Origin of the sequence: Jeotgalibacillus sp. S-D1 (assembly GCF_004358665.1) — a bacterium.
GTDB lineage: Bacteria > Bacillota > Bacilli > Bacillales > Jeotgalibacillaceae > Jeotgalibacillus.
Genome location: NZ_SMZR01000005.1, coordinates 115,343 through 230,685, shown reverse-complemented (window position 1 = coordinate 230,685; position 115,343 = coordinate 115,343). Strand labels below are relative to the sequence as shown.

Below are 115,343 nucleotides of genomic sequence, written 5' to 3'. Positions count from 1 at the left end.
TTAATTCTGGACGAACCTACTAGCGGTGTCGATATAGGTGCTAAAACAGATATAATCGAAATAATTCGAGAAATTGCTGATTTAGGTAAGGCGGTACTTGTTATTTCATCTGAAATGACAGAGCTGTTAGCAATGAGTGATCGAGTTCTCGTCATGAAGGATGGGGTCGTTACCAGTTCGTTAGAACGCAAACACATTGAAAGTGAGGAGGATGTTGAACGTGCCATCCAAATTGAATGATACACTTAAGAAGTTTGATTGGAGACAAAACATTGTCTATATAGCTTTTGTTTTAGTTCTGATATATTTTTCTATCACACTACAAGAACATGGTTTTTTGACCCAAGACAATCTGTTAAATATTGCACGTCAAACTGCAATGATTTCCATTATGGGAGTGGCGATGACATTTGTTATTGCATCTAAAGAGATTGATTTATCTGTAGGTTCCGTAGCTGCATTATCAGCTATAACGACTGCATTAACTATGCAGGCTGGCCTAGGTATGTTTGCTGCTATATTCGTTGGTTTACTAACGGGCATATTGATCGGTTTTATAAATGGTTATTTAGTGACCAAAATTGCCATTCCTAGTTTCCTAGTCACGTTAGCAATGATGATGGTTGTAAGAGGTTTAGCAATGTGGATGTCGGGTACATCACCAATACCAATCATCAACGAACATTACATTTTCTTCTTTGGATCAGGAAACGTGCTTGGTATACCAATTCTACTTTTCTGGACAATTATCATTGCCGTTATTGGTCATTTTCTACTAAGACATTCTATTTTTGGTAGGCAGACGTTAGCAACTGGCGGAAATGAGACAGCTGCAATATTTTCAGGAGTCAAAACTGCACGCATAAAAATGGCTGTTTTTATGGGTACTGGTGCGATGGCCGCTTTAGCAGGGATGTTATACGCAGGTAGACTTCAAGCTGGGCGCTTTACATTTGGTGACGGGGATGAGTTATCTGTCATAGCTGCTGTCATCTTAGGAGGCACAAGCCTATTTGGTGGTGTAGGTACCGTTGTTGGTACTGTAATCGGATCCATAATGATTGGTACAATAAACAATGCGCTTATTTTGCAAGGACTAGACGTCAGCCAGCAAATGATGGTTCAAGGAATTATAATCATTTTAGCTGTTGCGTTTGGTCGTAAGAAAAAGAAAGTCTAGCCTTCTAGGGGGAAATACTTGAAATAAGGATACAGTGTTAAGAACAATGTTATAGAGCTATCGCAATGTCCATCAGAGAATAAACTGGTGGGCTTGCCTCATTTATAAAGGAAATAAAAGGGTAATTGAAAGCACAAAGATAATGTGAATCCTGTATTTATAAGCGATTGTATCGTAAAATTAGAAACGGAGTCTTTTCTTAAAATAATGATGGATGAGGTCCATTATTTTAGGAAAAGACTTAAGAAGAATATACGTGAGTTTTGGAAATCGGAGGGAGGTCATAGGTATGGCTACCATTCAAGATATAGCAAAAATGGCTGGAGTATCAGTTGCAACGGTCTCACATGTAGTTAATCAAACAAGATACGTAAGCCCGGACACAGTAAAAAAAGTAGAGGATGTCATTAACTCAGTGGATGAACTGCCTAAATTTATCGTAAAAAAACAAAAGGTAGCTCGTTCAAATGGATCTAAAAACGTGTTTATATATGTCACAAATTCATCTAACTTGTTTCAGTCACAGCTTGTAAAAATAATATCTTCTGAAGTATCTAAAATAGAAGGTGCAAAGCTTGTTACAATTTATACCGATGATGTCCATGAAGCACTTAAAAGTAATCAAATAATAACGAACAATAACTGCATAGGTCAAATTCTTTTAGTTAATGACGAAATAAAGAAATCGCTTAAACCACACCCTTCAATGAACGGAATTCCTATTGTCTTGGTTAGTGAGAATTACTTAAATATAACAAGCGCTAACACAAATAGCATCAACCATATTGTGTCAGACACATTTAACGGCTGCTATCATGCGATAAACCATTTTGTGAATAATGGTCATGAGAAAATTGCCTTACTAAATAACGGGGATCAAACACTCGCGAAAAATAATTCAATCTTATGTGCCTACAAAGAGGCATTGGAGACAAAAGGTATTTCAATGAACGAGTCCTATATACCACATGATTTAATGGATGAGCACTCAATAAGAGAATACCTCCATTCGTTACTTTTTGGGTTTGATCCTCCATCTGCTATCTTTATTACGAGTGAAAGTGCATTGATCAGTACACTTAAATTCATGAGCAGCAATAACTTAAACTGTCCTGATGATCTTTCTATTATATGTCTCAACGAAGCTTGCTGGTTTGAATTATTTTCTCCACCAATAACCTCTGTGAAGCAAAACGTTGAAGTTATTGCGAAAAAAGTGCTAGAAGTGATCTGCATGGAAGAAAACGAAGGTTCTTCGCCTTCTTTTGAAGAGAATTTAATGGCATTGATTCCTACGAACCTGTCTATTCGCTCCTCTACTGCCGGAATTGCTAGAGGACCTTTTGGAGAAAAAGCATCGGGTGTAGATATATTGGAGCTATCTGTAAAAGAAAAAAATGAAATCAAAGAGCGTAATTTAACAGCTGTTATTTCCTTTCATTATATGGGTGCAGCTTGGATGGAACTACACGAACAAGGCATAAAGGATGTGTTTCTGGAACTTGGTATCTCGTTATTAGCCATCACCAATGCCCACTTTGATCCCGAAATGCAAAGTAAGCAGTTGTTGGGGTTACTAGCACTTGACCCGGATATTATCATTGCAATCCCAGTAGAAAATAAAAAGACGTCATCAGCCTTTAAGAAAATCGCTAAAAGCAATTCCAAACTTGTCTTAATTACAAATGTTCCTGATGGGCTCACTCCTAAGGATTATGTAAGCTGTGTCTCTGTAAATGAATGGTCCCATGGAAGAATCGCTGGAAGTGGCTTAGGCAATAATATGAGAAAATTTAATAAGAAAAATATTGGCATGCTTGTATTCGATGCAGATTTTTATGCAACGAACCAGCGGGATTCTGCTGTGAAACAAATTCTACTTGAAGAGTTTCCTGATTTAACAATTAAGGGTGAGATCGGTTTTAAGGATGAAAACGATGTCTATCAAAAAACAATTGAATTATTAGAAAAGCATACTGATATTGAAGGTCTTTATATCTCGTGGGACGGTCCGGCAATGAAGGCTACTGAGGCACTTTTGAGTATGGGAAGAAGCGACATTATTATCGGAACAGCAGATTTAGATTACCCTCTTGCTTTGAAAATGGCCAAGGGAGAATATATTAAATCAGTAAGCTCTCAGCGGCCATATGAACAGGGGCAAGCAATAGCTCTGGTTGCAGCAAATGCTCTTTTGAACAAAACAGTACCTAAATTCATTGGGGTTGAGCCATTAGCAGTATCGAATGGAAACCTCATTAAAAACTGGAAAACAATCTTTAAGGAAAATGCACCTGAAGAAATGGTCGCTTTGATTAAGAATAATCGGGACCTTTGAAAGTGTTTTTTGTAGGGAAGAATATAATGAATTAGAACCTAAGTCCATCAGAGAAAATTTGATGGGCTTAGATTTGGTATGTAATCATTTGATTTGACCAGGATGATTCGCGAATCATACAATGCCAATCAAGGACTTTTCTGAATATCAAATCCCTCCAATGGTTATAGTCGGGTAATTTTAATTGCAGCAGAGCTTGTCCTTAATATTCTCGTCTTAAATGATGAAAATTGAGATATTATGAGAAATATCTTAATGAACTTCCTTTTCATAATTAGGATTTGAATTTTGGACAGAAAAATGTGAGTTTTCATTAAATCTGGTTTGCGAATTCCAATTAAACCTTTTTGCTAATAATATTCTTCTATACGGACACGATAAGACAAACGAAACTTTATAGAATGGTGGCCGGGAGTATGAAGGTATTATCTATGATTCAGCCTTGGGCAAGTCTTTTTGTCCTTCGGGAGAATGAATTTGAAACAAGGTCATGGAAAACAAATTATCGCGGGCCGCTGGCCATTCATACAAGTAAAAAAATAGATAAGGCTGTCTGCAGGCATGTGGCTATCCGTTCGCTGCTCGGTAAGCATGGATATACAGAAGAAACCCTTCCAACCGGAATGATCATTGCTGTAGGCCGGCTTGAAAATTGTCTGAAGATAACTGAAAAAAATCAGACATCAGCAGTTCTGGAAAATGGACTAATTGTATCAGGAAATGATTATTTTTTAGGGGACTTTAATGTGGGAGGATATGCTTGGGAGGTTCAAGACATGAAGATCTTGAATGAACGTATTCCAGCAAAAGGCCATCTTGGGTTATGGGAAACTGATTTATTATGAAAGGCGATGGAGTTAAGCAGTATTTCACTTGTACATAGCAATAACGGTTTAATTTTTATACTGAGGTGACTTTAATCGAGAGGGAGATTTAGTGATCTTTGGATTTTCCAAAGGCTTTCCGCCGAGTGAAGCGAGAAAGTTCGTGGGAGGCATAAATTCAATAACTCAACTTTCGCACACTGAAATAGGCTGGTAGACTTTGTTTTAGTTAGGTAAGCCTGCAATCCAGTGTGGTAGTTGACTTTGAATTAACTTTTGGATCTTTTTGTTACTTTCTTTTAGGACATTTTGAAGAAGCTCGATTATAAAGACTTCGATGTCCCAGCGGATTCCGCAGATACAAATAATTTCTGGTTCGCTTAAGCAACAATATGTAACTTAAACCACCAACCATTCGCTCCTTAAATCCGATTAGGCACAAAGACAATTACTCCAATCATCTTTTCAAATGATTGGAGCTTTTTTATTGTAGTTTTGTGCTAGTTTTGTCCCAGAATTAAATTAATCGTGCACCACCATCAATATCAACAACAGATCCAGTTGTAAATCCATTTTTCGCTAAATAAACGTAAGATTGCGCGATGTCTTCAGGTTGTGCAATGCGTTTCACAGGAAGTTGTTCAGCAATTCCTGTGAACATGCCTTCACGTTGATCTTTTGGCATTCCTGCGTATATCGGTGTATTGACAATACCAGGTGATACAACATTTACGCGCATTGGTGATAGCTCAATCGCAAGTCCTCTTACTAAACCATCAACTGCAGAATTAATTGCTGCTAATGTAGATGCTCCTTGAGGTGGGCGTTGAGCATAAACACCTGATGTTAGCGTGATGGAACTCGCATCATTCAAGTAAGGGAGTGCGGCAAGAGCCGTAGCATATTGCCCCCAAAATTTACTGTCGAATGCTTCTTTCGCTCTTTCAACTGGTAACTCTTTAAATAGCCCCATAGTTCCTTCGCCTGCAGTTACTACCAAGTGATCAAAATTCCCTACATTCTTAAAGAAGTTAGCTACACTCTTATCGTTACGAAAATCTAGTTCATATCCTTCTACATCTTGGCCCAGCAAATTTTTTGCCTCATCGAACTTGGAAGAAGAACGGCTTGCAACTACTACTTGAGCAGATTCGTCTAAAAATGCTTTTGCAGCAGCCAATCCAATCCCTGAAGTACCACCGACAACAACAACACGTTTTCCTTGTAATGACATAAAATAGCCTCCTGTATATCAGTATTTTTAATTGGCAAAACAAAATGTTCATTTCCGAAAACGACCTAATTTATTCTTAAATTTTTATACTTTCAAAGCTTGTTGAACCAATTTTTTTAATGGTGTGGGTTGTCCGATAAGATTTGTTAAATCATTTGAAGTTTTACCCGTTTCCCCAGTTGCAACGGAATGGTAAATACCTGCAATTAGTTCAGCTACTGGAGCAGGTAATCCAACATTGCCAAGATAATCTTTCATTTCATTAAAAGATACCTTTTTGTGTGAAACTTGTTTACCTGAAACCTCTGAAACAACTCCAGCCAGCTCATCGAAAGTCCAAGGTGATGGGTTGACAAGGTTGTATGATTTATTTTCATGTCCTTCTCCCGTTAATACAGCGGCAGCAGCTAATGCAAGATCTTCACGGCTTACGGCATTTAGCTTGCCATCACCTGTGTTAGTTACTATTTCACCTGCTGCTACTGATCCAGCTAAGCTTTCATCAATGAATACATCTGAATAAAGTGAATTACGCAAGAATGTATAGGATACGCCAGTTGAACGAATTGCATACTCTGTTGCCATATGGACATGTGCAAGATCGATTTGGGATGTTTCACCAAATGCATAACCGGTGTAAATTATGTGTTTTACACCAGCATCTCGTGCAGCTTGGACGACATTTGCATGTTGGCGAATACGAAGAGTATTATCTGAATCCGGTCCTGAAACAAAAAGAACCTTTGAAGCACCTTCAAACGATGTTTTCATCGACTCATAGTCCATGTAATCGCCATGACGAACTTCTACACCCAGTTCGGCAAGCGCATTAGCTTTTTCTACATTGCGAACGCTAGCGATAATTTCACTTGCAGGAATAGTTTTTAATAGTTCTTGAATAACACGGTTTCCAAAATGACCTGTTGCACCAGTAATAACGATTGACATGTAAAATTCCTACCCTTCTATTTGCAGATTATTTCAAGAGGTCTTAGTGTAACCAATATCGTTACAACTAGTATGAAAAAAATAGCTCTAAATAGAGCCGGTTTTCTCTTTTAGTTCAGACACCAATTGTCTGAGTGTAACTTGAGCCAATTCGTGCTCCATGGCAGATTGTGCTTGCAACATCTTTGCCCGAAACACAGACTCAATATTTGCGCCTATTGGACACTTTGGGTTGGTTTCATCATGAAAATTAAAAATATCTCCATTATCTGCAACTTCAACTGCTCTATACACATCAAGTAAAGTAATCTCATCAAGTCCCTTTTGTAAATAGGTACCTCCTGCACCGGCACGTACATGGACTAACTCAGCTTTCTTCAACATGCCAATAATACGGCGAATAATGACAGGGTTTGTATTGACGCTTTCAGCAATGAAATCGGAAGTACATGAAGTTGGACTTAATGCAACTAGCGATAAAATATGGACAGCAATGGAATAACGGCTGCTAAATTTTTTCATACAAGTCACCCTCTCGATGTAATCATTATAGTTGCAACGATAATTGAAGTCAAAGAATTAGTTTGAAGAGAATGGATATTGTAAGCAGTTGAGCAATTACTTAAAGAAAATATTAAAAATTTAAGCTGTTGAGGAGGAAAGAGTATATTTTCTTAAGCATATTGATCTTATCAATGTTACATTAATAATTTTCATATTCACTACCATGATGGGGGCTTTTGAGAGAAGCCTTGTCCAGACTGACCTAGCCAAATGAAAAGTAATAAAACACCTTCTTAGTCTGCCATGTCACCAAACTCTACTGATGTGAGGTAGCCTGATTTGCTCTTAGTTAACCTCATGAATTGATCTACACGATCTTTTACTTCTTTTAAAGACAATAAATTGAATTTAACATATTGAAATTCTTCTAATTTAATGATGAGAAAGACCAATTGATTGCAAAAGCTTATGGAGTGTTTTTCGATAATTCTTAAAGCATCATATTCACGAACGAACAACAGAAACCTATGAAAAAATAGATCTCTGCAAGACTGACCAGGGTTAGCGTGCGGATACATCTGAGTGCTACCCAAGGATAAAGGTTAGGTAAAAAAAGAAAAAGTACGATAAACCGCCAAGGCTACTTGGCGGTTTTCGGTTCTTTACATTTTACTACAGTATAAACGATCTGAATCTGACCATAATAATAAAGGTGTATATACACTATCTTATTAGGAGATTGATGTTTATGTTTAGGAAGAGGAAGAGTACAGGGATAGGAAATCGAGTGGAAAGAAGCACAAGTCAGAAAAATATTCCTATTACACTAGAGGTTCTCCGTGAACGCATAGACAATATGGACGACGCTAAAATAATCGAACATCAAACTCAAAACAATAAGTTATTTGTATTAATATACGTAGGAACATTGATTGATGATGCAAGGGTAAATGAAGCTGTAATTGAACCTTTACAGGGCTGCGTTAATGAAAAGATTTCAGATTGTATTTCTGTCTCAGAAATTACAGATATTTCAACGTTGAAAGAGGCTGAAAAGAAATTGATGCTTGGATCAGTCCTTATTTTTGACACCATTGAAAATCAATTATTTGCTGTCAATCTTAAAAATACAACGGGACGTGGGATAGAAACCTCTGAAACAGAAACAATTCTTTATGGTGCCAAAGACAGCTTCACTGAAAACTTAGAACAGAATATTACATTGATTCGTAGAAGACTCCCATTGACATCCTTAAAATCAGAGAAATTTACGGTAGGATCACAAACTGAAACAAAGATTATTTTAATGTATATTGAGGGTTTAACAAATCCCGATTTTATTTCTATTGCCAGGGAAAAAATAGAGAGTATTGACTATGATCAGATTCTTGACTCCTCCCAATTAGCAGCGTTTATGGAAGATCATAACCACAGTATGTTTCCACAGTTTCAACAGACTGACCGTCCTGATGTATGTGCTTTCGCATTGGGCGCTGGAAAAGTTACCATTCTGGTGGATAATACACCTTTTGCCCTGAATGCCCCGATCAGCTTTTTCCATTTGTTTCAATCACCTGAGGATTATATTAATCGCTGGATCGTAGCAAGCTTCTTGAGGATCTTAAGGTATTTTAGTTTCGTGCTCTCCTTGCTGATGGTTCCAATATATGTTGCTTTAACGACACATCATTATCAGATGATTCCTTTACAAATTTTATTCGTCCTTGTGGATACGAGAAGTCGATTGCCACTGACTCCATTTTGGGAATCGCTTCTTATGTTGCTGACACTTGAAGTCATAAAAGAAGCAAGTCTAAGAATGCCTACCAAATCTGGTCAAATGTTAGGTGTCATCGGTGGTATCGTCGTTGGACAAGCTAGTGTAGAAGCAGGGTTCGCCAGTCAGGTTTTGATCGTTATTGTTGGTATTTCTGCTATCGCTTCATTTCTAGTGCCAAATTACTTGATTAACAAAGCGAACACATTGATTCAGTTTATAATATTGATCCTTGCTTCTTTTCTTGGAATAATGGGTATTTTCATGGGTATCATTTTACTTTTTGTCCATTTAAATGCACTGACTTCCTTAAGACAACCATACCTTGCACCAGTTGCTCCTTTTTATGGAAAAGATTGGCTTGATTTATTTATCCGTGGACCATTAGTTTGGATGAAAACAAGACCAGAGGCTCTCCATCCATTGCAGAAATGGCGTTATAGCCGAAGGAGATGATACCTTGAGTGGATTTTCATTGTTTGAGAAAACCTCTTCGTTTAACGGTGTTTATATCACCTTGATGGTGAACAGAATGCAAATGTTATATTTTGTGATCATCATGCCCGTATTTCTTATATATCCCTACATGATTTGGATTATTATCATCGTAGGATTATTATCACAAATCAATATTTTCATGTTATCGAAATGGTTCAATTCCAATTACGCATCTAGGGGGTACGAAGGATTTGCGGAACTTTTTGGTGAACGGTCAGTACGGTTACTATCGTTCATCGGATTGGGATTTATATTATTAAAACTAACAGTAATAACCCTCGGATATGTAGAAGTAACACAACATTTCATCTTTCCTTCCCTGAATACGAATTGGATGATTCTATTCATTTTGCTTATTTGCTGGTATGTTTGTTCACATGGAATGACCCCTACCATACGATTCGTCGTCATTGCTTTTTTAAGTACAGCGTGGATGTTTTTGTTATTATTCAACTTCCTCTTTCAACCTTTTAATTCTATACATGATCTATTTCCGTTATTACCATATGAATGGACAATGAAATCATGGAAAGCTGTTGTATTTATTTTTTCAGCTTTATCTGGGCCTGAATATTTGGTTTTACTTGCACCCTGGTTTAATACGAGAAAAAAAGTCCTTAAATACATGACAATTGGAAACGTATTCACCATTTTTGAATACGTGTTTCTGTTTATTGCATCTTTGTTCTTTTTCGGACCACATTATTTGGAAGAAAACAGATTTCCGATGATGGAAATGATGCGTTACCTGGAATCTCCAGTGTTTGAACGAATTGATATGATTTTAATCTCCGTTTATTTAGTGAACTTTGTATTCGCCATTTCTATCTTTATGTTACTTTTTTATGGTGCAACTCGCATCGCTCTGAAAAGAACAAAAGATCAGACAACTAAATCAGGGTTTGCCGTTTGCTGTAGTATTGTATCCATTTGTTTATTCATTAATAATGAGTTGTTGTGGAAAAAGGCAACGAATCAAAATATTTTGTTAGAGCTGGAAATTTGGGCAGGTGCACTCACTTACTTATTAATACCATTATTTCTGTTCATTTCTTTAAGGCGAAAGGGCCGTGTCTAGATATGAATCATAAACATGCCAAAATAATTTTCGTTATTTTTGTTAATATAATCGTTTTATTTGGTTGTTCGCCTATTGTAGAAAAAAATCTTGTTGAAGAAATTGCACCTGTAACTTTTTGGTCGATTCAGAAAGGGGAGGATGAGAACTTTAGAATGAGCACTTTGATACCTCCCCTTGTAAAAGAAAAGAAACGTCTTTTGTCTGTTCAAGTCGATTTGTTAAAAGAAGGTGTTAAGGGTTTCAATTTAAAGTATTATAGAGAATTAAAAGTAGGACAACTCCGAATGCTATTAATCAGTGATGAAATTGCAGCAGAGGGGATCAGTCCATTGATTGATACTATTTTGACAGATCCAGATATTTCTAAACGTATGTACCTGGTCATTGTAAAAGGGGATTTTGATGAGTACATCAACAGTCAACTGGGAGTACAGGAAGACCTGGATTATTTTCTCTATCGAATGCTCAAGCATTACGATAATCAAGGTAAGATGACTGTAGTAAATTTGCATGAATTTATGAAAGCTCTTCATTCACCAACCCATTCTCCCGTATTGCCTGTATTTGAAGCGGGTAATGAAAATTTCCAATATCAAGGTACTGGCATTTTTAAAAATGACAAATTGATTGAAACCACAAACAACCTGGAAGAGCAAATATTTCAGCTTCTCGACAATGATCATTTTTTAAAGTATTTAACGATCCGTGATCTATCTTTTGTTCTGGGCCATGTAAAAGCAGATGTCCAATTGAATATAGATAAGGCATATTCTGAGCTCAAGCTCAACGTCCAATTGAACGGAAGGCTTGACGAAGTGGGTCGGGAATATGATTTGCTCACCCGGGAGAAACTTTCAAGTTTTGAGTCGGAAATTGAATCGTATTTGGAAAAACAGACTACCGAGTTTTTAAAAAAGCTTCAAGAGAATAAAGTTGACCCTTTACAAGTTGGAAAGTATACCTTGGGACCTTTCTCAAAACCTCTTGATGAAAAAGAATGGTCAGACAAATGGGGGCGGATGGAGGTCAAAGTAGATTATGATCTTAAACTCCAACCACTGACAGATATCAAAAACGATTAATCCATCTCAGGTAAGCGAACGAAAACAAATGCGCTCCGCGACTAGAAATGGAAACCATCTAACCGATTAAGAGAGTGATTCAGCAAAAAAGGTTCCGGTCATCAAAATTCGATGATCGGAACCTTTTTTACTATTTTCGGCAAGTTATTTCCCAGTACCTTTTATTGCATAAAAATAAGAATACCGAGAAGTGTATGGTCAGCTTGCCAAATTTCATTGGGATAACCGGCTCTGCGATGGATTAAATCAAAATGGTTTTTAGTTGAATAAGAAGTTAACGATTAGCGATCACAATACATAACCTGATGAATACTTTAATAATTCCAGCATTTATTATGTTCAGGGGAATAGATTTAACCAAAGAAAAAGCAAGTCCTCCGTCAATGTTTTACCAAGCACAAGAAAAACAGCGGTTCATATATAGTTAATATTGATTCAAATCAGGTGAAGGGGGTTGGATTTGATGTTGCCTATGGAAAAATATTTCGGTAAGTTTGAACTTGTTCATTCATTTTATGGCGCTATGCCTACAGGGGTTACGGTGTCAGAAACCAGCCGTATTTTCGTCTGCTTTCCCAGATGGGGAGATGACGTGAAATTTACAGTGGCGGAGATTGCGGAGGGTCAATTACAGCCCTATCCAAATTTAGAAATTAATTTACCTAACCCGGCAAACGTTGCTATGTCCTTTATTAGTGTCCAAAGTGTAGTGGCTGATGGAAGAGGCACACTTTGGATACTGGATACAGCAGCACCCAATTTCTCTGAACCAATTATAGGGGGAGCAAAACTGGTCGCTGTTGATTTAAAAACAAATACAATCAGAAAGGTATATACTTTTACAGAAGAAGTAATCCTGCCAACCACCTATTTGAATGATGTTCGTTTTGATTTTCGGGTAGGAAAAGCAGGTTATGCCTATATCACAGATTCATCCTCCAATGGTCCAGGGGGGATCATTGTGGTGAATTTAGAAACTGGATACGCCTACAGACGGTTAAGTGGAACCCCACCTACATCACCCGATCCGTATATTTTGCCAAAAGTAGAAGGTAACATACTGATGAATCGAAATAAAGACGGCTCCAATTCTCCCTTCCGACTGGCCTCTGACGGTCTTGCAATATCTGTGGATGGTAAGACATTATTTTTTTGTCCATTAACTAGCCGACAATTGTTCTCTATTTCAACAGAATCCCTGAGAGACAGAACCATACCGGAGGAGGACTTACTTTCCCGGGTGGAGTATTGGGGAGAAAAAGGGGCATCTGACGGAATGATCACTGGAGCAAAAGGAAGCGTCTATGCAGGAGATTACGAAAACAACAGCATACGAAAGATCATGCCGAACGGAAACATGGAAACCATTGCACATGACCCGCGAATTTTATGGCCGGATACGCTATCGATTGGCCCGGATCAATACTTATATATCATTGTGAACCAATTACATCGGCAGGCCCGGTTTCATTATGGAAGGGACCTGCGGGAAAAGCCATATAGTTTACTTCGCATAAACATCGATGAATTACCTGCTCCTGCATTCTGGTAATAGATAAGGAACAGTTTAACTGGTAAACTGTTCCTTAAATGATCTATTGTGTTGGTAAATCCAAGGCGGTCTTCATGTTTGTCAGGTTCTGTTGGATTTGCTCCTTAGTATCCCAAGCGTGATACCATCCCTTTTCCACTGCATAACCCGAAACTTGTTCATGCATTTCTATGGCTTCGTCCAAATGCCGTGTTAACATTTCTTTGACTTCAGGTGTTCCTGCTTCTGTAACAGCCATGGCGTAATTTCTAACTCCACTTTTTGCAGCAATTAATAAATCCATCGCGATAATTTGGTCGGAAAGGGCATCCATTCCTGTTAAGTTTTCAATGATTGTATTCAATTTTACTCATCTCCTAACGATTGCTTTGCCTTAGATAAAACAGAAGTATATTCGTTTAATTGTTTAGTGGAACGATCAATGTCCTGCTGCATAATTTCTTTTAGCCTCGGATCACTAACCAGTGCTTTCATTGTTTTAGATTTTGTTAAACAATTTGTTTTAAAAGCAGCCATTTCTTGAACCTCAAGAATTTCATGTAGGGCATAATTCATGTTTTATCCTCCTTCCTCAAGGCTTTAAGATGACTTTTATACAATCATCCGTTTTGGTGTCAAAAATCTCATAGCCGCGCTTCGCTTCACTGAGTGGCAAGACATGGCTAATTACATCTCCAGGATCAATCTTTCCTTTAGAAACCAGTTCAAACATATAAGGCATATAGTGAATAACAGGTGCTTGCCCTGAACGGATGTTTACATTGCGGTTCATAATGTCTCCAAATGGGAAACCGTTATATTTCCCCGCATAAACACCCGTTACCTGGATAGTGCCACCTTTCCGGACGGCCTGGGTCGCCATGATAAATGCACCAAATGCACCACTCTGAAGTTTTAGTCCACTGGCAAGAAACTCCATATCGGTCATTTTTGCGTCCATACCAACAGCATCAATGACTACATCAGCACCTCCTTGGTAATCTCCTTCAAGTATTCTCCACAATTTTTATGATCCTCAAAGTTCACAATTTCAACTTTGTTTGTCCGTTTCGCATGCTGCAGGCGATAATTCACATAATCGACTGCAATCACCCGCTTTGCCCCTTTTAGCCAGCAAAACTTTTGTGCAAAAAGCCCCACAGGACCGCACCCCAAAACAATGACGGTATCCCCGCCTTTTACGCCAGCATTATCAACACTCCAAAAAGCAGTGGTCATTGCATCTGCAATAACCGTCAACTTTTCATCAGGCTCCTCGCAGGTCTCCGGGATTTTAAAATGAGTAAAGTTTGCATAAGGAACTCTTAAATATTCTGCTTGCCCGCCTGGGTAACCACCAGTTGTTCCGGAATATCCAAAATAGGCTCCCATATCTCCATTATCATTTGAATTGTCGCATTGACTTTCCAAATTGTCTTTACAGTAACGGCATTCACCGCAAGCAATGTTAAATGGGATGATTACACGGTCTCCCTTTTTTAGGTTAGTTACTTCAGGACCAACCTCTTCAACGATCCCCATCGGTTCATGTCCAATGACATAGTTCTCTTGCAGGTTAGGGATCATACCATGAATTAAATGCAAATCAGAACCACATATAGCAGTACTGGTTACTTTGATAATCATGTCATCCGGCTTTTGAATCTTTGGGTCTGGCACTTCTTTCACTACAACATTTTTGATCCCTTGATACGTTACCGCCTTCATATTATAAAACCTCCAGTATTAATTTTCATCAGGTGTCCGATCGAACATACCTTTTCGATTGGTCTCAATGGGAAACAGGTTCATTTTGCCAATCTTAATCGTATTGTTGGCCGAAAGCTGATCCAATTTAAACTGTTCAGTTAATTCATATGGATGGAACCATTTTTTCTTAATCATCAACTCAGTTATTTCCTGATGCATCGCTATGCCCTGTTTCAATTGTTTTTTAAATGCAGCACGAACATTAGGTGATGAAGATTCAGTTAAGGCTACAGATATGTTTCGAACACTTTCTTTGGCACGAATTAGAAAGTCCATAGCAAAAGTGGTGTCAGCTAGCTCAGGCATATGCAGCGAGTTTATTGGGTCCAAATAATCATTATTCAATGTCTGGTTCCCTCCTTTCCATCAATGATGGGGGTTGGTCGATTTTGAGGAACAGGAGCCTGAAAAGGTGCTCGTTCATAGAGGGACTGCAATTCAGTCAGATCTTGTATCGATTGTTCAACATCTTTTTTCATTAAATTTCTAAGATCATCATCGAAAACCAGTCCTTGCATTAATTTAGACTTAGCAATACAAAGCGTTTTAAAGTTAATAGCTTCATGTAAGTCTAAAGCTTCGTGGTCCGCTAATACTTTCTGTGGATCCATTTTTAATTCCACTCCTTTATATTGTAAATACAATAGTATTGTTCCAAAAATAGGATCAAGTATGCTTTTTAATATTTCCCAAAAAAGACCATATTTTTATATTATTTAGAGTCTGGGTATTAATTTGATTTCATCCGGGTATGGAAACTTTCTTCTGAAATATAATACGGGCCTATTTTAAGTTTTAAATATCATACTGCATCAATTAAAACAGGAAGACACATGGGAAAGAAAGCGCAAAAAATGGGGTCAAGTATGGGCGGCATGATGTAATCCTCCTCCTGAACGTATTGAAACAAGAGGGGGGTGAGGTTGCTAACTTTGCCTATATTACCTAAATGAATATCACTCGTTAGAAAAGCCCTTTTGTAAGTTCACTGAATTTACAAAAGGGCTTTTCTTCTATATTTGCTAATAATATTCTTCTTTACGGACACGATAAGACAAAGAGGTTGTCAGATGGATCCTTCCTATTTCTTCGTAAGGAGGAAGGAAAATAAAGTGCCGGCCTATTCCACGGAAAGCGAAGGAATGGGTCGGCACAGTTTTTAAATTTTCGTTATGTTTATGGATTTGTTGACCACATGCCAGCTGTTTTAATGAAAACACGCGGGTTTAATTTAAGCTGTGCGACCATCAGTTCAGCAAGATCTTCTGGCTGCATTACATTTTCAGGGTTGCCACTAATAAGATTTGTTTCGATTGCTAAATCAGTAGCAACTGTACTTGGCGTTAGTGCCGTAACGCGAATGTTATGCTTTCTTACTTCAAGCATAAGTGATTCCGTTAATCCAAGAACGGCAAATTTAGAAGCACTGTACGCGCTCGTTACTGGAGCTCCCTTTTGACCAGCAGATGAAGAAACGTTGATGATGTCTCCTGCTTTTCTTTCAATCATATCTGGAAGAACGGCTCTAGTAGTATTATAAACACCCATTAGGTTAACATTTATAATATTTTCCCATTCTCTTGCTGAAAGTTCGAGGAATCCTCCAAACTTAGCAATTCCAGCGTTGTTGATTAGAATGTCAATTTGGCCTAATTCAGATTTGATTTGATCTGCTGCTTGCTGAACAGCTTCAAGGTCAGTAACATCTGCAACAGCAACAGAAGCTTTAACACCCAGTTCTTTCACTTCTGCTGCTACTTTTTCAAGATTAGCGAGTGTTGTACCGACTAATCCAACATTGATTCCTTCTTTCGCAAAGGCAATGGCAGTTGCTCGGCCGATACCTCTTCCTGCTCCAGTAATCAACGCATTTTTTTCATTTAATGTAATCATCTTATTGCTCCTTATCCGACCAATTTTTAACCCATGCTATTATAGTCATTTTCAGCTAAAAAGCTGAATAGAAAGACCGAGAAGTTAATTAGAGAACTTTCGGTCTTTCTGTTCAGTATAAATATTATAATTACTCAAGGTTAGCATGCTTCCCGTACATGGTATTAGAATCAAGACCTTTTTTCTCCATGAAGCGTAAAATAACTGCATCAAAGAATAGTAAAAGGGTTTGTTCGAAAAGTGACCCCATTGGCTGTATGGTTTTATAATCATTCGTCGATTTATCCTTAGGAGAGCCAGGTAATTTAATGACTAGATCCGCTAATTCTCCAATTGTAGACTCAGGGAAGATGGTCACTGCAATAACTGTTCCACCTAAGCTTTTCGCTTTTTCAGCCATTGAGACTAAGCTTTTTGTTTCTCCTGAGCCGGATGCGATGATAAGAATATTATCTTTTTCCAGGTTAGCTGTAACCGTTTCACCGACAACATAAGCATCTAATCCCATATGCATCATGCGCATCACGAAGGATTTACCCATGAAACCAGATCTTCCTGCACCTGCTACAAAGATTTTCTTTGCTTCAAGAATTTGGTTGACAAGCTGTTCAGCTTGTTCATCAGATAGTAAGTCTGCTGCTCGACTTAACTCATCAAGGATTTCGTTAAAATATCGAGTTGTCTGCATAATGAATGATTAACCTTGTTTGATTAGTTCTTGCATTTTAGCAGCTGCAGCTTTTTTGTTTTCTTGTCCAGTAATACCGCCACCAACGATTACTAGGTCTGGTTGAGCTTTGATTACTTCTGGAAGAGTTTCAAGCTTGATTCCACCTGCAACAGCTGTCTTTGCGTTTTTAACAACGCTTTTAATTGTTGCAAGGTCTTCGAAAGAGTTTTGGCCTTGAGCTTGAAGATCGTAACCAGTGTGAACGCAGATGTAGTCTACGCCAAGCTCATCAAGTTCTTTAGCACGAGTTGCAATGTCTTTTACAGCGATCATGTCAACAAGGATTTGTTTGCCTTGTTTTTTCGCTTCTTCAACTGCACCTTTGATTGATGCATCTTCAGCCGCACCAAGAATTGTGATGATGTCAGCGCCTGCAGCTGATGCTTGGCTTACTTCGTATCCAGCAGCATCCATAATTTTAAGGTCAGCTAATACTGCTAGGTTAGGGAATGCAGCTTTCATTTCTTTTACTGCTTTAAGTCCTTCGTTTATAACAACCGGAGTACCAATTTCAACTACGTCTACATGCTCTTCTATTTCTTTCACCAATTCAATGGCTTGTGGAATATTTACAAGGTCTAATGCTAGTTGTAATTTCATCTGTTCAACACTCCTAAAAATTTTTTGTTGCAAGTAGTAATATACCCTGATGGCTGATATTACTTTCAAAATAGGAACGCCAATTTTTCCTATCTCTGCACAGTTATCATTATAAGTACTATAATATTAATTTGTAAGTACGCACTTTTATTTTACATAGTGATAAAAAGTATACCATAGGTTATAATAAGGGTGGAGGTGAAACGAATGTCTCGGATGGAAGGAAAAATGTTTAATTGTGAGAAAGAATTGACCCTTTCAGTTATTGGCGGTAAGTGGAAAATGCTGATTTTATGGCATCTCGGAAAAGAAGGAACGAAGCGTTTTGGTGAATTAAAGGCACTAATGCCTGGAATTACGCAGCGTATGCTCGTGAACCAGCTGCGAGAGCTGGAGGAAGACCTGATCGTTGATCGAAAAGTATATCCTGTTGTTCCTCCTAAGGTTGAGTATTCACTGACAGAACAAGGCCAGAGCTTGATGCCGATTTTGGATTCGATGTATAAATGGGGTAAAAATTATATGGATATCAACAGGGATAGCGAAGATCGAAGAGAACCCATCAAATAACATCAAATAAACATAAGCATATGAACCTAAGCATGTATATCATTAACCGAACTGTTTATTAAATACCGTATGTGGCTGCTTTTTTTTAAAAGGCTGCTGCATGCGTTTTTTTATAATCCTTGAAGCGATGGGGGAATTTTTTGATTACCGAATTGCAATTTCCCATAATGGCGAATTGGAATGCCGTTTTTTATTAGTTCCTCTTCAAATGTAAAGCTGCAGCCAATTAAAAAACTGAAGTTTTTTCCTCTCCAAGCTTTCCATTTCGATACATGATCTTCCCAACTCAAGGACAAATTATAAGCCGAGTTGTTTGACTAAAGTACTGTGTGGATTGTAATAATATTTAAGCACCTTAAAGCATTTCTTATTTAAGGTCTTAAAATCAGTATTCTGCAAGGGAAAGGAAGTTTTTATGCCTACATTATTAGATTCGTTTCAAATTAAAGGACTTCAATTGAAAAATCGCATTGTGATGCCTCCAATGTGCCAGTATTCCGTAACGGAAAAGGACGGTAAGCCGAATGATTGGCATTTTTCACATTATACAAGCCGTGCGATTGGCGGCGCGGGACTGATCATCATGGAAATGACGGATGTAGACCCTGATGGAAGAATTACTGATTATGATCTTGGTCTCTGGTCAGATGATCAAATTCCAGCGTTCAAAAAAATCATTGAAACAAGCCAGGTTTACGGCGCAAAAGTAGGAATTCAAATTGCGCACGCTGGTCGTAAAGCCGAAGATGCAGCAGTACCTGTATCCTCATCAGCGATTCAATTTTCAGGGCAGTACAAGGAACCGCGTGAACTGTCTACTGTAGAAGTGGAAGAAATGGTTGGAAAGTTTGAAGCAGCATTTAAACGTGCGTTAAATGCTGGCGTTGATACAATTGAAATTCATGGTGCCCATGGTTACCTAATCCATCAATTCCAATCACCGCTGACAAATAAACGTACAGATAAATATGGTGAAGACAAGAGTTTATTCGGCGTAGAAATCATTAAAGCTGCTCGTCGAGTGATGCCTGAAGACATGCCGCTTCTCTTTAGAATTTCTGCAGTTGAGTACGCAGAAGGCGGTTATGATATGGACTATGTGATTGAATTGGCAAAGCGTTATAAAGAAGCTGGTGTTGATGTATTCCACGTTTCTTCCGGCGGGGAAGGAGAAAGTGGCCCTGCATCAAGCGGACCTGGATATCAGGTTGATTTATCTGAAGGAATTAGAAAAGCACTGAATGTACCAACCATTGCAGTAGGCAGAATGGAAGATCCTAAGCTAAGCGATGAGGTCATCCGTGAAGGCAAAGCGGATCTTGTTGCGGTTGGAAGAGGTATGCTGAGAAATCCTTACTGGGCGAATGAAGCGTCTCTTCAATTAGGAGGAGATCCGCTTACACCGGTTCCTCTGGCAGCAGCGTACAGTATACGATAAGAAATAATATGAAATTGAAGCTCCCTCAAGATATTGGAGGGAGCTTTTATATGGAAATTATTTGTATAGGTTCTGTTAACTAAGCCAGTTGATTACCGGTTCAGGTATTTACTTTCTGCAAGCGATCCAAAGCTCCTCTCAATTTTTGCTTGTGGAGTCTCGCATTTCTAATTTACATAACTAGAACAAATCCTCTCTAAAAACCTCTTTGCGTACGTTTTATTACCTTATTGTTTATTCATCTCTTCACACAGTATATTTTTTCGCACTATGTTCTTTTTTTATAACTAAATGTATATAAAGTGCGTACTTACACAAATGAAATATACGTATTATACTTACTCTCACACAAGTAATTGTTGAATTTGGGAATGCTGATACCTATCTATGAAGAAAACGATGGGAAAAAGATTTTCAAAAGACGAAACTCTTTTAAATATTGTGCTGAAAAATATCAAGCGGGGGAATGCAAAGTGGAGTCAATGTCATTTATATTGTTTGGGGCTACTGGGGATCTAGCAAAAAGAAAAATATTCCCAGCTTTATATAATTTATTTCTTGATAAGAAAATGCCAGAGGCCTATTCCATTATTGGATTAGGAAGATCATCTTTATCTCATGATGAATTTCAAACCCATGTTGAAGAGTCGCTTAAGACATTTTCAAGACGAACTGTAAGGGGCAACGATAAATTTAATGCGTTTATAAAAGCATTCCGTTATCAACAGATGGATGTTACAAAGCCTGAAGCCTATAAAAATTTGCTTACTTTTATTAAGCAAAGAGAGGAAGAATTAAATCTTACTGAAAACCGGCTCTTTTATTTATCGGTTGCTCCTGAATTTTTTGATGATATTGCCTTAAATATTAAGGAAAGCGGCTTAGGAACAACGAAGGGCTGCAAACGTCTAATTATTGAAAAACCGTTCGGTCATAATTTGGAGTCTGCTCGCGATCTTAATACTAAATTAAGCAGAGCATTTAAAGAAGATGAAATTTACCGTATTGATCATTTTCTTGGAAAACCAATGGTTCAAAACCTTGAAACCCTGGAATTCGCAAACCCGGTACTTCAAGCGATTTGGAATAAAGAGTATATTGCCAGTGTGCAAATTACAGCAAGTGAAATCGTAGGTGTGGAAGATCGGGCAGGTTATTACGACCAGGCTGGTGCAATCCGTGATATGGTACAAAATCACATGCTTCAAATGCTTATGATGACAGCCATGCATTTGCCAGAGAAAATCAGTGCAGATGATATTCGCGAAGAGAAAAGAAAAGTGATGGAAGCCTTACGTTTATTATCGATAGAAGAGGTCGGAGCTAACATCATACGCGGTCAATATGATGCAGGAGAAATTAAAGGTGAGCCTGTTGTTAAATATTCAGAAGAGCCAGGAGTTGATGCTTCTTCTACAAATGATACATTTGTTGCGGCACGCTTATGGATAGACAATGATTTCTGGAAAGGTGTACCTTTCTACATCCGTACAGGAAAGAGAATGAAAGAAAAATCAACGCGTATCGTCATCGAATTTAAAAACACATTAAAGGATCTTTACCAAACAGAAGATCAAAAGACTGCACCGAATTTATTAGTCGTTCATATAAGTCCGAATGAAGGAGTTTCCTTCCAGTTAAACAGTAGAAACCCATTGAAAAATGGCATGATTGAACCTGTAACAGCTGATTTTTCACCGGTTACAAAAGAAGTGCCTGAAGCCTATGAAATATTACTGTTTGATGCCTTGCAAGGCGATTCCACATTTTTTGCGCATTGGAATGAGGTCGAGCTATCGTGGAAATGGGCACAGCCGGTATTGGAAGCATTCGAAGAAAATAGCATTCCGCTTTATTCATACAAGGCGGGATCAATGGGACCTGAAGCATCAGAAAAACTGCTTCAAGAAGAAGGCTTTCACTGGTGGTGAAAAATGTTTTTTTACCTTGTAAGATTAAGATATTTGAGAAAAACAAGTGAATATAAATAGGTTTATTTTAGGAGGCAGTCAAGATGAAAGTTGGATTAATTGGATTAGGAAAAATGGGATTAAATTTAGGTCAAAATTTAATAGATAATAAACATGAAGTAATTGCATTTGATGTGAATCCAAATGCAGTTTCAGAAATGGAAAACATTGGAGCAACTGGTACGTCAAGATTAAAGGAGCTTGTAGAATCACTTGAAACACCACGTGTTCTATGGATTATGGTTCCGCATGCTGTCGTTGATTCCGTACTTACTGAAGTAAAACCATTATTAAGTAAAGGCGACATTGTGATCGAAGCTGGTAATTCGCACTATAAAGAGTCGATTCGCAGATACAATGAGCTAAAGGAAATCGGCGTGAGCTTTATGGATGCAGGAACATCCGGCGGTATGGAAGGAGCGCGCAATGGTGCATGCTATATGATCGGCGGCGATCCGGAAGCTTGGAGTGTTGTGGAAACAATTTTTAAAGATACTGCGGTCGAAAAAGGATATTTATATGCTGGAAAAGCGGGAAGCGGACACTTCTTGAAAATGGTTCATAACGGAATCGAATATGGGATGATGGCAGCTATTGGAGAAGGGTTTGAAGTACTGGAAAAAAGTGAGTTTGATTTTGATTATGAAAAAGTCGCCAGCGTTTGGAACAACGGATCCGTTATCCGTTCATGGCTCATGGAACTGACTGAAAACGCGTTTTCTAAAGATGCCAAATTAGACGATATTAAAGGTGTCATGCATTCTTCCGGTGAAGGGAAATGGACTGTTGAAACTGCACTTGATCTGCAAGCAGCAACCCCTGTTATCGCGATGTCATTATTGATGCGTTATCGTTCATTGGACAATGACACCTTTACTGGAAAAGTAGTCGCTGCATTGCGCAACGAATTTGGCGGACATGCAGTAGAAAAAAGCGGGAAATAGCAGCAGCAAAAAATTCAGACATGAAACTTCAGTAATAACACTGGAGCTTCTAAATGAAAGGGGTATGGAAAATGTCTATTTCGTTTGATTATTCAAATGCATTGTCATTTATGAAAAAAAGTGAGGTAGAGAATCTAAGTGAGTTTGTAACAGTCGCTCACAATATGCTTCATGAAAAAAAGGGGCCGGGCTCTGATTTTCTTGGCTGGGTGGATCTTCCTTTTAACTACGATAAAGATGAATTTGCACGAATTAAACAAGCCGCTGACAGAATAAAAAGTAATTCTGATGCGCTTATTGTGATTGGGATTGGCGGTTCTTATTTAGGTGCAAGATCTGCCATTGAAGCGTTATCCCATACATTTCATAATCAAATGAGTGATAAAACGCAGGTTTATTTTGCCGGACAAAATATCAGCTCAACGTATATCTCTCATTTATTTGAGCTATTAGAAGGCAAGGATATCTCTGTTAATGTGATTTCTAAATCAGGAACAACGACTGAGCCGGCTCTTGCATTCCGTATTTTCCGCGAGTACATGGAGAAAAAATACGAAAAAGAAGAAGCAAAAAAACGTATTTTTGCAACAACTGACCGTGAAAAAGGAGCGCTAAAAAATCTTGCTGATAAAGAAGGGTACGAAACCTTTGTCATCCCCGATGATGTAGGCGGACGTTACTCAGTGCTAACACCAGTAGGACTTTTGCCTATAGCTGTAGCAGGTCTTAATATTGATCAAATGATAGCAGGGGCAGAAGCGGCTGCCCGCAAATACAACAACTCAGATCTATCAACAAATGAAAGCTATCAGTACGCTGCTGTTCGAAATGTTCTTCACAGAAAAGGAAAAGACATCGAGCTCCTTGTTAACTATGAGCCATCTCTACATTACATTTCAGAATGGTGGAAGCAGCTGTTTGGAGAAAGTGAAGGAAAAGATCAGAAAGGGCTATTCCCTGCTTCTGTTGATTTTTCAACTGATTTACATTCAATGGGTCAGTATGTACAAGAAGGCAAGCGCAACCTGATTGAAACCGTTCTGCAGGTGAAGAAGCCCCGTATTGAAGTTACGATACAGGAGGATCCCGAAAACATTGATGGATTAAACTTTTTAGCTGGTAAAACAATGAATGAAGTGAATAATAAAGCGTTTCAGGGAACGTTGCTTGCCCATATTGATGGAGAAGTGCCAAATCTCGTCATTGAATTTGATGAAATGAATGAATTCACGTACGGAGAAATGGTCTACTTTTTCGAAAAGGCTTGTGCCATAAGTGGGCACTTGCTCAGTGTAAATCCATTTGATCAGCCTGGAGTAGAGGCGTACAAGAAAAATATGTTTGCTTTGCTTGGAAAACCTGGATTTGAAGCTGAAAAAGCAGTATTAATGGATCGGCTGTCTAAATAAACGTGATAGAACCTTGTCATGATTATTAGTATACTTTATATACTTACTATAATTATATATAGTATAAGCAATAATATTGTGTATGTTATGATTTCGATGTTATAGTTGTACTTACATTATAAGAGTGCTGCAAATGTTATTGATGAGGATTAGTGCTCATTTTTTTGAAGAGGAGAATAAAACTTATGAATCGTTTTACAATACCTAGAGACGTATTTTATGGAGAAGGATCGATTGAAGCACTGAAAGATCTTGAAGGTCAAAAAGCTACGATCGTTATCGGTGGAGAATCGATTAAAAAATCAGGCTATCTTAATAAAATTGAATCGAATCTAAAAGAAGCTGGCTTTGAAATTCAGCTGATTGAAGGAGTAGAAACCGATCCTTCTGTTACTACCGTTGTAAACGGAGCGAAAAAAATGGAAGAATTTCAGCCAGACTGGATTGTCGGGGTAGGCGGAGGTTCTCCCATAGACGCAGCAAAAGCGATGTGGGTTCTGTATGAAAACCCAGAGCTGACATTTGAACAAATTAAAGCACCGAACCCCCTTCCTGTATTACGCAAGAAAGCACGCTTCGCCGCGCTTTCCACAACAAGCGGAACGGGTACGGATGTGTCGCCGTTCTCGGTTATCACAGATCGTGACAAAGACGTAAAATATCCAGTTTTCGGCTATGAAATCACACCGGACATCGCGATTGTCGATCCAGAGTTAACCTATTCAATGCCGCCAAACATTGTAGCATACACAGGAATGGATACAATCACGCATGGTATTGAAGCTTACGTATCCCTCGCGCATAACCCGTTTACCGATCCATTGGCTATGCAGTCTGTCAAAATGGTCGTGGACAACGTAGAAAAATCATACGCAGGCGATAAGGAAGCAAGAGGAGAAATGCATTATGCCCAAGCGATCGCTGGCATGGCCTTCTCAAACGGCTTTTTAGGAATTGTTCACAGTTTGGCGCATAAGAGCGGTGCGATCTTCGGTATTCCTCACGGTTTAGCGAATGCTCTTTACCTGCCATACGTGATTGACTTTAACAAAAAAGCAGACGACTCCCGTTTTGCAGAAATCGCAAGAATGCTTGGACTTAAAGGAAACACGGAGGGTGAATTGACAGATGCCCTAACCGAAGAAATTCGCCGCTTGAACCGTGCAATGGACATTCCATTAACGCTTGAAGAATTCGGGATTGATCAAAAAGAATTCGAAAATAATCTGGATAAAATGGCAGCAGGGGCAGTTGAAGACCCTTGTACACCAGCTAATCCACGTGAAGTAACAGCAGAAGATCTGAAAAAGATTTATATTGCTGCCTTTAACGGTGATAAAGTTGATTTCTAATCGAACATGAGTAGAACTGTCCCATACGTCGTGCATATTGGACTGGCGTACGGGGCAGTTTTTTGAATTTTAGGAACAAATTGGAAGAATTTTCCGATATTCTAAAAAGACAATCTTGTAAATTCACTAAAATCGATATTCAAAGCGGAAGCTCTTTTAAATGTGTAGAAGAATTAAAACAGCTGGTAGCCGATCTGAATATTCCGCAGCCCTTGAAGGGAGTTGATATTCCCGAGAGTGCTTAAGAGGCGTTTGCAGATGATGGTGTTAAGCAGGAGGAGATTTTGGCGCGATCGAAATGTTTTTATTGAATAAAGTCGGTAGGTTGAGATATTAGATTTCAAATTTAACAAAGGATTTCTCCTGAAAAGGTCTTTTAGAAGTTTTCAACTTATAAAAGACCTTTTTTCTGTGATTATGTATGGAATTTCTTCTAAGTAGTTGTGAGGAATGTGAAATGACTACTTAGATAGTGTTTAAGACATGAATTGTCAATCTCTATCAGTAACTTTAAAAGGAATTTGGTTGAAAAGATATTATCCAAAGCCAAAACGGTTTTTTACGATTACATAATAGGGTCAAGTGATAAAAGCACCGAATAGCTGGTTCGTATGGAAGTTTGTTTATTTGAATTTTGACTGTTAGTACTAATTCGGACTGTTAGCGCGAATTCTATTGAAATTTTGATAAAATCTATAATAAATTTAATATTATAGTTCGATTTCTATTTATCCAGACCTTATAACTACATAATATTTACATATTTTTAAACATCAATTACTAGGTAGTTAAATAGATTTTTTAAAAAGGGGATATAAAGTGGGTAAATACTCTAGAGAAATAAAACAAACTCTTTCAGATACAGGTATGGTTTACAAATTTACAATAAAAGATGACTGTTTTATCCACACATTCTGTGATGGAGAATTGTTATATAAACTAGGTTTCGAACCCAGAGATATAGTGGGTAAAACGTTGTTTGATTTTTATCCGGCAGACTATGCTGCTGAGAAATTGGAATATTATAAAATAGCATGGGGTGGGGAACCTTGTGTTTTTGAAAGTTACATAGCTGGTTTTAGTTATATTTGTACACTAAGGCCAGTTTTTCACAAAGGAAAAGTAATAGAGGTGATTGGTACCAGTATTAATATTTCAGATAGAAAAGTTCTCGAAGAAGAATCTCAACAAATAGAAAATTTATCTCGAACAGTACTTGAAACAATGTCAGAAGGTATATTTCTTGAAGAGAAAAATAGCCAAGATAATAATATTAAAGTAACTGCATTAAACAAAAATGTAGAATTACAATTCGGAATTAAATCTGGATATTATAATGAAGATACTTTACTAGACATGGGGATAGAATTTATTAATGAAGAAGGAATACCTTTATCTTACTGGGATTTGCCAGGAATTATTACGATGAAATTGGGGATTTCTTTCAACAACTTTATAATGGGGAAAATGAATAAAAATGAGGGGATGCGCTGGTACTCAGTAAATTCAAAACCATTTAACAATCCTCTGGAAAATAGAAAAGGAACCCTTGTATCTTTTAAAGATATTACAGATCAAAAGGAACAAGAGATTAAATTAATTGAAGCACATGAGTACAAAAAATCACTACTCAATACCTTAAATAGTGGAGTATTTGTTACTAATAGACGACGAGAAATAACTGCAATCAATAGCTCCATGCTTAGAATGTTATGTTTAGATGGAAATTCTAATCAATATATCGGAACATACGCCCCAAGTCTTTTTTTTATATTTAAAAGACCAGAAGTTTTTTTAAAATTTCTTAATTCTATTAGCGAAACCAAACAATCCACAGTAATTGAACTAGAAACTGAGAACAATAAGATTCTTGAATGTAAATATTTCCCTTTATTTATTCACGGTGATTTTATTGGGAACACCTTCGAATTAATTGACATTACTGAACACAAGAAGATGGAGATTGCTATCAATAAATCTAAAGAAGTGGCTGAAAAAGCAAATAAAGCTAAGTCTGACTTTTTATCGAAAATGAGTCATGAGTTAAGAACACCATTGAACGGAATACTGGGTTTTGCTCAACTTCTCGAATTGGAAAAAGGATTTGATGAAAACCACCAAGATTCCATTCAAGAAATATTAAAAGCCGGAAGACATTTATTAAAACTAATAAATGACATTTTGGATTTATCAAGAATTGAAAATGGAAATTTACAAGTTAATACAGAAGAAATATACTTCGATATCATTTTAGAAGATTGTATTAAATTACTCAGACCAATAGCGAATAAAAATAATGTTACTATTTTAAACCAAACCGATGCATATAAAAATATTTCAATTAAGGGAGATGCTATTCGTTTAAAACAAGTATTTTTGAATTTGCTAGATAACGCAATTAAATATAATAGACCTAATGGAAAGGTCTATATTACTTGTAATCTAGCAAAAAACTACGTTGTATTTCGAATAAAGGATACTGGACAAGGTATTCCATTAGAATTGCAAAAAAAAGTATTTGACCCGTTTATACGCCTAAGTACTGCTGAAGAAGGTACAGGTATAGGACTTTCTATTACAGAGCAGCTCATAAAGTCAATGGGTGGTAAAATAGGGGTGAGTAGTTCAGAGATAATAGGATGTGAATTTTGGTTTTGTCTGCCGATTTCTAATCAAACAAATAAACAACCACATGAACCTAAAGAAATAAATGATAAGGTTTTATATAATAAAATTCCTAATGCATTTCAAATTCTTTATATTGAGGACAATGAACCGAATCGTCGATTAATAGAAGTAAACCTATATGGAGAACCTTCACTATCATTATGATCTGCAGTTAATGGGATGGAAGGTCTCAGGTTAATTAACAAAAATGAACGTAAACCAGATATTATCTTACTGGATATTAATCTACCTGATATAGATGGTTATTAATTAATAAGGAGAATACGTCAAAATAATAATACACAGAATATTCCTGTGGTAGTTTTAGTGCAAATACCATGATGGATGAAAGGAAATATGCATTAGATAAAGGGGTCATAGAGTATTTGACAGTACCTATTGATGTTCAGGAGTTATTATTATCTATATTGTACAGTATCCTAAAACATTAGCTTAATGGGTCATTAAGGGGAGAAAATAAGTGAGATTGCTAATTGCGGAGGATGATTTAACTTCTAGGAAATTAATAAAAAATTTAATTGATAGGTTTACTGATTATAAAATTGTAGCCGAAGCAACTAATGGTGAAGAATTAATTAAAATGGTTATAAGAGAGAAACCAGATGTAACATTAGTTGATATAGGTTTGCCATTGTTAAATGGAATGGATGCTATTAAATCGTGTAAGGAAATAATCCCTGATTTACATGTGATTTTTATTACTGGTAATGATGAATACGCAATAGAAGCATTTAATATAAATGCAGCAGACTATATTATTAAACCAATACAGGTTCCTAGATTACTTAAATCACTCGAAAGAGTGAAAAATTCAAATTTATCAGATTGTAATAAAAAGAAAGACATAATGATTAAGCATAACAACAGTTATATCTTTATTCCAAAGGGAGAAATCATGTTTATAGTAAGAAAAGAGCGTAAGTCTGTCATACATTCCAAGAAGGGCCAATACGAAACTAACGAACCATTATCTAACCTTGAAAAAAAATTAGACCAACGGTTTCTGACATCACATCGCTCAAATATAATTAACATGGACTTGCTTGATAAAATAGAAGCAGTAGGACATATGTATATTGCTTGCTTCAAAAATTATAAAGAAAAAGCTAAAATAACAAAAAGCAAATTTCATTTTGTCCAATTATATAAAGCATCAAAATAAAACTCAGTAATTTTTACTGAGTTTTTATTTTGATGAATTTTTGATCGAGTAATTAAAAAGGGTGTATGAAATCACTATAAAGGTGTTGGAAAACGATTAAATTATGTCTGGACATGATTAGACAATATTTTATAGTCCAACTAATATTATCTTGTGCCTAATCCATTCGTTTTATCTTCGTTTTTCAAATGGTATAACAATTTTTAAAGGTGTACGATATTGCAAACTAATCATACTTAAGGACGCAAAGCTAACCTAATAAAGCATCTTTGCAACCGTTGTCAGTTTTCCGAATTAGTGATGAAAAGATGCTTCCCTTGTTATTTCGGTATTATTAACTTTTTTATCCTTAAACATATAATCTAAGGGGGATTTTATAATGTTAAATAATTTAATTCGAAATGAACTATTTTCCCACAGCTTCCAGCCCATAATCGATATCCAAAGATGGAGAAAAATAGGATTTGAGGGCCTTCTTAAAACTTCTCATTTCAATAATGTTGAAGATGTTTTCAAACTAGCCATACAAGAAAAACAGCTATACGAATTAGATTCAAAGTCTATCCATAAAGCTGCATTGACCTACCATTCTGCAGGATTTTCTAGAAAGGACTGTTATTTATTTTTAAATGTATTTCCATCCACGCTTATAAATGCAAACTTCCTACCTTTTGTAAGAAAAATTATTACTGAATATGCTTATTTTAATCACCAAATAATCTTTGAAATAAGTGAAACGGAGGTGATTAGAGATTTTTCAAGTTTTAAAAAACAAATTATTCAATTAAGATCTGAGGGATTTCTATTTGCAATCGATGATGTTGGTAAAGGGAACTCTAATTTTAAATACATTCTTGAGTTGGAACCGACTTTTATTAAATTGGATCAATATTTTTCTAATTCCTTGTATAAGAATTTAAAGAAACAAGATTTCATCAAAAGTATTATCAATTATACTGACAATCATGAAATTAAATTAATACTGAAAGGGATTGAAACCGAAATTGATTTAGCTATGGCAAAATGCATTGGCGTTAAGTATGGTCAGGGTAATATATTAGGAAGACCGGAAAGCCTAATAGTGGTTTAGAGTGATAAGTATTGAACTGTATATTTTTTCAAACTATGTGGTTCATAGAATCACTAAGTGTAGAGATCTTTTTATTTTCTATTCACGTTCTTTTTATTTTTCAAAAATAAATTAATGCTCATGTACAAAATATAAAGCGGAATGGCAAAAGCGAGCGATATTGCAAATCTGCCGTTATAAAATGCAACAGCGAGAAGTGATACCAGATATAGAGTTACGATGGTACCGTACTTTGGTATAGGCACGCTTTTTAAACTCGGAATTTTAACAGAACTAACCATCAGAACACATAAGAATGTATGTGCTACAGCAATGGCAACATCCGGAAGAAAGCTTTGGAGAATGGTCAATAAAGCGATAAGTCCTCCGGCAGCTGTGATAGGAACACCGGTAAAATACTTGTTGTCTGGCGTTTTATCAACGTTAAATCTTGCTAGGCGAATTGCACCAAAGACAGGGAATAGACCAGATATAACCATACCGAGAATACCAAGCTCACTAAAAGTGGTGCTAAAGATCAATACCGCAGGTGCCACTCCAAACGTGACGATATCAGCAAGGGAATCTAATTCTTTCCCGAACGTGCTTTCCACACCAAGTTTTCGTGCGAGTCTCCCATCTAAGCTATCTAACATCATCCCCGCAAGTATGAGAATAGCTGCATTCTGAAAATCCTGCTGTAATACAAGTCCTATTGACAGAAAGCCAAATAATAAATTGCTTAGTGTGAATAAATTAGGGATATTCCTTTTAATCATTCCAAAACCATCCTTGCATTTTCTCAACATTCTCCTTTTCCAAATGAGTTACTTTATTTTAACAAACGAAAGGTGAGAGGGGGAAATGCTAACTAAATCATATAGGTAGTATTTACAATATAACAGAAGTAGTGGCAAATGAGGTTTCTGAAACCTAACTGTCCCTCATCTCAAACAAAAAACGGGCAGCTCTTTCTTAAGAAAGAGCTGCCCGTTTTAAATCTAGTCTTCTGTCATTTCCGTTTTCAGCTTACCGAGAGGCTGCGGCGGGCAAGCCTTTTGTGTAAGACGGGAAACGATGATGATGGTGAGCAGTCCGCCTACCATCGCAAGTGTACGGAATGGGAAGAGGACGGCGCCGTCTTCGATCATCGGATATGGAAGAAATGCCGGTAATCCGAGAGCTGGCTCGCCTCCTCCGACACGAAGGAAGAAGGAAACGGCAAGTCCTGCAATCGCTCCGTAGGTGTTTGCTTTTTTATCAAACAAAGCTGTCGTCAGCTGAGGGAATAATATACAGTAGACGAGGTCGGCACATAGATACCAGAGCGTGTACACGCTGCTGATATTCAGTGCGACGATGGTTGATGTTAGTCCAATAATGATAATAGAAACACGAATGGCACGCTTAATGTCGTTGCCGTTCGATTTCGGTTTTACAAGCGGACGGTAAACATTCCATGCTGCCATAGAAGATGCAGAAAGGATGGAAGAGTCCATCGATGACATAACCGCTGCTGCTACGGCACCGAGCGCGATGATCGAAACGGCATAAGGTGACATATAGTTGATGACGTAAGCGAGAATCTCGGAAGCGGCACCAGGGCCTTCGATTCCGTAGCTCGCCCAGTCAGCAGAGAAACCAGCGACACCGATCATAACGGCTGGTACGGCAAGAATAATACATAGGAAACCGGCTGCAATCGAGAGCCACATCGCTGTATTTTCATTTTTCGAAGAAAGTACCCTCTGGAAATAAACCTGCCAGGGAATACCTCCGAAGATCAGCAGCAATGCAGAGTCCCACCAGTTCCAATAATAATTTCCCCAGTCCGGATGATTCCAGCCATCGAGTGGCGGGAAGAGATTCGTAAATCCGGCCATGCCTTCTTTATAAGTGCCCCATGCCTGACCGAGTCCGCCAACTTCAGAAAGTGCAAACGGAATGACGAGGAATAGACCGATGAACATCATGATGACTTGTGCTACGTCGGTGAGAGCAACTGACCACATACCACCGACAAAGGTGTAGGCGATGGCAATGATGGCGGAAATGATGATGGATGTGTTGAAGTCCAGTCCGAGAATCAGGCCGAACGTTGTTCCGAGCGCAACGAGAATCGCAGCACTCCAGAATAGCTCTCCTAATAGTGCAGGCAGGTAAAGAACCCCGGCAACTTTTTTCCCGAAACGTACTTCCAGTGGGTCGAGCATCGTCGTGAACTCGTACCTTCTCATTTTTCGGGCGTAGAAAATACCTCCTATAATAAGGCTGAGCCCGTATCCCCAAGGTGCCTGAGCCCAAACAATACCTAAAGAAAACGTAGTCTCGGCTGTCCCTGCAAGGTATCCGCCACCCACCCATGTCGCGGTCATTGTGAACATAGCGATCCATAGCGGCATGGATCGGCCGGCGACCATCATATCCTTGGCGCTGTCCGGCTTTTTCCCGGCGGTAATGGATCCGATGTAGAAGATGACAGCATAGGAGACGAACATAAACACCAATGCGCCCCAATTAACATCGTTGCCTGTAAATCCTACGTACAGTGCGACGATGGAAAGTAACCCTAAGAATCCTAAAAATGTTGCTTTTTGAATATTAGGACCCTTCTTTTTCTTGTTCTGCTTCTTATCTGGCTCTAATGATGGTTGCGGTTGCACGCAATCACTCCTTCTATTTATATGTTATTGATCTGTTTGAAAGGTAAACAGATCGATTTTATACATGTAAAGCTTGCAACAGAACCGGTTCTAGTTAATCGATTAAAAACGTTTAATAATTATTAAACAGTTAACGTCTATTAGATTAACGTAGATAAAACGTTTGTCAACTCACTATTTGCGGGGAATTGCGGCTAGGACTTATAGCTGCAAGGGATAGACAGATTTTAAAAAGTATAAGAAGGGGCAGGCGGGGAGTTGCGGTTTCGGCTTGATTATTGATTCCCCCCTTTATCTTAAATAAGGATGAGAAACAGGTGTTTACAACATAAAATTCGTGTGATATTATCAAAATCATTCAAAATCATTCAAAACGTTTAAAAAAAATTAAATAAAATAAATAAAATAAACAAAACCAACGAGGAGGTACAGTAATGAGACAAATGTACATTAACGGAGCTTGGGTAGACGCAAAATCCGGAAACACAAGAGACATCATCAACCCCTCCAACCAGGAAATCGTTGCAACAGTGGCTGAAGGGGATGCAGAAGATGCGAAGCTCGCAATCGCTGCAGCAAGAAAGGCTTTTGACAACGGCGAGTGGAAAGATACGCCGGGAGCAGAGCGCGGAAGGAAAGTTCTCCGTATAGCAGAACTAATCGAACGGGACAAAGAAGAACTTGCCGAACTTGAAACGCTCGATACCGGAAAGACAATGACTGAGAGCCGCGCGGACATGGAAGATATCGCAGGAGTGTTCCGTTACTTCGCAGGTCTTGCGGATAAAGATGGCGGCGAAGTAATCGAATCCCCGATTCCAAACAGTCAAAGTAAAGTCGTTCGCGAACCAGTTGGTGTGTGCGGTCAGATTACGCCCTGGAACTATCCGTTACTTCAGGCAGCATGGAAAATCGCGCCGGCATTGGCTGCAGGAAATACAATCGTGTTAAAGCCAAGTGAAATCACTCCGCTTACGACTGTGAAAGTTACAGAACTGATGGAAGAGATTGGGTTCCCTAAAGGAGTTGTTAATCTCGTACTCGGCGCTGGTTCAACGGTAGGCAACGAACTGGCAGAAAGTGAAGATGTCGATCTGATTTCTTTCACTGGAGGTATAGAAACAGGGAAGAAAATTATGCAGACAGCTAGTGGAAACGTGAAGAAAATTGCACTTGAGCTTGGCGGGAAGAACCCGAACATTGTATTCGCTGATGCTGATTTCGAAACAGCTGTGGATCAGGCGCTAAACGCAGTCTTTTTTCATGCCGGGCAGGTTTGTTCTGCAGGAGCGAGACTGATACTTGAAGATTCCATCCACGACCGTTTTGTGGAGGAGCTTAAAGAGCGCGCAAAACGAATTAAGCTGGGAGACGGCTTTAAAGAAGATACACAATCAGGACCGCTCATCACTGCTGAGCATCGTGAAAAAGTTGAAAGTTACGTAGAGATCGGGAAGCAGGAAGGTGCGAATCTGCTTGTCGGAGGAGCACGTCCGGAAGATCCGGAGCTTCAGGACGGCTTTTTCTACCTGCCGACGATTTTCACAGAGTGCACATCTGATATGAGAATTGTACAGGAAGAAGTGTTCGGTCCGGTTCTTACAGTCGAGCGTTTCCAGACAGAAGAAGAAGCAGTGAACCTGGCCAATGATTCGATATACGGACTTGCCGGTGCAGTGTTCACGGCAGACATCGATAAAGCAGAACGGGCAGCTGGTAAAATGCGCATGGGAACCGTTTGGATCAATGATTTCCATCCGTACTTTGCCCAGGCACCGTGGGGCGGATACAAACAGTCCGGAATCGGCCGTGAACTCGGCAAAATTGGTCTTGAAGAATATACAGAAACGAAACACATTTTCCGTAACGTGAAGCCGGAACCGATCCACTGGTTCAAGTAACGCTAACGATAAATTTTTCAAACTCTTAGGAGGTTCATAAAATGAAAGAATCATATGATATTGTTGTAATTGGTGCCGGAAGTGCGGGGTCGATTCTCAGCGACCGACTCAGTGAAGACGGAACGAAAAGTGTCCTTGTCCTTGAAGCGGGACGCAAGGACTATGCGTGGGATCTGCTGATTCAGATGCCGGCAGCGCTGCCGTTTCCAGCAGGTAAATCGCTATATGACTGGAAATATCAGTCTGATCCTGAGCCTTATATGAATGGCCGCCGCATCAAGCATGCTCGCGGAAAAATGCTTGGCGGTTCAAGTTCAATCAACGGCATGATCTATCAGCGCGGAAACCCGAAAGACTATGAGCGCTGGGGTGCAGACGAAGGAATGGATACCTGGGATTTCGCTCACTGCCTTCCATACTTCAAACGTCTTGAGAACGCGCTCGGCACGGATAAAGATGATCCATATCGCGGACATGATGGTCCAATTAAACTGGAAAAGGGTCCGGCGACGAACCCACTGTTCCAGGCATTTTTCAACGCCGCTGTCGAAGCCGGCCATTCCCGTACGCCTGACGTAAACGGATTTCGTCAGGAAGGTTTCGGTCCGTTCGATAAGCATGTATATAAAGGCCGCCGCATGTCTGCCTCACGTGCGTACCTGCACCCGGCGATGAAGCGCAAGAATCTGACAGTTTTAACACGTGCATTCGTACAGCACATTGATATCGATGGCGAGAAAGCCCGCGGTTTGACGTATAAACGAAACGGAAAAGAGTATTACGTAAAAGCAAAAGAAATTATCCTTTCAGGCGGTGCGATCAACACGCCGCAGCTGCTTCAGCTTTCCGGTGTCGGTGATCCGGAACACCTTCGTTCTGTAGGTGTTGAACCGAAAGTAAACCTTCCAGGTGTAGGTGAAAACCTTCAGGACCACCTTGAAGTATACATTCAGCACGCCTGCCCGCTGCCGGTATCTGAGCAGCCGAACCTGAACAAAGTGAAAATGCCCTGGATTGGATTGCAGTGGATATTTGGCCGCAAAGGTCCAGCGGCGACGAATCACTTTGAAGGAGGCGGTTTCGCCCGTTCGAACGAAGACGTCGCCTATCCGAACCTGATGTATCACTTCCTGCCGGTAGCGGTGCGGTATGACGGACAAAAAGCACCAGTCAAGCACGGATTCCAGGTTCATATCGGACCTATGTACTCAGACGCTCGCGGCTCGTTGAAAATTAAATCGAATGACCCGAAAGTATATCCAAGCATGGTGTACAACTACCTTTCCACAGAACAGGACAAACGTGAATGGATCGAAGCTGTACGTGTGACGCGTGAAATCATGTCTCAGCCTGCGATGAAACCTTATAATGGAGGAGAAATTTCTCCGGGACCATCCGTTCAGACAGAACAGGAGATCCACGACTGGGTAGCTGAAGATGCGGAAACAGCCCTTCACCCCAGCTGCACAGCAAAAATGGGACCGGCATCCGATCCGATGGCAGTCGTCGATCCGAATACGATGAAAGTTCATGGTCTTGATAATCTGCGTGTCGTTGATGCATCGGCTATGCCATATGTGACAAACGGAAACATCCACGCACCGGTACTGATGCTTGCAGAAAAAGCTGCGGACATCATTCGGGGTAAAAAACCGCTTGAACCAGAACACCTTGATTACTACCAGCACGGAGTTCATCCGCCTGATGCGGGTACTGTAAAAGGTTAATTTATAACAGAATAAGAAACAATACGAAATCAGGGGCTTTGTGCAGGCTCCTGATTTCTATTTATGTTATATTGAGATCGTAATGCGATTACATCATATTGAATAAAATAAACGTTTAAAACAAAAAATATATAAGGAGAGGAGGCGGTTCTTTGGAAAATAAGTCAGAAGAACTCATTGAAAAGGCGGAAGGAGCCGTCGTCAATTCTATTGCCGAAACGATGGATTTGTATGGGGTTTCTCCATCAACCGGACGATTATTTGCAAGGATGTACTTCAAGCATCAGCCGATGACACTAGATGACATGAAGGATGATCTCGGAATGAGCAAACCGAGCATGAGTATTGCGGTCCGAAACCTGCAGGAGATCAGCATTGTCCATAAAGTGTGGCAGAAGGGCTCACGCAAGGATACCTTCATGGCCGAGAAGAACTTTTTTAACTATTTCTCCCGCTTTTTCGGTAATAAATGGGAGCGTGAAGCCAAGCTGAACCTTTCTTCGATTGATTATGCAGAAGGGCTGCTTCAGCAGGTAATCGATGATGAGGAAGCAGACGAAGCGTCGATTGAAAGAGCAAAGAGCGATTATGAACAGCTTGAAGACTACCGCAAATATTGCAGGTGGCTCGAACGGCTGGCCGATGTCATCGAGTCCGGAAAGATTTTCGACTTTTTGCCTGTTGAAGAAGCGGATTCGGAGAAAAAGAAGTAGTGTTTGTGAGTGGGTCTTAGCGGTCATAGTAATAGAAACAGTCATCGTTATAATGGTGACTGTTTTTTGTGTTTTATTAATGGCTGTATCTAGAAGTTTTCTGGGGATTGAGGCTGTTTAACAGCCGAAGGGCTGACCGATATAAGTGGAAAGATGTGCGATAAGTAGTGGGAAGTGATCGATATAATCAAAAACATGTTAGATAAATGAGCTCAAAAACCATTCAAGTTAGATAAACTTGCAAACATGATCGATATCTTTATGATGATGAGCGATAAAAGAGGAGAGGTGATCGATAAACAGAAAAAGTTGATCGATAAAAATCCAGTTTCGCGCCTCCGCTCCCAGTACACCTACCACAAACCATAGAAAAACCCCGAAAAGGTCACTTTTTAAAGTGTCTGCTTTTCGGGGCTCAGTTCAAGCCGTCTTAATCATTTTGATTGGGCATTACCGGCTGTGAACCTCCAACACCATAATTTATACTTGTAGGCATTTGAACAGCCATACCGCTTTCACTAAGGTAAATACTGCTGACATTTCCATAATGCTCTGGATAGCCTCCAGTTGCTGTCCCTTCAATAGCTCCTATCTGTAATTCTCGAAAGGTTCCGGCAAAGAGGCTAGCGCTGGACATGGTTCGTTCGCTAATTAATAATGTGACGTCTCCATTAAATCTTTCTGATTTTGGATAAGGAGAAATCATATCGAAGTCAATCGTAAAGGTTGATCCCAGCTCTTGAGTGTATAACGGTCTTAGCATCGGAATTACATATTGAAGGTGCATCCATCGAATAAACGCAGGTATATAGTTCATAATCTCCTGTCTGCTTGTGTCAGATACCTTCATAACAGAACTTGTCATTTGGGAGAAATCTTTATCCGATATATATTTCAATAGTTGATCACCATATTTGCTGTTTCCGCCTAAATTGTTACGCATATCAATAATTAAATTTGCGGTACCCTGCTGCTTTATGTCTGAAAACAACTGATCAATCGTATCTTCCAGTTTATTTTCTGTATGAATGTCATCAAATTCATCAAATGTGAAAAATGCCGTTTTACCATCATCACTTATAGTATAAGCATTTATTAGAGCTTTCTCTTCAAGATAATCCTCATAATCCATACCTTCTACATCAATTGTTTTCGTTTCACCATTCGTTTTATACTGAATCTTATTACTTGATGAGGAACCATAGAGCATATAGGTGAGTTCAGAAAATGAATCTGACGAGTATGCTGCTATTTGTTTCTCGCTTCTTCCGCTTTTTAAATTCAATACTTTCTCTGCCAGCTTCTCTGACAATGTTCCATTTAAACTGATTAATTCACTGCTTTGAGGTATTTGATGTGTTAAGTCTGTTTGAATAAAGATACGGTTATTTATTATTTCCACCTTTAGTGGTAAAACCTTTGTATTTGCTTTTATCATTTTGGTTTTAAATTCTTCGGGGAAATCTACAGTAACATGCTCATCCATTAACGAATGACTTAATCTGGATAGAACTAGAAACAGCTCTTTGCGATCAATTTCATCTGTTAGCCTGGCAATTTCATTTTCCATAAGCTGATCAAACTCTTTTTCTGTAATTGTGTGATAAGGATTCGGGTGGACTGACTCCAGTTTTTCTTTGTATTCTCTTAGATCCGTTATTACCTCCTCTTTCGTAAAAACTTGTTGTTCCTGTTTAATAGAGGTCCTTTTTTGGGAATTTTCATTTTGATTTTCCCAATAAAAATAGCTCACAATGGAGACTGTGGACCAAAGTAAGCTTATTACTAGTAGTATTTTTAGTATTTTCTTTAAACGTTTCATGAATGCTGTATCTTCCTTTGTAGTTTAGTTAAGCTGCGTTTGTAAGAGTTTTAACAGCTTTATCTTATCATGTCTGTTGAAGTTGCAGAGAAGGTAAATAAATCAAGAACGTTCCCAGATTATAAATTAATTCTCATCCGTCGAGTTGCCATAGTAACAACACTAGAGTTTTTAAAGTTGCACAGAACAAGGACATATCCTAAAGATGTAAAAAAAGTGAATGCAGTCATCGATCGAAATCTATTAATCCAAGAATATAGGATAACGTTACCACTTTTATTTCCTCACTCAATTTCCTATGAAAAGACATAAGAGAGTTTGCTGTAACTTCTAAACAAATTGCAGGACCTGTTGATGTGGATATTGCGTCCGTTTTAAACAATCCTGCGTCCAATACAATTATCATTGTATACGTTGCTGGCTGCGTATTTCGATTCCTAAATAGTCGAATATCAAACCAAGGATCAAGCATTACATTATGTAAATATTCTTGATCTGAATTAATAAACTCGTTCGTTCTTTCTATAAATTGAAGAAAATCATCAGACTGAATAGTAAAGCTAGGGGTTTTATAACGATAAAGACTGTTCAATACAATCTCTGCTTCAAAAACTCCTGCTTCATTATTAATACAATTTATTATATTGATTTCAATTTCAGATTTAGTAGTATCATGATGATTATCATATAAAAAAGCCATGATAATCCCTCCTTAAATCACATAAGATTCTAACTATCTTAAGTTTTATTAATACGGGACAGGGTATGTGATAAATATGAAAAAAGCAGAAAGAGGTGGAAGGTATGCAGTTTGATTATACGAAAGAAACATCCAAAACGGTAGATGAGGTTATTTCTTCCCTGGAGGAAACGTTACAGGAAGAGAAGTTTGGTGTTCTTTGGGATTTTGATTTAACTGGTAAGTTACAAGAAAAAGGAATGAGCTTTAATACTCCTTATCGAGTATTAGAGGTTTGTAATCCAGTTGAAGCGGACCGAATCCTGCAGGAGAATAAAATGGTCGGATATTTTCTACCATGTAAAATCGTGGTATATGAAGAAGAAGGAAAAGTGAAGGTTGGCATGCCGAAGCCAACAACGCTGATCGCGCTGGCTGACGACGAAACATTAGCTGGAATTGCCGAAGATGTTGAACAACGATTGCAGGCATCCATTGAAAAAGCAATTTAATAGTATGAATGAGATGGCCGCCCAGTTAGTAGGGGTGGCTTTTTTTTGTCTGAAATAAAAGCCGAAAAATATAGTTATCACAATCTTAATACCGTATTCTCATGTATAGTTAAAGCATAATGCTGGAAGAGTGAACGCGAATCTAACGATAACCAAGGGGGAATTAGTATGCGCAGAATCATCTTATCGACCGAAAGCGGTGCGGACTTGACGGAAGATTTAGCTGTGAAATATGATATTCAGGTTGTTCCCATGCACATCATTATGGATGGAAAGGATTATTTAGATGGTTCATTGCCGGTCCAGGATATTTATGATTATTACGGACGTACGAAGAAAATACCTTCTACTACCGCAACCAATGCTCATGAGTATGAAGCGTTTTTTACAACGATCAGAGAGAATTTTCCGGATTGTTTCATTGTACATATTGGTTATACCTCAAAAGCGTCTTCATCTTTTCAAAATGCTGTGATTGCTGCGGAGGAATTTGAAGACATTTTTCTCATTGATGCACTGAACGTTACTGGGGGGTTAGCTGCGATCGTCCTGTATGCTGCTGATTTATTAGAAACAGAACCTGATATTGAACCGGAACATTTAGTAAAAAAAATAGAGGCAGTCGTTCCTAAATCAAGGCTGGCTTTTATCCCAGGCAGCCTGGAGTTTCTTAAAGCGGGAGGACGGGTAAGCAATATGGCTTCTTTGATCGGAGCACTGCTGAAAATAAAGCCATGCATCGAGTTGAAGGATGGAAAACTTGTGTCTACTAAGAAGTATCGCGGGAACATGAGTGGAGCGACTGAAAAGCTCTTGAATGATTACTTAAATGAATTCAACATTGATCGGGAGCAGCTTTATTTTATTTACTCACTCGGCCTTGATGAAAGGATCAAGCAACAGGCGGACGAAATAGCCAAAGAAAATGGGTTCCAGCACGTAAGGTGGATCCAGGCGGGCGGGATGATTTCGACTCATGCTGGAGCAGGGGGATTTGGGGTAGCAGGTTTAGAGCAATTGTAAGGCCGAGAGTAGTAGTGAGTCCAGAAATATTCGAAGCAGTATATCGTGATTTCATCTAAAATAGTTCAAAGACGAACAGCTCAACCACATAGGTAGCTGTTCGTCTTTTTCTTTGCTGTAATGTGATGTATTTCTACTATTATACAGCCCAAGGGCTGACCGATATAAGTGGAAGTATGTGCGATAAAAGGAGAACAGTGATCGATAAACAGCAAAAGTTGATCGATAAAAGCCGTTAAGGTGTGAACAGCCTCCAGTTCCCATCAGAAATAACCTCAACAGCCCCATCGATCACTTTAATGGCTGTCTCATCGTCAATCGCATATCCTGGCACTGACATATTGGCGGCCCACTTTTCTGCATGAGCCATGGTATTATAGGGTAACATCTCATGATCCAGGTGTGGAAATATTGCAAAATTCACGAGACCCAGCGTTTTATCGTCCCCTTTTGGTGATCGCCAGCCGACAAATTCTTTCCCGATATTTGGGGTCATCACCATGCTCCCGGCGCTCAATCCAACATAAACCTTCTCGCGTAATGACGGAAAGATCTCCAAAAGGCCAGACTCACACATCCAGTGGCACAGATAAAGTGGATCGCCGCCTCCTACAAGCAGAACATCCGTTTCCTGGACCATGGGTATCCAACGTTCTTCATCAATGCTTGGTAACGCTGTGAGCTCAAGAACGCCCATCGATTTCCAACCCAATTCGCACAAAGGGGTTTGGTATTCCTGTCCGCTGATAAACCGCCATGCCTGACCAGCACCTCCGGGGTTAGCGTACATCGCGGTCGGAATGCAAAGGGCGGTGGACTCAGCAATCGGTTTGCCAAGAAGATCAACCAGAGCGTTGTGGATCATCGAGTTTTTGATGCCTGCTGAAGTGAGCAAAAGTTTCATATCGACTTTTCCCTCCTTATAGACAATGATGTTGTAAATTTACTTTTTCATCACTTTTTCAAACTTAAAAAATTCAACTTCCTCTGATGGCAGCTGATTGTTTTGTTGCTCGTTTCTATGGAGCGGGCGTGGTTTAGGGTTGTGCTTATTATAAAGTTCAACAATATGGAATCCACATTTATTTACATAAAAATGAATGTTACGTTTCTCAAAGTAAGGTGTAACGAGCTCCCATACTTTTGTTTCAGGATATTGTGCCTCAATGGCCTGCCACGCCGCCAGGCCAATTCCTCGGCCATGCGATTTTGAAGAAATATAAAGTAAATCCACTGAATTGCGATGTGTTTTAGTATCAATATTTAACACAACGCCACCTATTTTTTTATCATTCAGTAAAAAGTGGTAAATGACGGCTCCGGAAGCATAAAAAAACTGCTGGATGTCTTCATCTGACGGAATAGGACCCGCTTCAGCATCACCAAAATTCTCAATTACTCCTTTAACAAATGCTTCCTTTAATTCATTTTGAAAAAGTGATAAATCCTCTTTCTTCGCAAGGGATAGTGTAATTTTGTTATCTAACGGTTTATTCATCTCTTTCGTCCTCTCTAGCAATCGTTGAGTTGTATTTCATTATAAAGTATGGAGTTAATCAATAGTCAAGGTAGAAAAATAAAGAAAATTAGTAAATACACTAAGGGGATTCATTCCTGTAGTGACGTTTAAAAGAATTCAAAGTAGAATGTTTAGCAAATCATGTAATCGACGCAGATGAAGAATCGAAACAGGAGGGTTAAAAAAATCGAACGACTTCATAAACGAAGTGCAAGCAACTAAGTTGACCTGAAAATGTGTATAGAGGAAAAAAAGAAACCAACTTTGAAATAAAAAGTGGTTTCCTTTTTTTTTGATGGAATGATTTTTGCTAATAGGAACTGTTCTCTTTCCTTTATGATTTACTTTTTTAAGCCTGCGGCAAAGAATGGACCATTAATTGTCATGGTTAGGATGATCCGGGCGATTTCCTGGGGAGATTCTTCCCCATCATGATTCAGCCATTCCTGAATAACCCCTATATGGGCTGATGCGATATAAGAAACTAAGTATTCCGGCGGCACAAGAAGATTTTCCTGCTTAATGATGGAACCAGGGGTGCTATTAATAAGAGCTTTCCGCATAAATGCTTTTAATTTTGTTTGGAAAGAAACATCTCCTTTTGGGCCCAGCAGAGCTTTCATTAATCCTCTATTTTTATTAATGAACTCAAAAAAAGGGACAAGAACGGCATAGGGAATGGCATTTGGGGCTTTGGTTTCCAGGTCAGCGATGACCTTTGGAATGTTTTTTAGAACCTTGCTCTCCATTTCTTTTATTAATTCTTCCTCGCATTTTGTCAGTAAATCATATTTATCCTGGTAATGAATATAAAAGGTTCCTCGATTAATTCTTGCCCTGGCAGTTAGATCTTTAACAGTAATTGCCTCAAATCCTTTTTCTTCAATTAACGCGATTAATGCATTTTTGATCGATTCTCTTGTACGAATGACACGTAAATCCAAATTCATATCTCCCACTTCGTCACCTCCGCTAATTTTATTCAACACTTTACTCAATGTTGTCGCTTAACCTACACATCCTTGATATTTGATTATTGTAGAGCTGATAACCTGAAAATATACTTTAACTAGATAATAAAACGACATGTTGTTTATTATCTTAACGGAAGCAGGAAGGAATTGAAATGAAAGATTAAATTCTCGAAGGAGGAGTTTGATGGATATTCGAGTTTTAAATGTCAGCAAAAGCTTTGATCAAAAGCAGGTAATAAGAGATATCACGTTCACGATTCCGAATGGAGAAATATGCTGTCTGCTTGGGCCTTCCGGTTCCGGGAAAACAACATTGATCCGTCTGATGATTGGTGCCATTGCTGCGGATCAGGGCACGGTTCATTTTGACGAGATCAAGATTCCAGATATAAGCATGTTAAAAAAGATAGGATTTATGCCTCAGAATGATGCATTATATGAGGATTTATCTGCGGAAGGTAATTTAAAATTCTTTGGAGGACTTTATCATATTAATAAACAAAAATTAGAAAAACGCATGGAAGAAGTGCTGGCGATCGTTGAGCTAACTGAACATCGTAAAAAATTAGTGAAGAATTTTTCCGGCGGTATGAAAAAGCGGCTTTCACTGGCTGCAGCGATCTTACATTCTCCTGAAATATTATTCTTAGATGAACCAACGGTTGGGATCGATCCATTGCTGCGCCGTAAGATTTGGGATCAATTTCACGAATTTAAACATTCCGGCACAACTATTATTGTTTCCACCCATGTAATGGATGAAGTGACAGAGTGTGATAAAGCGGCACTCATTTATAATGGTTCTTTGATTGAGTATGGTACTGTACCAAATTTACTGAACAAAACTCAAAACGGACGCGTCGAGGAACTATTTTTAAATGCTTCCCGTGAATCGAAAGGCGGTGCTGTCCAATGATCCATTTAGCCAAACGTGTCATCAGGCAAACGTTAAATGATAAAAGAAGTATCATGATGATTCTGGTCGCTCCGCTCCTCATTTTGACGTTGGTGTATTTCTTGCTGGGCGATTCTAATTATGTGCCGACAGTTGGAGTCAATAAGGACACTGTACCGGATTCTCTTGTAACGGCTTTGGAAGAACAGGATTTAACGATTAAAGACCTTACGGCGAAAGAAGTCCAGGATGCAAAAGGCTACTTGAACGACCATCAGGAGTTCGATGCAATACTGAACCTGTCGCAGGATTCGGGTACGACGATTATCTTGTATGAGCCCTCTACTAAAGGGACAAAGGCAGCGAATGAGATTCAAACAGCAATGGCTTCCTTGAATCCAGCTGCAAAAGTGAATATGAATTTTGTTCACGGTTCACAAGACCAGTCAACCTTTGATTCGCTTGGCTATGTGTTTCTTGCCTTATTTTCATTTTTCTTAGTGTTTATCATCTCGGGGATGGCGCTGGTAAGAGAGCGAAGCGGAGGGACGCTGGAAAGGCTGTTAATGACCCCGATCAAACGGGGAGAGGTCATTTTGGGTTATACGGCAGGGTACAGTGTGTTTGCGGTCGTTCAGGCAATTTTCATTGTTCTTTACTCCGTTTTTGTCCTGCAATTAAGTTCAGCTGGGAACATTGGGTGGGTGTTGCTGACGATGGTGTTATTAGCCGTTACAGCCGTTTCCTTTGGCGCTGCTATTTCAATTTTTGCCAGTTCAGAACTGCAAGTGGTGCAGATGATCCCATTCACTATTATTCCGCAGGTGTTCTTTTCAGGGCTGATTCCCCTGGACTTAATTCCTTACCACCTCGGAAATCTCTCTTATATCATGCCAATTTATTATGGAGCAGAAGCGATTAAAGGGATTATGGTCTATGGTGATGGTTTCTTTGACATCTGGGGATATCTCTTGGGATTAGCTGCCTATGCCTTTTTGTTGTATATGATAAATACGCAAGCTCTTAAAAAATTCAGGCAAATCTAGACTGGCTGGCTTATCTGTAGATGATGATCATTCATAAAAAAGATCACCTTCCATAAAAAACGCGTACACGACTAATTAATTATCGTGTACGCATTTTTACTGTATTCAATCAATCTAATAATCCTGCAACAGCTCAACCGCCTCAACAATCTCCTCAAAAGGAACATCTATCGACATCTCATACTGCTCTAAAATACGGTCACCCATCATTAGATAAAGGGAGGTGCTGTGTACAAACTGATCCGAGCCATCAAGCTTTGCCGCTGGAGCAAGAAACCCTCTATTAGCGAACAATTCGATTTCCTCCTGCTCGTATCCTGATACAAAGTTCCAGTTGGAAAAATCGGCCCCAAACTGCCCGCCGAATTCCCGTAAAACGTCTGGCGTATCATTTTCAGGATCGATTGTGAAAGAGACCAGCTGATAATCCAGGTTTTTCTCATCCAACTGCTCCTGCAGCTCGGTCATGTTAAACGTCATGGGCGAACAGACGGTATCACAATTCGTAAAGATAAAAGAGGCCAGCCATATTTTATCTTCCAACTCATCGGTGTGAAAGGATTCCCCGTTCTGATTCACTGCCTGCAATGGGCTTACTTCCCCGTTTAATGAGAAGTGTTCATCCAGGTTAATCCCGGATGAACATCCTTGCAGAAGCAGCACGATGAAGCATGCTGTAATCCACTTTTTCATTATTCCTGTGCACTGCCTAACAATTTATCTTGTGAAACAACTAAATCATCAAACTCAGGTTTTTCTTTTAAAAATTGCAGATCGTGAGAAGAGTCTGCAAACGCCTGGATAATCTCTGCATCTACTTCATTTGTAAACGTTACGCGTTCCCATGCACTTGCAATAATGGATTCATCCATTCGCTGACTTGTGATTTCTTCAATTGAATCAACTGCAATCGTTTGAGCTTCTTCTGGGTTTTCAGAGATGAATTCAATGCTCTTTTCATGAGCTGCCGTAATTTGTTTAATCATTTCGTTTTCTTCTTCAAGCAGCTTTCCGCTTGTGACTAAGACCGTATTAGGAAGGGTTGTTCCATAGGCAATCTCATCCGTATCTACGATGATTTTTGCTCCATTGGCAACCAGAGTAGAAGCCCATGGTTCAGGGACAGCAGCAAGATCGACTTTTCCTGATTCAAACATCGCTTGATATTGGGCCGGATTCCCGGTTACATGCTTTAATGTTCCGCCAATACGAGCCGATGTAATTCCCTGTTCTTTCAAGAATGTTTCCATTTGAACGTCATGCGTACAGCCAATTCCTGGTGTAATAAAGGTATGGTTACCAAGATCCTCTAACCCTTCAATGCCGCTTTGTTCACTTGCGACAACCACCGTACCGCCGGAGGATGCACCGGCAATAATTTTAACATCAGCACCATTGGCGTAATTGTTCATCACAGGTCCCGGTCCTACGAATCCTGCATCAATATCACCTGTTTTTAAGGCAGTCATAAATGCACCGCCATCAGGGAACGTTTTATACGTGACTTCCTTGTCGTCACCAAGTGTTTCTTCAAAGTATTGTTTTTCTTTTGCGATCATCGCAGGTACGTGGTCAATATTCGGGAAGTAGCCGATAACGACTTCATCTTTGCTGCCGCCTGATTTATCTGAGCCACACGCTGATAAGATAAGTACTGCTGCTAGAAAAAATAGTATACTAAGATTCTTTTTCATTAATATAACCCCCAAAAATTATTCTGTTGCCAGTCCCCATTTTTTAAGGACCTTCTTTTCAACGCGCTGGAAAAACAGCAGGTCGACAATAATACCGATCAGCATGATCATAAGCATAATCGCAATCACACGGCTCATATCTCCAAAATCGGATGCAAATCGCAATGAATACCCAAGGCCGGGGCCGGTGCTGAGCAGTTCGCCCGCCATCAGTGCCCGCCAGGCAAATGCCCACGCAAGGCGGATCCCAGTTACAGCATATGGAATGGAAGCGGGAATCGTCACTTTACGGAATAATCGAAATCCCCTGTAGTTCATTGTCTTGGCAGCTTTTATAAAAAGCGGGGGAACATTGATAATACCTGTACGAACATTTATCGTCATGACAATGGTTGCCCCTAGAACAACAATAAAGATGACAGCCATTTCATTCAGTCCAAACCACATAATGGCCAGTGGCAGCCAAACAATACTTGGAACGGACTGCAGGGCTAATATGAGAGAACCGAGTGTTTCATCAGCGGTTTTTGATTTAGCTAAAAGAACACCGAGTAAGAGTCCTAAAACTAGTGCGATGGCGAGTCCGGTAAACAATCGCTGAAAGCTTGCTAAAAGATCATAAAGCAAGGTTTTATTACTGAAACCTTCGTACAGTGACACAAAAACATCTGTCGGGGCTGGAAGAAGAGAGGGGGATACTTCAAACGCGTACACCGCTCCCTGCCAAACAGCGAAAAGCAATACATAAAAGATGATCCGTTTAACGGCTGGCTGCATGATTCTGCTCCTTTTCCGTTACTTTATCAATTTCAGATTTTAATAACGATTGTATTTTTTCTTCATAAACGATAAGGTCTTCTTTTGATTGAGAGCGGGGTCTCGGGAAGTCTAATTCGATGATGTCTAAAATCGTGCCGGGCTGAGTGCCCATTACAACGATCCGGTCTGAGAGCTTTAGGGCTTCTGCAATACTGTGGGTAACAAATAAAATTGTTTTCTTTGTTTCCAGGAAAATATCTTCTACAATTTCATGGAGACGGGAGCGTGTTTGTTCATCTAATGCCCCGAATGGTTCATCCATTAATAGAAGAGCGGGGTCCATTGCAAGTGCCCGTGCAATCGCTACACGCTGCTGCATGCCGCCTGAAATCTCATGAGGTGAATGCTTAGTGTAGGAGCTCAGCTGAACCTTTTGTAAATAATAAAGGGCTTTTTGCTGCGCTTCTTTTTTTGACATGTCGGGTAAAAGGGGGAACATAACATTCTCTTCTACTGTCAGCCAGGGAAATAAAGCCGCCTGCTGGAATACCATGCCGCGCTCTTTCCCGGGTCCTTTTATGGTTTTGCCTGAAAGTTCAATCGACCCTTCTGTAGCTGTTGCTAAACCAGCGACGATCGATAGCAGCGTAGATTTGCCGCATCCTGAAGGTCCTAAGATGGAAACGAACTCGCCTTCTTTCACATCAAGCTGAATATCTGAGAGAACAAGTTCCGTATTTCCTTTATTCGTAAATGATTTATTTACATTATTGATCGATAAAAACATCACTTCACCTGCTTATCTTGTTAATCCTATAAAATTAATCGGAATTGTATGTAAAATTATATCTGAAGGAGGGAGAAAGTCAATACTTTTACGTTTAATTCTTTACTGTGGTGACGGGGTAGAGAAAGGGGATTTGATTGAAAGAGATTAGTAGAAAAATGGAATTTGTGTTATGAGCAAAAACAGGAGGCTGGGGCCGTTTCCGCGGAAAGCGAAGAAGGTGGACGCAAGCGTTATTATCGTGTATATCTAACACCGAAAACCTGAACCAATGAAAATCACTAGTTCGGATTTTCTGGTGAATAACATTTTATTGTGGCAGGCTCATTTCACTTTCCTATTAAACCCAAAAAAAATAGAAGACTCATTCTCTATGGTCTTCCATTTTCTAAGCATTGATTAACAGCCGGTAAAACCGATGAATAATCCTCCCCGTACGGTAACAATCTGTCTTCCGCAAGCATCAGTAGTCACTTGTGGAGCAAACGCAAAGGCTCCTATGGTCCTAAAACATTTGTCCTGACAGATATCTCTTTGGCAAATCGTCCGGATGACCTGATTGACAGATACGGCTGTATCGCTGCTAAGCGTACATGGCAGATCTCCAAGTTGAAGCCCACCTTCAATAGGCGTCAAGTCCCCCACATTGATGTGGAACCTAGCCGTTCCAACCAGACGGACAGCATTTAGTGTAATAGGACATGTTAGTGTCCCGCCGCATGGATCTTCAACGGTCGCTTCCACTTCCTCATCTTCCAGCATACACACCAGTTGACTCAAATCAGAGCAAGCCGTAAAGTTATCGAATGAAGTAAAGCTAAACGTAAAACCATCCGGAACGATAGCGCTTGTACAATAAGAAATGGTCTCGAGGCACGCTTCTTGCTGCTGAATACCAAGATCCTCGACCCGTTTACCTTCTGAATTAAAATATATGACATTATTTAACATAGTAATCCCTCCCTTCTCTCTATCATATGTTTTTCTTGATTTTATGCTTGGGAGAGTTAACTATGTTTTAATAGATTTGAAAGAATGGTTCACTACAGGAATCTTCCGTTTCTCTCAACCATACCGCTCTCCAGCAATTAATTTTGATAAACTAGAAAAATCGGATGATTGAGTATGGATTTCTGGATATTGAGTATAAGCTGCCAATGATTATTTTTTCAAAACGGGACTTGTCCAATATGGGTCAAGAACCGCAAGCAAAATCCTGATATGAGCTATTTAAAAGACCGGAATAGACAAATGATTCTCTTACTTCTTAAGAAGATTAAAGAATTCGGAGATCAGTACTTTTAGTAATTCGTTTTTACTGCGGCAACGTATTGATGAAAGGTGACATACAAAAAACCGCTTATTCGTTCAATGAACGAGTAAGCGGTTTTTGTATCATTTCGTTAAATGGCTTCTTTAACTTGACTGGGTTCTTTATTTTCAGAAGCTTCCGCATCTGGCAGAGGTTTGGTGAAAAAACCAGTTAAATAGATTAGATAAATGGCCCCGGCAGCTACCCAGGCCAGGCCTCCGAGGATGGTTTGCAAATCCAGCAATGCTAAAAGCCATACAATGAAGCCTGCTCCTATTAAAGGGAAAATTAGGTTTGTCACGATTTCTGCAGCTGTCGAGTGTTTTTTGTTTTTGAAAAAAAGAGTAATCACACATATGTTTACGAAAAAGAAGGCGCTGAGGGCTCCGAAGTTCACGAATCGAATGGCATCATCAATACTGATGAAGATGGCCAGTAAAGAAATGATGGATGCGATGATAATGTTAATTACGGGCGTTTTAAATGCAGGATGGACGAATCCGAACCATTTCTTTGGAAGGATGGAATCCCGTCCCATCACGTACAGCAGCCTCGAAACACTTGTCACAGAAGCAAGTCCTTGTGAAAAAATGGCTGCGATTAAAACTGTTATAAAAACCGAACGCAGAAAGCTTCCTCCTACCACTCCGACCAATTCGAGTGCAGCAGAGTCCGGATCGGTAAAGCTTAAGTTTGGAAGAGCCGTCTGGATAAAGTAAGACGTACCGACATGAAGAAAAGCAACAATACCAATCATAATGAAAATGGCTTTTGGGATGGTTTTCTTAGGATCAATGGTTTCTTCTGAGAGAGTTGCCATGGTGTCAAAGCCCAGAAATGAAAATACAACGATCGATGCTCCTGCCAACACAACAGGCAGGGACATATCAATATTTATGAAAGGCTCTGCGGACAGTAAACTGGCAGCGCCACCAGAATGCAGCAATCCATAGGCTAAGTAGGAGCAAAAAACAACCATAAAGATGATTTGCAGTATCACAAAAAGGCGGCTGATGTTCGCAGAAGAACTCACTCCCCGAATCGCGATCACGGCAAGAAGGACGATTAATCCAATAATCCATACATAAGCAGGAACGGAAGGAACCTCTGCATGAAGGAAAATTCCAAATGTAATACAGGCTATGATCGGAGCAAATAAGTAATTAAGCAGCAGCACCCAGCCTACTAAAAATCCTGCATAAGGATGGATGGTTTCTTTGGCATAGGTGTAAGCTGATCCGGCAACAGGGATTTTCTTTGCCATAATGGCATAGCTTGCTCCTGTGAAAAGGACGGCGAGCACCGCCATCATATAGGCAGCTGTAAGGAACCCGTTTGATCCTTCATAGGCGACTCCAAAGACAGAGAAATAAATCATTGGGGTGTTCCAGGCAAGGCCTAAGAAAATGACCTGCCATAACGTCAGTGTCCTCTTTAATTCTGTTTGATTATCCATAATAACCCCTTTCATAAGGCCTGAATAGTTGCTGGCATTTTCAATCAATAAATTGTATAGGCTCTATTCTTTGGATGAAACGAGTATATTGCAACAAGTGTGTCAGATTTTCTGACATAGTTTATTAGGGGTGGTGGGAGGGGGAAGATTCCTTTAAAGGTGCTGTGTCACTGTTTTGCACAATAAAATAAAACTTAAGTAAAATTCTTTTAATTTTTGTTGGTGGTTTTTATAAAAAATAGTGCCTAAATTTCTTCTGAAAAAAGTATGTTAGAAAATCTAACATAGTAGTTGAAGGGGCTTTTGTAGTTGGCTATACTGCTCACAACATCAAAAATTCAATAAGGGTTCTCGGCAGTGAGAACAAAAAAGCTTTCTAGGGTTCCGCTGATCTTTGCAGGTCAGGGCTGGTCCGAGAGAGAGCGGTATAGGGGATCCTATATACACGGAGGGACAAAAGCCTGGGAGATGACAAATCTCTCAGGCTTTTTTTATTTTTAAGGAGGAGTAAAAATGGAAAAAATTTGGAGTTTAACGCTTGGTTCTGGTGCGAAATGGTCAGGTAAAGTCTCGAAAGGAAAGCTTCTTCGATTTACAGCGCTTGAGGATGGAGCCAATCTCTCAGGACTGCTGTTTAACGCGGATGATCTAACGGAAAGTTACAATATGCCGGATACGTTAAAAGCGCAGTACACTGCGCGTTTAACGAAAGGGAATGTGCTCATGAGTGATAATGGACGTGCTATGGCAAGTTTTGTAGAAGACGATTTACAATGGCATGATCCGATTGGGGGATATACAACCCGTCAGTTAACCGATAAGAAATATGGAACAACTGCATTCCAGGAAAATCAAAATGAATGGTACCGAAGCGGAGAAGAAAACCTGGCAATGGAATTAGTGAGAAATGGGTTGCAGCTTAGAGATATGGTACCCGTCTTTAATCTTTTTTCAAAAATACAAGCAGATGAACAAGGGGCGATGCATTTCGCAGAAGGTCACTGCAAAAAAGGAGATACTGTCACAATGCGTACGGAAATGGATGTCGTGCTGCTCCTGTCGAATACGCCTAGTCCCCTTGATCCCCGGACACATTATCCATCCGTGCCGGTAGAGATAGAAGTGCTCCATGCTGAACCAGTGAAAGAAGATGACTATTGTGTCAATCATCGTCACGAAAATAAAAGGGCTTTTGAAAATACCTGGGACTATTACAAGTTAGCCGCTCAATAACCATACTTACTTGAAGGAGGAACTATAAAATGACGATGTTAACGAAAGTGAAGAGTTTCCGTGAAGCAGCGGATGCCGTTTATGATTATGCACTTCCTGCCGGGGAGGGATGGATGTATGAACTGAAGCCAGGCCAGGTTCTGCGTCTTGTCGATAAAGAAGGAAATCAGGCTGCTGATACACTTTTTTATGACGCCGATCATCCGGAGGATCATTATAGTGCGATCCAGACAATTGCTAAACAAAAGAATGTGTATTTAACGACTGGATCAAAGCTGCTTTCTGAATCGGGTAAGGAACTGCTGGAAATTGTAGCAGACACAGTGGGGCGCCATGACACGCTTGGCGGGGCTTGCTCAGCGCAAAGCAACACGGTCCGGTATGCCCATGACAGGCTGCCAATGCATAATTGCCGAGATATATTTATGCTCGAGCTGGCAAAGCATGGAGAGACCTTTTCTAAAAGAGATATTGCACCGAACATTAACTTTTTCATGAATGTACCTGTAACGCCTGAGGGAGGTTTGTCGTTTGCAGATGGCATATCCGGTGCGGGTCATTATGTTGAAATGAAAGCCAAATGCCGTACGAAGGTTTTGATCAGTAACTGTCCGCAGCTTAATAATCCATGCAGCGGGTATAACCCAACCGCCATCCGCCTTCTTGTTTGGGACCAGTAGTTCGGGTTTAATTATCGGAATGTTCTTTTATTTAATTGGACACAGTTGATTGAAGCTGAGGATGTGAGACTCCGCGGAAAGCGAACGCCCTCAGTGCTACTCAACAGCTTCGTTTAACAAATCCATTTTTAAAATGAAAAGGGGTAATGATTATGTTTAGAAAAGTACTTATTGCGAATCGTGGTCCAATTGCTGTACGTATTGAGCGAACCTTGAAAAAGCTCGGAATTTCTTCCGTAGCAGTTTATACGAAGGCTGATCAGGACAGCCTTCACGTCGATCATGCAGATGAATCTGTCCAAATCGGAGAGGGGCCGGCAGGAGAAAGCTATTTAAATGCAGATCTGATCCTGCAAACAGCCATTGATACAGGAGCAGAGGCCATTCACCCAGGCTATGGCTTTCTAAGTGAAAATGCGAATTTTGCCCGTGCCTGTCAAGAGAAAGGGATTGTCTTTATCGGGCCAACAGCTGAACAAATGGAGATCTTTGGGCTGAAGCATTCGGCAAGAGAAATGGCGAAGAAGGCAGAGGTGCCATTACTTCCGGGAACTGATTTGATAGAAAATCTTGTAGAAGCTAAAGAGGCAGCAAAAGCCATTGGTTATCCGGTTATTCTCAAGAGTACAGCAGGAGGCGGAGGCATAGGGATGCGTGTCTGTAAGGATGAAGCAGCGCTAAGTTCCGCTTTTGAAGGTGTTCGTCACCTGGCTGAGACGAATTTCAAGGATGGCGGTCTTTTCCTGGAGAAGTTCATTGCAAAGGCCCGCCATGTGGAAGTGCAAATTTTCGGCCGTTCGAATGGAGAAGTCGTGACATTGGGAGAAAGAGATTGTTCCATTCAGCGAAGAAACCAGAAGGTGATTGAGGAAAGTCCTGCTCCTGGATTAACGGAAGAAACAAGGAAGGGAATGGCTGAAGCTGCTAAACGGTTAGCATTGGTTTCTGGATACAGAAACGCCGGCACAGTTGAATTTTTGTATGATCCTGATTCTTGTGATTACTATTTCTTAGAAGTAAACACAAGGCTTCAAGTCGAACATGGTGTGACAGAAGAAGTCCTTGGAGTTGATTTAGTCGAATGGATGGTGAAAGAAGCTTCTGGTGATTTAAGTGAAGACGAGACGAAAGGATTACAAGTGAAAGGGCACAGTATTCAAGCCCGGATATACGCTGAAGATTGTCACCACAATTTTCGCCCGAGTGCCGGATACTTAGATAAAGTTTCTTTTTCTAGTGAAGCAAGGAATGAAACATGGGTAACAGACGGGGTAACGGTTACGACACTGTACGATCCCATGCTTGCGAAAGTGATCGTACACGGCAAAGACCGGGAAGAAGCAATTCAGAAACTAAAGGCTGCTCTGTCACAAACCAAAATGTACGGTGTTACATCAAACATTCAGTATGTCCAATCCCTTTTAAGTGAATCACGATTTACATCAGGTGACGTTTTTACCCAGCAGTTAGCTGACTTTCATCCGGCAGAAAATGCCTTAGAGGTGATTGACGGCGGCGTTCAAACAACCGTTCAGGACTATCCCGGACGAATAGGTCTTTGGGATGTAGGGGTTCCCCCGTGTGGTCCGATGGATTCATATTCATTTCGAATTGGCAATCAGCTGCTGGAAAATCCTGAAGATGCTCCGGGGCTAGAGCTTACTCTTAGAGGAGGATCGTATCGCTTTCGAAGCGACATGTGGTTCTGTATAACAGGAGCGGATATGGCTCCTGAATTAGATGGAGAACCAGTGCCTCTATATAAACCGGTTCCGGCAGAAAAAGGTCAGACCCTATTGCTCCAAAAATCCAGCAAAGGCATGCGCACCTATCTGCTGGTTAAAGGCGGGTTTGATATGCCGAAGATTCTTGGCAGTTCATCTACATTTACACTAGGAGGATTTGGCGGTCACGGAGGCAGAGAACTTCGGTCAGGAGATGTGCTGGGTATTCACGGAGGAAATGAACCTGAAATTTTACAGGCCATTCCTTTAGAAAAGCAGCCGCAGTTAACGAATCACTGGACGATTGGCGTTATACCGGGCCCGCACTGTACAGAGGAATATTTACATGAGGATTATTTAACGCAATTAACCGAAACAGAGTGGGAAGTCCACTTTAACAGCTCCCGCACAGGGGTGCGTTTAAAAGGACCAGCTCCACATTGGACAAGAGAAGATGGCGGGGAGGCGGGACTTCATCCTTCCAATATTCATGATAATGCTTATGCAATTGGGACACTTGATTTAACGGGGGACATGCCGATCCTTCTCGGTCCTGATGGACCCAGCCTTGGCGGTTTTGTTTGCCCGGTTACCACCGCCTCATCAGAATTTTGGAAAATCGGTCAGCTATATTCGGGTGATACGATCCATTTTCAGCTTTTAAGTTTAGAAGATGCAAATGATCTTCGGCGAATTCAAGAAGAAAAACTTGGGGAAATTTGCAAGGGACATCGAAAGACCCTTTCAGTGGACGCTCTTCCTGTAAAGAACAGCAACCTGAACTCCAGCTATCCCATCCTTAATTATGAAGAAACGAATCGCAGATTTCCGATTACGATTCGCTGCAGTGGAGATGAATATCTGCTTGTTGAATACGGGGAAATGGAACTTGATTTAAAACTGCGCTTTCAGGTGCAAGTATTAATGGAAGAAATCGAATCCCAAGCAAGCCTTCCCGTTATTGAAATGACGCCTGGCGTTCGCTCGCTCCAAATTCACATCGATCCACTTAAGATGTCTGTAAAGGAAGCAAGCCAGAAGGTGCTTGAGATTGATGGACAATTGCCGCCGCTTGAATCGATTGAGGTACCATCAAGAATTGTAAAGCTTCCATTATCCTGGAATGATCCATCCACTCAGCTTGCGACCGAGCGCTATCAGCAGAATGTGCGTCCTGATGCACCATGGTGCCCCGATAACTTAGAGTTTATCAGACGAATTAATGGGCTTAGGCATGTAGAAGATGTGAAAAAAATTGTTTTTGATGCGAACTATCTTGTTCTGGGGCTTGGTGATGTGTACTTAGGAGCACCACTCGCCACTCCTACAGATCCAAGGCATCGACTTGTCACAACAAAATACAATCCAGCCAGAACCTGGACACCGGAGAACGCTGTTGGTATAGGAGGATCCTATATGTGTGTCTATGGGATGGAAGGGCCTGGAGGCTACCAGTTTGTCGGACGGACGATTCAAATGTGGAACCGACTGCGCTCTACAAAAAGCTTTGAACCGGGAAAGCCGTGGCTGCTGCGTTTCTTTGACCAAATTCAATACTATCCAGTAAATGCGGATGAATTAATGACACTGCGGGAAGACTTCCTGCGCGGACGTTTTGAAGCGGATATTACAGAAACCACCTTTAATCTTGGGGAGTACTTAGCGTTTCAGGAATCGATTAAGGAAAGTTCCAGGCAATTTAAAGACCAACAGCAAACTTCGTTTCAGGCGGAAAGAGAAAGGTGGAAGGAACTCGGCATTGCGGAGCATATGGAAGAAGAGGATAGCGGGGAATTAATCATAGAAGAAGAGATTCCGGAAGGCGAAACCGCAGCACGCTGCCAGATGCCCGGAAGCGTATGGAAAGTACTTGTTTCACCAGGTGAATACGTACACAAAGGCGATATCCTTATAATAGAAGAAAGTATGAAAATGGAGTTTCCTCAACAGTCCCCCTGCGACGGTTATATCACAGCTGTGAAAGTGAATCCGGGGGATCAAGTTCAAGCGGGACAACTAATCGCAAGTATTAAGGAAGAAAAGGAAAGTGTGGTGTCTGTACAATGAAAAAGATTCCCTGGAATTTAACCATTGATTGGCTGCAGGAAAATTATCAAAAACAAAATGTCACCCCTCGTGAGGTTTTAAATGAAATTATCGAACGTTCAAAGAGAGATGAAAGCATGAACATATGGATTACTGCGCCAAGCTGGGAGTGGATGGAATCTTATGTAGAACGTTTAGCATTCATTGATCCCTCTCATGCTCCGCTGTGGGGAGTTCCTTTTGCTATTAAAGATAATATTGATTTGAAAAACATACCTACCACAGCAGGCTGCATGGACTATGCGCATACGCCGGCTGAACATGCGACCATCGTAGACCGGTTGATTCAGGCAGGTGCCATTCCGGTTGGAAAAACCAATCTTGATCAATTTGCTACAGGTCTTGTAGGAACAAGAAGCCCCTATGGAGAAACGCATAACTCCATTCGCGAAGAAATGATCAGCGGCGGGTCAAGTTCCGGATCAGCTGTTGCAGTGGCCCGGGGGCAGGCGGCTTTTTCTTTAGGAACAGATACAGCCGGTTCAGGGCGCGTTCCCGCTGCTTTGAACAATCTTGTGGGGTATAAACCTAGTTTAGGAGCATGGTCAAAAAAAGGAGTAGTGCCTGCATGTGAGAGCATCGATAGCGTTTCCGTGTTTGCCCATACACTGAGCGACGCGCTGGCGGTGGATGAGCAAGCAAGAGCAAAAGACCTATCTGATCCATGGTCGAGAGAGTTTCCTTCATCAGATACGTCACATTTAAGAAAGTATTGCCTATCTAAAGAGCCTGTGGATTTTTATGGACGTTACGGACTGGATTATAAGAAAGCATGGGAAACGGCTGTGGAAAAATTAAAGAGCTTAAATGTCCCTGTTGAATATGTCGATACCAATCTGTTTGAACAAGCCGCAGAAGTTCTATATGGCGGTCCATGGATTTCAGAAAGGTGGTCGGCTTTAGGTAGTTTTGTAGATTCCAATCCAAATGCTGTTCATCCGGTCACTGAACAAGTATTGCGTTCAGGCGGCCCTGGCAAGTATGATGCGGCGGTATTGTTTGATGCGATTCATCAACTGCAATCATTAAAACGGGAAGCAGAAGAACTGCTTCGCGACTGTGTTCTGGTCATGCCGACTTGTGGTGGAACATGGTCAAGAGAAGAAGTCAGAAACGATCCTGTCGCAACAAACACTGATATGGGGCGGTATACGAATCATTGTAATTTACTAGATTTGGCTGCTGTCGCGACTCCAGCAGGGGAAGCGGCAGATGGAATACCGTTCGGCGTTTCGTTTTTCAGTTTATCAGATCAGGAAGAAATCCTGGTCCAGGCAGCGGATTTATTTTTGAACTCCTACTCTACTCATCCAATACCAGATACAGGTGAAGACAGTATCCCTTTCGCAGTTTGCGGTCTTCATATGAGAGGCTACCCTTTAGAGAAACAAATGATCGAATGCGGCGCAGAGTTTATAAAAGAAGAGAAAACGGCGCAAAGCTATCAGCTTATCAAATTGCCTGGTGATCCATCCAAACCGGGCCTGATCAAGCAGTCGCATGGCGGAACGAGTATTGTTGTAGAACTATGGAAAATGCCACTCAAATCATTGGGACAGTTTATTGCTGCGATCCCTGCTCCTTTAGGGGTTGGGAAGGTCGAGCTTCATGATGGAAGTGAGGTCACGGGATTTATCAGTGAAGGGTATGCAGAACAACAAGCTGAGGATATATCAACCTTAGGAGGGTGGAGGCAGCTTCAAGGAATAAAAGTCAAATAGAAAATTGGATGGGACAAAACCACAACAGAATGCTCTCACGATAAAAATTCGTGAGAGCATTCTTTCGTTCTTTTGATCTTCCAACCAATAAGGCAGGGAACCGGTCTCCTTTAGAGCTTTCGTTATGTCTTACTTTCTTTTTGAACACCTGACGCAATATATAGCGAATTAAGCGGAATTACTGAGTGGATAGAAAATGCGTGAGAAATGGGCGCCTATATGGTCCCTTTTCACACATACTATAACAGTGACTTACTAGAAAGCTGTTCCAAGATATCCTGGAACGGCTTTTTCTTTGTTATAGCAGGGGAGAAGAGGGGTAGCATCTAAATTTATCGTGATAATTTTTTAAAATTAGAAAATAATAACGGTTAGGAAAGGAGGGAGTATAATGTCTGTGAAACGGGTAATAGGCTTAGTCATTGTGTTTGCAATGGTGGTAGTTGTGACAACTCTGGGCACATCCGGCGTATTGGCGGAAGCCGGTGTTGTAACTCAGCCTGGGGAAGCGGTGAAATCGATTGAGGTCGAACTGAACGATGATTACTTTGAGCCAAAAGTCATCACAATTCCCAATGGAACAAACACAACGCTGATATTGAAAAATAAAGGGAAGATAGAGCACACCTTCACAGTGGAAAAGCTCGGAATTGACGTTGAGATCCAACCAGGACAAGAAAAAAACGTTAACGTGAAACCGACCCAGTCCGGTACATTTGAGCTGATATGCCGATACCATTTCCAGGAAGGAATGGTGGGAGAAGTAATCGTCAAATAAAAAGCAGGACGGCTTTTATTGGATAGACATCATCGTAACAACGAATTTTTCTATAGGGTAAGTCGATTAAGGCTAGAGGAAAATTTTTAATTGTTCCACCTCTACTAAATGGTAAATATAATATAAGGCAATGTCTAAACCATTTAGACTGAGGTGGAAAGATGTATTTTTTAAACCCTATTTCTGATGATGTTCGTTTACCTCAATTACTATTCAATAATCATAACCAAACAATGATGCTCATTTTAGGGGCTTTCTTAGCCTGTATTGCTGCTGTTTTACAGTCCGCTGGCGGGTTTTTACCAGGTGTAGGATATTTGTTAAGTGCGCTTGCTACTGCACCTATTCTGTTATGTTCCATGATTTCCATTCCATTTGGTGTCATGTCTTACCTGCTGACCATTATGTTGTTATTTATTCTGCAGCCGACTGAACTTATTATCTTTCCTTTTACAACAGGATTGTTGGGACTTGGCATAGGGGCATCCTTTAACTTTTTTAGAAAGAGATTAAGTATTATTGCTACTGGCACGGTTGTTTTAATGGTTGGAATGATAAGTCTGCTGTTTCTGTTTCACTTTCCAGTTTTAGGTCCAACCGTCTCTGTTTCCTTTTCATTTCTTGCAGCTGGCTGTATTTTTTTATTTGCATTCCTTTATAGTTGGTTATGGGTTGAAATAGCGGTAATCATTTTTAAAAGATTTAAAAAAATGATTACCATTTAGTGGTCATTTCTACTATTGTTTTACGTTGATTCAGGGGACGATTTCAAAAATAGTCCCCTGGTTAAAATCGGTCACCTTCCTAGAACCATAAACCCCTAAATATAAACTGCTTTGATTCAGATTGGTTCCCAAATTAACATAATAGGCTGATTGAGATCCAAAATCATAATCAGTTTGAATTACACTGAAATCATTTTGTTGCCCATTCAATCTTACGGTGGTATAAGCTAAAACCCCTCTAACCTGAGGTTGAGATTCTTTCCGGGCAAAATCGGTAAACACAACGCTTCCTGTTAAACCTGGGATTCTGTTCCCCATATAGGCTTGCACCCCTGTAATAGCAGTTCCTTCAAACTTATCGGGCCTGGCATCTTTATGAAAATAACTGGTTAAAGGTTGAAGACGACTCCCTGAAAGTGATACTGCTTCGTTGTAATAAGCAATAGTATTCTCATTCATCGTCGTATTATTACTACAGCTTCTTGTAATCAAAGCAGGAAAATCACCTTCCCAGGCCCGCCAGCCGAAGTTAATAAATCCCTCTTTGTCAGGTTCAGAATTCATGAAAGAGGCTTGAACAAGCTGAGGGACCGGTATCGGTTTATAATGAATAAATGAAAAAATTGATTCGACCATCCTTTGCCCAACGTTGCCCGCATATTTAATATACTGATTATAATACCGTTGAAAGGTAATGCCTGGTATATTACGAACCCCTTTGGCCATTACTGCGAGGGTTTCCTGAATAGCTGAAGGAAGTTCATTAAAACGTGTAACAATGGGCGGGGTATTGATGTTAGTAATCTTACCTACATCGATTTCAATTATTTTACCTGCGATTTCTAAATCGTCCTGACTTAAGTTAAACGGGTCATAGCCTGATCCTCCGTCTCCTGTGGTTAAAACAAGTTGTCCTGTTTCAGGTGAAAAGTTTAAACTATTGAACCCATTATGGTTTGAAAATGGTCTTCTTAAGTTGAGTAATGTCCGCCGTTTTTGGGGCTGGCCATTTGATTGCAGAATCCATTCCTCAACTGTATCAATATGATCGTATTGATTTTCTCTATTTATCCACTTTAGGTTCAAGGTTTCAGGGTCACACGGGTCAGGCTTAAAAGATTCAGAAAGAGCTCCTGGTCCTTGTGTGCCAGCTGCTGAATAGTGAAGATAAAACAAACCGTTAGAATAAAATTCAGGATGAAACGCAAGCCCCAGCAATCCCCGTTCATCATTTCCGCCGCCAGAAGCACCCAGTTTTAAAATTCTCGCGCGAATATCTAAAAAAGTCCTGACACTTGAGTCTCCTATGTAAAAAATCTCTCCTACCTGGGTGGCAATAAATAATCTTTCATGTGATTCGCCTGGAAGTATAGTTGTTTTCAAAACCGTAGGTAAATTAATCTTACTTACGATGGGCTGTAAACCAACCTTAACTTTGGTCACCTGGCTTTGCCCTCCCTCCTGATTTTCTTTAATAAGAATATGATTCAGCAGAGCTATTAGTACGAAATCAGCAGAGCATTTAGTGCAAAACAAACAGCCCTTATTGAATAATAAGGATAAGCACAAATAAAACATATGTATCAATGGGAAGAAAGTGTAAAATGGGGAGGTCATAATCGCGAATCCAATTATCATAAGATCCTTGGACGAAATTCAATTTTATTCAAGAATCATGAAGGAACATGCAATATTTTTACGCCTCACTCTTTTTGAGCGAATAGAAGAAAGCTGGCAAAGTACTGAAAACACGGATATACGCCAAATTTAAACTTTTAACACCGAGGTTTATCAGGCTGCAAGTGCCATTTTTCTTTTGATGAAATGGTTTATGCTTTTGTCGTTTAAAAAAAAAATGCTATTTACCCAGTATCAATCTACTCTAAACAGAATTTAAAAGTAAGAAAACTCTAAAAAAGAGTTTGACGAATATAAAAACGTAGGCTATACTAAATTTACGAAAGCGCTTTCGAATGGAGATATGATACTTATGCCAACGATCTATGACATTGCTAAGAAGACGGGATTTTCGATTACAACAGTATCAAAGGCATTAAATAACTATACTGATGTAAGTGAAAAAACGAAGAAGATCATTTTAGATGCAGTTGAAGAAATTGGATACTATCCAAATTCCATTGCACGCTCCTTAACAACAAAGAAGTCGTGGACCCTTGGAGTCATTTTTGTTGAAGATTTGGGAGTAGGAATAACACACCCGTTTTTTAGCGCAGTGATTGAAAGCTTCAAGAAACATGTCGAGGCGTTAGGCTACGATATTATTTTCTTAAGCCGTAAAATCGGCGGTGAACAAAAAACCTACCTTGACCATGCACTTCACCGGGGGGTAGACGGGGTTATTGTCGTATGTTCGAATTATCGGGATACTGAAACCAAAAGACTGATCGAATCACCGTTACCGAGTGTCGTTGTTGACTTGCATAGTGATAAATCAAGTGTCGTTTACAGCGATAATTACCAGGGAAGCATTCTTGCTGTAAAGCATCTTTATTCTCTAGGCCATAGAAAAATAGCCCATATTAAAGGGGCAGAACAAACATTTGCCGGCCTGGAGCGTCTGCGGGGATACCATGATGCGGTAACCGATTTGCAGCTTGACCTTCAGAAAGATTACGTCGCTGACGGTGGTTTCTTCTCTTACGAAGGGGGATACGCTGCCATGAAGGAGCTGATCAGCCTGGATGACCGGCCAACAGCAGTTTACATTGCAGGCGATAACATGACATTAGGTGCCATGAATGCCTGTAAAGAGATGAAGATATCCATTCCAGATGATATTTCCCTCATCGGATTCGATGATATAGAGGTTGCTAAACATGTAACACCTGCGTTAACAACCATTCGGCAGGATACGGATCTTATTGGAAAAAAAGCTTCAGAGCTATTAGTGAATCAAATTAATACAGGAACTAAAGGTGACTATGCCGTTAAGGTCCCGGTAGAACTGATTCAAAGAGCGTCTACTCAGGCAATAAAAGCCTGAATAGACGGCACTAAAATTTTTTGCTGTTTTACGAAAGCGCTTTATATTCAAGTTAATGTAATCTTACTCGTATTATTTAGCTAATTAAAAGGAATTGATTTCTTTTTTTTCTGAATTTACGAAAGCGCTTTAGTTTTTAATAAATAATATCTTATTTTCATTCTTAAGGAAGGTAATCAGGAGGAGCTGATATTTTTTTAATAATTTACGAAAGCGCTTTAGGTTGAAGGGGAACGGAGTTTATTTCGCGGTTTATTGTTATAGGGAAATTTTGAAAAACAGCTTTTACAAAAACTCAAAGGGTGGGGTTTAAACATGAAAAAGGTATTGTCATTATCATTAGTTTCATTACTAGGTTTTGGCGTCTTAGCGGGATGTAACGGTGAGGGGTCAGACGGAGGCGGTTCAGACAAGGACACATTAACAATTTGGTCCTTTACAGATGAACTGGAAGAACCGATCGAAGTGTTTAAGGAAAGACATGGTGTAGAAGTTGAATTGACGATCATTCCAATTGAAGATTACCCTACGCGTTTGCGTCCGGTACTACAAAGCGGGCAAGGTGCTCCTGATGTTTTCACTGGGGAATTGGCCTTTATCAAAGACTGGGTAGAGCAGGACTACTGGGAAGATTTAAGCCAGGAACCCTACAATGCTGATGAGCTCGAAGGTGATTATATTGACTACGTTTTTGACATGGGTAAGGATTCAGAAGGCAGTGTCAAGGCGTTATCGTGGCAAACGACTCCAGGCGGAATTTTTTACAGAAGAAGCATTGCTGAAAAAGTTCTTGGTACTGACGATCCAGAAGAAATCGGTGAACGTTTCTCTACAATGGATGGCTTGTTCGAAGTAGGAGAAGAGCTTAAAGATGCCGGTTATCGTTTATTCCCGGATGAAGGGGCGGTTCGCTGGTTTTCACAGGGACAAAACCCTCAGCCCTGGGTCAATGAAAATAATGAATTGGTTGTCACTGAAGAGCGCCTGAGTCACTTTGATTATGCAAAGGAACTTCGTGATAAAGACCTGACTGCTTTTGCACCGGAATGGTCCCCTGCCTGGTTTGCTTCAATGGATGGAAAAATCAACTATAATGCTGGCTGGGATGAGCTTGAAGAAGACGCAGAAGGTGAAAAAGAAGTAGAAGTATTCTCTTATGCTTTGCCTACATGGGGACTTCACAGCGTGTTGAAAACAAACGTAGAAGAAACAGCTGGTGACTGGGCGGTAACGAATGGACCGAATCCATACTTCTGGGGCGGCACATGGCTTGGGATTTACAGTGGATCAGACAAGAAAGAGCTGGCTTGGGATTTCGTGAAGATGATGACGCATGATGAAGAATTCCTGAAAGATTGGGCTCTTGAAACAGGAGATGTATTGTCTTATCTTCCAGTAACTGAACAAATCAAAGATGAGTTCCAGGACGAATTCCTTGGTGGGCAAAATAACTACAAATTCTTCCTTGAAGAAGCACAAAAAATTGATGCTAACACAGTTACCCGCTACGATCAGCAAATCGATACGCTATTTGGAAACAGTGTAGGAGAGTATGTTGAAGGGGTTAGAACAAAAGAAGAAGCGATTGAAGAGTTCTACAACCTGGTGCGTAATGCTTACCCGGATATTAAAGTACCAAAACAGTAAGGGTTAATAAAGCTAGCATCCTGCAGAGGGGAGGTGTTTTTGCCTCCCTTTTATTTAAGAGAGATGGAAGGTGTCTTAGATGAAAAAGCTTGATAATTATGGATACATGTTCATCATCCCATTTTTTATCGTATTCGTTACATTTACAATTTATCCAATTCTCCTAACCTTTTATTACAGCTTTACGAGTTATTCGGGGATGGGGGATCCCGAGTTTACCGGTCTTGCAAACTATACCCGTTTACTGACCGATTCCTACTTCTATAGTGCTTTGTACAATACATTGTACATTTGGGGAATTAACTTCTTCTTCCAGCTGGGCATCGCCTTGCTGCTTGCTATTTTGTTCTCCGATATTCGTTTGAAAATGAGAGGCCTCAATATTTTCCGTGCCCTGTTTTATCTTCCAAACTTGATCACGATTGCTTCTGTCGCCTTATTATTTAGTATTTTACTAGGCTGGCACCATGGAACAATCAATCACTTGCTATTGGATTTAGGAATTATTTCAAGTCCAATCGACTGGTTAAACGATCCGACAACAGCCCGGTGGTCAGTTGGACTGATCGGGGCGTGGATGTGGTTTGGCCATACGTTTATTATCCTGATGGCAGGAATTTCGGGTATTTCAAAAGACTATTTTGAAGCGGCCCTTATTGATGGAGCAAATCGTTGGCAGACCTTAGTGAAAGTGACACTGCCCTTATTAAAACCGATTATGCTTTATGTTCTGATTACCTCGTTAATCGGAGGCTTGCAAATCTTTGACTTGCCAATGTTAATTACAGATGGCACAGGAGCACCTCAAGGCTCACTGAATACAATTGTTCTTTATTTATACAATCAGGCATTTCGTTATGACAATTACGGATATGCAGCTGCAATAGCTTACGGTCTGTTTGTTATTACCGTTATTTTTTCCATCATCACATTTAAATCGATGTATAGAAACAATGTAAAAGAGGGGTGACCATCATGAATAAAAAAAACACCATCTTAAAAGGGATTATGTATGCTGTTTTAATTTTATTGGTCATCATAAGTTTCATCCCATTTTATATGATGATCGTGAATGCAACCCGTTCGAATTCTGATATCCTTCAACAGGGATTTACGTTGCTGCCAGGAACAGCATTAATTCAAAACTATGAAATTTTGATTCAGTATATGAATTTATGGCGCGGTTTTGCCAATAGTTTATTTGTCGCTGTTGCGGTGACCCTGTTGAGCTCATATTTTAGCGCATTGACAGCGTTCGGGTTCGCTGTTTACAAGTTTAAAGGAAAAAACTTTCTATTTATACTAATGTTAGTTCTCATGATGGTTCCGGGCCAGCTTGGGCTGATTGGTTTCTACGATCTTGTAAGACTAATGGGACTTCTTGATTCCTATATTCCTTTAATTATTCCGCCGATTGCTGCACCTTTTATTGTCTTTTTCCTTCGTCAGTACTTAATGACGGTGATGCATACATCGTTGTTAGAGGCGGCTCGAATTGATGGGGCTGGTGAGATTCGAATTTTTCATAGAATTGCTTTGCCGATTATGATGCCGGGGATTGCGACAATGGCAATCTTTACATTCATAGGCTCATGGAACAACTATATTTTGCCTTTAGTTATTTTATTCAGTCCGGAAAAATATACACTTCCTGTTATGATGGGAGCCTTGAGAGGATCACAAGTAGCTGAGAATTTAGGCTCGATGTATTTAGGCATTGCGATTTCGGTCGTACCGATTATGGTTGCTTTCTTGTTCCTCTCCAGATATATAATCAGCAGTATTTCAGCAGGAGCTGTAAAAGGATAAATCGTTAAAAGGGAGTGCTTATTTTGTCAAATTTTTCAAAGGAATTTATTTTCGGGACAGCAACATCTTCATATCAGATTGAGGGAGGCTTTGACCAGGGTGGAAGATCTTTATCCATCTGGGACACGTTCTCTGAAACACCAGGAAAAGTGGTAAATGGAGACAATGGCCGCATGGCGTGTGATCACTATAACCGCTATAAGGAAGATATTCAGCTTATAAAAGAGCTGGGAGTAGACTCCTATCGCTTTTCAATTGCATGGCCAAGAATTTTCCCTGAAGAAGGGGTGTATAACGAGGAAGGCATGGACTTCTACCGTTCATTACTGGATGAATTGCTTAAAGCAGGTATCAAGCCGGTCGTAACCCTTTATCACTGGGATCTGCCTATGTGGGCTTACAATAAAGGCGGGTGGATCAACCGGGATTCCGTGAATTGGTTCCTGGAGTTCGCAGAGGTTTGTTTCCGGGAGCTCGACCGCTATGTGGATTCATGGATTACCCATAATGAACCATGGTGTGCAAGTTTCTTAAGCTATCATTTGGGCCATCACGCTCCAGGACACCGAAACATTGAAGAAGGGGTAAAAGCTGCCCATCACATTTTGCTTTCTCACGGAAAAGCTGTTGAATTATTAAAGACGGATCTAAATTCCCAGACGCCGATTGGCATTACGTTGAACCTGACGCCTGTCTACGCTAAGACAACATCGGTGAACGACCAGCTTGCTGCTAATAATGCAGACGGGTATACAAATCGCTGGTTTTTAGATCCTATTTTCAAAGGGTCCTACCCTCACGATATGATGAATTTATTTTCATCATACGTACACGATTACAGCTTCATCCAAGAAGGCGATATGGCATCGATCGCTGTAGAATGTGACTTCTTTGGTATTAATTATTACAACCGTTCTCTCGTTGAGTACGCGAGCAATGAGAATTTTCTCTTTATTGGCAGTCATTCAGACTATGAAAAAACAGGCATGGGCTGGGATGTTTCCCCTAATGAGTTCAAGGAACTGATCTACCGTCTTCGTATGGATTATACAAATCTGCCAATCTTTATTACCGAGAATGGTTCTGCCTATGATGATGTGTTAGAAGAAGATGGCTCTGTTCATGATAAGGGACGTACAGATTATTTAGAGAAGCACATTCAAGCTGTCTCTGAGCTTCAGCAAGAGGGAATGAATATCGGCGGATACTTCCTATGGTCCTTGCTTGATAATTTTGAATGGGCGTTTGGATACGAGAAGCGCTTCGGTATTTTTTATGTGGACTTTACTACCCAGCAGCGCTATTGGAAAGATAGTGCAAAACGCTATAAAGAAATAGTAGCTAGCCGTTCGGTTCATAAAGAAGCGGTTCAGTAAACCTCTCTGTAAAAATAGAGAGGATGATAAGTAATGAGAACTAGGAAGGTGATTGGATGTCAGGGAATGTAGTCGTAGACAAAATGGTTCAATCGTTAGAGATCCTTGTGAAAATTGTGCTTCTCAATGGGATTTGGCTTTTGTTTACCGTACTTGGATTAGGCGTACTTGGTTTTTTTCCGGCAACAGCAGCGCTCCTTGCTGTGATAAGAAAGTGGTTAATGGTAGGAATGGAGACTTCCATCTTAAAAACATTCGCAGGAAGTTATAAAAAAGAGTTTATGAAAGCCAATCTTTACGGCTTTATGATCGTCTTTTATGCATGGGTTTTGTACGTGAATTATCAGTACATGCTCACCGCATCCGGATGGCTGCAGTTTTTACTGGTGGTTGGATTTATTGCGACAAGTACATTGTTTCTATTAACCGTCACATTCTTATTTCCGTCCCTGGTCCATTTTGAGTTGTCCTTCCTGGAGAATCTAAAGTTTTCATTCCTTCTTGGTGTTACTAAGTTTTATCTGGCTATTTCCGTTGGGATCGGACTCGCCATTATTTATCACAGTTTTTTATTCATACCGGGGATTATGGTCTGGTTTCTTCCGAGCGCCATTGGCTTTATCGTGATGGCGCTAACCTTTCAGGGGCTTAAAAGAGTTCCTTCCAGTGTGCATTCACCGATTTAATCAGGCTTCCTTTGGTGTGAAAAGATCTCTTGTAAGTTTTCGAACTTCTGAGAGGTCTTTTTTCTATGCTTTTGTTTTTTGATACCAAACGCAACAATTTTAAATTTTCATGAGCTCTTCGCTACTTATCCCAAACTTGTCAGCAAAACCATAATTCCATTCGTTAAACCATGAATGATAACGGGTACCCAGATTGAATTGGTTCGTTCATATGCAAAAGCAAAAATAATGCCGCTAAAGAAATTTACGGGCATTACATTATAAGTAGGGATATGAATAATGGTAAAGATTAATGAGCTGAGTAAAAGAGCGCCCATAAATCCTATACGTGTACGTAACCATCGATATAGAAAACCACGATAAAAAATTTCTTCATATATTGGTGAAATGACTGCCGCAGAAATAAAGGCAATAAAAACAGTAAAAAAAGTTACATTTTTTTGTATGGCCTCTGTTTTGCTGTTCTCCCACCCATTCCCGATAAAGCTAGTAAGCACAACAATTACCACCGCACCAGTCAATAAAATAATCGAAAGGAAAAGGATGATTTTCCAATCCCTCTTAGCGAATGGCTTTATCCCTACCTCGCTCCAGGATAGCTTTTGAGGACGCAGGGCAATCAAATAGATCCCTAATACTAACGTAATTGCTATTGTTAAACCCATTAATGTTCCGGCATATAAATCATTGTCCAGCCAGCGAGAATAAATAGGAGCTATGAGAAATTTAATACATCCGATTACAATGACAAACTCAAGTAACATCAGCAATATAAATTCTTTCATTCCCCAATCATCTTGTTCTTTCCAGCTTATCGAATCGGTCTTCATTGATTATTCCTCTCCCTATACGTGATATGATTTGACTATACTGGATGACCTTACGTCACCTTCAAGCTTTTTTAGGATGGATTAAAATGAAACGATGGACTGCTGGAATTATGATTATCGAAACACTTGAAGTTCTAAGGATCTGAAAGGAGTGAACAAGATGGGGGAAATTAGTCAATTACAAAGTGTGTACAATCGATCCACATACAAATTGACAAATCATGGAGTACGTAATGTCCAAGTTTTAAAAGAAGCTTTCCAACATATGAATGAAGATTTAGAAAGTGATATGTATGGAAAAGGACAAATTATTGAGGATTTTCAAGAGAAAATGGCTGCATTAACGGGAAAAGAGGACGCCGTTTTTTTCCCCAGTGGAACAATGGCTCAGCAAATTGCTTTACGAATATGGTGTGATGAAAAAGGGGTAAGAAAAGTAGCTTACCACCCGCTTAGCCACTTAGAGATCCATGAAGAAGATGGTTTAAAAGAGTTACATTGCATTGAATCTGTTTTTCTTACTGATCGTAATCGTGTAATTGATCTGAGTGATGTAATGAAGATGGAGGACGGGGTTGCGGCCGTGCTGTTAGAATTACCTCAACGTGAAATAGGGGGACAATTACCAAGCTTTAAAACGCTAAAAGAAATTTCGCAGTTCTGTCGTGATAAGCAAATCAGGCTCCATCTCGATGGGGCGCGCTTGCTTGAGGTTCTTCCTTATTACCAAAAATCTGCTGCTGAAGTTTGTGCTTTATTTGATAGTATTTATCTATCGTTATATAAAGGGATTGGGGGAATTGCAGGCGCTATTTTAGCTGGTGATCGAGATTTTGTCAAGCAATCAAAAGTTTGGAAAAGGCGATATGGCGGTGATCTCATTAGTTTGTATCCCTATATCATCCCAGCGGATTATTACTTTGACAGACGATCACAAAAAATGGAGCAGTATTTCAAAGAATCACAGGAAGCTGCTGAACGGTTTAATTCCTGTTATGGCATCTCCACACTCCCGGCAGTTCCTGTTTCTAATATGTTTCATGTCCACTTTCAACAGTCTAGAGCGCAAGTGGAACCCATTTTAGTAGAGGTAGAACAACGAACTGGAATTGGAATAACCAATCATTTAATTGAAACTCAGGATCAGTGCTGCTATTTTGAAGTGCATATTGGAGACCAGTATTCTGAGATACCGAAAGAACTTGTCACAAAGGCATTTGATCAGCTTCATCAAAGCATGGAGCAGCATCTTAAACATCCTTAATTTCGCATTCCCGGTGAGGAAAACACGAAAAATAAAAAAGCCTCCCATAAGCCGGCTGAACTTGTGGGAGGCTTTTTCATTAACAGCATAGTTCCTTAAACAACTTTTTCTATCACGACTTCACCATTTTCATCCAATAATGGTGTGAGGGAAGTACCTTGCTGAGCCCATGTATACAAATAGTGCACTCCGGTTGTACGGTCCATCAGCACCATGATCAATCCGTACTGAAAATGTTCAAGCGATTTTTCTTCAAATCGTTTTTCATTTTTTCCAAACATTTTTTTCACTCCCGGTATAGTAGTTTGAATGTTTTTTGCCATTTACTCTTGTTTTCTAGTCACTGTCCAACCCATTTTTCTTATAGATATAAATGAATAGTCCTAAGGTGGCGATAAACCAGGCAGCAAGAACGCTGACATCTGTTACATTCCACTGATACCCGCGATCGGCAGCCAGTGCATCTGACAGGTTTGCTATGACACCGCCATAGGTATAGTTTAAAATCTCGGCTAAATTTTCGTTGAAAATCTTAAGGACTGGAATGGATGTTAAGGTAATTAAAATTGGCGTACTTATTAGCGAAGCTTGCGCCTGGTTTTTTGCGTACGTTCCGATGATATAGCCAATTAAAATACTGATTAAGCTGGCCAATGTCGTAATAACAAGGTAAGCAGGGAGAGGGATATCATTAAAAGCCACTCCACTTGCTGGAATTAATAGAATATTGGTCGCAACTAAAATGACTAATAGCGGAATCATACTGCCTATAAAATATTCAACCCCTTTAACGGATGAGGTCATTAAAACGCGTAATGTATGTTTTTCTTTTTCTTCAGCGATAGGAGAACTGCTCATGGATATACCGCCGATCGCGATATTGAAGATCAATCCGAAACTTAATAAAAAACCACTTGTGGAAAACGGCGCTCCTGCCTCTCCTCCATCTAAATTCGGCAAAAGACTTCCCATAATGATGACAAATCCTATAGCGAAAATCGGGGTGAAAAGGAGACTTAAATTGCTTAGCATCAATTTTAGCCGTAACTGAAGGACTGCATTAATTTTATTTAATGATAGACTCAAACTAATTCCCTCCCGGTAACTTCCAAGAATACTTGTTCTAAATTCGGTTCACATGAATGAATGGTCAAAAGTTCATCATTAAGTAACCAATGATTGATCTGTTGGATTGACTCAGCACTATGAGCTACATTAACCTCTTTCTCATTCTTCAATAATACCTGGTAACGTTTATCCTGATTGTATTTAAGCGTTAACGCTTTGGGTGTATCATGTTCCACAATAAGCCCATCATTCAACAGTGCCACGCTATCGCATAGCTTTGTGGCTTCTTCCATGTTGTGAGTCGTCAGAAATATGGCGGTTCCGTTTTCTTTTAATTCCAAAAGCAGGGCGTGTATAGCTTCAGTCGTAACCGGGTCAAGACCACTGGTAGGTTCGTCTAAAAAAAGCACCTTCGGCTGATGCAGCATCGCTCTTGAAAGAATCAAACGCTGCTTCATTCCCTTGGACAGATTTTTGGCCATTTTATTTTTATGCTCAAACAGACCAACCCTTTTAAGGAGAAAATCAATTCTTTTTTTATCCACATTCAATAACTTAGCGAATGCCACTAAATTATTGTAGACCGTTAACCTGTCATACAATCCGCTATTATCAGTCACAATTCCGATTTGTTCATAAATACTTTCATCAATCTGTTCCACCGCATTATTCAAAACAAAAGCACGGCCTGAAGATTGGGCCAGCTGTCCGGTCAGGATTTTAATGGTGGTTGTTTTCCCTGATCCCGAGGGACCTAAGAATCCGAAGATTTCTCCTGCATGAACTGAAAAACTAATGTCTTTTAATGCAACTTGATCCTTGAATTTTTTTGACAAACGTTCAACTTGGATTAATTTTTTTCCCATTTGCTTCTCTCCTTCATTCATCATGTTGTGGATGAACGAATTCCCGAGGTCAGTCATCCATCTGATTAATACTTTATAGAAAACGAATGGAAATGTCGTAAATCTTCGTTGAATCGTAACAGTCAAAAGCTCAAATGATACAAAAAGAGGCTGAAATAATGCTATTTCAGCCTGAAATGTACTTTAAAATTCGATTAATGCTCTCATTGCCTCTAAGCGATTTCTTGAAATTGGTAAATTCACCTTACTACTTCCTTTAAGAATTAACGTGAAAGTATTCTTTGAGTAACTAACCAATTCGGACACTCGTTGTAAATTAACTAAATAAGATCTGTGGCATCGAAAGAAACCGAACTTGGTCAGCTTTTCTTCCAATTCATTCATTGTTAAAACAGTTGGGAAATATTCCTCACCAATTCGAATATTACTTACGCTGTTAATACTCTCGATAAAATCAATTTCATCTGGACTGAAGAAAATAGTTTTATCCGCCAGCTTACTGGAAACTTTATAAACGTTATTTGGCTTAATCACAGTTTCGGTTTCATCTGCTGGCATTAATTTGTTTTCATGAGCGAGATCTGTCTTTTCTAAACCGATATTATGATTGTATCGGTAAATGTCATTGCTCAATAACAGTAATTCCTCTAAGAAATGAGATGTGAATAAGATCGCAACATTATTTGATTGAAGGTGATCTAAGGCTTTTTTATATAATTCAATTCCTTCAGCCGTTGAGTTGCTTAAGGGGCTTTGAATTAACAATAATTCCGGGGAAAACAAGGACATTCGAAACAAACTGATCCTTTTCTTTTGGTCGAGAGATAATTTGCTGATTTTAGTATTCCACACATCTGATAAAGAAAAAATGCCGCTAAACTCCTTCAAAGGGTTTTTAAAGTCAGCAATTTTTTTAAAAGCAGCTAAATAGCTGGAGACAGTTAAATCTTCGTATAAACCATCCTCAGTAAATTCTGTCAAAATAGAGCTTGTTCCTATTTCAATCCGACCACTGGAGGGCGTCAGTTCACCAGCAATTAATTTAAACAAAACGAGACTTTCTTCGTTTGTCATCTTAATCCCAATTTGGGACTTTTCATTTATGATTAAATCAATGCCTTTTAGAACTGTACTATTGTCTTCTTGTTTCATGACATTTTCTAAAGTCATTAAGGCCAATTAGAACACTCGCTTTCATTTTATATATGTATGGTCATCACCCATCTTATGGTGATAGGTAACATCTTTGAGTACCAGGACTGATTATCAGCTCATAATTTATTTTCTTTATAACATCTTAAAGTAAAAAGTTGTTTTTTAATATAGAAAACACGTCCTTCTTATAAAAATTGGATCTCGGTTTTTATAAGTTTCCAATTAGTAAAAAATGGGTATTATTCTTGTGAACACAGTGAACACGCCGGATGATGACTTATATAAAGAGGAGGAGAAAATTCAAATTGAAAAAAAACTTAATTACCTCATTTACCGCAATTCTTTTTATAGCTGGCTGTTCTGAAAATGAACAGGACCCTTCAAATGGAATGGAAGATGCACAGGAAGAAGGGACAGTTCCTGTTCAGGATGTAGAAGTTGTCGCGGAAAACCTGGAGGTTCCCTGGTCATTTGAGAAACTGGAGGATACCATTTATTTAACTGAAAGAGCTGGAAGTATTGTGAAAATAGAAAACGGTCAAACAGAAAGACAAAGTGTAGAGCTGGAAGAAGAGTTATCAACAGCGTCTGAGGCAGGACTGCTCGGCTTTGTTCTTGCTCCTGACTTTCCTGAATCCAACCTTGCTTATGCCTACTATACGTATGAAAGTGGGGATGGACAATTTAATCGTATCGTATTTCTCCGGCTGAACGATAATGTTTGGGGGGAAGAGCGTGTGCTTCTTGACCAAATTCCCAGTGGTACTTACCATCATGGAGGAAGACTTAAAATCGGTGCAGATGAAAAACTATACGCTACAACAGGGGACGCTTCCACAAGTGAAATCGCACAAGATATTGACTCCTTAGGTGGTAAAATTTTAAGAATGAACCTCGACGGCTCCATCCCGAGCGATAATCCATATTCAAATTCATACGTCTTTAGTTATGGTCACCGAAATCCTCAAGGAATTACCTGGTCACCGGATGGAACAATGTATGCAAGTGAACATGGAAATAATGCAAATGATGAAATTAATAAAATAGAGTCAGGCCAAAATTATGGCTGGCCTATTATCGAAGGCGATGAAGAGCAAGATGGTCTCGTTTCCCCAATTTTCACTTCTGGAGATGAATCTACCTGGGCGCCTTCCGGAATGGGTTATTATAATGGAAAACTTTATGTGGCAGCCCTAAGAGGATCCGCTGTCCTGGAATTTGATCTTGAAACACAGGAACAACGGGAGTTCATCACTGGTTTGGGCAGAATTCGGGAACTTTTCATTGATGGAGATACCCTTTATTTCCTGAGCAATAATTCTGACGGCAGAGGAAATCCTCAAAATAATGATGATAAGTTATATAAAACTTCGCTTTCCATATCAAATTAATAGCTGCTTTTAAAAAACCTAATGCAAAGAACGCCCACGCGGCAATCTTTTAGTCCGTACCGAATTGATGAAAAATATTGATGATTAATGAAGAGTCGACACCACATCTAAGAAGAAAAGGAATTTACTGAACACTTTATCTGAATTTTTTGATATATTTAAATTGAAGTGATTTTGAGTGAAGTGTCTTCTTTTGTGAAATGTATTATTTGCTGTTTCCAGGCTGAGTACAGCCATGCTTGCTGCCATTCCTTATCTCTTGGACAAGCATGATGAAGACTCAGTACCATTGGCTTTTGAATACGGATGTCATCTTACATTCATTGGTGATTGGATTACAAAATGGGAGGCTGTAAAATGAAAACACTGACGGAGGGTAATAAGTTGATCACTGAACACACGTTTTCTGTTTCACAAGAGAGATTGTTTCAGGCCTATACAAATTCAGAAGAGCTGGAAGCATGGTGGGGACCTGAAGGCTGGCAAACTGAGAACAAACGATTTGAATTTAAGCCTGGTGGGTACTGGCACTACTGTATGAAATGCGAGGATAAAAGTCAGGGGGATTTTTACGGCATGGAATCCTGGGGACTTGGCAAGTTCAAAGAAATACACGCACCTGAAAAATTTCTTTACCTGGATACGTTTTCTGATCAGGAAGGAAACGTAAACCCTGAAATGCCAGAAATGGAAATTGAGGTTTCGTTCATACCAGCAGAAGGTGCTACAAATGTTGTTACCATTACCACATTTGATTCTGCTGAAACACTGGAAAAAATGAGCGAGATGGGCATGATTGAAGGCTATAATTCACAGATGAAGCGGTTGGAGACGTACTTAAACCAATAATGAACCAGACGAAAATCTGTAAAAGACCAACAAATTTGTTGGTCTTTTATGTTTATCCGTTATAAAAATCAGTCGGTTGCAGAGTGCATTCTAAAGTAAAGAATGTGCTCTTTGTTTTTCAAAAAAGCTTTTTTGACGGTCATTTTGATTATTGACAGAACCACTACTTCGTTATACTATATACTGGTAGTAAGTAATACTGAATACTGATAAATCTAAATACCATTGATACAGATTGCTATACAAGTAAAGTACAAATGGAGGATAAAATGGATAACTTTAGAGAAATGCTGAAAGGGGTGCTTGAGGGTTGCGTGCTGGAAATTATCAGCCGGGGTGAAACCTATGGCTATGAAATCACACAACAGCTGCGTGAACTTGGTTTCACCGATGTGGTTGAAGGCACCGTTTATACGATTACCATGCGGCTTGAGAAAAACAATCTGGTCGATACGGAGAAAAAGCCATCAACTATGGGACCGCCCAGGAAATTTTACACACTCAATACAGCAGGTCATGAGCATCTTAAAACGTTTTGGAGAAAATGGGATTTCGTTTCGGGCAAAATTGAAGAAATCAAAGCGAAAAAAACCAGAGAGGATGAGTAAAATGAATATGTTTGAAAAAGTTATCGGCAGTTTGAACGACAAGCGGGAATGGAGAGCGATGGAGGCTCGTGCGAAGGCACTTCCAAGTGAATACCAAAATGCTTACAAAGCGATGCAAAAATATATGTGGACCTCTGGAGGTCTAACCGACTGGAAAGATACTCATCGTATCTTTACCGGCATTCTTGACTTATTTGAGGAAGGGTCTGCAGAAGGGAAAAAAGTCATTGACCTGACGGGTGAGGACGCAGCCGCTTTTTGCGACGAATTAGTTAAAGATGCGAAAACCTGGCAGGACAAATATCGTGAAGATCTAAATAACAGCATCAAAAAGTGAATGTAAAATACTTTTAGTTCGGGGAATTTTAACAGAGACAAGATATGTATAATACTCCAAAGTCGAACAAAAGGGGGGAGAAGGCATGGTGGGAGTACTGGAACAGCTTGCGGAAATTAACATTTCCGGAGCACCATTTTTAGCAGCATACGGAGTTACTTGGATCGTTTGTGGAGTCATGTGGAAAACGACTAGTCCTATTACTGCTTCATTAGCCACGCTTTTCCAAGGGATGTTTGCATTGCCAATCGCTTTACTGATCCTGTATGGAATTGACGCTTTTGAGAATCGGCCGGATACTGGAGAACTTGATGAACTCATCATTATAATCGCGATGAGCCAGTTGTTGGTTTTGCCCCTTTTAATTGCCATGTTCAAAAAAAAGCATTACTGCTTGATTCCGTTTGTATTCAGTATCGCAGGAGCTGTACATTTCCTTATGTATACTTGGCTGTATCAGACATTTTCTTATCTCATTATGTCCCTTTTCATTGCATTTGGTTTGGCACTTATCTATTATCTGGATACTAAAGAAGATAAGGGTATGACATCATCTGGAGCATCACATGCTTGTTTATTTACAGGCGCTACATTACTCATACACGCAGGATATTTAACTGCTTTGCATTTTTTAAAATAGAAAGTTTTTGGAGCAAAACGCATTATATTAGCAAAGACCAGCAAACAGCCGATCATGACAGCCGTTTGCTGGCCTTTAAATCATTCAGCTTTGCTGTGTCTGGTAAATTTCTTCATATGGCTGCACCACAACAAACCCATTGCCGGAAAATTTCATTTGAATGGATTCTCCGCTGCCTCTTCCAAATAAGCTTTTCAGCTGTATGTCAGTAACAAATTCAGGCTCCAGGTTTCCAGACCAGGCGACGGTTGCGTTAGGATCTGTGAACACTGGTCTATCAGGTGTGACGAGAATGGTGAGGGGCTCATAATGGGAGGTAAAAGCGACAAGCCCGTGTCCTTCCAGTCGTACATTAAACAGTCCGCCGGCCATCATTCCGGCGACACGCCGCATGAGCTTGACATCCCATTCCAGGCCGTCCTGAAAAGCGAGAAGGTCATTTCCGTTAATAAAAACACTCTCACCTTCAAGATCGAGAACCGTGATTTTTTTGCCTTGATCTGCAACGTATAGCTTTCCCCGGCCGTTTGCTTTCATCAGCTGTGCGCCTTCACCACTGAGTGCTTTTTTTACAAATCGGCCAATTCCGTGCTCTAAAACCCCCTCACGTTCAAACTTGATGTTTCCCTCATAGGAGATCATAGACCCTGCTTTTGCCCACACCTGCCCGTTTAAATTCACTTCTAATATACGGTCCGTTTCCAGCTCAAAAAAGTCACGTGCACTTTCTTCCTGTTTTGTTTCCTGAACAAATTGTTTAATGGAGTACTTTGACATCAGTAATTCCTCCTTTGTGTGAATAATAGTTACTACGTTTATAAAATCAAAAAGTTCTGTTTTTAGCAGGATATAATTAATACATTGATACACCCGTTCACAGCAGGGGGGAGAGCAATTCTTCCCACCAACTTAAATCACCGGTCTCCAGGCAGGGGCATTAAAAGTCCTGCGAACTATGTTATGATAATAATTCACTTATTAAAACAGGAATCCTGTCGATTTATGAGACTTTGTAGATTGAGAGGGTAACAAAAAAAATGAAAGAGTTGATGCGCATTGAAAGGAAATAAGACTTTACTAATTTCTGTAGGAATCGCCATACTATTTGTTTTAATTGGTGTGTTAATCCCCGGAAGACTGGCCGATGCCATGAATGCATCCCAAGCATTCGTACTTGTAAACTTTGGCTGGTTCTATCAACTAATCGCTACATTTTTCCTCATTTTTGCCATTATTATGATTGTGGGACCTTTCGGTAAAATCAAACTTGGAAAACCAGATGATAAGCCTGAATACAACAGACTTACATGGATTGCCATGCTTTTTTCGGCGGGTATGGGTATTGGCCTGCTTTTTTATGGAGTATCAGAACCTGTTTCTCATTTCGCCACTCCTCCATATGGAGAAGGAGGTACGGAAGAGTCAGCTGTTTTAGGGTTGCGTTATACCATTTTACATTGGGGCCTTCATGCATGGGCTATCTATGCCATCGTTGCTTTAGCACTGGCTTATTTTAAATTTAATCGCGGTGCACCAGGATTAATGAGTGCAACCTTGACCCCTGTCATTGGTGAAAAGAGAGCAAAGGGGGGAATGGGCATTGCGGTCGATGTCATTGCTGTATTTGCTACACTATTTGGAGTCGCTGCTTCATTAGGACTTGGATCACAGCAAATTAATTCCGGCCTGCAATATTTGATCGGAATTCCGTATAACTTTGGCATTCAATTAACGATTATGGCCGTTGTCACCGTGCTCTTTATCGTTTCTGCTTCAACAGGAATTTCAAAAGGGATCAAATGGTTGAGTAATATTAATATGTCCCTGGCTGTCCTGTTACTTTTTGCGATGCTCGTTTTAGGACCAACCTTGTTTATATTAAATCTCTTTGTTAATACATTAGGCGAATATCTGCAAAATCTTCCCCGTATGGGCTTAAGACTTTCTCCCTTTAACAGTCAGGAAGCCGAGTGGACGCAAGCCTGGACCATATTCTACTGGGCATGGTGGATTTCGTGGACACCTTTTGTAGGGATGTTCATTGCCCGGGTTTCAAAAGGGAGAACTGTTCGTGAGTTTACGATTGCTGTCCTGTTAATTCCAGCTGCCTTATGTGCATTTTGGTTTACGGTATTTGGCGGCACAGGCATTCATTTAGAATTGACACAAGGAATTGATATCTCCGGCCAGTCGATTGAAACGGCCTTATTTATGGTGTATGATCAGCTTCCATTTGGAGCGATCTTATCTGCACTGTCAGTCCTGTTAATCACAACCTTTTTCATTACCTCTGCGGATTCCGCTACATTTGTATTAGGAATGCAGACAACAGGAGGGATGTTAAATCCTCCAAATCGAGTGAAAATCACTTGGGGACTTATTCTCTCAGCTTCTACACTGGTGCTGTTGGGTTCAGGAGGTCTTTCCGCTCTTCAAACGGCGATCATCGTAAGTGCTTTGCCGTTAACGTTTATCTTACTCGTTATGTCCTACTCTTTAGTAAAATCATTTAACCAGGACATCAAAGCCGGGCGAACAATCCCGCCGCGTCGGAAAGAAAAGCCTTTGCGCTAAAAATACCAAAAGCACCAATCGCAGCGATTGCGATTGGTGCTTTTACATTTTCAGCGTAAGGGGCTCCTTTTCAGTTCAACCCCCAAGCATATTTTTACTTGTTCTTTACATCCACCAACTCAAAACGTTCACATACTAACATCATATCCTCTGAATACGCAAGACCGACCTCATTTAACTCTTTAGTGAAGAATTTTTCGTGAACTTCCTTCCAATATTGGTAGGTTCTATCGCCTTCACCTTCTGCAATCGCAAATTCCTCCGGGACTTCATTCATGGGCATGATGTTAACATCTACTGTTTTAATGATCGCCAAAGGTTTATCATTGCTGCTTAAAACAACACTGTAGTCTTCAATGGCAGGCAGTGGTTCCTTTTCAATTTCATAAAAAATCAGTCCAGAGCAAGTCGCTGTTTTAACTTCGTCTATTACTAATTGAGCCAATTGATCCGGGCTGGCTCCGAATTGCCAGTCACTTACTTTTTTTGGTTTAGTTTGATCTCGATCATTCCAGTATTCGTCCCAGTATTTCTGTGATTCTTCATTCATATTTTTCTCTCCCTGATAAAATAATAGGTTGGCAAAAAAAATAAAACCCCTTAGGTATTTTTCCGAAATTCAACAGGTGTATAATTTGTTTCTTTCTTAAAAATCTTTGTAAAATAAGAATAATTTCCATATCCTACTTTATCAGAAATAATATGAATTGGTAATTCTGTGTGGGCGAGTAATTCCTTTGCGATTTCGACTCTTTTTTTTATAAAATTTACAAGGGAAATGCCCATTTCTTTTTTAAAAAAACGTGCAATGTAATCCGGGCTAAGGTAAACAATCTTAGCCAGACTATTTCGAGTGATATTTTCCTGATAATGCTGGTCAATATAATCACAAATAGTATTGATAATTGATTTTTGGGACTCAGTGAATGCCATATACTCCAAGGAAACATCCACTAAATGGGAAATATAAGTCATGATATCTTCAACCGATCTTGGTGACTGCTCCAGTAAGATATCATGTGTCTTTCCTTGAAACAGTTTATTTGCTAAAATCTCTTTTTTCTTTAGGTGCGTATAGATTAGCTGTGTGATATCCAGCCTAAAGCTGCACAGCACTTGATAATTCAGAGCCTCTTTGTTTACGAGGGTCGTCAGATACTGATAGCATTTGTTGACAAAGCTTAGCCTATTTTCCGTTTCAAGATAATGCTCTAAAAGCTGTAAATTTGGCTCAGCATATTTTGTGAACTCTTTATCCAGAGGATTGAAAATGAAGGTTTTGTTTCGAAAGTCGATAGTCTCTTTTTTAAATTCATGTAGTTCTTTAAATGTCTGTTTTATTAGCCTCAAAGAACTCACTGGCCCAATGCTGCACTGAACATCACTATTCAGTTGATCCTGAACCGTTACAATAAACTTGTTGCAGGAATTAACCCATTCTTCAAGCGGCACATCATTCCCTTCTTCCCTAATAAAAAGTGCTAAATATTCATCTGTATTTTGATTGAATTTAACAAAACTGTCTAAATGAATGTCCTGTGTACTAAAAGCTTCCATAATCAACTTTTTCAATTTGTATTGAAAATTACTTTCTTGATCCATGATTGAAATGATCTTCTTGTTTTGCTCTGCGAATGTATAGGGGAAACAATCGATCAACACTGGAACGAAACGATCTTCTAACGAATACTCCATATGTTTAAGTTTCAACTGTTTCTGAAGATCTTCTTCAGAAAACAGTTCGTCATCTTTTAAATGCATCTGCCAAAAATGCTTTTGCAGTTCTTCTTTATTCTTCTTCCAATAGTTACCTATTTCAATCGATTGCTCGTTTGTTTTGCTGACTTCTACTTTATTTATAGCCTTTTTTATAATTAATTCTAATTTGTCGAATTCAATAGGCTTTAAATAATAATCGAAACTTTGAAGTTCAATTGCTTTTTGCGCATAGTTAAAATCTGCAAAGTTGGTAAGGAAGATGGCCTGAGTTTCATATTTCTCCGATCTGATCCAGGATAACAGTTCCAGGCCGCTTCCCTGTGGCATTTCAATATCGGAAATCAAAATGTGAATCGTGTTTTCCTTAAATATATTTTGCGCCTGGCGAATATTAGAAGCGCTATAAACTTCTTTTATGAAGTCCAATCCATTTTTTGCTTTAAAGCGGCTATAACGAATCGGTCATCATCCACAATCAAGATATTCATCCTATTCACTCCTCATAAACCATATAGGGCAAAACGAGAACAATCGAAGCGCCACCTTCAGGGCCGTTAAAAAATTCGATTGAAAATTCCTCTCCATATAGAAGCTTCAGCCTTTGAAGCACATTGTTTATGCCAATATGATTGCCTTCCTTGTTTGATAATGGAACATTGTTTTGCAGCCTGCTTAAAACATCCGAGGAAAAGCCCGGACCGCTATCTGATATTTCTATTTTGATCCATTCATTCCTTTCATGTGAATATTCGATTCGTATTGAAATATCAATCTGTTCATCTAGAGAAACGGAATGCTTCACTGTGTTTTCAATAAAGGTTTGCAGGGCAAAAGGCGGAATTTTTGCTTTATCCGTTCCTGTTTCAATAAAGCTTTTAAAATGAAAAGCTTGTACATGAAGCAGTTTTTGGATGTCCAGGTAATCATTTATATGATCCAATTCCTTCTGAAGCATGACAAAATTTTGGTTTGTTTGAAACAAATACCTGAAGTATTTTGAGGTAGCCAACGTCATTTCTTTTATTTCTTTATACATTTCCATTTGAGCCATACTGTAAATGGTTGTTAGGCAATTTAAATAAAAGTGTGGTTTGATTTGCAATTTTAAAAAGTCCATTTGAATCTGCTTTTTTTCAAATTCCTTTTCATAAATATTTACTTTTAATTTTTTGATTTCATTAATTAATACCTTAAATTGAATACCAGCCTGCTCGAGTTCCTTAATACTGCTGCTTTCAAAATCAATGGTTTCGTTATTTTTGTTTATAGCTGATAAATTTTTAGAGAAGAGCTGGACAGGGGATATCACATTAGTTTTGATATATTTTAAAATGATAAATAGAATAACACTAATGAGAAGGGTGGCTAAAATAAGGGCCAATTGGGCAAAAACTACCTTTTTAAAGGCACTGAAATGATCTACAGATACATGCAGCGAAAAAGGAAGAGATGTTTCACTTTCTTCAAATAAGAGGTAGCTGCTAAAAAGCCGGTTCCATTTTTGTGTTTGAAGCATCTCTACGTTACCGGGGTCAGAGAGGTATCCGACTTCTTCGTTTTTCATTACAATCAGTCCATTATCTCCTAAATTGATCTTTCGTAATGGAAGCAGAATATCCTCTACGGCAACCAAGGAAATAAGGGTTCTGTTATTGTATTCTAGTGAATGAAACAAGTAGAATTCATCGTTTAGTTTAACAGATTGCCATGTATACAAGTTTTCATAAGTAGCAGAACGTTGTATTTCGGTTAAAAAAAACTGTTTTGCCTCAAGATATTCCGAATATCCCATTCGAAGAGGGGAAGTATTTAAAAAAAAGTTTTCTTCTTTTAAAGCTAAAAAGAATTGATATTCGCTGCCGGTAGAGTGTTGAAAATCAATCACTCTTGATCTAAAGTCACTAATGCTTTCCGGTAATTCTTCCATTCCCTGAGATTCTTCTATATTCTCAAGTAATGGATCATTCTTCACCGTCCAGATCATAAAATGATCGATGGCGTCCAATTTCTGCTGAGCTTCGTTCAGATACAAATGGACTGTATCCGTAACATAATTAATGCTTTGTTGCCTTGTAGTAGTGACGATTAAGAAACTAACTAACAGATTAATTAAAAAAATCGAAATTAAGATGATTAAAAGGCCTTTTAAGTAATAGTCAATCGAACGTGAAGATCGATCTCCAATAAAGAACTGCACTTTCTCCCCCCTAACACAACATACCTTCATTATAAAGAATCAGATTATACTTTCTAGCACAAAAACGTCAAGAAAGCGTTTGAATCAATAAATCATGACTGAATAGTGTTATTTTGTTGTATTTAAAGATTAATTTATCCGAATTGTACAAATATGGAGTCCGTTTACAGCTATTTTAAAATGTATGCGCTGTCATATAATCAGGAGTATCAGATAAAGGGAGGGCGAGAGCTGTATCAACAATTAATAGAAGGAGTGGCAGCTGTGTATAATAAAGCTTTAACTAAGGGTTTTACGCATAATCATGTCATCTTAAACGAAAGAAAAATGACAAAAATAATGAAACAAGTGAAGAAGAGCGGACCGCTATATCTATTGCTGATACCTTCTATTATTCTACTTATTTGTTTTAGTTATTTGCCAATGTATGGTTTAGTCATCGCTTTTAAAGATTATTCACCCTCATTGGGAATACTTGAAAGCCAGTGGGTAGGTTTCAAGCACTTTATTCAGTATTTTAATTCGTACCAATTTGATATCACGATTAAAAATACGCTGGCCATTAGCTTATATAGTATCTTAGTAGGCTTCCCGCTGCCAATTGCGCTGGCAATTTTATGTAATCAAATTCGTGTTGGCACCTTTAAAAAAGTATTTCAAGTCACAACCTACTTGCCGCATTTTATCTCGACAATGGTCATGTGCGGTATGATTTTACTCTTTTTATCACCAAGCACAGGACTGGTTGCCAATGTGCTGGGACTGATCGGTATTGATATGCCGAATTTGTTATCAAATGCCTCATTGTTCAGCAGTGTATATGTGTGGAGTGATGTGTGGCAGCATGTCGGCTGGGACAGCATTATTTACTTAGCGGCGCTCTCAGCCATTAACCCAACTTATTATGAAGCAGCAACGGTGGACGGTGCCAGCAAGCTGCAAAAAATCATTCATATTGATCTGCCATTGCTTTTACCTACTGCTATGATTTTATTGATTTTGAGAGCGGGCAGCCTTTTAAATGTAGGCTTTGAAAAAGTGCTATTATTGCAAAATCAATTGAACTTAACCGGCAGTGAAGTTATTTCTACTTACGTATATAAGATCGGTCTTCAAAACTTTCAATATAGTTTATCAACCGCTATTGGCCTATTCAACACAGTTGTTAATATCATCATTCTGTTGCTGGTGAATTGGATGTCTAAAAAATTAACGAATACGAGTTTAATATAGAGGGGAGGATAAAAGATTGGAAGCATTAATGAAAAATAAGTTAACAAAAAAAACAAGAACCCATAAGAACCTGCAGGATCGCCTGTTTGATCTTTCAGTATATGGGATAGCGATCGTAATGATTGTGATGATTGTTTATCCTCTCTGGTTCATTATCATTGCTTCCTTCAGTGACCCTGCGGACGTGGCAAACGGAAACGTATGGTTTTGGCCAAAAGAGTGGAATTTAGCTGGCTATATCGAATTGCTCAAACAAGAAATGATTTGGAGAAGTTACTTAAATACCATTATTTATACTCTGGTTGGAACGCTCATTGCGCTGGCGGTTAATATTCCGGCAGGCTATGCCTTATCAAGGAAGGATCTATTTGGCCGAAAGTGGATTTCTATTTTCTACATTGTCCCGATGTTTGTCGGCGGGGGATTAGTGCCCACCTATCTGGTGATTAAAAACTTTGGGCTGTTGGATACGTTTTGGGTAATGGTGCTGCCATTTGCTGTATCATGTTTTAACATTATTATTGCCAGAACATTCTTTAAAACAAGTCTTCCAGAAACCCTATGGGAAGCAGCACAGATTGATGGGTGCGGTACAATCCGCTTTTTCTTCACCATGGTATTGCCGCTGTCAAAAGCTGTTCTTGCTGTTATTGGTCTTTGGACGGCAGTGGACATTTGGAATTCCTGGTTCAATGCAATGATTTATCTTACAAACGAAAATTTACAGCCGCTCCAATTAGTGCTGCGCAGAATATTGATCGCAAATGAATCCCTTCTTGGCTTTTCCTCGGGTTCTCTGGCATCGGAACTAAGAAGCTTATCGGAAATGATGAAGTATGCAGCAATCGTCGTTTCTACGCTTCCAATCATGTGCTTATACCCATTTTTGCAAAAATATTTTAACCAAGGAATTATGATAGGGTCCATTAAAGAATAACAGGGGGAATTAAACATGAAGAAAAAAATGAACGCAGCATTATCTTTTGCATTAGCAGCGAGCTTAATGGCTGCCTGCAGTAATGATTCATCAGGTTCAAATTCTGAAGATGACGGCTCGTATAAAATTGCAACGGTTCGATGGGCCGATTGGGGCGATGATTTCTTAAAAGGGTTTGTAGAAGAAACAGAAAAAGAAGCTGGAATTGATATTAAATGGGATGTTTATCAAAACAGTGAGTGGGGAGATAAAAAAGCACTGTTAATGGCTGGCGGAGATTTGCCGGATGCATTTCTAGGCTCAATTGCATTGAGTGATTCAGATATGGCGCAAAACGCCAGTATGTTTATTCCGCTCGAAGATTTAATTGACGAAAACATGCCGAATTTAAAAGCCGCTTTTGAAGAAGACCCAACATTGCGCGCAAACGCCACTTCTCCTGATGGACATATTTACAGCCTGCCGAAAAAGCTTCCAATGAGGCCGGTTGCGGGCAACACATTTTTTATTAATCAAAAGTGGCTGGATAATTTGGGGTTGGAAATGCCTGATACTTATGAAGAATTTTATAACGTTTTAAAAGCTTTTAAGGAGCAGGATGCTAATGGAAATGGAGATTTGAATGATGAAATCCCTTACGGTGGGGGTGCTTTTGAATACTTGCTTCCATTTGGTCTGCCTAAAGGAAGCAGTCCTCAAGTTTATATGACAATGAAAGAAGGCAAGCCCGTTTACATGCCAACTACAGAAGAATATAAAGAAGGCATTGAATGGATGCATAAAAGCTATCAAGAAGGCTTAATTGATGAGGAAATGTTTACGCAGGATGAGTCAATGGCAGAAGCAAAAAGGAAGGATGAAAATGGCTCCCGGGTCGGCGTGGGGACAGGCTGGACGGCAGATGCAATATTTGGCCCAAATGCCGGAGAATACGTTCAGCTGCCGGCACTTAAAGGACCTGACGGAGAACGGTACGTAATGACTGATGCTCCTACTTATTCCCGTAATGAGTTTATGATTACTACACAGGCGGAAGATCCGGCAAAGCTGCTCCAATGGGCAGACAAATTTTACACGGAGGATGCCAGTATTCAAACGTTTTATGGATCTTTCGGTGTCGGGACTGAAAAGCTGGAAGATGGCACATATAAAGTTCTGGATGCTCCCGAAGGGGAATCGGCAGATATATTTGCATGGACACACTCATTACGAGACTTTGGTCCGAAGTATGTAGGGGAAGGGTTTAATGAAAAAGTTACACTCCCAACTACTGGCGGTGATGGGCTTAAACTTGAATTGGACAAAGAAATTAACCAGCATGCAAAAGAAGAATTTCCAAATGTTTTTTATACACAAGAGGAGATGCAGCGATTAAATACATTGAATGTTGACCTTTCTGCTTTTGTGAGTTCTATGCAGTCGAAGTGGGTTGTTGAAGGCGGAGTGACCAAAGAGTGGGATGATTATATTGATCAACTTAAACAAATGGGCTATGACGAGTATATAGATATCCAAAATGCGGCATTTAAAAGATACCAGGAAAACCTTGAAGCCGCTCAATAGGCTCTTCGGGTAGTTAGCTGGAAATCTACAAAATTGAAATGGCAGCCGGTCCAATTGGCAATAATAGGACCGGTTTATCCATTCCAGTTTAAAAAGAGGTGAGAAACAAACATGAGCCAGGTGTTTCAACTGGATGGAACATTATTCAGGTTTTTATCAAGAATTGTTGATTTGGCTATATTAAATGCACTGTTTTTGTTGTTTTCACTTCCTATCGTTACAATCGGCGCGTCAACAACCGCCTTGTATTCCGTTTTATTGAAAATAATTAAAAATGAAGATGAAACGATCGTTAAGAGTTTCTACTTCTCTTACCGGAGAAGTTTTAAACAAAGTACAATTGTGTGGTTTATAATGGCTGCTGCAGGACTGTTATTTGGAGTCAATTACAGTCTTTTAGGGAATGCGGGCGGGCTTCCTTTAATTCTTTGGACAAGTGTACTTATCGTTTTTGGATTTGTTTATCTATGTATTTTTCTTTTTGTTTTTGCTTATATCTCCAGATACGAAGATACCATTAAAAAGATCCTTTTAAATTCACTGCTAATGGGAATTTCTCATTTTCACTATCTTATTCTATTAATTCTTTTAAACGTATTTCCCTTAATAATCGTTTTTTCATCGTCTGTCGGATTGTTGTCAGGGCTGTACTTTGGTACATTTGGAGGATTTGCTCTTATTGCGTTGATTAATTCCATCATATTTCGGAAGATTTTTTCTAAATATGAGTCCTGATTGATGATGTGCTACGGAAGAGGAGATTCAAAATTTTTTGATGGAAATAAGGATCGTCGTGTAAGAAACAGTCTAGAAGCGTTTCTTACAGGGGGATTTTTTAAAAACAGGCTATTAATAGTGTGAATGGAAGTGCTTGCACCTAACCTGCAGATTCGAACTTATAAAATCATAAAAAGAACAGCACAACACTCTGCAAATAAACCTGCGTCATTCCATAAAACGCAATCGCGTACTTATAATTAAACATGATACTGTTTTTCACAATACTAAGCCGGTTTACTGCACTCAGCACAATCGTCGGTAAAACCAGCGGTGACAGCATGATGGAGATCACACTTCCGGATGTAATTCCCAAAACGATGAGCTCCGGCGGATAAGGCACTTCGACGCCCTGTAAAATTCCAGACACCAGTACGATGACGGTCAGCGGACCAAGGCCGATAAATCCTAAGATAATGACAACAAAAGGAAGGATCCAAAGAAAGTTTAAAAATGGCACGGCATCTGAGACATAAAAAAGACCATCCACGATAAAGTCTCCGTATCCTGACTGATTAACAGAATCTATTAAAAATCCTGCAGCGAACAGAATAGAGAATTGTTGTGCTTTGTTTGGAATACCGGTTTTCACATAGTACTTTCCGTGCTCGATGATCCTGCCGGTTTTTCGGCTGAGGATAAAGTAGAGGATGACCCAGGCAATAATAACGATCGGAATAATCAGCAGCAGACTTACATCCCAGATCGCGTTTAAAAGAAAAATGGATCCGAAAAGCGTAACGAAAAGAAGAATAAATTCGGTCACGTTGCGATTTCCCTTTGCATCCTGTTTCAGATCTCCACCAATTTTCGCCAGCTGTTCCTGAATGCCCTCTGTCAGATCAACTCCGTAATGCCGCTCCTGAAAATAGGAAAAAAGCACAGCAAGCAGCACCCCGGCAAAAGAGATGAAAAAACCCTGTAAGATCGATAATCCTAAAGAAGCACCAAGTGCATCAACCGCAAAAATAAAGCTTGGAATGCTGACGACCCACATGGTTGTTAGGGCGAAGCCCCGAAGTAATGCAGTTCCTTTATAGTTCTCCCAAGCCTCCCCCTGCTGACCGCTCAGGAAACCATTTACCATTCCATAAACCATTGGAATAGCGCCAAACAACAAAAAATAAGAGATGATTTGTGTAATCATCAGCATGCCAAAATAGAATTTTCGGCTAGTGTTAAGAAGGCTTTGAGCAAAATGAATAACAGATTCAATATAAGGCTTTTCTTCCAGCACCCAGCTGATAGCGGGAACGATCAGCAGGAGAGCAATCAGCCCGCTCATCACGGTAAAGCCGGATATCGCTGATTCGATCAGGGAAGTCCCTGATGAAAGGTGAATCATTACGGCAATCCCAAATAGTAAAAGAGAGATCGAAGCCTGCTTTATTGGCAGAAAAAAATAACCCATTAAAAAGGCTGCAAGTCCCACTAAAGAAAGTGAAGTCATTAGTGTTTCACTCTGAGAAAAGGAAAAGAAAAAGTGCATCATCACGTATACACTGATGAATAGGGTATATCCCCGTTTCGCGAATTTGTCCATACTGGATACTCCCATCTACTTGAATATCAGTTTCAATCCATCGTATCACAGAAGGCTTGGTAGCTTGGCTTCCTGAAACTTAATATTTGAAAAAAATTAAAAATACTATAATTAGAAACTTTTGTTAATAAATTCCGTAATAAGTAAAAAGGAGGTTTTCAAATGAAGAGTATTTTAATCTCCGCAGTCACATTAGTTGGATTAATTACTGCCAATTATTTAACTGCTTTATTGGGCTTTCAATTCATGGATACTGCATTTTTAACTGGATTAATTTCAACTTTTATAATTTACTATTTTTCATCAACAGGGGGATTTACTTCCAACCAAGTAAGTCTGCAGGTTCAGTCCGAAACAGGCACTAAAGTGGATGTAGAGAAGAGAAATTTTTATCCTTCACTGGTTTTTTATACAGCACTGATCTATACGGCTGTTTGTTTAATAGGCACTTTTGTCTATTACAAAGATTATTTTATTTAAGTTTTTCAATTTGGGGGAATTTTTGGGGTTCTCGCTTTTACACTTTTCTTAATAAAAATGAGATTTAGGATAGTAAAAAAGGGGCCTGGTTAGGTACCAGACCTTACAGTAACAAACTTGGTCATGAGGCCAAAAGTTTTACTTTATTAAGATAATATATTATTATCCCTAAAGTGGACAATGTTTATCCTTAATATACACATTTAGTTGAACAATCTTACTACATCAAAAAGTAACAAACATATTAAAGAAAGGGTGGCTGATGTTCATTGCAAATGAAAACCGGTGTGGAGCAATCTGTTTATGCTATTTTGCTGCTTAATTTTTTACCCCCAAAAGCGGTTTTGTCAGGAGAAATAATCAGTAAACAATTAGGTGGATCGCCCACATATATTCAAAAAATACTACGGAAATTAGTTAACGCAGATCTTCTTATCTCTGTCCCGGGTATTAAAGGAGGGTTTAGATTAAAAAAAGATCCTGAAGATATACGAATCTATGATGTCTATCTTGCTGTAGAGGGCAAACAGTCTCTTTATTCATCTAGTGGTATTTTCTATGACATGCTTAATTTAAAAGAAAAAGATATCTGCTTATTATCTGATTTAATGGAAGAAGCAGAATCATCCTGGCAATCGATTCTCAAGCGTGAAACGATCGCTTCTTTATCTAAAGAAATTAATAATAATTGTCCCAAAGAGAATTTGCAAATGCTAAAAAATATTGTAAATGAAAAAATGGTTTATAAAGGCTAGTTGACATACTTAAAAATGTAATCATATTAAGCAGGAGAGATTCAGATGCAAAATTTAGAGAAATATTTTGACTTATTTGATCATGCAAGAACAAGTGATAAAGCAATGGATGAGCTAGTATCATTATTTTCGGAAGACATTGTTTTTGTATTAAATGGTCATAAGAAAACAGGAATTGAAAATTGGAAATTATTTGTGAAGAAAGTATTTCAGGAAAATAGTGATATTAAACATATGTTCGAAGGCTGGAAAAGTATTGAGGGAACGGACCTTTTGGAAACGCCTTGGGCAGTATGCGGTAAACGTTCATCCGGAACCGTCTTTACTCAAACTGGAAAAGATATTGCGAAATTAGATGCTGCAGGTAAAATCAGTTATTTAGAAAATATTCCTGACAACACTAACATGTTTGAAGAGTATAAAAAATAATAATTATTAATAATTGCCCATTTATAGGTGCCATTAGACTTTAAGGGCGTAATACGTAAAAAAGGACTGCTTCTAAATAATACGAAGCAGTCCTTTTTAGTTGAACTATTTACACTAAATGGGGGGGATAATGCACCAATAAAATTCTAAGACTATAATCTGGTTAAATCGGAGTATAATTAAAGCAGGATTATTCGTACAAGCTACCACAATAAAGAGGAGCTGACTGACATGACAAAGGACTATAAAAAAGAGCTTTCAACGGAACAGAGCGAAGAGTTGTTAAAAGTACTGAAGAACCGTTTTGAGAAAAACATGAACCGCCATGAAGGTCTTGAATGGACTGACATCCAAGTGAAACTGGAGCAGAATGCGGACAAGCTGTGGTCGCTTAACGAAATGGAGAAGACCGGGGGAGAACCAGATGTGATTGGTTACGAGGAAGATAAGGAAATCTATCTGTTTTGTGATTGTTCAGCAGAAAGTCCCAAGTACCGCAGAAGCTTTTGTTATGACCATGCTGCATTAGAATCAAGGAAGAAAAATAAACCTGAAAACAATGCGGTTGATGTGGCTTCTTCAATGGGGGTCGAGATTTTGACAGAACAGCAATACCGTGCCCTGCAGAAGCTTGGAGAATTTGATTTAAAAACATCAAGCTGGGTGCAAACGCCTCCTGAAATCAGAAAGCTTGGCGGCGCACTTTTTTGCGATCGCCGATTCGGCCACGTTTTCTTGTATCACAACGGTGCAGAATCCTATTATGCTGCCAGAGGGTTTCGGGGCTTGCTGGAGGTATAGAGCAGTCCAAATTTTAATTTAAATACGGGATCCCAAAAGCTGTATTACTTTTATAATCAATCATTCATATCAAAAGTGAGAGGGACTTGTATCCAAAGACGAAGTAGATATGATCAACTCTAAAAGTAAATTGGAGTGTATAACGTATGGTGTTTTTTGAAGAAAAACCGCATATTGTGGGAGATAAAGTGATCCTTAGACCATTTTAAAAGGAAGATTTTCCTTATATAGAAGAATGCTTAAGAGATTCAGAGGTTATAAAACTTACAGGCAGCTCCTCGGAATTTGATCTGGAAAAGACTAAACATTGGTATAGCAAGAGAAACGAACAAACTGACCGATTGGACCTTGCAATTGTTGACCCATCGCAAGGTATTTTGGTTGGAGAAGCAGTGGTTAATTTATACGATGAGAAAAATAATAGGATGAATTTTAGAATACTCATTGGACCAAGAGGAAGAAACCGAGGATTAGGAACAGAAGCCACCCAGCTAATAATTGATTACATTTTTACTAGTACGCAGCTCGATCAACTAACGTTGAGTGTGTTTGATTTTAATCCAAGGGCTAGAAAAGTTTACGAGAAGGTCGGATTTGTTGAAGAAAGCATAGTCGTCAATGATCTGGAATATGAAGGAGAATGGATCGACTCGATTAATATGAAATTGACGAGGGAAGAGTGGGTGAAGATTGCCAAAAGGCAGGAAGAATAATTTTTATTATGTTGTATTGAATTAAATAGTAATTTTAAAAGGCTGCCCTTGCGAACCGGAGACTAGTTCGCAAGGGTTTATTTATGGCTAAAACCTCACCAGCATTGGAAATTAACCGATCTACTTATAAAATTTTTTACATTGCCAGGAAATTTTTTTTAATTAGTCCCCTCGCCTATTGACGAAAATTCAATTATGACTTATGGTTATATACATAACTATATAACCATATAACAACTAATAAGGCGGTGATTTCCCATTGAGCCAATCATTTAATGACAGCAAGCCGATCTTTATGCAAATAAAAGATCGAATCGAGGATCAGATTGTGAATGATCAATTAAAGGTAAATGATCAAATCCCATCCACTACTCAGCTTGTGACGTTTTACAAAATTAATCATTTAACCGTTGCAAAAGGAATTAATCTGCTCGTTGATGCTGGCATCATTTACAAGAAAAGAGGGGTCGGAATGTTTGTTGCAGAGGGGGCAAAAGAAGTGTTGATTGAACAAAGGAAAAAAAGTTTTGTGGATCAATACATGCTTCCAATGATTCAGGAGGCACAAAAATTAGGGATAACCGAAAATGAATTAACGAAATTGATCAAACAATTGAAAGGGCGGGGATGAGGATGAGGACGGATGTGGTGTTTGATCGTGTCACCATGAAATATGGAAAGTTTAAAGCAGTAGATAGTCTATCGCTGCAGCTAAATGAAGAAAAGATCTATGGGTTAATCGGGCGAAACGGTGCTGGAAAGACGACTCTGCTCTCACTGCTTGCTTCTTTTTCAGAGCCTACAGAAGGAACGATTGAAATAAACGGGGAAACACTGTTTGAGAATGCTGATCTTATGCAGCAAGTGACGTTTGTTTACGAAAAAGATTACCAGGAAAACACTGAAAAAGTGAAAGCGCATCTGGAAGAAGTTGAAGCTTATAAACCAAATTATGATGCTAATTTCGCCATGGAATTAATAAAAGCGTTTAATCTTCCACTAACCAAACCTGTTAATCAACTGTCAAAAGGAATGATGTCTGCGTTAAATGTCATCATCGGTCTTGCTAGCCGTTCTCCCATTACAATTTTTGATGAAGCCTACAGCGGAATGGACGCCCCTACACGAGAAATTTTTTATCAAAAAGTAATAGAGGATCATGCGCTTCATCCAAGAACCATCATCCTGTCCACTCATCTTGTATCAGAAATGGATTATTTATTTGATGAAGTTGTGATCTTGCATAAAGGGAAATTAGTGCTTAAGGAGCCGGTAGACGTGCTGCTTGAAAGAGGTGCTTCGGTTACGGGTGCTGCAGAGAATGTTGACCGATTTGTACAGGAGATGAAAAAAATTAATACACAAAAGCTTGGCGGCACTAAATCGGTGATGGTCATCGAACAGCTTACCGAAGAACAGCGGCTTCAAGCAGTACAATCTGGTCTGGATATCGGTCCCGTTTCGCTTCAGGATTTATTTATCCACTTAACAAAAGAGGGGGATCATGATGAACAAAAATAACCGGAACGGACGCAAGGTTGCCTTCGATATGACCTTTGTACAGCTTGGATGGGCCACTTGGATGATTTCAATTGGTCTTGTGATTTATGTGGGCATTCAGATATTTTTGGGTGATAAAAACATTGTAGATGAAGGATTCTTTAATTTCATTGAAAACCCATATAAAATCTTTATGCTGGTGGTTGGAATCCTTTCCGTTCCGAGCTTCTTAAGCTACTATGTGAAGCTTGGTGTCACTCGAAAGCATTATTTCATAGGAGCTGCTATTTCTTCTGCTACATTATCAGTCATCTTTATGATCATTGCAATGATCGTAGGCGGAATCGAGCAGCTCATCGCACCAACTGATGTTATTACCTTTTTAGGAGCTAATGCATCATGGATATTAATTTTCTTTGTCTTCAGCTTAAATATTTTCATTTATTATGTGGCAGGCTGGCTTATTGGTGCAGGATATTACCGGTTCGGCGGATGGGGTCTCACCTTATCGATTAATGCAGCGCTCGCATTGATTTTTATGTTGGATCTGCTTTGGTCGGGCGAATTGGAGACACCGCTTCACAGATTGCTTTCCATTCACGCACCTGAAAATCTTTCCCTGTTTATTTCGTTTTCAGCATCATTTCTTCTTGCTGGCATCTCAATCTGGGCCATTCGTGCAATGACAAAAAGAGTACGGGTAAAAATGTAAACTTGTGTAGTGAGTCTATTTATAAAACAAAATTAAATGACAATGAAAAAACCTGCCCGCGTAACGTTCACAAGGGCAGGGTTCTTTTATGTGCGGCTGCCATACCAGGTGTAAAATTCGGCAGCGTCTTCTTTTGGAAGATCGTCAAGTTCGCTAATTAAGACTGGTTTTGAACGGTTTGAAAATTGTAATGAAGCCACGTTAAATTTCCGCTGAAGCCATGAGTGTTTAATCTCAATTTGTTCGATTCGTTGTCTCCGGGTCAAAAATGTTTCATTTGAAAATCCGCCTTTTCTCGTCTGGATAAACTCACCGTGACGCAGGTAGCTGGTGAAAAAATAATCCAGGATGCGAGATAGAATTCCTAATAAAAAGATTACCCCCGTGATCCATAACCACTCACGCTGAAACATAAACAGCCCAATGCCAACTGCAATGGTTCCGTAGTATGGGGCAAGTAATTTAAGATATAAGACCTTTTGTGGTAATCGCTTCATGCTTTCTTCTATGTGATAAGCAGGCAAAAGAAGATTGATTAGCTCATAGGCATCGTGTTTCGCCATAAAGGGATAAAGGGCATTGGTCTCAAGCTTTTCATCCCCTGTGCCGCCCGCACTAACCATTTTAACTTCAACCATGTTCAGCAGGCGTTTGATAAGTGATTGATTGATTTTAATCGCTTGAACTTTATTTTTTTGGATGGAAAAAGTGCTCGTATTTCCTACTCCCTTCCGAATGTATATCCGTTCCGCATCTGCAGAGATTGTATAATTTCCGTATTTGATCACCGTTTGAATATACCCAATACCCGCCGACAAAATCATCGCCAGGATGAAAAGAGGGAAAAGCAGCCATAAGTGTTCTGAAAAGTAGTGAAAGATGTTTTCTGTGGATTTGTCTAAATTAAAAAAATCATCTAATTGAAAATAAACCGCAGCCAGAATCGGAAAGATGGCAAGGAAGCTGAAAGAGGTAAGGGCCGCTTTGCTCGTATCTTTTTTTGTGGAACGGAAATAAACCGTTGTGCCGGATTTTTGTTTTCCTTCTTCAGCCTCCGATTCCATAACTTCTTTTTCCTCAATCAGATGCAGAATATGTCTGGCTTCCTCATGAGTAATCACCGAAAACGTAACCGATGCTTCTGAATCACTTGACCCCGTTTCCAGTGTTAGAGAGGTTAACTTAAGCATTCGATGAAGAAAGTTGGTGTGTGTCTGATGGTTTTGTATTCGTTCGATCGGGACTACCCGCTGATTTTTAACGTATACACCTTCTCTTAAAATAATGGTTCGATTCTTAATCTGATAGGTTTGAAAAAACCATTTTAAAATAATATTCAGGATCGTCCATCCGGCAAAAATGATAAACAGCACCTTAGCCCACAAAATCCATCCTGTATAGGTATCAGCTCGCAAGATAAATAAAAACAAAATGAAGAAAAAAGCATTTTTTATAAATGAAACAAGTTCAAATAAAAGCCAGGCAGCATGATATCGTTTTGGCTGAGAGCTCATTCAACGTCTTCTCCTTCTGGATCTGTATCTTTTACTTTAGCGTAACGTGCGATTTGTGATCTTAGCATAAGTGCTTCTTCTTTGGGAAGGGCAGGGATGTTATGACTGGAAGTGGTTGTACCGATTTTTAAATTAAACAACTCGTGTTTTCGAAGAAACGGCCCTTGATCTGTCGTAACATATTCTACTTTTGTCATGGGAATCAGGGTGTGATACTGATTAAAACGTCCATGTTTTAATTGTACAAACTCCTCACTTATTTCATATCGCCAGGATTTTTGAAGAATGGAAGGCTCGATGAAAATAGAGTAGACAGCGGATATGATAAAAAGTCCAATGAGTATGTAAAGTACATTATCGATCCAGCTTACCCAGTTATTATGGTGATCAAAATAAAGCAGCACTCCCAGTATAAGCAGGGTAACCGAATGGCCAATCGTGTTGGTCCAGCGCCAGATGTCTACGATTTTTGCGGATATGGGCCGGGATGGTTCAGGTATTTGTAAATACATTTTTTTCACCTCTTGGTATCATTACGTTAAAGAAATTGAAAGGTTTCATTCCGGGTTAAGAGAGTATTAGAGAGTTAGCATTGTCTGGAAAGATAAAGGTGTTCATCATCACTGAATTTTAATGATTTGCATAAAAAACAGCCCGGATATACCCGGACTGTTTTAATATCTATACAACTGTGGATAGGATCTAATGTCTGGATCAAGGACGCTCCAGTACAGTGGCAAGCATTCTGTGAACGACCTCGTGGTCACGCGAGTCATGCAGGTGGTAGTCTTCACCGGGCAGGGTGTACCATTCCTCGGCGCCTGCATATGTAATAGCAAGAGTGAGTGCGCCGGTGTTATCACAGGTGGTAAGAAGTTCGAGCTCCCCGCTGATCACACCAACCTCAGTGGTCATGACCCCGTGGGTGGCGGTGAAAATGGTTGATTTTTTATCCATAAAGATTGGCTCCTTTCCTGGACTGAATGGCTGTCCACTAACTTCTTAGTATGAGCAGGAGTTCAGCATCGTTTGCAGCGAGGACTTCTCCGCAGACTGCAAGCTCAGGTCCCAGCGGTACTTCGTGTTGATCCACCATTTCGCGTATCCGCAATGTGCACCAGCACGCGGCGGTTGCCATGTTGATGGATCCTGGTCACCTTTGGACCGGTTGACGCTGGCTGTGACTGCAATCAATTGCGGGCCGTTAAGGTCATTGGCAAATTCCCTGCTTTTTTCCGTCGTCCAGCTGCTGGCACCGGAGCGCCAGGCTTCTGCTAAAGGAACAACGTGATCAATGTCAATTTCAGATGGCGAGTTGACGATGACACCATCGAAATAGCTGTACCACTTGCCCGAGGTTACGGGGCAGGTTCCGCTGTAGTAGTCAGCATCACGCTGAAGCACCAGCTGACGAGTATCGCAGCCGCTGCCCTGGCCGCTCCAGTGCGGAAACTTATCACGCGAGTAGCCGGACATCGAACTTTCAGGTTCTACGGTCAGCGAATTCAGTTGAGTTTGAGCGGCTGATTTGGACGGTGTTTCAGGTGGTATCGCCGAGGCTGACGGCAGATCAAATTGAAAAGAAGCTAAGGACAGGAGCAGCGCAAAAACAAACATCATCGATTTTCTAAGCATAGAAATGCCTCCTATTATGTAATTTTATGTACAAACATCAGGTTCATATGTAATGAAAGAGATGTTGATACTAAGATAAGGATGAAGGGAACAGCGATGATTCATAAGTTTGCATTTTTCTGAAATTAGTAAGCAGAGACATTTCTATGAAGATTGGGCATTTAACAAGAAGTAAAAATAGCTGCGCATCTCTAGTTGCAATGATAATACATGACGGAATTCTTTCACAAGTTAATATTTTGTAAATCGATTTTTAGAGAGCTTCCTGAATATAAAATAGTTTCTGAAGTTGGATTTTAATCAATTGAAATAAAGTAGTTTTAAAGTGAGAAAATTAAGGGTCAGTTCAAAAAAAGGGTATAGCTCGTTTAGGTGAAAGGTCTGAAGGGTAAATTGAGAAGAGGAAACATTATGATTTCACTGGATATCAAGGAGGACAAATAGATGGCAAATGCACAAAAGTTCAGAGTTACGTATCATCTTGTTAATGGCGTGGAGGTAGTAGATGACGTAGAGTCAGAAAGTAAAAAAACTGCGGCACTACAGTATGGCCATGATGAGATTAAATTTGTAGAAAACGAAGATGAGAAATTTTATAAATTTAATTTGAAAGATGTAGTGTTGATTACTGTTGAACCGAGGTAGTTAACTCGGTGAACTCCCTCTCTGAGATAAAACTCATGAATGACAAAAAGAATGTCCGCATTTTGAGGACATTCTTTTTGTTGTGCAGAATCCTCTACATTTAGGTTCATTGGAGCGCAAAGCGTCCGCCTGCAACCGGCAATTGCTTGAAAAGTATCTAGTCTTATAGATCGTATATATATTCCTTTGTTACAGTAGTCGATGTCATGATCGATAGTAACGCACCATAGTTGACGGAAAAGGCGACAGGGTCCCCAACCTGTAAATTAACATTTTTTGCATCAAGAACAGTATGGTCACTGCTGAACCCAACTACATTTAAATCCAATAGAGGGGTTAGCCCCGAAACAAAGACATCTTGAAATCCAACGCCAAGAATACAGCGGCGTATATTGCCGAGCTCTTCGAAGGCAGGATAAAAGCCTAATGCATTTTGTGCTATTTCACCGTAAGGAACAGAAGGTTTTATTTTGGATTCAATAACCTCTGAGTAAAAAGTAAAAGCATCGGTATACAATCCTGGGATCGGCATGCGAGTAAGGGTTTCGCGTCCGAGCAGGATCGATTCCCCAATGCGCAAATGATTAACTTCACCGATTTCTTCTGTGGATGTAAACCAGGTGAAATTAGCGGAATTGCCTCCTGACACATAGGGAAGTGAAAGGTCATATCTATTTCTAATATCCGCGGCCAGAAGAGAGAGTGTATTCATCTTTTCGGCATCGGGTTTTACGCCTCCAAAACAAGCAAAATTAGCTCCAATTCCTACTAATTCGATTCCAGGGAGATGCATGATGCTTTGAATATAGCGATCGATATTTTCTGTCATAATGCCTTCACGTAAGTCACCCAGTTCAATCATGAGGATAATCTTCTGCACAGTGTTTTTACTGACCGCACATTGTGCTAATTGATTGATTACCACCAGCTCAGAGTTTAAGCTGATGTCAGCATAGTCCACTACTGCCTCGACTTCACTTAATGCAGGAGTTCTCAATAATACAAATTCAGCTTGTACACCAGCTTCTTTCATTTTTCTGAGGTTGCTCACCTTTGAATCTCCTAATTGCGAAATGCCATTGTCAACGAGTAGATTAGCCAGTTCAATGCTGCCACAGACGCCTTTTGTTACACCCATAACCTGAATGCCTTTCGCTTCGTATAACGCCTTTATTGCCTTGACATTATGAGCGATTTTTGAAAGATTAATTTCCATTTTCGGCATCATATGCTGAAGCTTTAATGGATGGACTAGTGGTGCGATTGTGAGTTTCATGTGGTGAGAATATTCTTCGAAGTCAGGGCTGGAAAGGCTGTAAAAAGACTCTGGACAAGTTTATCGCATCCGTATTTCAAAACATCCGTGGTTGGAAGGCCTAATTTTTCCTCATAGGCAACAATGGTTTGATCGATTTGATGATCAGCCATGTTTTCGTGGTTTATGGTAATGGCGATCACTTTTGAATGCGAGAAGTTTTCAATCAAATCAATTTCACTTTTTACAGTAGGCATTTTCATGAATGGAAAATCGCCTAAATTTGTACGCATAGGGGGATGTTGAACGATGACTGCTGATGGTCTTGCTCCTTTTAAGATACCTGAAGAGCTGATATAGGCAGGGTGACTGAGCGCTCCCTGGCCTTCTACAATGATCACATCAGGGCGTTCTGTGTCATACGCTTTCATTATTTGGTTTTCAATTTCACCTGTTATATATTGAGACGGCAAGGCATCGATCGCAGCACCATATGCCGCGCCCTGAATTAATCCTGTTTGACCGGTTGCTATAAATGCAACAGTTAATCCAGCCTCTTCAAGAGCTGCCTGAAGCAAAACAGCAGTCGTTCTTTTGCCCACCGCGCTATCTGTTCCCAAAACGGCTACAACCGGCGTTTCAATCTCTAATATGCGTCCTGAAAATAAGTGCAAATCTTTCTTTGAAGGCGGTTTTCGAACATCCGTAATCGTAACCCCACACTGTGCTGCATGCTGCATAAATTCTTTATCTTCAGCCAGAAATTCATGAAGTGGATTAATAATATTCATGCCGAGTTTCATAGCATGAAATAATAAATCCCGTTCAGTTGATTTAAGAAAGGCTTCAGCAGGAGCAATTCCATAGATAAATTGTGCTGGCATTTTCTCCAGACGTTCTACCGCCTGTGTCAAACTATCAAATACCGGGATGCCCATCGTTCCTTCCTCAAGAACATCTCCAGCATCCATACCTGCTTTCGTACTGTCAATTACGCCTACAATGTCATATTTCCCTGAGCGGCGTATTAAACCGTTGGCAGTTTTTCCGTCCATTTTACCAAAATTATTTTCACAATATATTAATGCTGTATTCTTCAATTCGTCTTCCTCCTATTATGAAATCGTTTACACATACAAAAAAACACCAAATCCATTTAGACAAAGTGAACTGAGGTCAGGGGTCTAAATGGGTTTGGCGTTATCGTAGTAAATCTATTATAGCACAGTTTGGTATGATTTGGTTTATAGAAGGATTATTATGGTAAAAAGTCAGTCTTTTATAGAGGGAGTAAACGATGAGCACAATAAATAAAAAAGTTTCATTGGCCGTTGTCATCTGTTTGGTATGGTTTCTCTTAATTGGTTTTAGATTTATCGGATACATTTCAGAAATTGGTACTGGAGATTTCAGGACAATCGTTTGTGGCACAAATGGCTGCAGCGATCTTATGTTTTTTCTAAGTACTGTTTGGACATTCGTCATATACTTAATTATTCCGTTAGTTATTCCGATCGTGTTAGTGTTTTATATTAAAAAGGGAAGAAGAAGTAAGAAGATTGATTGCTGTTAGTTCCATTCTTTTTAATAGGGATCGTATGTAATTTATAGCAGCCTCCAATTTATTGTTAAACAATCTGTTCATTTAGGAGATAATAAGAAGGTAGAAGATGAGAATGCGTTGTGAATTAAAAAAATAATATAGGAGGGCACAATATGGAAGTCTTTTCTGACTATATAAAAGGAATTGATGATCCCGACCACCGGGAAAAGTTCGAGGAAGTTTTGACGTGGGTGAATGATAAATTTCCGAATTTAGATCCGCAATACAAGTGGAATACGCCGATGTTTTCCGATCACAGTACTTTTATTATTGGCATCGATGCTGCAAAGAAGCATATGAGCTTTGCACCAGAAGAAGTAACGATGAACCGCTTCGCCGATGCTATAGCTGAGGCTGGGTACAGTGCGACGAAGGGTTTGTTCCGCATTAAGTGGACCCAGACGGTTGAGTATAAATTGCTTGAAGAAATCATTGAATTTAATATTCAGGATAAGAAGGATTGTTCAACTTTTTGGCGGAAATGAATGTGCTGGTTTGATGCTTTCACGATAAAAGTCCCCGAAGATTATGTCTCTTCGGGGACTTTATTGTGATGAAGGAGCTTCTACATGCGCCCCTTCATCATTCCATGCCAATACATAGCGGGAAGTCCATATTTTTTTACTAGATACATACTTTTACGTTCCTTTGCCTGGTTGATGGGAAATGTTTCGGAAGGGACGTTATTGTACTTGAATTCAGCCATAACCAGTGTATTGTAGCTTGTGACAAGCGGACAAGAGGTATAGCCGTTATATTTTCGCCAAGGCTTTTTGTTTTTCATCAGTGCGTAGATGTTCGATACAACCGTTGGTGCCTGTTTGCGAATTGCAGCGCCTGTTTTGGACGTTGGAACACTTGATGCATCCCCTAAACCGAATATGTTGTTGTATTGTTTGTGCTGTAAAGTGTAAGGATCGACATCCACCCAGCCATCAGAATTAGCTAAAGGACTATTTTTTATAAAATCAGGAGCACTCATATAAGGAACCGCGTGTATCATTTCGTAATCCAGCGTTTCTTCCTCATTTGTTTCTAAATCTCTGAAGGTGGCTTTTTTGTTCGGTCCATCTATTTTTACGAGGTCTTTTCTGTAATTCGCCTGAATTCCTCTTTTATTAATAACCTCATTTAGCGTATCTGCATATTTTTCGACGGAAAAAATGGATGGATTTGCTGATTGGAAAACGACCTCAGCTTCGTTTCGAACACCTTGTTTTCTGAAAGCATCCTCTGCTAAATACATAATTTTCTGAGGTGCTCCTCCACATTTAACTGGGGAATCAGGATGCGTAAAAATAGCTCGTCCTCCCTTAAAAGTACGTATGGTTTCCCAAGTGTAGTGCACATGTTCATAGGAATAATTACTGCATATGCCGAACTTGCCGACATTGCCCTCTAACCCTTCAATTTTATCCCAATCAAGCTGTAACCCAGGGCAAACGATTAAATATTTGTAATGGATTTTCGTTCCATCTGATGTAACAACTAAATTTTCTTCCGGCTGAAAGTCTTCAGCCGATTCCTGATACCATTTAACTCCTTCAGGGATTAAGTCGGATTCGGCCCTCTCAGATTCTTCCTTATCAAAAACACCTGCACCAACTAAAGTCCATAAAGGCTGATAATAATGTTTTTTTGCCGGGTCAATAATCGCAATGTCTAAATGTCTGGCGAGACGTTTTAGTTGAGAGGCCACAGCTATTCCAGCAGTACCTCCGCCTACAATGACTACCTGGTGTATATTCATATTATTCACTCCTTAAGATGATAAATAAATTGACTTACACATATGCAGAATTAGTTTGTCGTTGATTACTCTTCTTCCTTCCACCGGTTATAACCGCCACTGATGTTAATGACTTCATACCCCTGGTTTAATAAAATGCTCGAAGCTATAGCTGAACGTTTTCCGGAAGCACAATGTACTGCAACCGGCAGATTAGCAGACAGCTTATCTGATTCATGTAACAGCTTATGAAGAGGGATGTGCTTAGCATCAGGAATATGACCGGCTTCCCACTCATCCTGGTATCGGACATCTACTATTTGTAAGTCTTTTGATTTCTGTTCATGTACTACTTCCTTTGGCGTTTTATTTTGGTAGAATCGAATTTTCTCAGCTGTTTGAATAACAGAAGGAGGTAAGAATCCCTTCAAACTATCCAATCCTATTGCAGTCAATACCGTACGAATTTCATCTGTATGATAAGGTTCTGCAATAATGTATAGATTTGCCTCATAGTTTGCTAATCGTCCCATCCATTCTGCAAATGAATCTGGGAAAGGAATATTGATCGTACCTGGAATGTTTCGAGATGAATAGTCGTTAGAATTCCTGGTATCAACAACCATGGTTTGTTTCTCCAAAGCTAATTCAGCTGCCTTATTGCCATCTACCTGCATTTGCACACCGGCAGGCACTTCGGAAAGGGGAGTCATCCCAGATGGATTCACTTCTTTCATTTTTGTGAAATAAGCTGGAGGTTCAGGTTGTCCATCGAGCAGGAAATCAATAAACTTTTGTTCCTCGTTGAACTGGAAAGCCTGATTAACCATTTTTTCATATCCCACAGTACTCGTAGGCACAGCCCCCAGTGATTTACCACAAGAACTGCCGGCGCCATGACCTGGCCAGATTTGAATATAGTCGGCATACTTTTTAAATTTATTTAAAGAATGGAACAGCTGGCTTGCTCCTATACCGGCAGAATTTTTGACGCCGACAGATTTCTCCAATAGATCAGGCCGTCCTACATCTCCTGCAAATACAAAATCTCCTGTGAATATCCCGATAGGATGTTCAGCATTGGCACTGTCTGTTACTTCATATGACATATGTTCAGGTGTATGGCCTGGTGTATGAATAGCTTTCAACTGGACATTGCCAACCTCAACAATATCTCCATGCTTTAGACCTTGTTGAGGCAGGGAGACATCAAACTGATATCCTCCATTTTCTTCACCTTCCACAGAATGATAAATTGTCGCTCCTGTCCGGTAGGCTAATTCAGTTGCTCCCGATACAAAATCGGCATGAATATGGGTTTCAATAGCTATCTTAATGACGTACCCTTCTTCCCGGGCAACTGTCAAATAAGGTTCAATGTTTCTGGAAGGATCAATGATTGCGGCTTCACCTGTTTTCTGACATCCAACCATATAAGATGCCTGGGCCAAATGTTTGTCATAAAAATATTTAAGATACATTCTGATTTCCTCCAGTTATCAAAATTTTTCTTCTTTTATCTAATACCCACTTGGGTATTGAATAAAACAGATATTGGAATATTTAAACATGCGTATCACCCGAAATGGAACCGAATATAAACATTAAAGATGGTTAAAAGAGGGCTGTAACGGTATCTTGTGCTGACTACAGCAGCTAGCTGTGAAAGATTAAAGATATATCAAAATGGTATCTTACTAGTAAATACAAAGACTCTAACCATAAATACACCATGTTGAAAATTCGATTGAGTGGTAAGATGGAGGTAGATGGGGTGTTATACAGCCCCGGCATTACGAAATGTGAGAATACATAAGTAATATATTTTGTTTTAGTAATACGAACTTAATTGCTGAGTGATAAACATCGTTAAGAATTCAAAGGGGGATTAAGAAGAGTGGACAAAAAATACTTGGATTTATTGGCGCAGAAATACGATAGTGAAGAAAAAGTTGTAACGAAAATAATAAATTACGAAGCCATTCTTAATCTGCCTAAGGGGACAGAGCATTTTGTCAGTGATTTACACGGGGAGTATCAGGCTTTCCAGCATGTATTGCGAAATGGTTCCGGCAGGGTCAAAGAGAAAATAAGAGATATCTTCAGCGGCGTTATTTATGAAAATGAAATTAATGAAATGGCGACGCTGGTCTATTATCCAGAAGAAAAATTACAGCTGATCAAACACAGCTTTGATAATGAACAAGAGCTGAATCATTGGTATAAAGAGATTATTGAACGCATGGTTAAGCTGATTTCCTATGCCTCTTCCAAATACACACGATCAAAATTGCGTAAAGCCCTTCCAGAACAGTTTGCTTATATAATAGAAGAACTGCTTTATAAAAAAGATGAATTCGCAAATAAGGAGCAGTATTACACCAAAATCGTCCAGCAGATTATTTCTCTCGGACAGGCAGATAAGCTCATCATTGGGCTGGCATACAGCACGCAGCGGCTGGTTGTTGATCATCTTCATGTAGTGGGGGATATTTATGACCGGGGACCGGAGCCTGACAAAATAATGGAAGCACTCATCAATTATCATTCCGTTGATATTCAATGGGGAAATCACGATGCACTTTGGCTCGGTGCTTTTTCTGGTTCCAAGGTGTGTCTTGCAAATATTCTTCGCATCTGTGCACGCTATGACAATTTGGATATCATTGAAGATGTGTATGGGATCAACCTTAGACCACTGATGAATCTGGCGGACAAATACTACGACGATAACCCGGTCTTCAGGCCAAAAACACATTCAGATAAACATACATCAGACCACGAGCGATTACAAATCACAAAAATCCATCAGGCCATTGCCATGATTCAGTTCAAGCTTGAAAGCCCGATCATTAAAAGACGGCCGAACTTTAATATGTCAGGAAGGCTGCTGCTTGAGGAAATTGATTATGAGAAAAATGAGATTACGATTAACGGGAAAACTTATCCATTGGAAAATACCTGCTTTAAAACCGTTAATCCCAAGCAGCCCGATGAGCTGTTAGAGGAAGAGGAGCAGGTGATGGAGAAGCTGTTATTTTCAGTCCAGCATTCAGAAAAACTGGCCAGACATATGAATTTCCTCATGAAAAAAGGGAGTCTCTACTTAAAATATAATGGGAATTTATTAATCCATGGTTGTATTCCTTTAGATGAAAATGGAAATATGGAAAAAATGATGATCAAAGATAAAACCTATGCAGGCCGTGAGCTGCTTGATATTTTCGAGCATAATTTGCGCCAGGCTTTTGCCCACCCCGAAAAAACGGATGACCTTGAAACCGATATGGTCTGGTATTTATGGACTGGCGAATACTCATCGCTTTTTGGAAAGCGGGAAATGACAACCTTTGAACGGTATTTCATCAAGGATAAGGAAGTGCATAAAGAGAGAAAAAATCCGTATTACCATTTGCGTGAACAGGAGGATACCTGCCGGAGCATTCTTGAGGAGTTTGGTCTTAATCCTGACCAGGGCCATATCATCAATGGCCATACCCCGGTCAAGGAGATTGACGGAGAAAACCCGATTAAAGCAAATGGCAAGATGATTGTAATCGATGGGGGCTTTTCGAAGGCTTACCAATCGAAAACCGGCATAGCGGGCTATACTCTATTGTATAACTCCTACGGTATGCAGCTTGTCGCCCATCAGCATTTTAACTCAAAAGAAGACGTGCTATTAAACGGAACAGATGTGTTATCCGTCAAACGACTGGTGGATAAAGAATTAAAACGAAAAAAAGTGCAGGAAACGAATGTGGGAGAGGAATTGTTAGAGGAAATTACTCTTTTGAATCGTTTGATGGAGTATCGGTATATGAAATAGTATAAGGGCTCGCGAGGTAAGTTTTATAGAGACACTGACCTAAAAAGACCGGTTCAGGTAATTTAAATAGGATTCTACACAACAAAAAGAATGTCCATAAATGTGGACATTCTTTTTTAAATTCAATGAATTTTTTCCCATCCACTTTTTAATTATTTATCATCTAACATACTAAATCACGAGGCAGAAAGTCCTTTAATACTTATCGCTTTCTTCCTCAACTTTTTCCTTAATCGACTCATACCGCTGCCGCTGCCGGTACCCGTAAGTGGAAGAAAGCACGACTTCTTCGTTTTCAAGTGCCGATCCGAGGGCGCCGACGATTGTCGAGATGTTTGTGGCTGTCCACGCAATATAAAAATAATTGATGATTCCCACTTCTGGTGATACTTCAGATTGCAGCAGACTCATAGGGATAAATAATACAACGGTCATCGAAAAGATAATTAACAGTAAGGAGTAATATAAGCATACAGACACTAATAAGGTGAGTGCCGTAGTAGTGTTATATAATTTTCTCATATAGTCTGTTTGTCTAGTGGTTGACTTTTTCTCCCATAAGTTATGGGCAATGATAATCCAGGCGACCATGGCGGTAATGGAGACCAGAGAAAGTAAAAGAAGCCGCCCCACGCTGTATTCATTACTGAGCAGCCAAAGGGTAGGGAACACCAGGGCATAAGCGCCCGTTGTAAAAGCAATCATGATCACTTTCATAAAGGCGGGAAACATCGCCCAGGGACGGTTAGCCCGAACCATTCCGGTTAAAAGCCGCAATGCGCTCCCAAAACGCGAGTCCACTTTAAAGCGCACATCGATATGTTCTTCATTTTCTTCAGGTGCCTCCCTTTTAATTGGAGAGATTCGGTCAAATCCGTGCCGTCCTACCAATTTTTTGGGGTTCCGGTTTTTTAACTTTTTATCGGTTTTTTTATCTTTTTGCTGAAGTCTGTGTTCCGCCTCTGCTCGCCCTTCCTCTGAACTGTCATACGCCATTTCATTTACAAGCTGCAGGATTGAATCCCTTATCCGCCTGCTGAGCGGAGCTGCCCCGAGACCTGGCAGACTGATTAACGCAACGCATTCTTTTTCCAGCGCTTCAGCGATAACGACCTTTTTTCCTTTAAGTAAGGGGAGATCTGTCAGAGCAACTGTAAAGTCCCACTGATGCTTACTTTTAAATTTAATTACTTCATCTAATACTTCCTCAGAATTGGCCGTTCCTCCAGTAAGAGAGTCAACATAAAATTCAATCTTCCAATTATATTGATCATCTACATAATATCTGAGCAATTCAGGCAGGCCATCCTTGATTGATCCGATTAATTTCTCCGGATACCCTGGAGCTGTAATGATGCCAAGTGATTTTACCGGTTCACTCAATTGTTTTCACCTCTAATCATGCTTTCGTGTAATTACTCACTTATCTCTTTTACCTAAAAAGCTCTGATGGAAACTATATTTTGGCAGGAGATTTTGCAATGGGTAAAAATAAATAAAAGAATAGGGTAATATTCGATTGATAATAATTGATTCTAAAGATGGCAGGGGTATTACGAGCCATTTTGGTGGTAGAATAGATGTGAATGATCCTTCTGACGATTTTAATTTTAAAAAATGGAAAGCGAGTTGATTCATGATGAATAATCTTTCTAAAATGAGAATTAAAAAATCGGCAAAAGAAATATTTGAAGCGTTTGTTGATCCGCAAAAGATTGGCGGGTTTTGGTTTTCTTCAAGCTCTGAGAGATGGCAGGAAGGGAAGACCATTACATTAACATATGAAGAGTTTGGCGCTGAAGGAGATATCAAAATCATTGAACTGCAGGAAAATAAGAAGATCGTCTTCGAGTGGGCTGGGAACCATACTGTAACAATCAATTTAATAACAGAAAACGGCAGCACGATTGTAGAAATCAACGAAGAGGGATTTGATGATAACGACGAAGACCTTATTAGTCAATTAGTAGATAACAAAGAAGGATGGGTTTATATGTTAACCTGTTTAAAGGGCTATCTGGAATACGGCGTTAGCTTGAGAGCTTCATTAGTAAAATGAACTCAATTGGATGATTTCAAATAGACCTCCTCCGCCTAATCGGTGGGGAGGTTTTTTTGTGAAAAATAATAGATCCAGCCTTCTTCTTTTATCTCTTCTGCTTTATTCTCAGGCGGGGACTGCAGCTCTGGCAGTACGTTGCCTTGACTTCCATAAGCAACAGCGTAAAGTGCACAAATGCATGCATCATAAGCGTCTGTTCCCGGGACAGCATCGTCAGGGATAAAGCGTCTTATTTTGTTATGAGCCTCTTCGAATCTTTTTTCTTTTACCAAGGCAGGGTAGACTTCAATAATAAGCCGGCGGTCAGATTCGGTTGCAGTTTGAAAGGGAAGTGTTTTAAAGCCTTCATTTTCCCAAAGTTTAGTATGCATCATTGCCGCCGTCGCATTGTTTCCAATCCGGTCATAAGAGGCTGACAGCGGTTTTTTTCCAAAGACCGAGTAGATTTCCCGATCGGTAACCCGGTAGGCCAACGGATTGTTAATTTCCTTGTCCGGCTTTTGCATCTCAGGCTTTTCTCCATTAATGAGCCGATTAAACGCCGCTGGAAAACCCAACGGGGCGTCTATTCCAATTACGATTAGCGTATTCATCCCGATATCCTCAAATGTAAAAGCAGGTTCAACTTCAGAAGTGAGTTGCTTAAGGGAAAGGAGACCCTGGGCAGGTATCGATATCTCCGCAGCTTTTCCGCGCCATACGATTTGATTTGTCCTGCGCTCCCACTGACAGATGGCCACTCCATGATTATGCCCCATCCAGCCGCCCACATCCCAGCCTATACCAATTACAGTGTCAAAAATCATCCTTGTTCACTCCCTAAATAAACTGCTTCATTCTAAGAAAAAAGGCAGAGATGCGCCAAAATGCTTCATTTTGGGACTTCTCTGCGCTTTTTAACAGTCTAATCGTTTATTTTACGGCAAACAAGAGATCATAGGCCGATGGAGATATATTTGGTTTCCAGGTATTCGTCTATGCCCTGATGTCCGCCTTCACGTCCGAGGCCGCTTTCTTTGAAGCCGCCGAATGGTGCCTGGGCGGCTGAAGGTGCGCCGTCGTTTAAGCCAATAATGCCAAAGTCGAGTGCTTCGGAAAGTGTGAGTGCCTTTGATAGGTTTTCCGTAAATAAATAGGCAGCTAGGCCGAATGGCGTGTCGTTAGCACGTTTAATGGCTTCCTTTTCATCTGTAAATGTACTGATGGGCAGAACGGGTCCGAAGGTTTCTTCTGTCATACAGGTCATTGAATCGTTTGTGTTTGTAAGGACTGTTGGCTGAACAAAGTAGCCTTTTTGTAGCGTTACCCCTTTTCCGCCAGTGACGATGGTTGCTCCGTTATCAACAGCCTGTTGAATATGATGCAGTACTTTATTGTAAGCGTCCTGATCGATCAGGGGGCCGATATCGGTTGCCGGGTCGAGACCGTCTCCAACAATTAATGTTTCTACGGCTGCTTTCAGTTTGTCTGTAAATGCTTTTTCAACTGATTCGTGTACATAAAATCGGTTGGAGCAGACGCATGTTTGACCGGCATTCCGAAATTTCGAAGCGACAGCCCCGGTTACAGCCTTATCTAAATCGGCATCAGCCAAAACGATAAAGGGTGCCTGGCCGCCAAGCTCCAGTGATAATCGTTTCATTGTATCAGCAGATTTCTTCATTAATAACTTTCCAATTTCTGTTGAGCCGGTGAACGAAAGCTTTCTAACGCGTGAATCCGCCAGCCAAACGTTGCTAATCGTTTCAGCGTCTCCGGTTACGATGTTAATCAATCCCGGGGGAGCTCCGGCTTCATTTGCAAGTTCAACTAACCGCAAAGCAGTGAGCGGCGTTTGTTCAGCCGGTTTAATGAGTGCTGTGCACCCGGCAGCAATTGCCGGAGCGATTTTACGCGTAATCATGGCTGCCGGGAAATTCCACGGAGTAATGGCTGCGATCACTCCAACCGGCTGCTTTTGAACAAGAATCCGCTTATTTCGGTGAGAAGCCGGAATTGTTTCCCCGTAAATTCGTTTTGCTTCTTCTGCATACCATGCAATATAGTTGTTTGCGTATTGTACTTCACCGAGCGCTTCTTTAAACGGTTTTCCTTGTTCGCTTGTCATAAGACGAGCTAATTCTTCTTTATGTTCATCGATTTTTTTATACCAATTCATTAAAAATCCGGCGCGTTCTTCGGCGGTCGTTTCTTTCCAATTTAAGTGTGCGCTATAAGCTGACTCAACTGCAAGCTCTGCTTCTGCTGCGCCGGCATTCGGTACGGTTGTGATGACCTCCTGTGTAACTGGATTGCGCACATCAAATGTTGTTTTGGCTTGCTGATCGAGACCGTTAATGATCATTTTCATGTTTTATCCTCCTTAAATCACCTTTTTATCCGATTTTATTTGCTGAACATTCTGATTTTTGTAGGCGCCTTTTTTCATACGGATGAAGAAAAATAATCCGATACCTGTCCAGCCGGCAACCATCAACCATTCATACGGCCAAATGAGCGCAGCGGGCATGCCGGGCATATAAAGAGCAACAAATCCAATACTTAGAAGTAAAGCAAGATAACCGAAAATAGGTGATTTTCCGGCACGGAAAGGACGTTCCATTCCGGGTTCTTTCTTACGCAGCACAATAAAAGCCAGTGCAACCAACAGATAAGCAACGACGATCCCCAGTCCGCCTGCATCGACAATCCATACAAGAGCTGAACGGCCGAGAAGGGGAGCGAGCATGGAAATACTGCCTATAAATAAAATTGCATTTGATGGTGTGTTGTATTTCGGATGCAGCTTTCCAAACCATGCTGGCAGCATCCCGGATTCTGCCATCGCATATAAAACGCGGCTTCCGCCAATAATGAAGGAATTCCAGCTTGTAATGATCCCAGCTACACCACCGACAATGAGAATTTGTGCAAATAAATCCGAATTGAATAAGCTTCCGATCGCATCCGCTGAAGCTAATGCGGTTAAGGAGAGCTCCGTTGAATTTAATGCAACGCCAACGCCAAGCGCAATCGCTAAGTAGAAAAGAATCGCACCAGTGACTGAAATGATGACTAATTTTCCAATTTGTTTAGGAGGCAAGTCCGCTTCTTCTGCGACTTGTGGAATGACGTCGAAGCCAACAAATAAAAAGGGGACCATAACAAGAACCGTCATAATTCCGCCAGCGCCACCTACAAAAAACGGTGATAAATTAGCTGTCTCTCCATTAATACCAGCTCCAAAAATCAACAGCAGTCCAACGCCGATGATGACAAGTGTAAAAAAGGTCTGGAAGGAAGCAGCTTGTTTAATTCCAAAGTAGTTGATCGCTGTAATGGCGACTGCGCCAAGCGAGCCAATCAATACCCAGTTTAAATGAACATCCCATCCTGCAACCGTCCATAAATAGCCTGCTTCGTAGTTTGGAATTAAATATGTAACGACTGTTGGCAATGCCACAGCCTCAAAGGCAGCAACAGATAAATAACCAAAAGTAATTGCCCAGGAAGCGATAAACGACATATCGTGTCCCAGTGCCCGGTGAACATAGGCGTGTTCACCACCGACCATGGGCATAGCAGAAGCGAGCTCGGCATAAGTCATACCTACACAAATAACAAGAATTCCTCCGATTAAAAAGGCAACAACAGCACCGAATGATCCGGCTGATGTTATCCATGATCCGGACAGTACGACCCAGCCCCATCCCAGCATCGCGCCGAGTGCCAGGAAGAGGAGATCAAATCGTGACAATACTTTTTTAAGTTTTTTCTCTTGCATGCATAACGCCTCCTTTTTTATACCGAGTAGCTTGGAACGACAGATCGAACAGCTTTTTCGACAAGGTCTAAGCCTTCAGTTAATTCTTCGTCTGTGATCACAAGCGGCATGAGGAAGCGGATGACATTACCGTAAACACCTGCACTTAAAAGAAGAACGCCATTTGCCTGTGCAGCGGAGATAATATTGGCAGCTAAAGCTTTATTCGGAGTTTTCGTTTTCGGATCTTCCACAATTTCCACCGCAACCATTGCCCCGAGTCCCCGTATATCCCCAATGCAGTCAAATTCCTGCTGCAGCTTGGCAAAACGATCTTTCACAGCATGGCCAATGACGTTTGCACGTTCATTTAAATTTTCCTCTTCTATAATCGAAAGGACGGCTAAAGCTGCCACACATCCGAGTGGGCTGCCTGCGTATGTACCGCCTAATTCACCGGGAGCAGCGGCGTCCATAATTTCACTGCGGCCGATCACACCGCTAATAGGGGTGCCTGCGCCAAGTGATTTTGAAACGGTAATTAAATCCGGCACAATGTCAAAGTGCTCACTGGCAAAGGTTTTGCCAGTACGGCCAAAGCCTGTTTGAATTTCGTCTGATACAAATAAAATTCCATGCTCTTCACATTTTGCTTTTACAGCCTGGACAAATTTTTCCGTTGGTACGATAAAGCCGCCTTCACCCTGAATCGGCTCCATTACAACAGCAGCAATCGTTTCAGGAGCAACTTCTTTTAATAAAAAGTCATCAAACTGCTCAATGATCCATTCGCTGTATGCTTCTTCAGACAAGCCTTCCGGACGG

At 39.9% G+C, this 115,343-nt stretch carries 107 protein-coding genes, 3 pseudogenes and 1 riboswitch (2 of these 111 running past the window's edge); of the genes and pseudogenes, 60 read left to right on the top strand and 50 right to left on the bottom strand.

The features are described from left to right. From E2R51_RS15355 to E2R51_RS15340, 4 genes are all read left to right on the top strand, one after another. Window positions 1–240, top strand: partial view of a sugar ABC transporter ATP-binding protein gene (locus tag E2R51_RS15355; protein WP_205703338.1) — the 3' end only. 1,260 nt of this gene lie to the left of the window's left edge; the window shows 240 of its 1,500 coding nt (coding positions 1,261–1,500); the start codon falls outside the window, past its left edge; its stop codon occupies window positions 238–240. Beyond that, window positions 221–1,180: an ABC transporter permease gene (locus E2R51_RS15350; RefSeq protein ID WP_240733101.1), complete on the top strand. Its 960-nt coding sequence runs from the start codon at window positions 221–223 to the stop codon at window positions 1,178–1,180. Before E2R51_RS15355 ends, E2R51_RS15350 begins: the two co-directional genes overlap by 20 nt. A gap of 256 nt (window positions 1,181–1,436) precedes the next feature. Further along, window positions 1,437–3,518, top strand: coding sequence for a LacI family DNA-binding transcriptional regulator (locus E2R51_RS15345; protein WP_165967243.1), 2,082 nt, complete (start codon window positions 1,437–1,439; stop codon window positions 3,516–3,518). A 416-nt stretch (window positions 3,519–3,934) separates the two neighbouring features. Next, window positions 3,935–4,363: an ASCH domain-containing protein gene (locus E2R51_RS15340; RefSeq protein WP_133377962.1), complete on the top strand. Its 429-nt coding sequence runs from the start codon at window positions 3,935–3,937 to the stop codon at window positions 4,361–4,363. A 204-nt stretch (window positions 4,364–4,567) separates the two neighbouring features. Here E2R51_RS15340 and E2R51_RS20660 read toward each other — a convergent pair. The 4 genes and pseudogenes from E2R51_RS20660 to E2R51_RS15320 form a co-directional block, all read right to left on the bottom strand. Continuing rightward, window positions 4,568–4,765: pseudogene (locus tag E2R51_RS20660) on the bottom strand (hypothetical protein); the annotation flags it as partial. A gap of 94 nt (window positions 4,766–4,859) precedes the next feature. Next, entirely contained in the window at window positions 4,860–5,576 is a 717-nt protein-coding gene (locus tag E2R51_RS15330) for an SDR family oxidoreductase (protein WP_133377961.1), read from the bottom strand. A gap of 84 nt (window positions 5,577–5,660) precedes the next feature. After that, window positions 5,661–6,524: an SDR family oxidoreductase gene (locus E2R51_RS15325; protein ID WP_133377960.1), complete on the bottom strand. Its 864-nt coding sequence runs from the start codon at window positions 6,522–6,524 to the stop codon at window positions 5,661–5,663. Between the two features lie 87 nt (window positions 6,525–6,611). Continuing rightward, window positions 6,612–7,046, bottom strand: coding sequence for an Rrf2 family transcriptional regulator (locus tag E2R51_RS15320; protein ID WP_133377959.1), 435 nt, complete (start codon window positions 7,044–7,046; stop codon window positions 6,612–6,614). A 730-nt stretch (window positions 7,047–7,776) separates the two neighbouring features. Here E2R51_RS15320 and E2R51_RS15315 point away from each other — a divergent pair. The 4 genes from E2R51_RS15315 to E2R51_RS15295 all read left to right on the top strand — a co-directional run bounded on the left by E2R51_RS15315 (window position 7,777) and on the right by E2R51_RS15295 (window position 13,018). Next, window positions 7,777–9,261: a spore germination protein gene (locus E2R51_RS15315; RefSeq protein ID WP_133378037.1), complete on the top strand. Its 1,485-nt coding sequence runs from the start codon at window positions 7,777–7,779 to the stop codon at window positions 9,259–9,261. 4 nt (window positions 9,262–9,265) lie between these two features. Then, the gene (locus E2R51_RS15310) at window positions 9,266–10,381 is read left to right on the top strand and encodes a GerAB/ArcD/ProY family transporter (protein WP_133377958.1); all 1,116 of its coding nucleotides are present in this window, start codon (window positions 9,266–9,268) and stop codon (window positions 10,379–10,381) included. A gap of 2 nt (window positions 10,382–10,383) precedes the next feature. Next, window positions 10,384–11,466 (top strand): Ger(x)C family spore germination protein, encoded by a 1,083-nt coding sequence (locus E2R51_RS15305; protein ID WP_133377957.1) that lies wholly within the window; start codon window positions 10,384–10,386, stop codon window positions 11,464–11,466. Window positions 11,467–11,929: 463 nt separating this feature from the next. Then, on the top strand, window positions 11,930–13,018 hold the full coding sequence (locus tag E2R51_RS15295) for an L-dopachrome tautomerase-related protein (protein WP_483299949.1): 1,089 nt from the start codon (window positions 11,930–11,932) through the stop codon (window positions 13,016–13,018). 43 nt (window positions 13,019–13,061) lie between these two features. On the opposite strand, the gene E2R51_RS15290 is transcribed toward E2R51_RS15295, so the two are convergent. The 8 genes and pseudogenes from E2R51_RS15290 to hxlA form a co-directional block, all read right to left on the bottom strand. Then, on the bottom strand, window positions 13,062–13,361 hold the full coding sequence (locus E2R51_RS15290; RefSeq protein ID WP_133377955.1) for a spore coat protein: 300 nt from the start codon (window positions 13,359–13,361) through the stop codon (window positions 13,062–13,064). 2 nt (window positions 13,362–13,363) lie between these two features. Next, window positions 13,364–13,573 carry a hypothetical protein gene (locus tag E2R51_RS15285; protein ID WP_133377954.1) on the bottom strand — a complete coding sequence of 70 codons (210 nt, stop codon included), beginning with the start codon at window positions 13,571–13,573 and terminating at the stop codon, window positions 13,364–13,366. 16 nt (window positions 13,574–13,589) lie between these two features. Next, window positions 13,590–14,725, bottom strand: a pseudogene (locus E2R51_RS15280) (zinc-dependent alcohol dehydrogenase). A gap of 18 nt (window positions 14,726–14,743) precedes the next feature. Next, complete coding sequence (locus tag E2R51_RS15275) at window positions 14,744–15,112, bottom strand: spore coat protein (protein WP_133377953.1); 369 nt, start codon at window positions 15,110–15,112, stop codon at window positions 14,744–14,746. Next, entirely contained in the window at window positions 15,109–15,378 is a 270-nt protein-coding gene (locus tag E2R51_RS15270; RefSeq protein ID WP_133377952.1) for a spore gernimation protein GerQ, read from the bottom strand. Before E2R51_RS15270 ends, E2R51_RS15275 begins: the two co-directional genes overlap by 4 nt. A gap of 565 nt (window positions 15,379–15,943) precedes the next feature. Continuing rightward, window positions 15,944–16,660 (bottom strand): 3-ketoacyl-ACP reductase, encoded by a 717-nt coding sequence (locus E2R51_RS15265; RefSeq protein ID WP_133377951.1) that lies wholly within the window; start codon window positions 16,658–16,660, stop codon window positions 15,944–15,946. Window positions 16,661–16,790: 130 nt separating this feature from the next. After that, on the bottom strand, window positions 16,791–17,348 hold the full coding sequence (gene hxlB / locus E2R51_RS15260) for a 6-phospho-3-hexuloisomerase (protein WP_133377950.1): 558 nt from the start codon (window positions 17,346–17,348) through the stop codon (window positions 16,791–16,793). A 9-nt stretch (window positions 17,349–17,357) separates the two neighbouring features. Next, window positions 17,358–17,990 (bottom strand): 3-hexulose-6-phosphate synthase, encoded by a 633-nt coding sequence (gene hxlA, locus E2R51_RS15255; RefSeq protein ID WP_133377949.1) that lies wholly within the window; start codon window positions 17,988–17,990, stop codon window positions 17,358–17,360. Window positions 17,991–18,197: 207 nt separating this feature from the next. Here hxlA and hxlR point away from each other — a divergent pair, with 207 nt between their 5' ends. Next, the gene (hxlR, locus tag E2R51_RS15250; RefSeq protein WP_133377948.1) at window positions 18,198–18,560 is read left to right on the top strand and encodes a transcriptional activator HxlR; all 363 of its coding nucleotides are present in this window, start codon (window positions 18,198–18,200) and stop codon (window positions 18,558–18,560) included. Window positions 18,561–18,670: 110 nt separating this feature from the next. On the opposite strand, the gene E2R51_RS20030 is transcribed toward hxlR, so the two are convergent. Next, window positions 18,671–18,850 carry a D-glutamate cyclase family protein gene (locus E2R51_RS20030; protein WP_240733100.1) on the bottom strand — a complete coding sequence of 60 codons (180 nt, stop codon included), beginning with the start codon at window positions 18,848–18,850 and terminating at the stop codon, window positions 18,671–18,673. 125 nt (window positions 18,851–18,975) lie between these two features. Here E2R51_RS20030 and E2R51_RS15240 point away from each other — a divergent pair, with 125 nt between their 5' ends. The 8 genes from E2R51_RS15240 to E2R51_RS15200 all read left to right on the top strand — a co-directional run bounded on the left by E2R51_RS15240 (window position 18,976) and on the right by E2R51_RS15200 (window position 30,613). Then, entirely contained in the window at window positions 18,976–19,998 is a 1,023-nt protein-coding gene (locus E2R51_RS15240) for an NADH:flavin oxidoreductase/NADH oxidase (protein WP_133377947.1), read from the top strand. A 473-nt stretch (window positions 19,999–20,471) separates the two neighbouring features. After that, window positions 20,472–21,929 (top strand): glucose-6-phosphate dehydrogenase, encoded by a 1,458-nt coding sequence (gene zwf, locus E2R51_RS15235; RefSeq protein ID WP_133377946.1) that lies wholly within the window; start codon window positions 20,472–20,474, stop codon window positions 21,927–21,929. A gap of 83 nt (window positions 21,930–22,012) precedes the next feature. Then, the gene (gene gnd / locus E2R51_RS15230; protein ID WP_133377945.1) at window positions 22,013–22,912 is read left to right on the top strand and encodes a phosphogluconate dehydrogenase (NAD(+)-dependent, decarboxylating); all 900 of its coding nucleotides are present in this window, start codon (window positions 22,013–22,015) and stop codon (window positions 22,910–22,912) included. A 71-nt stretch (window positions 22,913–22,983) separates the two neighbouring features. Continuing rightward, on the top strand, window positions 22,984–24,321 hold the full coding sequence (locus E2R51_RS15225; protein ID WP_133377944.1) for a glucose-6-phosphate isomerase: 1,338 nt from the start codon (window positions 22,984–22,986) through the stop codon (window positions 24,319–24,321). A gap of 185 nt (window positions 24,322–24,506) precedes the next feature. Beyond that, on the top strand, window positions 24,507–25,673 hold the full coding sequence (locus E2R51_RS15220; protein WP_133377943.1) for an iron-containing alcohol dehydrogenase: 1,167 nt from the start codon (window positions 24,507–24,509) through the stop codon (window positions 25,671–25,673). Between the two features lie 819 nt (window positions 25,674–26,492). Beyond that, complete coding sequence (locus tag E2R51_RS15215; RefSeq protein ID WP_133377942.1) at window positions 26,493–28,505, top strand: PAS domain-containing sensor histidine kinase; 2,013 nt, start codon at window positions 26,493–26,495, stop codon at window positions 28,503–28,505. A 316-nt stretch (window positions 28,506–28,821) separates the two neighbouring features. Beyond that, window positions 28,822–29,523 carry a LytR/AlgR family response regulator transcription factor gene (locus E2R51_RS15205; protein WP_133377940.1) on the top strand — a complete coding sequence of 234 codons (702 nt, stop codon included), beginning with the start codon at window positions 28,822–28,824 and terminating at the stop codon, window positions 29,521–29,523. Between the two features lie 379 nt (window positions 29,524–29,902). Then, complete coding sequence (locus tag E2R51_RS15200; RefSeq protein WP_133377939.1) at window positions 29,903–30,613, top strand: EAL domain-containing protein; 711 nt, start codon at window positions 29,903–29,905, stop codon at window positions 30,611–30,613. A gap of 71 nt (window positions 30,614–30,684) precedes the next feature. On the opposite strand, the gene pssA is transcribed toward E2R51_RS15200, so the two are convergent. Together pssA and E2R51_RS15190 are read right to left on the bottom strand one after the other, a co-directional pair. Beyond that, on the bottom strand, window positions 30,685–31,371 hold the full coding sequence (pssA, locus tag E2R51_RS15195; RefSeq protein WP_133377938.1) for a CDP-diacylglycerol--serine O-phosphatidyltransferase: 687 nt from the start codon (window positions 31,369–31,371) through the stop codon (window positions 30,685–30,687). Window positions 31,372–31,593: 222 nt separating this feature from the next. Next, entirely contained in the window at window positions 31,594–33,255 is a 1,662-nt protein-coding gene (locus E2R51_RS15190) for a high affinity choline transporter 1 (RefSeq protein ID WP_483299947.1), read from the bottom strand. Between the two features lie 434 nt (window positions 33,256–33,689). Between E2R51_RS15190 and betB the strand changes: the two genes are divergently transcribed. From betB to cudC, 3 genes are all read left to right on the top strand, one after another. Next, window positions 33,690–35,156, top strand: a complete 1,467-nt coding sequence (gene betB, locus E2R51_RS15185; protein ID WP_133377937.1) for a betaine-aldehyde dehydrogenase — start codon at window positions 33,690–33,692, stop codon at window positions 35,154–35,156. Window positions 35,157–35,197: 41 nt separating this feature from the next. Next, window positions 35,198–36,883 (top strand): choline dehydrogenase, encoded by a 1,686-nt coding sequence (gene betA / locus E2R51_RS15180; protein ID WP_133377936.1) that lies wholly within the window; start codon window positions 35,198–35,200, stop codon window positions 36,881–36,883. A gap of 152 nt (window positions 36,884–37,035) precedes the next feature. Next, window positions 37,036–37,596 carry a choline uptake/conversion transcriptional regulator CudC gene (cudC, locus tag E2R51_RS15175; RefSeq protein WP_133377935.1) on the top strand — a complete coding sequence of 187 codons (561 nt, stop codon included), beginning with the start codon at window positions 37,036–37,038 and terminating at the stop codon, window positions 37,594–37,596. Window positions 37,597–38,026: 430 nt separating this feature from the next. Here the strand turns inward: cudC and E2R51_RS15170 are convergent, their stop codons facing one another. After that, window positions 38,027–39,418, bottom strand: a complete 1,392-nt coding sequence (locus tag E2R51_RS15170) for a S41 family peptidase (protein WP_133377934.1) — start codon at window positions 39,416–39,418, stop codon at window positions 38,027–38,029. 226 nt (window positions 39,419–39,644) lie between these two features. Further along, entirely contained in the window at window positions 39,645–40,118 is a 474-nt protein-coding gene (locus E2R51_RS15165) for a hypothetical protein (protein WP_133377933.1), read from the bottom strand. Between the two features lie 104 nt (window positions 40,119–40,222). Here E2R51_RS15165 and E2R51_RS15160 point away from each other — a divergent pair, with 104 nt between their 5' ends. Both E2R51_RS15160 and E2R51_RS15155 read left to right on the top strand, forming a co-directional pair. After that, entirely contained in the window at window positions 40,223–40,609 is a 387-nt protein-coding gene (locus E2R51_RS15160) for a DUF302 domain-containing protein (protein ID WP_133377932.1), read from the top strand. A 168-nt stretch (window positions 40,610–40,777) separates the two neighbouring features. Beyond that, entirely contained in the window at window positions 40,778–41,632 is an 855-nt protein-coding gene (locus E2R51_RS15155; RefSeq protein ID WP_133377931.1) for a DegV family protein, read from the top strand. A 235-nt stretch (window positions 41,633–41,867) separates the two neighbouring features. On the opposite strand, the gene E2R51_RS15150 is transcribed toward E2R51_RS15155, so the two are convergent. From E2R51_RS15150 to E2R51_RS15140, 3 genes are all read right to left on the bottom strand, one after another. Continuing rightward, a complete protein-coding gene (locus tag E2R51_RS15150) occupies window positions 41,868–42,536 on the bottom strand; it encodes a Type 1 glutamine amidotransferase-like domain-containing protein (protein ID WP_133377930.1) in 669 nt (222 codons plus the stop codon). Window positions 42,537–42,575: 39 nt separating this feature from the next. After that, on the bottom strand, window positions 42,576–43,130 hold the full coding sequence (locus tag E2R51_RS15145; protein ID WP_133377929.1) for a GNAT family N-acetyltransferase: 555 nt from the start codon (window positions 43,128–43,130) through the stop codon (window positions 42,576–42,578). Window positions 43,131–43,492: 362 nt separating this feature from the next. Continuing rightward, window positions 43,493–44,110, bottom strand: coding sequence for a TetR/AcrR family transcriptional regulator (locus E2R51_RS15140; protein ID WP_133377928.1), 618 nt, complete (start codon window positions 44,108–44,110; stop codon window positions 43,493–43,495). Between the two features lie 199 nt (window positions 44,111–44,309). Here E2R51_RS15140 and E2R51_RS15135 point away from each other — a divergent pair, with 199 nt between their 5' ends. Next, window positions 44,310–45,041, top strand: coding sequence for an ABC transporter ATP-binding protein (locus tag E2R51_RS15135; protein WP_133377927.1), 732 nt, complete (start codon window positions 44,310–44,312; stop codon window positions 45,039–45,041). Further along, entirely contained in the window at window positions 45,038–46,066 is a 1,029-nt protein-coding gene (locus tag E2R51_RS15130; protein WP_133377926.1) for an ABC transporter permease, read from the top strand. Before E2R51_RS15135 ends, E2R51_RS15130 begins: the two co-directional genes overlap by 4 nt. A 114-nt stretch (window positions 46,067–46,180) precedes the next feature. On the opposite strand, the gene E2R51_RS15125 is transcribed toward E2R51_RS15130, so the two are convergent. The 6 genes from E2R51_RS15125 to E2R51_RS15095 form a co-directional block, all read right to left on the bottom strand. Next, window positions 46,181–46,759: an SCO family protein gene (locus E2R51_RS15125; RefSeq protein WP_133377925.1), complete on the bottom strand. Its 579-nt coding sequence runs from the start codon at window positions 46,757–46,759 to the stop codon at window positions 46,181–46,183. Further along, window positions 46,759–47,760 (bottom strand): ABC transporter substrate-binding protein, encoded by a 1,002-nt coding sequence (locus E2R51_RS15120; protein WP_133377924.1) that lies wholly within the window; start codon window positions 47,758–47,760, stop codon window positions 46,759–46,761. Before E2R51_RS15120 ends, E2R51_RS15125 begins: the two co-directional genes overlap by 1 nt. A gap of 18 nt (window positions 47,761–47,778) precedes the next feature. Beyond that, window positions 47,779–48,537, bottom strand: a complete 759-nt coding sequence (locus E2R51_RS15115) for an ABC transporter permease (protein ID WP_133377923.1) — start codon at window positions 48,535–48,537, stop codon at window positions 47,779–47,781. After that, complete coding sequence (locus E2R51_RS15110) at window positions 48,521–49,306, bottom strand: ABC transporter ATP-binding protein (RefSeq protein ID WP_133377922.1); 786 nt, start codon at window positions 49,304–49,306, stop codon at window positions 48,521–48,523. The genes E2R51_RS15115 and E2R51_RS15110 overlap by 17 nt, the downstream gene beginning before the upstream one ends. Window positions 49,307–49,705: 399 nt before the next feature. Continuing rightward, window positions 49,706–50,257: a hypothetical protein gene (locus tag E2R51_RS15105; protein WP_133377921.1), complete on the bottom strand. Its 552-nt coding sequence runs from the start codon at window positions 50,255–50,257 to the stop codon at window positions 49,706–49,708. Between the two features lie 452 nt (window positions 50,258–50,709). Next, entirely contained in the window at window positions 50,710–52,074 is a 1,365-nt protein-coding gene (locus tag E2R51_RS15095) for an APC family permease (RefSeq protein ID WP_165967242.1), read from the bottom strand. 365 nt (window positions 52,075–52,439) lie between these two features. Next, a riboswitch (guanidine-I (ykkC/yxkD leader) is annotated at window positions 52,440–52,544 on the top strand. A gap of 43 nt (window positions 52,545–52,587) precedes the next feature. Between E2R51_RS15095 and E2R51_RS15090 the strand changes: the two genes are divergently transcribed. The 6 genes from E2R51_RS15090 to E2R51_RS15065 all read left to right on the top strand — a co-directional run bounded on the left by E2R51_RS15090 (window position 52,588) and on the right by E2R51_RS15065 (window position 61,041). Beyond that, on the top strand, window positions 52,588–53,307 hold the full coding sequence (locus E2R51_RS15090) for an urea amidolyase associated protein UAAP1 (RefSeq protein ID WP_133377919.1): 720 nt from the start codon (window positions 52,588–52,590) through the stop codon (window positions 53,305–53,307). A 29-nt stretch (window positions 53,308–53,336) separates the two neighbouring features. Next, on the top strand, window positions 53,337–53,987 hold the full coding sequence (locus E2R51_RS15085; RefSeq protein WP_133377918.1) for an urea amidolyase associated protein UAAP2: 651 nt from the start codon (window positions 53,337–53,339) through the stop codon (window positions 53,985–53,987). 152 nt (window positions 53,988–54,139) lie between these two features. Further along, window positions 54,140–57,778: an urea carboxylase gene (gene uca, locus E2R51_RS15080; protein WP_133377917.1), complete on the top strand. Its 3,639-nt coding sequence runs from the start codon at window positions 54,140–54,142 to the stop codon at window positions 57,776–57,778. Continuing rightward, complete coding sequence (gene atzF, locus E2R51_RS15075; RefSeq protein WP_133377916.1) at window positions 57,775–59,538, top strand: allophanate hydrolase; 1,764 nt, start codon at window positions 57,775–57,777, stop codon at window positions 59,536–59,538. Before uca ends, atzF begins: the two co-directional genes overlap by 4 nt. A gap of 391 nt (window positions 59,539–59,929) precedes the next feature. Further along, the gene (locus E2R51_RS15070; protein ID WP_133377915.1) at window positions 59,930–60,316 is read left to right on the top strand and encodes a cupredoxin domain-containing protein; all 387 of its coding nucleotides are present in this window, start codon (window positions 59,930–59,932) and stop codon (window positions 60,314–60,316) included. A 161-nt stretch (window positions 60,317–60,477) separates the two neighbouring features. Further along, window positions 60,478–61,041: a YybS family protein gene (locus tag E2R51_RS15065; protein WP_133377914.1), complete on the top strand. Its 564-nt coding sequence runs from the start codon at window positions 60,478–60,480 to the stop codon at window positions 61,039–61,041. A gap of 30 nt (window positions 61,042–61,071) precedes the next feature. On the opposite strand, the gene E2R51_RS15060 is transcribed toward E2R51_RS15065, so the two are convergent. After that, a complete protein-coding gene (locus tag E2R51_RS15060; RefSeq protein ID WP_133378035.1) occupies window positions 61,072–62,484 on the bottom strand; it encodes a PQQ-dependent sugar dehydrogenase in 1,413 nt (470 codons plus the stop codon). Window positions 62,485–63,031: 547 nt separating this feature from the next. Between E2R51_RS15060 and E2R51_RS15050 the strand changes: the two genes are divergently transcribed. From E2R51_RS15050 to E2R51_RS15025, 6 genes are all read left to right on the top strand, one after another. Further along, window positions 63,032–64,045 carry a LacI family DNA-binding transcriptional regulator gene (locus E2R51_RS15050; protein WP_133377913.1) on the top strand — a complete coding sequence of 338 codons (1,014 nt, stop codon included), beginning with the start codon at window positions 63,032–63,034 and terminating at the stop codon, window positions 64,043–64,045. A 315-nt stretch (window positions 64,046–64,360) separates the two neighbouring features. After that, a complete protein-coding gene (locus E2R51_RS15045; protein WP_133377912.1) occupies window positions 64,361–65,692 on the top strand; it encodes an ABC transporter substrate-binding protein in 1,332 nt (443 codons plus the stop codon). A 79-nt stretch (window positions 65,693–65,771) separates the two neighbouring features. Continuing rightward, a complete protein-coding gene (locus E2R51_RS15040; protein WP_133377911.1) occupies window positions 65,772–66,662 on the top strand; it encodes a carbohydrate ABC transporter permease in 891 nt (296 codons plus the stop codon). A gap of 5 nt (window positions 66,663–66,667) precedes the next feature. Continuing rightward, window positions 66,668–67,501 (top strand): carbohydrate ABC transporter permease, encoded by an 834-nt coding sequence (locus tag E2R51_RS15035; protein ID WP_133377910.1) that lies wholly within the window; start codon window positions 66,668–66,670, stop codon window positions 67,499–67,501. A 23-nt stretch (window positions 67,502–67,524) separates the two neighbouring features. Further along, window positions 67,525–68,877, top strand: a complete 1,353-nt coding sequence (locus E2R51_RS15030) for a GH1 family beta-glucosidase (protein ID WP_133377909.1) — start codon at window positions 67,525–67,527, stop codon at window positions 68,875–68,877. Window positions 68,878–68,933: 56 nt separating this feature from the next. Further along, window positions 68,934–69,563 (top strand): YesL family protein, encoded by a 630-nt coding sequence (locus E2R51_RS15025; RefSeq protein ID WP_133377908.1) that lies wholly within the window; start codon window positions 68,934–68,936, stop codon window positions 69,561–69,563. A gap of 125 nt (window positions 69,564–69,688) precedes the next feature. Here E2R51_RS15025 and E2R51_RS15020 read toward each other — a convergent pair whose 3' ends face one another. Next, entirely contained in the window at window positions 69,689–70,393 is a 705-nt protein-coding gene (locus E2R51_RS15020; RefSeq protein ID WP_133377907.1) for a CPBP family intramembrane glutamic endopeptidase, read from the bottom strand. A gap of 160 nt (window positions 70,394–70,553) precedes the next feature. Between E2R51_RS15020 and E2R51_RS15015 the strand changes: the two genes are divergently transcribed. Then, window positions 70,554–71,657, top strand: a complete 1,104-nt coding sequence (locus tag E2R51_RS15015; protein WP_133377906.1) for a threonine aldolase family protein — start codon at window positions 70,554–70,556, stop codon at window positions 71,655–71,657. Between the two features lie 95 nt (window positions 71,658–71,752). Here E2R51_RS15015 and E2R51_RS15010 read toward each other — a convergent pair whose 3' ends face one another. From E2R51_RS15010 to E2R51_RS14995, 4 genes are all read right to left on the bottom strand, one after another. After that, window positions 71,753–71,938: a DUF6440 family protein gene (locus E2R51_RS15010; protein ID WP_133377905.1), complete on the bottom strand. Its 186-nt coding sequence runs from the start codon at window positions 71,936–71,938 to the stop codon at window positions 71,753–71,755. A gap of 55 nt (window positions 71,939–71,993) precedes the next feature. Continuing rightward, the gene (locus tag E2R51_RS15005) at window positions 71,994–72,743 is read right to left on the bottom strand and encodes an ABC transporter permease (protein WP_133377904.1); all 750 of its coding nucleotides are present in this window, start codon (window positions 72,741–72,743) and stop codon (window positions 71,994–71,996) included. Further along, a complete protein-coding gene (locus E2R51_RS15000; RefSeq protein WP_133377903.1) occupies window positions 72,740–73,591 on the bottom strand; it encodes an ABC transporter ATP-binding protein in 852 nt (283 codons plus the stop codon). Before E2R51_RS15000 ends, E2R51_RS15005 begins: the two co-directional genes overlap by 4 nt. A gap of 183 nt (window positions 73,592–73,774) precedes the next feature. Further along, window positions 73,775–74,761 (bottom strand): LytTR family transcriptional regulator DNA-binding domain-containing protein, encoded by a 987-nt coding sequence (locus E2R51_RS14995; RefSeq protein ID WP_240733110.1) that lies wholly within the window; start codon window positions 74,759–74,761, stop codon window positions 73,775–73,777. A 290-nt stretch (window positions 74,762–75,051) separates the two neighbouring features. Between E2R51_RS14995 and E2R51_RS14990 the strand changes: the two genes are divergently transcribed. From E2R51_RS14990 to E2R51_RS14970, 5 genes are all read left to right on the top strand, one after another. Then, complete coding sequence (locus E2R51_RS14990; protein ID WP_483299946.1) at window positions 75,052–76,137, top strand: PQQ-dependent sugar dehydrogenase; 1,086 nt, start codon at window positions 75,052–75,054, stop codon at window positions 76,135–76,137. A gap of 357 nt (window positions 76,138–76,494) precedes the next feature. Further along, window positions 76,495–76,986, top strand: a complete 492-nt coding sequence (locus E2R51_RS14985) for an SRPBCC family protein (protein ID WP_133377901.1) — start codon at window positions 76,495–76,497, stop codon at window positions 76,984–76,986. Window positions 76,987–77,255: 269 nt separating this feature from the next. Further along, the gene (locus E2R51_RS14980) at window positions 77,256–77,594 is read left to right on the top strand and encodes a PadR family transcriptional regulator (protein ID WP_133377900.1); all 339 of its coding nucleotides are present in this window, start codon (window positions 77,256–77,258) and stop codon (window positions 77,592–77,594) included. Window position 77,595: 1 nt separating this feature from the next. Continuing rightward, entirely contained in the window at window positions 77,596–77,931 is a 336-nt protein-coding gene (locus E2R51_RS14975; RefSeq protein ID WP_133377899.1) for a DUF1048 domain-containing protein, read from the top strand. A gap of 85 nt (window positions 77,932–78,016) precedes the next feature. Then, on the top strand, window positions 78,017–78,571 hold the full coding sequence (locus E2R51_RS14970; protein WP_133377898.1) for a DUF7010 family protein: 555 nt from the start codon (window positions 78,017–78,019) through the stop codon (window positions 78,569–78,571). 84 nt (window positions 78,572–78,655) lie between these two features. Here E2R51_RS14970 and E2R51_RS14965 read toward each other — a convergent pair whose 3' ends face one another. Further along, a complete protein-coding gene (locus E2R51_RS14965; RefSeq protein WP_133377897.1) occupies window positions 78,656–79,348 on the bottom strand; it encodes an AIM24 family protein in 693 nt (230 codons plus the stop codon). A gap of 279 nt (window positions 79,349–79,627) precedes the next feature. Between E2R51_RS14965 and E2R51_RS14960 the strand changes: the two genes are divergently transcribed. Continuing rightward, complete coding sequence (locus E2R51_RS14960; RefSeq protein WP_133377896.1) at window positions 79,628–81,145, top strand: BCCT family transporter; 1,518 nt, start codon at window positions 79,628–79,630, stop codon at window positions 81,143–81,145. Between the two features lie 94 nt (window positions 81,146–81,239). On the opposite strand, the gene E2R51_RS14955 is transcribed toward E2R51_RS14960, so the two are convergent. From E2R51_RS14955 to E2R51_RS14945, 3 genes are all read right to left on the bottom strand, one after another. Further along, window positions 81,240–81,695, bottom strand: a complete 456-nt coding sequence (locus E2R51_RS14955; protein ID WP_133377895.1) for an ASCH domain-containing protein — start codon at window positions 81,693–81,695, stop codon at window positions 81,240–81,242. A gap of 50 nt (window positions 81,696–81,745) precedes the next feature. Then, a complete protein-coding gene (locus tag E2R51_RS14950; protein ID WP_133377894.1) occupies window positions 81,746–83,290 on the bottom strand; it encodes a response regulator transcription factor in 1,545 nt (514 codons plus the stop codon). Between the two features lie 67 nt (window positions 83,291–83,357). Continuing rightward, complete coding sequence (locus tag E2R51_RS14945) at window positions 83,358–85,061, bottom strand: sensor histidine kinase (protein WP_165967241.1); 1,704 nt, start codon at window positions 85,059–85,061, stop codon at window positions 83,358–83,360. 327 nt (window positions 85,062–85,388) lie between these two features. Here E2R51_RS14945 and E2R51_RS14940 point away from each other — a divergent pair, with 327 nt between their 5' ends. The 4 genes from E2R51_RS14940 to E2R51_RS14925 all read left to right on the top strand — a co-directional run bounded on the left by E2R51_RS14940 (window position 85,389) and on the right by E2R51_RS14925 (window position 89,529). Further along, complete coding sequence (locus E2R51_RS14940) at window positions 85,389–86,294, top strand: ABC transporter permease (protein ID WP_133378032.1); 906 nt, start codon at window positions 85,389–85,391, stop codon at window positions 86,292–86,294. A gap of 16 nt (window positions 86,295–86,310) precedes the next feature. After that, window positions 86,311–87,231, top strand: a complete 921-nt coding sequence (locus E2R51_RS14935; RefSeq protein WP_306462127.1) for a carbohydrate ABC transporter permease — start codon at window positions 86,311–86,313, stop codon at window positions 87,229–87,231. 15 nt (window positions 87,232–87,246) lie between these two features. Next, window positions 87,247–88,794 carry a type 2 periplasmic-binding domain-containing protein gene (locus E2R51_RS14930; protein ID WP_133377892.1) on the top strand — a complete coding sequence of 516 codons (1,548 nt, stop codon included), beginning with the start codon at window positions 87,247–87,249 and terminating at the stop codon, window positions 88,792–88,794. Between the two features lie 111 nt (window positions 88,795–88,905). After that, window positions 88,906–89,529: a YesL family protein gene (locus E2R51_RS14925; protein WP_133377891.1), complete on the top strand. Its 624-nt coding sequence runs from the start codon at window positions 88,906–88,908 to the stop codon at window positions 89,527–89,529. A 169-nt stretch (window positions 89,530–89,698) separates the two neighbouring features. On the opposite strand, the gene E2R51_RS14920 is transcribed toward E2R51_RS14925, so the two are convergent. Continuing rightward, window positions 89,699–91,114 carry a hypothetical protein gene (locus tag E2R51_RS14920; RefSeq protein ID WP_133377890.1) on the bottom strand — a complete coding sequence of 472 codons (1,416 nt, stop codon included), beginning with the start codon at window positions 91,112–91,114 and terminating at the stop codon, window positions 89,699–89,701. A gap of 162 nt (window positions 91,115–91,276) precedes the next feature. Between E2R51_RS14920 and E2R51_RS14915 the strand changes: the two genes are divergently transcribed. From E2R51_RS14915 to E2R51_RS14880, 8 genes and pseudogenes are all read left to right on the top strand, one after another. After that, a complete protein-coding gene (locus E2R51_RS14915; RefSeq protein WP_133377889.1) occupies window positions 91,277–91,594 on the top strand; it encodes a hypothetical protein in 318 nt (105 codons plus the stop codon). A 269-nt stretch (window positions 91,595–91,863) separates the two neighbouring features. After that, window positions 91,864–92,349: an RrF2 family transcriptional regulator gene (locus E2R51_RS14910; protein WP_133377888.1), complete on the top strand. Its 486-nt coding sequence runs from the start codon at window positions 91,864–91,866 to the stop codon at window positions 92,347–92,349. Window positions 92,350–92,394: 45 nt separating this feature from the next. Continuing rightward, window positions 92,395–92,778, top strand: a complete 384-nt coding sequence (locus tag E2R51_RS14905) for a nuclear transport factor 2 family protein (protein ID WP_133377887.1) — start codon at window positions 92,395–92,397, stop codon at window positions 92,776–92,778. Between the two features lie 231 nt (window positions 92,779–93,009). Continuing rightward, a complete protein-coding gene (locus tag E2R51_RS14900) occupies window positions 93,010–93,579 on the top strand; it encodes a DUF4256 domain-containing protein (protein ID WP_133377886.1) in 570 nt (189 codons plus the stop codon). Between the two features lie 224 nt (window positions 93,580–93,803). Continuing rightward, window positions 93,804–94,292 (top strand): annotated as a pseudogene (locus E2R51_RS14895) (GNAT family N-acetyltransferase); the annotation flags it as partial. A 259-nt stretch (window positions 94,293–94,551) separates the two neighbouring features. Continuing rightward, window positions 94,552–94,923, top strand: coding sequence for a GntR family transcriptional regulator (locus E2R51_RS14890; RefSeq protein WP_133377885.1), 372 nt, complete (start codon window positions 94,552–94,554; stop codon window positions 94,921–94,923). A 2-nt stretch (window positions 94,924–94,925) separates the two neighbouring features. After that, window positions 94,926–95,813, top strand: coding sequence for an ATP-binding cassette domain-containing protein (locus E2R51_RS14885; protein ID WP_133377884.1), 888 nt, complete (start codon window positions 94,926–94,928; stop codon window positions 95,811–95,813). Beyond that, window positions 95,800–96,504, top strand: a complete 705-nt coding sequence (locus E2R51_RS14880) for a hypothetical protein (protein ID WP_165967240.1) — start codon at window positions 95,800–95,802, stop codon at window positions 96,502–96,504. Before E2R51_RS14885 ends, E2R51_RS14880 begins: the two co-directional genes overlap by 14 nt. Window positions 96,505–96,590: 86 nt before the next feature. Here E2R51_RS14880 and E2R51_RS14875 read toward each other — a convergent pair whose 3' ends face one another. From E2R51_RS14875 to E2R51_RS14860, 4 genes are all read right to left on the bottom strand, one after another. Further along, window positions 96,591–98,018, bottom strand: coding sequence for a PH domain-containing protein (locus E2R51_RS14875; protein ID WP_133377882.1), 1,428 nt, complete (start codon window positions 98,016–98,018; stop codon window positions 96,591–96,593). Then, window positions 98,015–98,530 carry a PH domain-containing protein gene (locus E2R51_RS14870; protein ID WP_133377881.1) on the bottom strand — a complete coding sequence of 172 codons (516 nt, stop codon included), beginning with the start codon at window positions 98,528–98,530 and terminating at the stop codon, window positions 98,015–98,017. The genes E2R51_RS14875 and E2R51_RS14870 overlap by 4 nt, the downstream gene beginning before the upstream one ends. A gap of 202 nt (window positions 98,531–98,732) precedes the next feature. Beyond that, entirely contained in the window at window positions 98,733–98,975 is a 243-nt protein-coding gene (locus E2R51_RS14865) for a hypothetical protein (RefSeq protein ID WP_133377880.1), read from the bottom strand. Between the two features lie 45 nt (window positions 98,976–99,020). After that, complete coding sequence (locus E2R51_RS14860; protein ID WP_133377879.1) at window positions 99,021–99,653, bottom strand: HNH endonuclease family protein; 633 nt, start codon at window positions 99,651–99,653, stop codon at window positions 99,021–99,023. A 444-nt stretch (window positions 99,654–100,097) separates the two neighbouring features. Here E2R51_RS14860 and E2R51_RS14855 point away from each other — a divergent pair, with 444 nt between their 5' ends. Continuing rightward, window positions 100,098–100,298 carry a hypothetical protein gene (locus E2R51_RS14855; protein WP_133377878.1) on the top strand — a complete coding sequence of 67 codons (201 nt, stop codon included), beginning with the start codon at window positions 100,098–100,100 and terminating at the stop codon, window positions 100,296–100,298. A gap of 163 nt (window positions 100,299–100,461) precedes the next feature. Here E2R51_RS14855 and E2R51_RS14850 read toward each other — a convergent pair whose 3' ends face one another. Beyond that, window positions 100,462–101,574 carry an alanine/ornithine racemase family PLP-dependent enzyme gene (locus tag E2R51_RS14850; RefSeq protein ID WP_240733098.1) on the bottom strand — a complete coding sequence of 371 codons (1,113 nt, stop codon included), beginning with the start codon at window positions 101,572–101,574 and terminating at the stop codon, window positions 100,462–100,464. Then, window positions 101,571–102,653, bottom strand: a complete 1,083-nt coding sequence (locus E2R51_RS14845; protein WP_133377877.1) for an N-acetyltransferase DgcN family protein — start codon at window positions 102,651–102,653, stop codon at window positions 101,571–101,573. Before E2R51_RS14845 ends, E2R51_RS14850 begins: the two co-directional genes overlap by 4 nt. A 197-nt stretch (window positions 102,654–102,850) precedes the next feature. Here E2R51_RS14845 and E2R51_RS14840 point away from each other — a divergent pair, with 197 nt between their 5' ends. Both E2R51_RS14840 and E2R51_RS14835 read left to right on the top strand, forming a co-directional pair. Then, window positions 102,851–103,126 carry a hypothetical protein gene (locus tag E2R51_RS14840; protein ID WP_133377876.1) on the top strand — a complete coding sequence of 92 codons (276 nt, stop codon included), beginning with the start codon at window positions 102,851–102,853 and terminating at the stop codon, window positions 103,124–103,126. A 143-nt stretch (window positions 103,127–103,269) separates the two neighbouring features. After that, window positions 103,270–103,641, top strand: a complete 372-nt coding sequence (locus E2R51_RS14835; protein ID WP_133377875.1) for an iron chaperone — start codon at window positions 103,270–103,272, stop codon at window positions 103,639–103,641. 80 nt (window positions 103,642–103,721) lie between these two features. Here E2R51_RS14835 and E2R51_RS14830 read toward each other — a convergent pair whose 3' ends face one another. Together E2R51_RS14830 and E2R51_RS14825 are read right to left on the bottom strand one after the other, a co-directional pair. Beyond that, window positions 103,722–104,906: an NAD(P)/FAD-dependent oxidoreductase gene (locus E2R51_RS14830; RefSeq protein WP_133377874.1), complete on the bottom strand. Its 1,185-nt coding sequence runs from the start codon at window positions 104,904–104,906 to the stop codon at window positions 103,722–103,724. Between the two features lie 65 nt (window positions 104,907–104,971). Continuing rightward, entirely contained in the window at window positions 104,972–106,366 is a 1,395-nt protein-coding gene (locus E2R51_RS14825) for an MBL fold metallo-hydrolase (protein ID WP_133377873.1), read from the bottom strand. A gap of 416 nt (window positions 106,367–106,782) precedes the next feature. On the opposite strand from E2R51_RS14825, the gene fbp reads away from it, so the two are divergent. Further along, window positions 106,783–108,714, top strand: coding sequence for a fructose-1,6-bisphosphatase (fbp, locus tag E2R51_RS14820; RefSeq protein ID WP_133377872.1), 1,932 nt, complete (start codon window positions 106,783–106,785; stop codon window positions 108,712–108,714). A gap of 195 nt (window positions 108,715–108,909) precedes the next feature. On the opposite strand, the gene E2R51_RS14815 is transcribed toward fbp, so the two are convergent. Continuing rightward, window positions 108,910–110,097 (bottom strand): hypothetical protein, encoded by a 1,188-nt coding sequence (locus tag E2R51_RS14815; RefSeq protein WP_133377871.1) that lies wholly within the window; start codon window positions 110,095–110,097, stop codon window positions 108,910–108,912. 256 nt (window positions 110,098–110,353) lie between these two features. On the opposite strand from E2R51_RS14815, the gene E2R51_RS14810 reads away from it, so the two are divergent. After that, entirely contained in the window at window positions 110,354–110,773 is a 420-nt protein-coding gene (locus E2R51_RS14810; protein WP_133378029.1) for an SRPBCC family protein, read from the top strand. Between the two features lie 35 nt (window positions 110,774–110,808). Here the strand turns inward: E2R51_RS14810 and E2R51_RS14805 are convergent, their stop codons facing one another. From E2R51_RS14805 to gabT, 4 genes are all read right to left on the bottom strand, one after another. After that, window positions 110,809–111,582 carry a DUF429 domain-containing protein gene (locus E2R51_RS14805; protein WP_133377870.1) on the bottom strand — a complete coding sequence of 258 codons (774 nt, stop codon included), beginning with the start codon at window positions 111,580–111,582 and terminating at the stop codon, window positions 110,809–110,811. Between the two features lie 128 nt (window positions 111,583–111,710). After that, window positions 111,711–113,126, bottom strand: a complete 1,416-nt coding sequence (locus tag E2R51_RS14800) for an NAD-dependent succinate-semialdehyde dehydrogenase (protein ID WP_133377869.1) — start codon at window positions 113,124–113,126, stop codon at window positions 111,711–111,713. A 12-nt stretch (window positions 113,127–113,138) separates the two neighbouring features. Continuing rightward, on the bottom strand, window positions 113,139–114,539 hold the full coding sequence (locus E2R51_RS14795) for an APC family permease (RefSeq protein WP_133377868.1): 1,401 nt from the start codon (window positions 114,537–114,539) through the stop codon (window positions 113,139–113,141). A 17-nt stretch (window positions 114,540–114,556) separates the two neighbouring features. After that, window positions 114,557–115,343 carry the 3' portion of a 4-aminobutyrate--2-oxoglutarate transaminase gene (gene gabT, locus E2R51_RS14790; protein WP_133377867.1) on the bottom strand. The gene runs 563 nt beyond the window's last position, so the window shows 787 of its 1,350 coding nt (coding positions 564–1,350); its start codon lies off the right edge, out of view; its stop codon occupies window positions 114,557–114,559.

What these genes read in the sequence shown, in the direction of transcription:
- E2R51_RS15340 (WP_133377962.1), top strand. Translation starts at nt 3,935, where the DNA reads ATGAAGGTATTATCTATGATTCAGCCTTGGGCAAGTCTTTTTGTCCTT.
- E2R51_RS15330 (WP_133377961.1), bottom strand. Translation starts at nt 5,576, where the DNA reads ATGTCATTACAAGGAAAACGTGTTGTTGTTGTCGGTGGTACTTCAGGG.
- E2R51_RS15325 (WP_133377960.1), bottom strand. Translation starts at nt 6,524, where the DNA reads ATGTCAATCGTTATTACTGGTGCAACAGGTCATTTTGGAAACCGTGTT.
- E2R51_RS15320 (WP_133377959.1), bottom strand. Translation starts at nt 7,046, where the DNA reads ATGAAAAAATTTAGCAGCCGTTATTCCATTGCTGTCCATATTTTATCG.
- E2R51_RS15315 (WP_133378037.1), top strand. Translation starts at nt 7,777, where the DNA reads ATGTTTAGGAAGAGGAAGAGTACAGGGATAGGAAATCGAGTGGAAAGA.
- E2R51_RS15305 (WP_133377957.1), top strand. Translation starts at nt 10,384, where the DNA reads ATGAATCATAAACATGCCAAAATAATTTTCGTTATTTTTGTTAATATA.
- E2R51_RS15295 (WP_483299949.1), top strand. Translation starts at nt 11,930, where the DNA reads ATGTTGCCTATGGAAAAATATTTCGGTAAGTTTGAACTTGTTCATTCA.
- E2R51_RS15285 (WP_133377954.1), bottom strand. Translation starts at nt 13,573, where the DNA reads ATGAATTATGCCCTACATGAAATTCTTGAGGTTCAAGAAATGGCTGCT.
- E2R51_RS15270 (WP_133377952.1), bottom strand. Translation starts at nt 15,378, where the DNA reads ATGGATCCACAGAAAGTATTAGCGGACCACGAAGCTTTAGACTTACAT.
- E2R51_RS15265 (WP_133377951.1), bottom strand. Translation starts at nt 16,660, where the DNA reads ATGATTACATTAAATGAAAAAAATGCGTTGATTACTGGAGCAGGAAGA.
- hxlB (WP_133377950.1), bottom strand. Translation starts at nt 17,348, where the DNA reads ATGCAGACAACTCGATATTTTAACGAAATCCTTGATGAGTTAAGTCGA.
- hxlA (WP_133377949.1), bottom strand. Translation starts at nt 17,990, where the DNA reads ATGAAATTACAACTAGCATTAGACCTTGTAAATATTCCACAAGCCATT.
- hxlR (WP_133377948.1), top strand. Translation starts at nt 18,198, where the DNA reads ATGTCTCGGATGGAAGGAAAAATGTTTAATTGTGAGAAAGAATTGACC.
- E2R51_RS15240 (WP_133377947.1), top strand. Translation starts at nt 18,976, where the DNA reads ATGCCTACATTATTAGATTCGTTTCAAATTAAAGGACTTCAATTGAAA.
- gnd (WP_133377945.1), top strand. Translation starts at nt 22,013, where the DNA reads ATGAAAGTTGGATTAATTGGATTAGGAAAAATGGGATTAAATTTAGGT.
- E2R51_RS15225 (WP_133377944.1), top strand. Translation starts at nt 22,984, where the DNA reads ATGTCTATTTCGTTTGATTATTCAAATGCATTGTCATTTATGAAAAAA.
- E2R51_RS15220 (WP_133377943.1), top strand. Translation starts at nt 24,507, where the DNA reads ATGAATCGTTTTACAATACCTAGAGACGTATTTTATGGAGAAGGATCG.
- E2R51_RS15200 (WP_133377939.1), top strand. Translation starts at nt 29,903, where the DNA reads ATGTTAAATAATTTAATTCGAAATGAACTATTTTCCCACAGCTTCCAG.
- pssA (WP_133377938.1), bottom strand. Translation starts at nt 31,371, where the DNA reads ATGATTAAAAGGAATATCCCTAATTTATTCACACTAAGCAATTTATTA.
- betB (WP_133377937.1), top strand. Translation starts at nt 33,690, where the DNA reads ATGAGACAAATGTACATTAACGGAGCTTGGGTAGACGCAAAATCCGGA.
- betA (WP_133377936.1), top strand. Translation starts at nt 35,198, where the DNA reads ATGAAAGAATCATATGATATTGTTGTAATTGGTGCCGGAAGTGCGGGG.
- E2R51_RS15170 (WP_133377934.1), bottom strand. Translation starts at nt 39,418, where the DNA reads ATGAAACGTTTAAAGAAAATACTAAAAATACTACTAGTAATAAGCTTA.
- E2R51_RS15165 (WP_133377933.1), bottom strand. Translation starts at nt 40,118, where the DNA reads ATGGCTTTTTTATATGATAATCATCATGATACTACTAAATCTGAAATT.
- E2R51_RS15160 (WP_133377932.1), top strand. Translation starts at nt 40,223, where the DNA reads ATGCAGTTTGATTATACGAAAGAAACATCCAAAACGGTAGATGAGGTT.
- E2R51_RS15155 (WP_133377931.1), top strand. Translation starts at nt 40,778, where the DNA reads ATGCGCAGAATCATCTTATCGACCGAAAGCGGTGCGGACTTGACGGAA.
- E2R51_RS15150 (WP_133377930.1), bottom strand. Translation starts at nt 42,536, where the DNA reads ATGAAACTTTTGCTCACTTCAGCAGGCATCAAAAACTCGATGATCCAC.
- E2R51_RS15145 (WP_133377929.1), bottom strand. Translation starts at nt 43,130, where the DNA reads ATGAATAAACCGTTAGATAACAAAATTACACTATCCCTTGCGAAGAAA.
- E2R51_RS15135 (WP_133377927.1), top strand. Translation starts at nt 44,310, where the DNA reads ATGGATATTCGAGTTTTAAATGTCAGCAAAAGCTTTGATCAAAAGCAG.
- E2R51_RS15130 (WP_133377926.1), top strand. Translation starts at nt 45,038, where the DNA reads ATGATCCATTTAGCCAAACGTGTCATCAGGCAAACGTTAAATGATAAA.
- E2R51_RS15125 (WP_133377925.1), bottom strand. Translation starts at nt 46,759, where the DNA reads ATGAAAAAGTGGATTACAGCATGCTTCATCGTGCTGCTTCTGCAAGGA.
- E2R51_RS15120 (WP_133377924.1), bottom strand. Translation starts at nt 47,760, where the DNA reads ATGAAAAAGAATCTTAGTATACTATTTTTTCTAGCAGCAGTACTTATC.
- E2R51_RS15115 (WP_133377923.1), bottom strand. Translation starts at nt 48,537, where the DNA reads ATGCAGCCAGCCGTTAAACGGATCATCTTTTATGTATTGCTTTTCGCT.
- E2R51_RS15110 (WP_133377922.1), bottom strand. Translation starts at nt 49,306, where the DNA reads ATGTTTTTATCGATCAATAATGTAAATAAATCATTTACGAATAAAGGA.
- E2R51_RS15105 (WP_133377921.1), bottom strand. Translation starts at nt 50,257, where the DNA reads ATGTTAAATAATGTCATATATTTTAATTCAGAAGGTAAACGGGTCGAG.
- E2R51_RS15095 (WP_165967242.1), bottom strand. Translation starts at nt 52,074, where the DNA reads ATGGATAATCAAACAGAATTAAAGAGGACACTGACGTTATGGCAGGTC.
- E2R51_RS15090 (WP_133377919.1), top strand. Translation starts at nt 52,588, where the DNA reads ATGGAAAAAATTTGGAGTTTAACGCTTGGTTCTGGTGCGAAATGGTCA.
- E2R51_RS15085 (WP_133377918.1), top strand. Translation starts at nt 53,337, where the DNA reads ATGACGATGTTAACGAAAGTGAAGAGTTTCCGTGAAGCAGCGGATGCC.
- uca (WP_133377917.1), top strand. Translation starts at nt 54,140, where the DNA reads ATGTTTAGAAAAGTACTTATTGCGAATCGTGGTCCAATTGCTGTACGT.
- atzF (WP_133377916.1), top strand. Translation starts at nt 57,775, where the DNA reads ATGAAAAAGATTCCCTGGAATTTAACCATTGATTGGCTGCAGGAAAAT.
- E2R51_RS15070 (WP_133377915.1), top strand. Translation starts at nt 59,930, where the DNA reads ATGTCTGTGAAACGGGTAATAGGCTTAGTCATTGTGTTTGCAATGGTG.
- E2R51_RS15065 (WP_133377914.1), top strand. Translation starts at nt 60,478, where the DNA reads ATGTATTTTTTAAACCCTATTTCTGATGATGTTCGTTTACCTCAATTA.
- E2R51_RS15050 (WP_133377913.1), top strand. Translation starts at nt 63,032, where the DNA reads ATGCCAACGATCTATGACATTGCTAAGAAGACGGGATTTTCGATTACA.
- E2R51_RS15045 (WP_133377912.1), top strand. Translation starts at nt 64,361, where the DNA reads ATGAAAAAGGTATTGTCATTATCATTAGTTTCATTACTAGGTTTTGGC.
- E2R51_RS15040 (WP_133377911.1), top strand. Translation starts at nt 65,772, where the DNA reads ATGAAAAAGCTTGATAATTATGGATACATGTTCATCATCCCATTTTTT.
- E2R51_RS15035 (WP_133377910.1), top strand. Translation starts at nt 66,668, where the DNA reads ATGAATAAAAAAAACACCATCTTAAAAGGGATTATGTATGCTGTTTTA.
- E2R51_RS15025 (WP_133377908.1), top strand. Translation starts at nt 68,934, where the DNA reads ATGTCAGGGAATGTAGTCGTAGACAAAATGGTTCAATCGTTAGAGATC.
- E2R51_RS15020 (WP_133377907.1), bottom strand. Translation starts at nt 70,393, where the DNA reads ATGAAGACCGATTCGATAAGCTGGAAAGAACAAGATGATTGGGGAATG.
- E2R51_RS15015 (WP_133377906.1), top strand. Translation starts at nt 70,554, where the DNA reads ATGGGGGAAATTAGTCAATTACAAAGTGTGTACAATCGATCCACATAC.
- E2R51_RS15010 (WP_133377905.1), bottom strand. Translation starts at nt 71,938, where the DNA reads ATGTTTGGAAAAAATGAAAAACGATTTGAAGAAAAATCGCTTGAACAT.
- E2R51_RS15000 (WP_133377903.1), bottom strand. Translation starts at nt 73,591, where the DNA reads ATGGGAAAAAAATTAATCCAAGTTGAACGTTTGTCAAAAAAATTCAAG.
- E2R51_RS14995 (WP_240733110.1), bottom strand. Translation starts at nt 74,761, where the DNA reads ATGACTTTAGAAAATGTCATGAAACAAGAAGACAATAGTACAGTTCTA.
- E2R51_RS14985 (WP_133377901.1), top strand. Translation starts at nt 76,495, where the DNA reads ATGAAAACACTGACGGAGGGTAATAAGTTGATCACTGAACACACGTTT.
- E2R51_RS14980 (WP_133377900.1), top strand. Translation starts at nt 77,256, where the DNA reads ATGGATAACTTTAGAGAAATGCTGAAAGGGGTGCTTGAGGGTTGCGTG.
- E2R51_RS14975 (WP_133377899.1), top strand. Translation starts at nt 77,596, where the DNA reads ATGAATATGTTTGAAAAAGTTATCGGCAGTTTGAACGACAAGCGGGAA.
- E2R51_RS14970 (WP_133377898.1), top strand. Translation starts at nt 78,017, where the DNA reads ATGGTGGGAGTACTGGAACAGCTTGCGGAAATTAACATTTCCGGAGCA.
- E2R51_RS14965 (WP_133377897.1), bottom strand. Translation starts at nt 79,348, where the DNA reads ATGTCAAAGTACTCCATTAAACAATTTGTTCAGGAAACAAAACAGGAA.
- E2R51_RS14955 (WP_133377895.1), bottom strand. Translation starts at nt 81,695, where the DNA reads ATGAATGAAGAATCACAGAAATACTGGGACGAATACTGGAATGATCGA.
- E2R51_RS14940 (WP_133378032.1), top strand. Translation starts at nt 85,389, where the DNA reads ATGACAAAAATAATGAAACAAGTGAAGAAGAGCGGACCGCTATATCTA.
- E2R51_RS14930 (WP_133377892.1), top strand. Translation starts at nt 87,247, where the DNA reads ATGAAGAAAAAAATGAACGCAGCATTATCTTTTGCATTAGCAGCGAGC.
- E2R51_RS14925 (WP_133377891.1), top strand. Translation starts at nt 88,906, where the DNA reads ATGAGCCAGGTGTTTCAACTGGATGGAACATTATTCAGGTTTTTATCA.
- E2R51_RS14920 (WP_133377890.1), bottom strand. Translation starts at nt 91,114, where the DNA reads ATGGACAAATTCGCGAAACGGGGATATACCCTATTCATCAGTGTATAC.
- E2R51_RS14915 (WP_133377889.1), top strand. Translation starts at nt 91,277, where the DNA reads ATGAAGAGTATTTTAATCTCCGCAGTCACATTAGTTGGATTAATTACT.
- E2R51_RS14905 (WP_133377887.1), top strand. Translation starts at nt 92,395, where the DNA reads ATGCAAAATTTAGAGAAATATTTTGACTTATTTGATCATGCAAGAACA.
- E2R51_RS14900 (WP_133377886.1), top strand. Translation starts at nt 93,010, where the DNA reads ATGACAAAGGACTATAAAAAAGAGCTTTCAACGGAACAGAGCGAAGAG.
- E2R51_RS14885 (WP_133377884.1), top strand. Translation starts at nt 94,926, where the DNA reads ATGAGGACGGATGTGGTGTTTGATCGTGTCACCATGAAATATGGAAAG.
- E2R51_RS14880 (WP_165967240.1), top strand. Translation starts at nt 95,800, where the DNA reads ATGAACAAAAATAACCGGAACGGACGCAAGGTTGCCTTCGATATGACC.
- E2R51_RS14875 (WP_133377882.1), bottom strand. Translation starts at nt 98,018, where the DNA reads ATGAGCTCTCAGCCAAAACGATATCATGCTGCCTGGCTTTTATTTGAA.
- E2R51_RS14870 (WP_133377881.1), bottom strand. Translation starts at nt 98,530, where the DNA reads ATGTATTTACAAATACCTGAACCATCCCGGCCCATATCCGCAAAAATC.
- E2R51_RS14865 (WP_133377880.1), bottom strand. Translation starts at nt 98,975, where the DNA reads ATGGATAAAAAATCAACCATTTTCACCGCCACCCACGGGGTCATGACC.
- E2R51_RS14860 (WP_133377879.1), bottom strand. Translation starts at nt 99,653, where the DNA reads ATGCTTAGAAAATCGATGATGTTTGTTTTTGCGCTGCTCCTGTCCTTA.
- E2R51_RS14855 (WP_133377878.1), top strand. Translation starts at nt 100,098, where the DNA reads ATGGCAAATGCACAAAAGTTCAGAGTTACGTATCATCTTGTTAATGGC.
- E2R51_RS14850 (WP_240733098.1), bottom strand. Translation starts at nt 101,574, where the DNA reads ATGAAACTCACAATCGCACCACTAGTCCATCCATTAAAGCTTCAGCAT.
- E2R51_RS14840 (WP_133377876.1), top strand. Translation starts at nt 102,851, where the DNA reads ATGAGCACAATAAATAAAAAAGTTTCATTGGCCGTTGTCATCTGTTTG.
- E2R51_RS14835 (WP_133377875.1), top strand. Translation starts at nt 103,270, where the DNA reads ATGGAAGTCTTTTCTGACTATATAAAAGGAATTGATGATCCCGACCAC.
- E2R51_RS14830 (WP_133377874.1), bottom strand. Translation starts at nt 104,906, where the DNA reads ATGAATATACACCAGGTAGTCATTGTAGGCGGAGGTACTGCTGGAATA.
- E2R51_RS14825 (WP_133377873.1), bottom strand. Translation starts at nt 106,366, where the DNA reads ATGTATCTTAAATATTTTTATGACAAACATTTGGCCCAGGCATCTTAT.
- E2R51_RS14810 (WP_133378029.1), top strand. Translation starts at nt 110,354, where the DNA reads ATGAATAATCTTTCTAAAATGAGAATTAAAAAATCGGCAAAAGAAATA.
- E2R51_RS14805 (WP_133377870.1), bottom strand. Translation starts at nt 111,582, where the DNA reads ATGATTTTTGACACTGTAATTGGTATAGGCTGGGATGTGGGCGGCTGG.
- E2R51_RS14800 (WP_133377869.1), bottom strand. Translation starts at nt 113,126, where the DNA reads ATGAAAATGATCATTAACGGTCTCGATCAGCAAGCCAAAACAACATTT.
- E2R51_RS14795 (WP_133377868.1), bottom strand. Translation starts at nt 114,539, where the DNA reads ATGCAAGAGAAAAAACTTAAAAAAGTATTGTCACGATTTGATCTCCTC.